The sequence below is a fragment of the Rhizobium sp. CB2179 genome (assembly GCF_057653455.1).
The window spans coordinates 1796894-1908975 of sequence record NZ_CM172781.1 but is presented as its reverse complement, the minus strand read 5'-3'; the positions used below and the strand labels follow the sequence as shown (position 1 = coordinate 1908975).

General features: G+C 61.0%; 110 protein-coding genes and 1 pseudogene (2 of these 111 running past the window's edge). 45 read left to right on the top strand and 66 right to left on the bottom strand.

The features are described from left to right. The 4 genes from AC244Q_RS09625 to AC244Q_RS09610 form a co-directional block, all read left to right on the top strand. Positions 1-75 carry the 3' portion of an adenylate/guanylate cyclase domain-containing protein gene (locus AC244Q_RS09625; protein ID WP_128406961.1) on the top strand. 3168 nt of this gene lie to the left of the window's left edge, so only the last 75 of its 3243 coding nucleotides appear in the window; its start codon lies beyond the left edge, outside the window; its stop codon occupies positions 73-75. A gap of 74 nt (positions 76-149) precedes the next feature. Further along, complete coding sequence (locus AC244Q_RS09620; RefSeq protein WP_012757470.1) at positions 150-830, top strand: peroxiredoxin-like family protein; 681 nt, start codon at positions 150-152, stop codon at positions 828-830. Positions 831-996: 166 nt separating this feature from the next. Continuing rightward, positions 997-1338 carry a hypothetical protein gene (locus AC244Q_RS09615; protein WP_128406962.1) on the top strand — a complete coding sequence of 114 codons (342 nt, stop codon included), beginning with the start codon at positions 997-999 and terminating at the stop codon, positions 1336-1338. Positions 1339-1512: 174 nt separating this feature from the next. Next, entirely contained in the window at positions 1513-2046 is a 534-nt protein-coding gene (locus AC244Q_RS09610) for a YidB family protein (protein ID WP_113545080.1), read from the top strand. Positions 2047-2074: 28 nt separating this feature from the next. On the opposite strand, the gene AC244Q_RS09605 is transcribed toward AC244Q_RS09610, so the two are convergent. Continuing rightward, positions 2075-3583 carry a winged helix-turn-helix domain-containing tetratricopeptide repeat protein gene (locus AC244Q_RS09605; protein WP_128406963.1) on the bottom strand — a complete coding sequence of 503 codons (1509 nt, stop codon included), beginning with the start codon at positions 3581-3583 and terminating at the stop codon, positions 2075-2077. Positions 3584-3739: 156 nt separating this feature from the next. Between AC244Q_RS09605 and plsY the strand changes: the two genes are divergently transcribed. Continuing rightward, positions 3740-4399, top strand: coding sequence for a glycerol-3-phosphate 1-O-acyltransferase PlsY (plsY, locus tag AC244Q_RS09600; RefSeq protein ID WP_128406964.1), 660 nt, complete (start codon positions 3740-3742; stop codon positions 4397-4399). 154 nt (positions 4400-4553) lie between these two features. Here plsY and AC244Q_RS09595 read toward each other — a convergent pair whose 3' ends face one another. Next, entirely contained in the window at positions 4554-5465 is a 912-nt protein-coding gene (locus tag AC244Q_RS09595) for an agmatinase (RefSeq protein ID WP_128406965.1), read from the bottom strand. Positions 5466-5651: 186 nt separating this feature from the next. Here AC244Q_RS09595 and AC244Q_RS09590 point away from each other — a divergent pair, with 186 nt between their 5' ends. From AC244Q_RS09590 to AC244Q_RS09580, 3 genes are all read left to right on the top strand, one after another. Continuing rightward, complete coding sequence (locus AC244Q_RS09590) at positions 5652-6872, top strand: MFS transporter (RefSeq protein WP_128406966.1); 1221 nt, start codon at positions 5652-5654, stop codon at positions 6870-6872. Positions 6873-6987: 115 nt separating this feature from the next. Continuing rightward, positions 6988-7476: a MarR family winged helix-turn-helix transcriptional regulator gene (locus tag AC244Q_RS09585; RefSeq protein ID WP_012757463.1), complete on the top strand. Its 489-nt coding sequence runs from the start codon at positions 6988-6990 to the stop codon at positions 7474-7476. Beyond that, positions 7476-8156 (top strand): GNAT family N-acetyltransferase, encoded by a 681-nt coding sequence (locus tag AC244Q_RS09580; protein ID WP_128406993.1) that lies wholly within the window; start codon positions 7476-7478, stop codon positions 8154-8156. The genes AC244Q_RS09585 and AC244Q_RS09580 overlap by 1 nt, the downstream gene beginning before the upstream one ends. Positions 8157-8169: 13 nt before the next feature. Here AC244Q_RS09580 and AC244Q_RS09575 read toward each other — a convergent pair whose 3' ends face one another. Both AC244Q_RS09575 and AC244Q_RS09570 read right to left on the bottom strand, forming a co-directional pair. Beyond that, positions 8170-11016, bottom strand: a complete 2847-nt coding sequence (locus tag AC244Q_RS09575; protein ID WP_128406967.1) for a M16 family metallopeptidase — start codon at positions 11014-11016, stop codon at positions 8170-8172. A 477-nt stretch (positions 11017-11493) separates the two neighbouring features. Continuing rightward, a complete protein-coding gene (locus tag AC244Q_RS09570; RefSeq protein ID WP_113545087.1) occupies positions 11494-11889 on the bottom strand; it encodes a hypothetical protein in 396 nt (131 codons plus the stop codon). A gap of 155 nt (positions 11890-12044) precedes the next feature. On the opposite strand from AC244Q_RS09570, the gene AC244Q_RS09565 reads away from it, so the two are divergent. Next, the gene (locus AC244Q_RS09565) at positions 12045-12347 is read left to right on the top strand and encodes a hypothetical protein (protein ID WP_128406969.1); all 303 of its coding nucleotides are present in this window, start codon (positions 12045-12047) and stop codon (positions 12345-12347) included. A gap of 144 nt (positions 12348-12491) precedes the next feature. Beyond that, entirely contained in the window at positions 12492-12680 is a 189-nt protein-coding gene (locus AC244Q_RS09560) for a hypothetical protein (RefSeq protein WP_012757457.1), read from the top strand. Between the two features lie 68 nt (positions 12681-12748). Here the strand turns inward: AC244Q_RS09560 and AC244Q_RS09555 are convergent, their stop codons facing one another. Beyond that, positions 12749-13441 (bottom strand): early set domain-containing protein, encoded by a 693-nt coding sequence (locus tag AC244Q_RS09555; protein WP_245460535.1) that lies wholly within the window; start codon positions 13439-13441, stop codon positions 12749-12751. A 256-nt stretch (positions 13442-13697) separates the two neighbouring features. Here AC244Q_RS09555 and AC244Q_RS09550 point away from each other — a divergent pair, with 256 nt between their 5' ends. From AC244Q_RS09550 to AC244Q_RS09525, 6 genes are all read left to right on the top strand, one after another. Further along, positions 13698-15563, top strand: coding sequence for a calcium-binding protein (locus AC244Q_RS09550; RefSeq protein ID WP_128406970.1), 1866 nt, complete (start codon positions 13698-13700; stop codon positions 15561-15563). Between the two features lie 131 nt (positions 15564-15694). Then, a complete protein-coding gene (locus AC244Q_RS09545; protein WP_012757454.1) occupies positions 15695-15997 on the top strand; it encodes a hypothetical protein in 303 nt (100 codons plus the stop codon). 41 nt (positions 15998-16038) lie between these two features. Further along, complete coding sequence (locus tag AC244Q_RS09540) at positions 16039-16545, top strand: winged helix-turn-helix transcriptional regulator (RefSeq protein ID WP_128406971.1); 507 nt, start codon at positions 16039-16041, stop codon at positions 16543-16545. 13 nt (positions 16546-16558) lie between these two features. Next, positions 16559-17824, top strand: coding sequence for a beta-ketoacyl-ACP synthase II (gene fabF / locus AC244Q_RS09535; RefSeq protein WP_012757452.1), 1266 nt, complete (start codon positions 16559-16561; stop codon positions 17822-17824). Positions 17825-17904: 80 nt separating this feature from the next. Beyond that, positions 17905-18333 carry a DUF4864 domain-containing protein gene (locus AC244Q_RS09530; RefSeq protein ID WP_128406972.1) on the top strand — a complete coding sequence of 143 codons (429 nt, stop codon included), beginning with the start codon at positions 17905-17907 and terminating at the stop codon, positions 18331-18333. Between the two features lie 109 nt (positions 18334-18442). Continuing rightward, positions 18443-19528: an acyltransferase family protein gene (locus AC244Q_RS09525; protein WP_128406973.1), complete on the top strand. Its 1086-nt coding sequence runs from the start codon at positions 18443-18445 to the stop codon at positions 19526-19528. A 2-nt stretch (positions 19529-19530) separates the two neighbouring features. Here the strand turns inward: AC244Q_RS09525 and tgt are convergent, their stop codons facing one another. From tgt to coaD, 5 genes are all read right to left on the bottom strand, one after another. Further along, complete coding sequence (gene tgt / locus AC244Q_RS09520; protein WP_128406974.1) at positions 19531-20661, bottom strand: tRNA guanosine(34) transglycosylase Tgt; 1131 nt, start codon at positions 20659-20661, stop codon at positions 19531-19533. Beyond that, positions 20658-21743, bottom strand: a complete 1086-nt coding sequence (gene queA / locus AC244Q_RS09515) for a tRNA preQ1(34) S-adenosylmethionine ribosyltransferase-isomerase QueA (RefSeq protein ID WP_113545090.1) — start codon at positions 21741-21743, stop codon at positions 20658-20660. The genes tgt and queA overlap by 4 nt, the downstream gene beginning before the upstream one ends. Positions 21744-21817: 74 nt before the next feature. Further along, positions 21818-22327, bottom strand: coding sequence for a peptidylprolyl isomerase (locus tag AC244Q_RS09510; RefSeq protein ID WP_003559389.1), 510 nt, complete (start codon positions 22325-22327; stop codon positions 21818-21820). A gap of 29 nt (positions 22328-22356) precedes the next feature. Beyond that, positions 22357-22929: a peptidylprolyl isomerase gene (locus tag AC244Q_RS09505; RefSeq protein ID WP_012757447.1), complete on the bottom strand. Its 573-nt coding sequence runs from the start codon at positions 22927-22929 to the stop codon at positions 22357-22359. 42 nt (positions 22930-22971) lie between these two features. After that, positions 22972-23466 carry a pantetheine-phosphate adenylyltransferase gene (coaD, locus tag AC244Q_RS09500; RefSeq protein ID WP_128406975.1) on the bottom strand — a complete coding sequence of 165 codons (495 nt, stop codon included), beginning with the start codon at positions 23464-23466 and terminating at the stop codon, positions 22972-22974. Between the two features lie 137 nt (positions 23467-23603). Here coaD and AC244Q_RS09495 point away from each other — a divergent pair, with 137 nt between their 5' ends. Continuing rightward, complete coding sequence (locus AC244Q_RS09495) at positions 23604-23891, top strand: hypothetical protein (RefSeq protein WP_017994063.1); 288 nt, start codon at positions 23604-23606, stop codon at positions 23889-23891. Positions 23892-24014: 123 nt separating this feature from the next. Continuing rightward, entirely contained in the window at positions 24015-24170 is a 156-nt protein-coding gene (locus tag AC244Q_RS09490; RefSeq protein WP_003539654.1) for a hypothetical protein, read from the top strand. A 336-nt stretch (positions 24171-24506) separates the two neighbouring features. On the opposite strand, the gene gyrA is transcribed toward AC244Q_RS09490, so the two are convergent. Continuing rightward, entirely contained in the window at positions 24507-27344 is a 2838-nt protein-coding gene (gene gyrA, locus AC244Q_RS09485) for a DNA gyrase subunit A (protein WP_012757443.1), read from the bottom strand. A gap of 236 nt (positions 27345-27580) precedes the next feature. Here gyrA and AC244Q_RS09480 point away from each other — a divergent pair, with 236 nt between their 5' ends. Continuing rightward, positions 27581-28228: a MarC family protein gene (locus AC244Q_RS09480; protein WP_113545091.1), complete on the top strand. Its 648-nt coding sequence runs from the start codon at positions 27581-27583 to the stop codon at positions 28226-28228. Positions 28229-28250: 22 nt separating this feature from the next. Here AC244Q_RS09480 and AC244Q_RS09475 read toward each other — a convergent pair whose 3' ends face one another. Both AC244Q_RS09475 and AC244Q_RS09470 read right to left on the bottom strand, forming a co-directional pair. Continuing rightward, positions 28251-28616, bottom strand: coding sequence for a hypothetical protein (locus tag AC244Q_RS09475; protein WP_017994061.1), 366 nt, complete (start codon positions 28614-28616; stop codon positions 28251-28253). Between the two features lie 308 nt (positions 28617-28924). Then, positions 28925-29434 carry a single-stranded DNA-binding protein gene (locus AC244Q_RS09470; protein ID WP_012757440.1) on the bottom strand — a complete coding sequence of 170 codons (510 nt, stop codon included), beginning with the start codon at positions 29432-29434 and terminating at the stop codon, positions 28925-28927. A gap of 282 nt (positions 29435-29716) precedes the next feature. Between AC244Q_RS09470 and uvrA the strand changes: the two genes are divergently transcribed. From uvrA to AC244Q_RS09455, 3 genes are read left to right on the top strand one after another with little or no spacing between them, the layout of a single operon-like run. After that, positions 29717-32638: an excinuclease ABC subunit UvrA gene (uvrA, locus tag AC244Q_RS09465; protein WP_012757439.1), complete on the top strand. Its 2922-nt coding sequence runs from the start codon at positions 29717-29719 to the stop codon at positions 32636-32638. Next, complete coding sequence (locus tag AC244Q_RS09460) at positions 32635-33096, top strand: GNAT family N-acetyltransferase (RefSeq protein ID WP_128406976.1); 462 nt, start codon at positions 32635-32637, stop codon at positions 33094-33096. Before uvrA ends, AC244Q_RS09460 begins: the two co-directional genes overlap by 4 nt. A 24-nt stretch (positions 33097-33120) precedes the next feature. Continuing rightward, on the top strand, positions 33121-33927 hold the full coding sequence (locus AC244Q_RS09455) for a DUF72 domain-containing protein (RefSeq protein WP_012757437.1): 807 nt from the start codon (positions 33121-33123) through the stop codon (positions 33925-33927). A 30-nt stretch (positions 33928-33957) separates the two neighbouring features. On the opposite strand, the gene AC244Q_RS09450 is transcribed toward AC244Q_RS09455, so the two are convergent. After that, positions 33958-34974 carry a DUF808 domain-containing protein gene (locus tag AC244Q_RS09450; protein WP_012757436.1) on the bottom strand — a complete coding sequence of 339 codons (1017 nt, stop codon included), beginning with the start codon at positions 34972-34974 and terminating at the stop codon, positions 33958-33960. A 349-nt stretch (positions 34975-35323) separates the two neighbouring features. Beyond that, complete coding sequence (locus AC244Q_RS09445) at positions 35324-36796, bottom strand: NAD(P)H-hydrate dehydratase (protein WP_128406977.1); 1473 nt, start codon at positions 36794-36796, stop codon at positions 35324-35326. Positions 36797-37139: 343 nt separating this feature from the next. Here AC244Q_RS09445 and AC244Q_RS09440 point away from each other — a divergent pair, with 343 nt between their 5' ends. From AC244Q_RS09440 to hspQ, 3 genes are all read left to right on the top strand, one after another. Continuing rightward, complete coding sequence (locus AC244Q_RS09440) at positions 37140-37478, top strand: P-II family nitrogen regulator (RefSeq protein ID WP_003579240.1); 339 nt, start codon at positions 37140-37142, stop codon at positions 37476-37478. Between the two features lie 78 nt (positions 37479-37556). Beyond that, positions 37557-38966 (top strand): type I glutamate--ammonia ligase, encoded by a 1410-nt coding sequence (glnA, locus tag AC244Q_RS09435; protein WP_012757434.1) that lies wholly within the window; start codon positions 37557-37559, stop codon positions 38964-38966. A 161-nt stretch (positions 38967-39127) separates the two neighbouring features. Further along, positions 39128-39457 (top strand): heat shock protein HspQ, encoded by a 330-nt coding sequence (hspQ, locus tag AC244Q_RS09430; RefSeq protein WP_003539613.1) that lies wholly within the window; start codon positions 39128-39130, stop codon positions 39455-39457. Between the two features lie 114 nt (positions 39458-39571). Here hspQ and AC244Q_RS09425 read toward each other — a convergent pair whose 3' ends face one another. Continuing rightward, positions 39572-40234: an invasion associated locus B family protein gene (locus AC244Q_RS09425; RefSeq protein WP_017994059.1), complete on the bottom strand. Its 663-nt coding sequence runs from the start codon at positions 40232-40234 to the stop codon at positions 39572-39574. A gap of 285 nt (positions 40235-40519) precedes the next feature. On the opposite strand from AC244Q_RS09425, the gene AC244Q_RS09420 reads away from it, so the two are divergent. Both AC244Q_RS09420 and AC244Q_RS09415 read left to right on the top strand, forming a co-directional pair. Continuing rightward, entirely contained in the window at positions 40520-42325 is a 1806-nt protein-coding gene (locus tag AC244Q_RS09420) for an extracellular solute-binding protein (RefSeq protein ID WP_012757432.1), read from the top strand. Between the two features lie 68 nt (positions 42326-42393). Beyond that, on the top strand, positions 42394-43065 hold the full coding sequence (locus AC244Q_RS09415; protein ID WP_012757431.1) for a DsbA family oxidoreductase: 672 nt from the start codon (positions 42394-42396) through the stop codon (positions 43063-43065). 17 nt (positions 43066-43082) lie between these two features. Here the strand turns inward: AC244Q_RS09415 and AC244Q_RS09410 are convergent, their stop codons facing one another. From AC244Q_RS09410 to AC244Q_RS09400, 3 genes are all read right to left on the bottom strand, one after another. Continuing rightward, the gene (locus tag AC244Q_RS09410; RefSeq protein ID WP_012757430.1) at positions 43083-43550 is read right to left on the bottom strand and encodes an OsmC family protein; all 468 of its coding nucleotides are present in this window, start codon (positions 43548-43550) and stop codon (positions 43083-43085) included. Between the two features lie 64 nt (positions 43551-43614). Beyond that, positions 43615-47115 carry a transcription-repair coupling factor gene (gene mfd, locus AC244Q_RS09405; protein ID WP_128406978.1) on the bottom strand — a complete coding sequence of 1167 codons (3501 nt, stop codon included), beginning with the start codon at positions 47113-47115 and terminating at the stop codon, positions 43615-43617. Further along, positions 47112-47417, bottom strand: a complete 306-nt coding sequence (locus tag AC244Q_RS09400; RefSeq protein ID WP_012757428.1) for an FAD assembly factor SdhE — start codon at positions 47415-47417, stop codon at positions 47112-47114. Before AC244Q_RS09400 ends, mfd begins: the two co-directional genes overlap by 4 nt. 91 nt (positions 47418-47508) lie before the next feature. Here AC244Q_RS09400 and recG point away from each other — a divergent pair, with 91 nt between their 5' ends. Then, entirely contained in the window at positions 47509-49614 is a 2106-nt protein-coding gene (recG, locus tag AC244Q_RS09395) for an ATP-dependent DNA helicase RecG (RefSeq protein ID WP_128406979.1), read from the top strand. 81 nt (positions 49615-49695) lie between these two features. Here the strand turns inward: recG and AC244Q_RS09390 are convergent, their stop codons facing one another. The 14 genes from AC244Q_RS09390 to pcsA all read right to left on the bottom strand — a co-directional run bounded on the left by AC244Q_RS09390 (position 49696) and on the right by pcsA (position 66033). Beyond that, positions 49696-50403 (bottom strand): DUF502 domain-containing protein, encoded by a 708-nt coding sequence (locus tag AC244Q_RS09390; RefSeq protein WP_128406980.1) that lies wholly within the window; start codon positions 50401-50403, stop codon positions 49696-49698. 135 nt (positions 50404-50538) lie between these two features. Next, entirely contained in the window at positions 50539-52365 is a 1827-nt protein-coding gene (gene glmS / locus AC244Q_RS09385; protein WP_128406981.1) for a glutamine--fructose-6-phosphate transaminase (isomerizing), read from the bottom strand. Between the two features lie 109 nt (positions 52366-52474). Continuing rightward, positions 52475-53836 (bottom strand): bifunctional UDP-N-acetylglucosamine diphosphorylase/glucosamine-1-phosphate N-acetyltransferase GlmU, encoded by a 1362-nt coding sequence (glmU, locus tag AC244Q_RS09380; RefSeq protein WP_128406982.1) that lies wholly within the window; start codon positions 53834-53836, stop codon positions 52475-52477. Positions 53837-53944: 108 nt separating this feature from the next. After that, a complete protein-coding gene (locus AC244Q_RS09375; RefSeq protein ID WP_003559341.1) occupies positions 53945-54730 on the bottom strand; it encodes a FadR/GntR family transcriptional regulator in 786 nt (261 codons plus the stop codon). 16 nt (positions 54731-54746) lie between these two features. Further along, positions 54747-55715: a galactofuranose ABC transporter, permease protein YjfF gene (gene yjfF, locus AC244Q_RS09370; RefSeq protein WP_012757422.1), complete on the bottom strand. Its 969-nt coding sequence runs from the start codon at positions 55713-55715 to the stop codon at positions 54747-54749. After that, on the bottom strand, positions 55712-56725 hold the full coding sequence (locus AC244Q_RS09365; protein WP_128406983.1) for an ABC transporter permease: 1014 nt from the start codon (positions 56723-56725) through the stop codon (positions 55712-55714). The genes yjfF and AC244Q_RS09365 overlap by 4 nt, the downstream gene beginning before the upstream one ends. Then, on the bottom strand, positions 56722-58245 hold the full coding sequence (gene ytfR, locus AC244Q_RS09360) for a galactofuranose ABC transporter, ATP-binding protein YtfR (protein ID WP_012757420.1): 1524 nt from the start codon (positions 58243-58245) through the stop codon (positions 56722-56724). The genes AC244Q_RS09365 and ytfR overlap by 4 nt, the downstream gene beginning before the upstream one ends. Before the next feature lie 230 nt (positions 58246-58475). Beyond that, positions 58476-59438 carry a galactofuranose ABC transporter, galactofuranose-binding protein YtfQ gene (gene ytfQ, locus AC244Q_RS09355; RefSeq protein WP_128406984.1) on the bottom strand — a complete coding sequence of 321 codons (963 nt, stop codon included), beginning with the start codon at positions 59436-59438 and terminating at the stop codon, positions 58476-58478. Between the two features lie 144 nt (positions 59439-59582). Next, the gene (locus tag AC244Q_RS09350) at positions 59583-60659 is read right to left on the bottom strand and encodes a BMP family ABC transporter substrate-binding protein (RefSeq protein WP_128406985.1); all 1077 of its coding nucleotides are present in this window, start codon (positions 60657-60659) and stop codon (positions 59583-59585) included. 54 nt (positions 60660-60713) lie between these two features. Beyond that, positions 60714-61634 (bottom strand): ABC transporter permease, encoded by a 921-nt coding sequence (locus tag AC244Q_RS09345; RefSeq protein ID WP_012757419.1) that lies wholly within the window; start codon positions 61632-61634, stop codon positions 60714-60716. Continuing rightward, positions 61631-62716: an ABC transporter permease gene (locus tag AC244Q_RS09340; RefSeq protein ID WP_128406986.1), complete on the bottom strand. Its 1086-nt coding sequence runs from the start codon at positions 62714-62716 to the stop codon at positions 61631-61633. The genes AC244Q_RS09345 and AC244Q_RS09340 overlap by 4 nt, the downstream gene beginning before the upstream one ends. Beyond that, positions 62706-64274, bottom strand: a complete 1569-nt coding sequence (locus tag AC244Q_RS09335) for an ABC transporter ATP-binding protein (RefSeq protein WP_113545098.1) — start codon at positions 64272-64274, stop codon at positions 62706-62708. The genes AC244Q_RS09340 and AC244Q_RS09335 overlap by 11 nt, the downstream gene beginning before the upstream one ends. 39 nt (positions 64275-64313) lie before the next feature. Next, positions 64314-65294 carry a quinone oxidoreductase family protein gene (locus tag AC244Q_RS09330; protein ID WP_012757416.1) on the bottom strand — a complete coding sequence of 327 codons (981 nt, stop codon included), beginning with the start codon at positions 65292-65294 and terminating at the stop codon, positions 64314-64316. Positions 65295-65304: 10 nt separating this feature from the next. Beyond that, a complete protein-coding gene (gene pcsA / locus AC244Q_RS09325) occupies positions 65305-66033 on the bottom strand; it encodes a phosphatidylcholine synthase (protein ID WP_012757415.1) in 729 nt (242 codons plus the stop codon). A gap of 356 nt (positions 66034-66389) precedes the next feature. On the opposite strand from pcsA, the gene AC244Q_RS09320 reads away from it, so the two are divergent. Next, positions 66390-67202, top strand: coding sequence for a ferredoxin--NADP reductase (locus AC244Q_RS09320; RefSeq protein WP_012757414.1), 813 nt, complete (start codon positions 66390-66392; stop codon positions 67200-67202). Positions 67203-67251: 49 nt separating this feature from the next. Here the strand turns inward: AC244Q_RS09320 and AC244Q_RS09315 are convergent, their stop codons facing one another. The 8 genes from AC244Q_RS09315 to AC244Q_RS09280 form a co-directional block, all read right to left on the bottom strand. After that, positions 67252-67866, bottom strand: coding sequence for a GntR family transcriptional regulator (locus AC244Q_RS09315; RefSeq protein ID WP_012757413.1), 615 nt, complete (start codon positions 67864-67866; stop codon positions 67252-67254). A 222-nt stretch (positions 67867-68088) separates the two neighbouring features. Beyond that, positions 68089-68448, bottom strand: coding sequence for a VOC family protein (locus tag AC244Q_RS09310; protein WP_012757412.1), 360 nt, complete (start codon positions 68446-68448; stop codon positions 68089-68091). A gap of 73 nt (positions 68449-68521) precedes the next feature. Next, the gene (locus AC244Q_RS09305; RefSeq protein WP_012757411.1) at positions 68522-69724 is read right to left on the bottom strand and encodes an ABC transporter permease; all 1203 of its coding nucleotides are present in this window, start codon (positions 69722-69724) and stop codon (positions 68522-68524) included. Then, a complete protein-coding gene (locus AC244Q_RS09300; protein ID WP_128406987.1) occupies positions 69714-70430 on the bottom strand; it encodes an ABC transporter ATP-binding protein in 717 nt (238 codons plus the stop codon). Before AC244Q_RS09300 ends, AC244Q_RS09305 begins: the two co-directional genes overlap by 11 nt. A 12-nt stretch (positions 70431-70442) precedes the next feature. Continuing rightward, a complete protein-coding gene (locus AC244Q_RS09295) occupies positions 70443-71735 on the bottom strand; it encodes an efflux RND transporter periplasmic adaptor subunit (protein WP_012757409.1) in 1293 nt (430 codons plus the stop codon). 162 nt (positions 71736-71897) lie between these two features. Beyond that, positions 71898-72272 (bottom strand): GFA family protein, encoded by a 375-nt coding sequence (locus AC244Q_RS09290; RefSeq protein WP_017994045.1) that lies wholly within the window; start codon positions 72270-72272, stop codon positions 71898-71900. 8 nt (positions 72273-72280) lie between these two features. Continuing rightward, on the bottom strand, positions 72281-72490 hold the full coding sequence (locus AC244Q_RS09285; protein WP_012757407.1) for a hypothetical protein: 210 nt from the start codon (positions 72488-72490) through the stop codon (positions 72281-72283). 32 nt (positions 72491-72522) lie between these two features. Continuing rightward, positions 72523-72681 carry a hypothetical protein gene (locus tag AC244Q_RS09280; protein WP_162770401.1) on the bottom strand — a complete coding sequence of 53 codons (159 nt, stop codon included), beginning with the start codon at positions 72679-72681 and terminating at the stop codon, positions 72523-72525. 186 nt (positions 72682-72867) lie between these two features. Here AC244Q_RS09280 and AC244Q_RS09275 point away from each other — a divergent pair, with 186 nt between their 5' ends. After that, on the top strand, positions 72868-73047 hold the full coding sequence (locus tag AC244Q_RS09275) for a hypothetical protein (protein ID WP_012757406.1): 180 nt from the start codon (positions 72868-72870) through the stop codon (positions 73045-73047). A 114-nt stretch (positions 73048-73161) separates the two neighbouring features. Here AC244Q_RS09275 and AC244Q_RS09270 read toward each other — a convergent pair whose 3' ends face one another. From AC244Q_RS09270 to AC244Q_RS09250, 5 genes are all read right to left on the bottom strand, one after another. Then, positions 73162-74241 carry an ABC transporter ATP-binding protein gene (locus AC244Q_RS09270; protein ID WP_128406988.1) on the bottom strand — a complete coding sequence of 360 codons (1080 nt, stop codon included), beginning with the start codon at positions 74239-74241 and terminating at the stop codon, positions 73162-73164. Between the two features lie 31 nt (positions 74242-74272). After that, a complete protein-coding gene (locus AC244Q_RS09265; RefSeq protein ID WP_113545100.1) occupies positions 74273-75322 on the bottom strand; it encodes a carbohydrate ABC transporter permease in 1050 nt (349 codons plus the stop codon). Continuing rightward, the gene (locus AC244Q_RS09260) at positions 75319-76356 is read right to left on the bottom strand and encodes a carbohydrate ABC transporter permease (RefSeq protein ID WP_128406989.1); all 1038 of its coding nucleotides are present in this window, start codon (positions 76354-76356) and stop codon (positions 75319-75321) included. Before AC244Q_RS09260 ends, AC244Q_RS09265 begins: the two co-directional genes overlap by 4 nt. An 11-nt stretch (positions 76357-76367) precedes the next feature. Next, on the bottom strand, positions 76368-77627 hold the full coding sequence (locus AC244Q_RS09255) for an ABC transporter substrate-binding protein (RefSeq protein ID WP_128406990.1): 1260 nt from the start codon (positions 77625-77627) through the stop codon (positions 76368-76370). A gap of 64 nt (positions 77628-77691) precedes the next feature. Then, positions 77692-80214, bottom strand: a complete 2523-nt coding sequence (locus AC244Q_RS09250; RefSeq protein ID WP_128406991.1) for a hypothetical protein — start codon at positions 80212-80214, stop codon at positions 77692-77694. Positions 80215-80459: 245 nt separating this feature from the next. Here AC244Q_RS09250 and AC244Q_RS09245 point away from each other — a divergent pair, with 245 nt between their 5' ends. Next, positions 80460-81512, top strand: a complete 1053-nt coding sequence (locus tag AC244Q_RS09245) for a LacI family DNA-binding transcriptional regulator (protein WP_017994037.1) — start codon at positions 80460-80462, stop codon at positions 81510-81512. 22 nt (positions 81513-81534) lie between these two features. Here AC244Q_RS09245 and AC244Q_RS09240 read toward each other — a convergent pair whose 3' ends face one another. Genes AC244Q_RS09240 through AC244Q_RS09220 form a run of 5 tightly spaced genes read right to left on the bottom strand, consistent with a single transcriptional unit; the run spans position 81535 to position 86650 of the window. Then, on the bottom strand, positions 81535-82278 hold the full coding sequence (locus tag AC244Q_RS09240) for an ABC transporter ATP-binding protein (protein WP_012757399.1): 744 nt from the start codon (positions 82276-82278) through the stop codon (positions 81535-81537). Then, positions 82275-83120 (bottom strand): ABC transporter ATP-binding protein, encoded by an 846-nt coding sequence (locus AC244Q_RS09235; RefSeq protein ID WP_017994035.1) that lies wholly within the window; start codon positions 83118-83120, stop codon positions 82275-82277. The genes AC244Q_RS09240 and AC244Q_RS09235 overlap by 4 nt, the downstream gene beginning before the upstream one ends. Then, the gene (locus tag AC244Q_RS09230) at positions 83107-84009 is read right to left on the bottom strand and encodes an ABC transporter permease (protein WP_003539529.1); all 903 of its coding nucleotides are present in this window, start codon (positions 84007-84009) and stop codon (positions 83107-83109) included. The genes AC244Q_RS09235 and AC244Q_RS09230 overlap by 14 nt, the downstream gene beginning before the upstream one ends. Beyond that, positions 84006-85034, bottom strand: a complete 1029-nt coding sequence (locus AC244Q_RS09225; RefSeq protein ID WP_003559265.1) for an ABC transporter permease — start codon at positions 85032-85034, stop codon at positions 84006-84008. The genes AC244Q_RS09230 and AC244Q_RS09225 overlap by 4 nt, the downstream gene beginning before the upstream one ends. 20 nt (positions 85035-85054) lie before the next feature. Then, complete coding sequence (locus AC244Q_RS09220; RefSeq protein WP_003559263.1) at positions 85055-86650, bottom strand: ABC transporter substrate-binding protein; 1596 nt, start codon at positions 86648-86650, stop codon at positions 85055-85057. Between the two features lie 134 nt (positions 86651-86784). Between AC244Q_RS09220 and AC244Q_RS09215 the strand changes: the two genes are divergently transcribed. The 3 genes from AC244Q_RS09215 to kdgD all read left to right on the top strand — a co-directional run bounded on the left by AC244Q_RS09215 (position 86785) and on the right by kdgD (position 89494). Then, positions 86785-87495 carry a FadR/GntR family transcriptional regulator gene (locus AC244Q_RS09215; RefSeq protein WP_017994032.1) on the top strand — a complete coding sequence of 237 codons (711 nt, stop codon included), beginning with the start codon at positions 86785-86787 and terminating at the stop codon, positions 87493-87495. 65 nt (positions 87496-87560) lie between these two features. Next, entirely contained in the window at positions 87561-88535 is a 975-nt protein-coding gene (locus AC244Q_RS09210) for a mannonate dehydratase (protein ID WP_012757396.1), read from the top strand. A gap of 32 nt (positions 88536-88567) precedes the next feature. Continuing rightward, positions 88568-89494, top strand: coding sequence for a 5-dehydro-4-deoxyglucarate dehydratase (gene kdgD, locus AC244Q_RS09205; RefSeq protein WP_128402424.1), 927 nt, complete (start codon positions 88568-88570; stop codon positions 89492-89494). A 210-nt stretch (positions 89495-89704) separates the two neighbouring features. On the opposite strand, the gene AC244Q_RS09200 is transcribed toward kdgD, so the two are convergent. Next, a complete protein-coding gene (locus AC244Q_RS09200) occupies positions 89705-90703 on the bottom strand; it encodes an AraC family transcriptional regulator (RefSeq protein ID WP_245460538.1) in 999 nt (332 codons plus the stop codon). A 166-nt stretch (positions 90704-90869) separates the two neighbouring features. Here AC244Q_RS09200 and AC244Q_RS09195 point away from each other — a divergent pair, with 166 nt between their 5' ends. Continuing rightward, the gene (locus AC244Q_RS09195; RefSeq protein ID WP_017994029.1) at positions 90870-91640 is read left to right on the top strand and encodes an alpha/beta fold hydrolase; all 771 of its coding nucleotides are present in this window, start codon (positions 90870-90872) and stop codon (positions 91638-91640) included. A 247-nt stretch (positions 91641-91887) separates the two neighbouring features. Here the strand turns inward: AC244Q_RS09195 and AC244Q_RS09190 are convergent, their stop codons facing one another. The 4 genes and pseudogenes from AC244Q_RS09190 to AC244Q_RS09175 form a co-directional block, all read right to left on the bottom strand. Continuing rightward, the gene (locus tag AC244Q_RS09190; RefSeq protein WP_017994028.1) at positions 91888-92388 is read right to left on the bottom strand and encodes a GFA family protein; all 501 of its coding nucleotides are present in this window, start codon (positions 92386-92388) and stop codon (positions 91888-91890) included. 87 nt (positions 92389-92475) lie between these two features. Continuing rightward, positions 92476-93243, bottom strand: coding sequence for an alpha/beta hydrolase family protein (locus tag AC244Q_RS09185; RefSeq protein WP_128406992.1), 768 nt, complete (start codon positions 93241-93243; stop codon positions 92476-92478). A 485-nt stretch (positions 93244-93728) separates the two neighbouring features. Further along, entirely contained in the window at positions 93729-94280 is a 552-nt protein-coding gene (locus AC244Q_RS09180; RefSeq protein ID WP_082229815.1) for a hypothetical protein, read from the bottom strand. A 207-nt stretch (positions 94281-94487) separates the two neighbouring features. Then, a pseudogene (locus tag AC244Q_RS09175) lies at positions 94488-94790 on the bottom strand (IS66 family transposase); the annotation flags it as partial. A gap of 16 nt (positions 94791-94806) precedes the next feature. Here AC244Q_RS09175 and AC244Q_RS09170 point away from each other — a divergent pair. Beyond that, a complete protein-coding gene (locus tag AC244Q_RS09170) occupies positions 94807-94986 on the top strand; it encodes a hypothetical protein (protein WP_128407932.1) in 180 nt (59 codons plus the stop codon). Between the two features lie 172 nt (positions 94987-95158). Here the strand turns inward: AC244Q_RS09170 and AC244Q_RS09165 are convergent, their stop codons facing one another. The 4 genes from AC244Q_RS09165 to AC244Q_RS09150 all read right to left on the bottom strand — a co-directional run bounded on the left by AC244Q_RS09165 (position 95159) and on the right by AC244Q_RS09150 (position 99421). Continuing rightward, a complete protein-coding gene (locus AC244Q_RS09165; protein ID WP_128407931.1) occupies positions 95159-96232 on the bottom strand; it encodes an ABC transporter ATP-binding protein in 1074 nt (357 codons plus the stop codon). 23 nt (positions 96233-96255) lie between these two features. Beyond that, positions 96256-97104, bottom strand: a complete 849-nt coding sequence (locus tag AC244Q_RS09160; protein WP_003539503.1) for a carbohydrate ABC transporter permease — start codon at positions 97102-97104, stop codon at positions 96256-96258. Further along, positions 97097-98035: a carbohydrate ABC transporter permease gene (locus AC244Q_RS09155; protein WP_012757389.1), complete on the bottom strand. Its 939-nt coding sequence runs from the start codon at positions 98033-98035 to the stop codon at positions 97097-97099. Before AC244Q_RS09155 ends, AC244Q_RS09160 begins: the two co-directional genes overlap by 8 nt. 81 nt (positions 98036-98116) lie before the next feature. Beyond that, positions 98117-99421 carry an ABC transporter substrate-binding protein gene (locus AC244Q_RS09150; RefSeq protein WP_128407930.1) on the bottom strand — a complete coding sequence of 435 codons (1305 nt, stop codon included), beginning with the start codon at positions 99419-99421 and terminating at the stop codon, positions 98117-98119. A gap of 201 nt (positions 99422-99622) precedes the next feature. On the opposite strand from AC244Q_RS09150, the gene AC244Q_RS09145 reads away from it, so the two are divergent. Genes AC244Q_RS09145 through AC244Q_RS09135 form a run of 3 tightly spaced genes read left to right on the top strand, consistent with a single transcriptional unit; the run spans position 99623 to position 102628 of the window. Next, positions 99623-100822, top strand: coding sequence for an ROK family transcriptional regulator (locus tag AC244Q_RS09145; protein WP_017994023.1), 1200 nt, complete (start codon positions 99623-99625; stop codon positions 100820-100822). A gap of 45 nt (positions 100823-100867) precedes the next feature. Further along, positions 100868-101968: a Gfo/Idh/MocA family protein gene (locus AC244Q_RS09140; RefSeq protein WP_128407929.1), complete on the top strand. Its 1101-nt coding sequence runs from the start codon at positions 100868-100870 to the stop codon at positions 101966-101968. Positions 101969-101986: 18 nt separating this feature from the next. Beyond that, positions 101987-102628 (top strand): ThuA domain-containing protein, encoded by a 642-nt coding sequence (locus tag AC244Q_RS09135; RefSeq protein ID WP_113545111.1) that lies wholly within the window; start codon positions 101987-101989, stop codon positions 102626-102628. A gap of 238 nt (positions 102629-102866) precedes the next feature. Here the strand turns inward: AC244Q_RS09135 and AC244Q_RS09130 are convergent, their stop codons facing one another. Further along, entirely contained in the window at positions 102867-103343 is a 477-nt protein-coding gene (locus tag AC244Q_RS09130; RefSeq protein ID WP_113545112.1) for a DUF2938 domain-containing protein, read from the bottom strand. Between the two features lie 111 nt (positions 103344-103454). Next, on the bottom strand, positions 103455-103979 hold the full coding sequence (locus AC244Q_RS09125; RefSeq protein WP_128407928.1) for a MarR family winged helix-turn-helix transcriptional regulator: 525 nt from the start codon (positions 103977-103979) through the stop codon (positions 103455-103457). A gap of 44 nt (positions 103980-104023) precedes the next feature. On the opposite strand from AC244Q_RS09125, the gene AC244Q_RS09120 reads away from it, so the two are divergent. Both AC244Q_RS09120 and AC244Q_RS09115 read left to right on the top strand, forming a co-directional pair. Further along, the gene (locus AC244Q_RS09120; RefSeq protein WP_128407927.1) at positions 104024-105520 is read left to right on the top strand and encodes an FAD-dependent oxidoreductase; all 1497 of its coding nucleotides are present in this window, start codon (positions 104024-104026) and stop codon (positions 105518-105520) included. A gap of 163 nt (positions 105521-105683) precedes the next feature. Further along, entirely contained in the window at positions 105684-106949 is a 1266-nt protein-coding gene (locus AC244Q_RS09115; RefSeq protein WP_128407926.1) for an MFS transporter, read from the top strand. A 30-nt stretch (positions 106950-106979) separates the two neighbouring features. On the opposite strand, the gene AC244Q_RS09110 is transcribed toward AC244Q_RS09115, so the two are convergent. The 3 genes from AC244Q_RS09110 to AC244Q_RS09100 form a co-directional block, all read right to left on the bottom strand. Then, on the bottom strand, positions 106980-107231 hold the full coding sequence (locus AC244Q_RS09110; RefSeq protein WP_113545116.1) for a hypothetical protein: 252 nt from the start codon (positions 107229-107231) through the stop codon (positions 106980-106982). Beyond that, on the bottom strand, positions 107231-107401 hold the full coding sequence (locus AC244Q_RS09105) for a hypothetical protein (RefSeq protein WP_164902394.1): 171 nt from the start codon (positions 107399-107401) through the stop codon (positions 107231-107233). Before AC244Q_RS09105 ends, AC244Q_RS09110 begins: the two co-directional genes overlap by 1 nt. Before the next feature lie 106 nt (positions 107402-107507). Further along, on the bottom strand, positions 107508-107765 hold the full coding sequence (locus AC244Q_RS09100; protein WP_011651896.1) for a DUF982 domain-containing protein: 258 nt from the start codon (positions 107763-107765) through the stop codon (positions 107508-107510). Positions 107766-108314: 549 nt separating this feature from the next. Here AC244Q_RS09100 and AC244Q_RS09095 point away from each other — a divergent pair. Continuing rightward, a complete protein-coding gene (locus AC244Q_RS09095; RefSeq protein WP_113545119.1) occupies positions 108315-109142 on the top strand; it encodes a nickel-binding protein in 828 nt (275 codons plus the stop codon). 181 nt (positions 109143-109323) lie between these two features. Here AC244Q_RS09095 and AC244Q_RS09090 read toward each other — a convergent pair whose 3' ends face one another. Beyond that, positions 109324-109614, bottom strand: coding sequence for a DUF982 domain-containing protein (locus AC244Q_RS09090; protein WP_128407924.1), 291 nt, complete (start codon positions 109612-109614; stop codon positions 109324-109326). An 881-nt stretch (positions 109615-110495) separates the two neighbouring features. Here AC244Q_RS09090 and AC244Q_RS09085 point away from each other — a divergent pair. The 3 genes from AC244Q_RS09085 to AC244Q_RS09075 all read left to right on the top strand — a co-directional run. After that, positions 110496-110705 carry a hypothetical protein gene (locus AC244Q_RS09085; RefSeq protein ID WP_017994017.1) on the top strand — a complete coding sequence of 70 codons (210 nt, stop codon included), beginning with the start codon at positions 110496-110498 and terminating at the stop codon, positions 110703-110705. 121 nt (positions 110706-110826) lie between these two features. Then, a complete protein-coding gene (locus AC244Q_RS09080; protein WP_432431732.1) occupies positions 110827-111288 on the top strand; it encodes a Fic/DOC family protein in 462 nt (153 codons plus the stop codon). 140 nt (positions 111289-111428) lie between these two features. After that, on the top strand, positions 111429-112082 hold the 5' portion of the coding sequence (locus tag AC244Q_RS09075) for a hypothetical protein (RefSeq protein WP_128407923.1). The gene runs 84 nt beyond the window's last position; only the first 654 of its 738 coding nucleotides appear in the window; its start codon is at positions 111429-111431; the stop codon falls past the right edge of the window.

Genomic DNA, 112082 nt, shown 5'->3' with positions numbered 1-112082 from the left:
ACGCTGGCACAGGATGTGTGCATCCGCCACAACCTCGATCCAGGCACGCTTGTCGTCCTGCCGTTTCTCGACTGACTTGTCCTCGTTGCAGTGATCGCCGGAGATCGATTAGGCAAATCGATTCAAGAAGATAAAGGGAGGAACGAAACATGCAGGAGAACCACGCCGCAAGACCATTGCAGCCAGGAGATCGCGCGCCGAACGTGGTGCTGGATGCGATCACCCGCCAGGGCAAGGTCGCCATCGACGATTTTCGCGGCCAGAAGCCGGTGCTCGTCGGGTTGTTCCGCGGATTGCATTGCCCCTTCTGTCGCCGGCAGATCGCCGCCATGGCTGAACTCACCGATGCCTTGCAGGAGAAAGGCATCGACAGCCTGACCATCGTCAACACGCCGATCGACCGCGCTCGCCTCTATTTCCGCTACCATCCGCTTCCCAATTTGCTGGCGGCCTCGGACCCGGAACGGGTATCGCACAGGGCCTTCGGCCTGCCGAATCTTCAGTTCACCGAAGATGAGAATGAGTGGCCGCGCAAAGTCAGCATGAACATGGTGATGTCGATGCGCATCGACATGCCGGGCGAGCTTCCAGCGCCTATGGACCCGATGGCGGCGTCGGAATTCCTCGACAAGGCGGACGGCTATGAAATCACCGAGGATGACAAGCAGATGATCGCCACCGGCCACGGCCAACTCGTCGGCGAATTCCTGCTCGATCGGGATGGCGTCGTGCGCTGGTGTTTCACGGAAGTCGAGGAGGATGGTCGCCATATGTTCGGCGGTCCCGCCCCTCGGGAAGTGATGTCGGCAGCGTCGAACATGGCTGTTTGAAACGAATGATCTTTAAAGCGCGCCGCATCGAATCGGATTCATGCGACGCGCCTTCGATGAGACGAACGACACGTTCGGCGTCCGCACCGAGCCCTCTTACCTCAAGGAACAAATCTCGCATGGCGATGTTGTCATTACGACAAACATAGGATCATGGGAGGAACTCATGCGGAAATCTCTTCAGTGCGTACTGGTCGGCTTGGCTGCGATAAGCGGCTTGACGATCTCGCCGACGATCGCGGCCGCGCAGGACTTGGAGTTGCGGGTCCGCCCCGGTGGCGTCGGCGTTTACGATCGGAATCGCGATCGTGACCGATATGACGGATATGATCGGCGCGGACCGCGCGGATGCGATCCGGATGATGCTCTCGACATCGCACGCAGCGAAGGACTTCGCAGGGCGCAGATCGTACGCATGTCTCCCCGCAGTATCGTTGTGCAGGGAATGACGCGCCGCGGACCGGAACGAATGACCTTCGCAAACCGGCGAGGCTGCCCGGAAATCTGACCGCGGCGTGAGCAATTGAGGTGGGCGGCCGAGCCTTCGAGATTGTCGAAGGAATGCGGCCCGCGCGGCCTTGTTTTCAAACCGGCGGAACCTTTGGCCACTCTGGACATTGCTGCCCATGCAGCGCTCTGCCTTGGGTCGCGTGCACGTTGGAGCACCATAGGAGGATTCATCATGATGAGCGGTCAATTGAAGGCGCTTCTCGCCGTCCTTGCCGTTGCCGGCTACCAAAACAGAGACAAGATCGGAGAGCTTCTGCGGGGCATCCAGAACCCTCAGCAGGGTGGCGAGGGAAACCCGCAGCCCGGCGGGCTTGGTGGCCTTCTTGGTGGACTGGCCGGTTCGGGTGGTCTCGGCGGCCTTCTCGGCGGATTGACATCCGGCAGTATCGTCAGCGGCGGTCTCGGCGATCTGCTGAAGACGTTTCAGCAGAATGGTCACGGTGATACGGCGGAGTCTTGGGTAAAGCCCGGTCCGAATGCGGACATCGATGACGGCCAGCTCGCGGAAGCGCTGGGCTCAGATGTTCTGAACGAGATCGCTGCCAATACCGGCCTTTCGCATCAAGAGATTTTGGGGCGACTGAAGCGCGATCTTCCCAAAGCGGTCGACGACCTGACGCCAAACGGAAAACTCCCCACCGCCGAAGAGGATTTTTTGTCTTCCGCGAGCCAATTCACCACCTCCGCGCGGCCCGGCACCATCTAAGCCGGGCCGTCTATGAGGCGCGGTAGCATCACTCCGGAAGACCGGCCTTGCGGTAGCCGTCAATGAAATGCTCAAGCGTCCGAGCGTCGCGGAATGGCTCGGTCGCAGCCCAGTGGCGGGTTGAAAAATGCGGGTTGGCGACGAGGAACAGTTCGGCCTCGGCGCGCGCCTCGTCGAGCCGGCCAAGTTGGGCAAGACTTGCCGCCAGGAAACGGCGTGAGCTCGTGCGATAGGTCTCGTCGCTGCGCAGCGTCTCAACAGCGGCTTCGTATTGGCCGGCGGCATAGTGCGCCTGCCCGAGCGTCAGATAGTACCAACTTGCCGGAAACGGGTTCAGGCGGAAGGCCTTGGCGATATGCTCAAGGCCCTCCCCGACCCGCCCGGCCAGGACGGCAATGTCGGATAGTGCTGCAAAGGTGTCGGCCTCGTTCGGGTCGAGCTCGATCGCCTTGGCGAATTCCGCATCCGCTTCGGCAAAGCTGCGCTCATAGGCAAGCAAGTAAGCCAAAATCCAACGGCAGCCGGCATCATTGGGATCGATCGCGACCGCTTTGCGTGCCAGCTCCAAAGCAAGGCTGCGGGTGGGTTGCGTTGGTCCGCCGGAATGAACCTCTCCCATCCAGTGGTTCATGGCAAGCCAGCGATAGGCCTCGGCATAGTCGGGATCGAGGGAAATCGCGCGCGTCAGCATCAGATGCGCTTCCCGCGCCGCCTGCGGCGTATCATCCATCAGCCTGCGCGCCCGCACGCAGAGATCGTAAGCCTCGAGATTTTTGGGCCGATTGCGCGATGGCGGTGCGCGCAGCCGCCCGAGCAGCGCTTCGACGATCTTGCCGGTGACCTCGTCCTGAACGGCAAAGATATCGTCGAGGCTGCGATCGAAGCGTTCCGCCCATAGATGATCGCCACTTGCCGCATCGACCAGCTTGGCGTTGACGCGCACGTGCCCTGCTACGCGTCTTGCGCTTCCCTCCACCAGGTAGCGTACGCCGAGCTCCTCGGCGATCTCGCCTACGTCCCTCGCCTTTCCCTTGTAGGCGAAGGCCGAGTTGCGGGCGATGACGAACAGGCCCGGCATTCTGGACAAGTCGGTGATCAGGTCTTCCGTCAGCCCGTCGGCGAAGGATTCCTGCTCGGGATCGTTGCTGATATTGACAAATGGCAGCACTGCTATCGATGGTTTGTCAGGCAGCGGCAAAGCTTTTCGCTTCACGCCGCCAAGCTGGTTGATGGCGCCTATGAAGCGGTAGCCGATGCGCGGAACCGTGGAGATCCATTCACCGCCGTTCGCGGCCGGACCAAGCAGCTTGCGCAGCTGCGCAATCTGGACAGTCAGGTTGCCCTCCTCGACTGATATGCCCGGCCACGCCGCGTCCATCAACTCGGCCTTGCCCAAGATTTCGCCGGGTCGTCCGACAAGCGCTGCAAGCAGCTTGACCCCGCGGTGGCCGACGGCAACGGGATCATCGTTCCGAAGAAGCGTTCCCGCAGCCGGATCAAGCACGAATGGTCCAAAGGCAAAACGCGATCCCTGCATAAGGCGCATCCTAGAGTCATTAAAGCTTGGATGGAACTGTTCGCCCTTAGGCCGCGTGGCATCGAGGACGCGATCAGTGTAAATCGTGTTCCAATGGCCGATTGCGGTGACGACCAAATAATGACTGCCTGAAAATAGAGCGTCGAGGTGACTCCCATGGCTTTCTGGATGGCGGGTGCAGTTGGATTAACGATCGCCTATCTCCTCGGTTCCACACCCTCGGGCTATCTGGCGGGCAAACTGATCAGGGGCATCGATATCCGGGAGCATGGCTCTAAATCCACCGGGGCAACGAATGTATTGCGAACGCTCGGCAAATGGCCTGCATTTGTGGTGCTTCTGGTCGACGTCTTGAAAGGTGTGGGAGCAGTCGTCTTTGCCCGCTGGTTTTACCCTTGGTTCTCGACAGTCTCATCGGGCACGCCACCGACAGCGCTTGACCTGCAAAGCCTAGAGCCTTGGGCTGTTTGTCTCGCAGGACTTGCCGTGTTGTTGGGGCATGGCCGTTCGGTCTGGCTCAACTTTACGGGAGGCAAGTCGGTTGCCACGGGGCTCGGCGTGTTGCTGGCGATGTCATGGCCCGTAGGTTTGGGCGCTGTGGCGGTTTTCGGCGTTACGTTGGCGGCCTTCCGGATTGTTTCCCTGAGTTCGATACTGGCAGCATTGACGGCCATCGCTCTCGTCTGCGGCTTGGAACAACCGCTGCCCTATCGTCTGCTGGTGATCGCAGGCGGCATTTACGTGATTGCCCGCCATCGCACCAACATTCGGCGGCTACTGGCCGGGACGGAGCCTCGTCTGGGCAAGGTCGCCTAGAGCGGTTCAGCTTTTAATGGAAGCGCAGGGCCGCTCTAGCTTTTTGTTTTTACGCAATTCCGGACGGAAAACCGCTTCGCACTTTTCCTGGAATTGCTTTAGAAGCGAAAACGCACCGCACCATGCACTGGTTGCTGCCAGAGGAAACAGGGTTTCAATCTTGCCGGACGATGGCGCCGACCGCATTGACCAGAAGGCGTGCGGCGGTCAGGGCCGACAGGCCGTCAATGTCGGCAGGAGGATAGAGCTCGACAAGGTCGAATCCTGCGATTCTGGCCCGCCTGCCGAGGCCCGCGATCAGGTCGATCACCTCAGTGTAGGTGAGGCCGCCGGGCGTACGCGCCACCACGCCCGGCATGATGCTGGGATCGAGGCTGTCGCAGTCGAGGGTGACGACGACCCGCGCTCCTTCCGGAATATGCCGGAGAGCGGCTTTGGGCCCCTCGGCATGAATCTCGCGGGCGGTCACGAAGCGGCTGCCGTAGGCCCGCGCCGCTTCGATGTCGGCGAGGCGTGCGCTGCCGACGCTGCGGAGGCCGACCTGGACCATGCCGGCGACATGCGGCATCTCGCTCGCCCGACGCATCGGGCTCGAATAGCCGTGGCGCTCGCCATGCACCTCGTCGCGCCAGTCGATATGGGCGTCGATCTGCAGGATCCAGACCGGCTCTTGGTCCGCAAAGCCAGCGAGGAAGGGAATGGTCACGGAACAATCGCCGCCGAGCAGGATCGGCACTGCGGGCATTGACAGGACCTCGCGCGTCCTCGCCTCGATCCGGGCTCGATTGCCGGCATTGTCATGAAGGATGGTTGGAACGTCGCCAGCGTCAACGCAGCAGACCGGATTGTGGTCAAACAGCGGACCGCCGAGATCGAAATCCCAGTGCTCGACGAGCGCGGCATCATCCTGGCTCGCAGCGCGGATGGCGCCGGCCGCCAAGACATAGCCGCTGCCGTCCTTGCCGGGATAGATGCTGCCGTGAGCGGCTGCGAAGATCACCGCTCGGGGCAAGCGACCATCGGCGAGGCGATCGGGAAGGCCAAGAAAGGAAGGTGAGGCGGTCATTTACTGATGGTCCTGATGATGTCCGGCTGAAATTGCTGTGGTGAGGACTTTTGAGAATTCGATGCTGACCTGTTTAGTCTGTTTGGACGTTTTTGAGAACTTTTTGGGAAAGCTTAAGTACGACGCTCACCCTATCCTGCAGAATTCGTCCTCTTTCAGGTGAAAGGCCCCCGGCCCTTCAACCCTATGGAGGTTGCTGTGAACGATATTTCCTGCGTGGAGCCGGCGGACGTGTCGGATCGACACTTGCACGGCACGACATCGCCGCGAGTGGATCGGATCCCATGGGCCGCGATGGCGGGCATCATCGCGACCGTCACGGTGTTTGCCGTGGCGCAGGGGCTGACCTATCCGCTGCTCAGCTTCATCCTGGAACGGCAAGGGACGACATCAGGCCTGATCGGCTTGTCGGCGGCGATGACGCCGCTCGGTTTCATCCTATCGGCGCCCTTCATTCCTGCGCTTTCACGGCGCGTGGGTGGGGCGCGGTTGGCGATCCTGTGTTCGATCCTGGCCGCGCTCACTCTAATGACGATTGCCTGGGCGCAGGACGTCTGGGCCTGGATGCCGCTGCGCTTCCTGCTCGGCGTCTTCGCCAATCCGCTTTACGTGATCAGCGAAACCTGGCTGATCTCGATCACGCCGGCGCCACGCCGGGGCCGGATCATGGGTCTCTATTCATCGATCGTTTCGGGCGGCTTCGCCATCGGCCCGCTGTCGCTCTGGCTCACCGGCACGGAGGGTTGGCCGCCCTTCGCGATCGGCATTGCGGCCTTCCTCCTCTGCGGCCTGATCGTGCTTGCGGTCGTCCCACGCCTGCCCGACATGCCTGGTGAAGGCGAGGCAACAACGGTGGGCCGCTTCTTCGCGCTAGCACCACTGCTGTTGTTTGCCGTTTTTACCGCTGCCGCCTTCGAGCAGATCCTGCTTTCCCTCTTCGCGGTCTATGGCGCAGCACTCGGCAGCGCCGAGGAGCGCATCGCTTCGCTCATCACCTGTTTCATCGCCGGCAATGCCGTATTGCAGATTTTACTCGGGCGCTTGGCCGAACGGTTCGGCTCGACGCGGATGATGCTCTTCTGCGTCCTGGCCTGCCTCGCCAGCTGTCTGCTGCTGCCGTCGGCCTTCAATTCGTGGCTCATCTGGCCGCTGCTTTTCGTCTGGGGCGGGGTCTCGTTCGGGATCTACACCCTGTCGCTGATCCTGCTCGGCGAGCGTTTCACCGGCCAGGCCCTGATCGCCGGTAACGCCGCCTTCGCCTTGGTATGGGGCATCGGCGGCATCGTCGGATCGCCCGCGACAGGACTGGCGATGCAACTGATCGGACATCAGGGTCTGCCATTGTCCGTTGGCCTGCTCAGCTGTGGGCTGGCGGTGTTGCTGATGGCCAGGAGATGGCGGGGCTGATCGAGGCACTTGCTCGTGCCGCCCTGCCCCGCTTCGCCTGCCGGCCCTTTGCTCAGAAGAATTGCCATTTTATGTATAACATGTTATATAACTTCCCATACAAATGGAGATCGGCATGGTCGAGGATGTGGTCCGAACGCTCGGGTTTCTATGTATGGGCAGCCGGCTGCGGCGCATCGGAGAAAGGCTGCAGGCCGATACGCAGCAGGTCATCGACGAGGCCGGGCTCAGCATTCAGGCGGGCCAATATCCGTTCCTTGCGGCGATCGACCGGGCCGGACCGCTGACGATCGGCGAGCTTGCGCAGGCGGTGGGCATCACCCAGCCCGGCGCAACGCGCACCACCGGCCAGCTTCTCGAACTCGGTTACGTCGACATGCAACCGGCACCGGACGATCAGCGTCGCAGACTGGTCTCGCTGACCGCCAAGGGACAGGACCTCGTCGATCATTCGAAGAAGGTGATCTGGCCACGCATCGCCGCCGCTGTTGCCGATCTCTGCGGCGATCTCGACGGACCGATCCTCGAACAGCTGGCCGCTATCGAGGACGGGCTTGCGGTGGCACCGCTTGCGCGCCGCAGCCCTGTCAAGGAGGAAACATGATGAAACATATTCTCGACCGACCGATCTGGAGCGCGCTGGAAACCGCACATGCCGATCTCGCAGAAGGCAATGAGAAGGCACGGCGGTACCCGCCGTCCATCGTCCCCTTTGCGGCGTCCGCCGACGATGCGCCGGAAAGCCTCGACGCCCTGGAGGAGCTGCCAGCGCCGGAGGAGAGCATGATCCTCGTCGAGGCGGGACCGATCGCCATTCCACCGGGCTTAGCCGTCGTCACAGAGGCATCGGTGGTCCAGATGGTTGCCGAGCGGCCTCATGAGCGAATTTCGGATCCTCGCATCCAGCCGCTGACGGAGTCCGATGCCGCCGACATGCTGGCGCTGGCGACACTGACCAAACCCGGGCCGTTCACCCTGCGAGCCCAGAGCCTCGGCAGCTTCTGGGGGATCAGAAGCGAGGGCCGCCTGGTGGCGATGGCCGGGCAGCGGATGCGGCAGACTGGCTTTGCCGAGCTTAGCGGGCTTTGCACCCATGCCGATTTTCAGGGGCGCGGCCTCGGCACCCTGCTCTTCCGTTTCGTCGCCGGCGAAATCGCATCCACCGGCGACACGGCCTATCTGCATGCCTATGCGGCGAATACCTCGGCCATTTCCCTCTACGAAACGCAGGGCTTCGCTCTTCGCTCGGAAATGAACATGCGCGTGGTCAGACGTCGTTCCTGAGCGTGCTCAACACCTATCGTACCACCACCGGCAGCACTTCGAATTTCCAGAATTTTTCCGGGATCAAATAGGCCGCGGCAAACGCGCGGATATCCCCGGCGGTGACCTTGCCGTAGCCGCTGAGACTATCGCGTATCCGGTCTAAACGACGCGAATCCTCTTGGGCGTGGTGCAGGTATGCGATCCAATACTCGTTGCTCTGCTGCTGATGCTTCAATGTCTCGATGATGGGTCCCCGGGCGCGCGCGAGCTCGTCTTCGGAGACATCATGCGACCGCAGATCATTGGCGGTCTCGTCGACAAGTTCATAGAAGCGCGCAACCTTTGCCGGGTCGGTCTCGACGTAGAAATATGCGTAGCCGTAGCCGGGAACTTCCCTTGAAAGCTCAACATCGCCCTGCAGGGCATAACTTGCTCCTTCTGCAATGCGAAACTGGTCGATCAACCTGTTTTGGAAAATCTGGGTGGCAATATTGGCGGTGAAGGACCGCGGCAGATCGGAGAGCAAATCTCCGATGGAAGCCCCTACGGCGGCGGCGGCATTATCTGCCCTACCGCTATGGGTCTGCAAAACGGGCTTCTCGGTCGTCGCCGGAAAATGCACGTCGTCCCGATCGTTGCTTGACGCCGTCTCCGGGCGCGGCGGCAAAGCGCCAAAGGTTTCAGCCGTCAGGCGGATTGCGTCGTCCACTGTTACGTCGCCGACGATGGTGATGTCGATGGGGCCATTGGAAACCATGGGCCGGAACAGCGCCTCGAATTCGTCTGGCTTGGCGGCGGACAACTGCGCGCGGTCGGGGAAGGTCCAGCGCGGGTCGCCGGAATGCACGAGACCTGCGAAATCGCGGCTGAAAACGCCGCCGGGCGACGCGTTGTACTGATCGAGGCCGCTCAAATAGGCCTGCTGCACGCGCTTGAACGCCTCGGGGCGATAGGCTGGATCGGAGGTGTATGCGCTCATCAGCTGCAACTGCGTCGCAAGATCTTCAGTCCGTGTACGACCGTCGAACCTGAAGGAACTGTCGCCGACCGAGAAGTCGACGCCGACAATGTTGGCGGTCAGCGCTTTCTGTATATCCTGGTAATCCATGGCCTTTACGCCAGATAGCACGACGGCCGGAGATGCCCAGATCGCAGCGGAACGGTCGTGCGGCAGGTCCAGCCGACCGCGGCCGATATCTTCGCGTACCAGCACTTCGTTGGCACGCAGCCTGGTTGGCTTGACGGTAAGCCGAATGCCGTTGGAAAAGCGCACCATGGTCAAGCCGAGATCTTCAACCGCACGGCGTTCGACCACAGCGCCCGGTTCGCCGAAATGGGTGTAAGGCCAGGCGACGTCAGTTGCACCTGATGGTGCCGAGACGGCAATGGCATTTGAAGCGTCATAGACTTGCCGAACCGTGTCGGCTCCACCCTCAGGTGATTGGTCCGCCTGTAGCACGACCTGCGGACCGTTGCCGGAGAAAGCACGCTGCAAGGCCCGATTGACCTCGTCCGCCGTGACGCCGTTCGTCATCGTCTCGAACATAGAGAGGTCTTCGGCGGGCGAGGTGAAGACTTGATCGTCATCGACGCTGCGAGCCAGCATGGAAGCAATGTCGGTCGTCATCCGCGTCGCGGCTCCGGCCGCAGCAGCTTGCAGGGCCGAGCGATATTCGCGAATTTCGCGATCGATCTCCGCCTGCGCAACGCCGAACTCCTGGATCCGGCGCTGTTCCTGGTCAATGGCCGTGAGCGCCGCCTGCCATTTGTCCGGCTCGGAGTTCGCCGCGATCAGGACGACATGGGCGGAATCGAGGAGATCCTGGGAGCCGACGTCCGCACTGATGAAAGGGGCATCCGCCTTGCTGGCGATGGCGCTCACCCGACGTTTGAGCACCAGGAAACCGAGATCCTCAATAAGCCCAGCGCGGCGCTTGGCGAAGGTGTCAGGCGCGGCGTCATAGGGACGCGTCCAGGCGATCTGTATGCTGGTCATGCCGCCGGGAACGACGATGACCTCGGCGCTTTCGCCTTTCGTCTCCAGCGCGCCAAGATCCGCTTTTGTCGGCGCCGGACCCACGGCCTTCCAGTCGCCGAAGCGCTGCCGGATTTCGACTTCCATGGCGGCGGGGTCGATATCGCCCACCACTATCAGCGTTGCCCGATCGGGTCGGTAATTGGCCCCGTAATAATCACGGACGAGGTCCACGGGCGCATTGCTGATGATGTCGGCTTTACCTATCGGCGCGCGCATGGTCGCGCGCTGGCCGGCGAGCAGCGAATTCATGATTCCGAGTGACGCGCGATACTGCGGCGTGTCGCGCAGCCGCTCCTCCGACAGGATGACACCGCGTTCGCGATCGAAGGCGCCGGCATCGAGGGTCAGCTCGCTCGCCGTTTCTCGCATCAGCATCAGGCCCGTCGAAATTGTGTCTGCATCGACCTCGGGCAGATCGAGCGCATAGACGGTCTCGTCATAGGAGGTATGGGCATTGGTGTCCGGTCCAAAGGCCAAGCCCTTGCGCTGCAAGATACGGATCATCTCCCCTTCGGCGACATGTGTCGAACCCTTGAAGGCCATGTGCTCAAGAACATGCGCCAGGCCCTGCTGGTCGTCGTTTTCGTCGAGCGAACCGGAGCCAATGCGAAAGCGGATCGCTGCCTGTCCGGGCGGCGTGACATTGCGCATGATCGCAAACCGCATACCGTTGGCGAGCGTGCCAAAATGCACGTCGGACTCGGCTTGCATGTCGCTTTGCGTTTGTGGCCAGGGCACGGACGAGGTGTCCGCATAGGCTGGTAACGCGAAGTTTGCGACAAGGGAGACCGTCGCAAAAAACCACCACGCCGTGGAGCATTCCATTTTTTTGTAAGACATTCTTGTCCAGGTGATGAGAATGAAGAGGGGTAGATGGCGTCAACCTGACTATTCCACAGGTTGCATTCCTCAGCAACTTCCATGTTTATGAATAAATAAGAAGTCGATAACTCTGCCTCGAACACGATGATTTTAGGCCCGGTCGGCCTAAAATCTGAATCCTGTTCTCCATTAAAGAGTTAGAGCATGATGTCGTCCGAAAACCGCTCACACTTTTCGGCATCATGCTCTGGGTGTCAGACCATTGTCATCGAACCCGCCCAAGGGGATTGCGCCTCGGAGACGTTTTCGATGGCGACATCGGCGCATGGGTCGCGTTCAGGGCAGGATGGCGGCTAGGACGCAGGCCCGTGGTGGTTGGCGTGCTGATCCCGAACATCACCAATCCGGTCTTTGCCTCGTCGCTGCCAAGCATAAGGCTGCCCACGGGAACCGGGGCAGCCTTTGCCTGCATTTGGAATTGAGATTGTGTTGCAATCAGTGCCGTGGCGCGTTGGCGGGAATGGACGACACCGTTGCCGAGACAGGATCGCTTGCAGGAAAGCTGTCCTCGAGGCCTTCATCGAGTTCCTCTTCCAGCGTTTGCCTGTCACCGGTCGAACGCGCACTCGGCTCACCGATCAAGCCTTTGCTGCCTTCGTCGAAATTGCCGTTGCTCAAGGCATCGTAGCGGTTGATGCTGCCATCTGCTTCGCTGCCGGCAAAGGCGGTCAGCTGAACCATCATGACCTTGGCGTGGTCGACCGCCGTCGTATCGTCGAGTTCGCCATGGGAGTTGTCGATTTTGACAGAAATCGATTCTCCTCCCTCGCCCAGGAATTCGACGGTGAAGATGTCGCCGGCCTGTGTCACCCGAGTATCGATCAGCTGCATGGGAACCTCCTATGTTCATGCACCTCAACGGCGATCCAGGTCCGGAGTTCCACGGCAACGCCATTTCGAGGCAAGGCGACAGGCCCGGGACAATGGGCCAGCTCGGAACAAAAAGCGGCCATGCGAGTTCATTGGCAGTTCAATAGGTCGCATCCATGCCGAAATCGCCGCTGTCGCCTTCCGAGAAACGCTCGTTCTCTATTATTCCCGCAGACCAGAAACTCGCTTTGATATCGAGCTATTCAGAGGCGCTGCGTAAGCTCGCCAGATCGACTGAGGCGGTCGGACGAGCCGATATGCTGCCGAAACTGATCCAGGTGGCGGACGGACTGGACGGTATGGCAACCGCGATTGCCGAGACGGAGGCTGGAACCGAGGTGATGGCGCGCACGGCGCGGCTGATCCGGGCGACCGAGGGGATGCTGGCGTCGATTTCTTCGTCATCAATCGTCCACTAAATGTCACCTTTGCGAGACTGACGGATCGAATGCGGCGGCGCCCTTTGCTCTTAAGCTTTATGGTTAATTTATTAATAATTCGGGGTTTATAAGCGGAACCAGACGACCTTTCCAAATGTTGATGCTGCGCCTGGAGGAACCCCAATGATCCTGAAAATCCTTGCCCCCAAGATCGACGCCGATTGCCATGATACCGGCACCTATCCCGATGGGATCTTTGCCGAAAACCGCATCGATCTTTCCGCTCGCCGCGAAGGGCGCCGGCGCACGCCGCATGAGCGCGATTACGGCAATGACAGGAAAGTCGAGAATCTGCCGCTCGGCTTTGTCTGACCGTTCCGGCCGTGGCACGCGTCACAGCCTGCGAAAGACCAGAACGCCTGATGCCGGCAGCACGGCATTCAACACTCCTTTCGTGGCTCTGATTCTTCCGCCGCCTTGCCCAGAACGCCTCGACGGGAGCACCACCCGCTTCGGGTCGCAGACGACCGAACAGCTTTGCAGGCCACGCTGTCGAAATCGGAAAGTCCGTCGTCGTCGCCGGTTTCAACGCTCCAGAATCCATCAACGGTCCTGCGCATCCCGATGGTTGCGAGCGCTATGGTGCCGTCATCGGCGACATAGCCGACGGCCGGATCGGCGAGCACGAGCAAGACATCCCGGGTGTTCGGCGCCCAGACCGAGAAGCGGATGCAGTCGACACCGTCGCGCCATTCAACGCGGTTCGCCCCCAGGCGGCCGATCCATGTCAGATATAGGTCTGCGGCGCTATCCCCCGCTGGAGATCGAAGGAGCGCTCGCGACGCGTCGAGGTCTCGTCGTCCAGTTCGGCGGCGATCGCCCACAGGTCTGAAATGCCGGGCCGATCGAGTTCGATTCCCCCAGCGAAAATGCGTGCCGATCTCGCCATCGGGAAAGGGCACGCGGGCGACAAAAACATCATAACCATCCTCGTCACGAGAACGCTGCATTGGGTGAGACGCCCAATCGTTCGAGGCTCGGCCTTGCTCGTCCCAACTGCCGCGGAGACGGACATTGTCGAACGCCATCGAGGGCAAGCCGCTGCGAAACCGGACCTGAACATTGACGGTCATCGGATCCTCCAGGCCATGTCGGATTTCGCCAGACTCTGCCTATGGGCCGTCCCACTCGCGCATGATCAGCCGGCCGAACGAAAAAATGCAAGCGCAGATTTCATAATAAATACAATCCGAAACGGGCCACATTCGGAACAATATATCATGGTTAACGAGGCCGCGCCGCACGACCCTCCTCGTGTAAATCGAATTGGCATCAGAAATGGGGATAAAGTCCCATCGCCGATTCCCTCGTAAACTGGGAGAAAAATCTATGGCTCAAGCCGTTAGAATAAACGATATTATTCGTTCCTTTGGAATTGATACGCATATCGACTACACGGATGGAAAATATTCCAACGTCGGAGAAGTTGTTAAAGCACTCAACTATCTTGGCCTTGATACAGTTCGCGATCACGCCCCCAACTCCGCTTCCGATCCCAACGGCCAAACGCATCTCGGCGATGCTGCCGAGGCCGGCGTGCAATTCGTCTTCAGCGCCCAGCGGGAAGTCGACCCCGCCACTGTCGCCCAGCGGCTGCATTCCTTCGTGCAGGCCCATCCAGGATCGGTCGTCGGTATCGAAGGTCCGAACGAAGTCAACAACTGGCCAGTCAGCTATCACGGCCTGAGCGGCCAGGCCGCAGCGGTCGCCTATCAGAAGGACCTGTCTGCCGACGTCAACGCCGATCCCTTGCTGAAAAATATCCCCGTTCTCGGCTTTACCGGATATACCGTGGCTTCCGCCTCCGACTACACGACGATCCACACCTATGCGAAGGATGGCGACCAGCCATATTCATGGCTCTCCCGAGAATCCGGCGTGCAGCGCGCTGCCGATCCGGGCAAGCCGCTGGCGATCACCGAGACCGGCTACCACACCTCGCTGACCGCCGACACCAATGGCGGCTGGGAAGGCGTCATTGAAGCGACGCAGGCAAAGCTCCTGCTCAATACGCTGATGGACGGCGCCGCACTCGGATCAAAACAGACGTTCATCTACGAGCTGCTGGACGCCTATTCCGATCCGCAGGGCACCAATCAGGAAAAGCATTTCGGCCTTTTTCATCTCGACTATTCGGCCAAGCCGGCTGCGACGGCGATCCACAATCTGACCGAAATCCTTGCGGATGACGGCGCCGCGAAGGCAAGCTTCAGCGCGGGGACCCTCAATTATTCGATCGACGGCCTGCCGTCCTCGGCCCGGAGCCTGCTGACGGAAAAATCGGACGGAAGCTACCAGATCATCGTCTGGAACGAGCCCGATATCTGGAGCCAGTCCTCCGACACGGCTATTCAGGCCACGACAACAGCCGTCAAAGTCAATCTCGGGGCCTCGTTTGGCTCTGTTAAGGTCTTCGACCCGGTGACCGGAACGACGGCGGTCAAAAGCCTCAGCAACGTGTCGTCGCTGACGCTCGATGTCGTCGACCATCCCGTTATCATCGAGGTAGCAGGCACCGGCGCCAGCACACCGCCGCCGGCCACCAACCATCTCTATGGCGGCACCGGCAACGACACTTTCACCGTGACCAATGCAAATCAAATCGTCGACGAAAGCCGGGGCGGTGGAACAGATACCGTCAAGGCTTCGATCTCCTTCAGCCTGGCCGATCAGAAGCATACGGTCGGAACGATCGAAAACCTCACTTTGACCGGGACGGGCAATCTCAGCGCGACGGGCAACAATACGGCCAACATTCTCACCGGCAACGACGGAAACAATTCCCTCAACGGCGGGAAAGGAAACGACCGATTGATCGGCGGGCTCGGAAACGACAAGCTGATCGGCAAGGCCGGTGCTGACGTTCTCACCGGCGGCGGCGGCAGCGATTCCTTCGTCTTCGATGTGAAGCCCGACAATACCAGCGTCGACAAGATCCGGGATTTTTCCTCCACGGCGGGCGACAAGGTGATGCTCGATCATTCGATTTTCGCCGAGCTCAGCCTATCCGGATTTTCGGATGAGAATTTCGTTCTCGGAACGAAAGCGATCGAGGCTGATGATAAGCTGATCTACGATAAGGCGAGCGGCATTCTATCCTATGACGCGGATGGAAGCGCGGCGGGCGCGGCCATCCATGTTACGGATCTCGATAATTCCGCAGCACTTAACTTCAAAGACTTCCTGCTTGTCTGACCCGGTCGGCCCGTCGCCTTTCAGGCGGCAGGCCCACAGCGTCACGGGCGGTCGCATCTCTCCCTCTTGCCGGAGCCTAAATCCCGGCCACATTCTCCGTTGACACTACTCGTGCCGCAACGGAGAAGCCTTTGCCCTGGATCGCCTATATCGCCCATTTCGTCGCCGCGGCATTTTTGACCAACGGCGTCCCACATTTCGTCAACGGCGTCAGCGGCAGGCCGTTCCGGATTCCCTTCGCGCAAGGCGCAAAGCTCGGCTCGCCGACAGCCAATGTCGTCTGGGGATGGGCGAATTTCCTCATCGCCTTCCTGCTCTTTGCCAATGTCGGGCCGCTCTATATCGGCACGCCGGGTGACACGATCTTCGTGGCAGTCGGCATGCTCGTCACCGGCATTGTGCTCGCCCGCATTTTCGAGGGCGACAACAGATAGTAACTTGCATGATGATAGTTACTGCTATAGTGACATCGGCCATGCAAAGGACAAGCTTCAGCGACTTCAAATGCCCGGCGGCACGCGCGCTCGACAGCGTTGGCGACTGGTGGAGCATGCTGATCCTGCGCGACGCCTTCCAGGGGCTTTCGCGCTTCGACGAATTCCAGAAAAGCCTCGGCGTGGCGCCGAACATCCTGACGCGGCGGCTCAAACATCTGACGGAAAAGGGGCTGTTCAAACGGCGGCTCTATCATCATCGCCCTGCCCGCTACGAATATCTGCTGACGGAAAAGGGCCGTGATTTCTTTCCTGTTCTGATGACGCTGTTTTCCTGGGGAAACCGGCACATCCCCGAAGAGGACCTCTCCTTTCTCTTGGGCGATGACGCTTCCGGCAGAGTGCGCGAGACGATGCTGGTCGATGCGCGCACCGGCGAACAAGTGACCCCCGAAAACACCAGCCTGCTTGCAGGCCCCGCCGCCGACGACGAGGTGCACGAGCGGATCGCCCGCATGCGCGCCTGGTATCTCGGCATCGACGCATAGAAAGGAAAAGGAAATGGATCGCATCGTTGTCACCGGCATGGGACTTGTCTCGCCACTCGGCACCGGCGTCGAACCTGCATGGAAGCGTCTTCTCGACGGCGTTTCCGGGTTGAGGGTGCTGGCGGAGGATATCGTCGGCGAGCTCTCGGCCAAGGTTGGAGGCATCGTTCCCGGTATCGCGGAAGATGCTGAGGCCGGTTTTGATCCCGACCGTTACATCACGCCGAAGGACCAGAAGAAGATGGACCGCTTCATCCACTTCGCCATGGCGGCGACGGAGGAAGCAGTAAAACAGGCAGGCTGGATGCCGACCGACGAAGGCGAGCGCCAGCGCACGGCAACGATCATCGCGTCGGGGGTTGGCGGCTTTCCGGCGATCGCCGAAGCGGTGCGGATTGGCGAAACGCGCGGCGTGCGGCGGCTGTCGCCCTTCACCGTGCCCTCTTTTCTCGTCAACCTCGCCGCCGGCCAGGTCAGCATCCGTTATGGCTTCAAGGGGCCGCTCGGGGCGCCGGTGACGGCCTGCGCGGCCAGCGTCCAGGCAATCGGCGATGCGGCGCGGCTGATCCGCTCCGGTGAAGCGGATGTGGCGATCTGCGGCGGTGCCGAGGCCTGCATCGACAAGGTGAGCCTCGGCGGCTTTGCCGCTGCCCGTGCCCTTTCCACCGGCTTCAACGAGACGCCGGAGTTGGCGTCGCGCCCCTTCGACGTGGCCCGCGACGGTTTCATCATGGGCGAAGGCGCCGGCATCCTGGTCATCGAAACGCTGGAGCATGCACTTGCCCGTGGCGCCACACCGCTTGCCGAACTCGTCGGCTACGGCACGGCGGCGGACGCCTACCACATGACCTCAGGCCCCGAAGACGGCGACGGCGCCCGCCGGGCGATGGAGGCAGCACTCAGGCAAGCGAAGATCCCGGCTTCGGAGGTCAGGCATCTGAACGCGCATGCGACCTCGACACCGGTCGGGGACAGAGGCGAGATCGCGGCGATCGGCACGGTCTTCGGCCGCGACGGCGGCATTGCCGTCAGCGCGACAAAATCGGCGACCGGCCACCTGCTTGGAGCGGCCGGCGGGCTGGAAGCGATCTTCACTATCCTGGCGCTGCGCGACCAGATCGCGCCTCCGACCCGCAACCTCGATGAGGCTGATCCTGATGCCGACGGCATCGATATCGTCGGCAAGACGGCGCGGCCAGTCGTGATGGACTATGCGATCACCAACGGTTTCGGCTTCGGCGGGGTGAATGCCAGTGCCCTGTTCCGCCGCTGGTCGTAAAGTCCGCTTTCCTTGCGCTAGAAATCGCCTACACTTCTACTCTATCGGAGGTCGTTCCCCGATAGAGCCGGAGATCCCCCATGCGCGCCTTCTTCGCAGTTCTCATTCTGTGTGCCGCGTCCGCCCTCTCCCCTGTATCGGCCCGCGCCGAAGATCCGATCGACACGACGCGGACGATGATCGAGGCCCAGATCAAGGCCTTCCTCAAGGACGATGCCGAGACCGCCTATTCCTTCGCCGCTCCCGGCATCCGGGCACTATATCCCGACAAGAACCTGTTCTTCGCCATGGTGAAAAAGAGCTACGAGCCGGTCTATCACCCCAGCAATTACGCCTTCGGACGCAGCCGCTCGATCGACAACGGCGCGCTGATCTATCACGAGGTGCTGATCTCAGGCCGCGACGGCAAGGATTGGACGGCGATCTACCAGATCATCCGCCAACCGGACGGCGGCTACAGGATCAACGGCGTGCAGATCATGCCCGATGCGGACAGCAAGGGCATCTGACGCGCTGTTTCCACTCTTTGGTGGAAACTCAACCGACCGCACGGTTTCGTTGCAATAACAATTTCGAAATCCTCCTGGAGTAACAAAGTGCCAACGGAGGGTTGTTGCGGTGAACGCTGGTAAGCAATTTTTTACAGCTCTTGAGGCGTTGCGAGGAATTGCGGCTATCATGGTCATGTTCCTCCACACGGGTGGTACTCTGGGTCCGATCCCGGCGAATATCAGTTACCTTGCCGTTGACTTCTTCTTTCTGTTGAGCGGCGTCGTTCTTACAAATTCGTATGAGAAGCGACTGATAACAGGGCAGATTTCGCCCGCCGGGCTTCTCCTACAGCGTATCATTCGGCTTTATCCTCTTTATCTTCTTTCGCTTCCGATTGGCCTTTTGAGCTATGCACTTAAAAACGGGTTGGACTACTCCACCCTGGCGGACCTTCTGCTGAGGGCAATCCTGTTCATTCCAAGCGCAAGCCAGGAAGGTATCTTTCCCTTCAACGGGCCTAGCTGGTCACTCTTCTTCGAGCTCTGGGCCGGAGTGCTGTTCTCCATGCTTCTGATACGACTGTCATTCAGAAGCTTGCTCGCCATCGCCCTGGCGGCGGCCGGCATCACCATCTATGGGGCATTGGTCGGAGGTAATTTCGATATTGGTCCCGAGGCGGGCGATTTCAGATTTGGCTTTTCAAGAGTGCTGTTCTCGTTCTCGCTCGGAATCTGCCTTTACAGGTTATATGAGGTCCAGAAACCGAATACAGCCAATAACGGCAACGTTATAGGCCTTTTTCTCTGTGCTTGTCTGATCTTCATAACCAACATACCAGCCCGCATATTCTTCGGTTTCCCGTATTTTGATTTTTTAATATGCCTCGTGGCCTTCCCGGCCATTGTCTGGCTTGCGATGCGCACGAGACAGACCGGCCTGGTCGAGCTGGTATTCCGTTGGCTCGGGAGGCTTTCCTATCCGATTTATATCCTGCATAGCCCCATCTTCAGTCTGCTGCAGTCACTGCGGCAAAAGGGCTTTGACCTTCCTGCTTCTCCGGCAGCCGGTATGGTCGTCGTAGTCGGAATTTTCATTGTGGCTGGCATCGCCGCTATTCACTTCGACGAGCCAGTGCGCAAAAAACTTAAAATGATGGTTGCGCCAAACCCGGCGTCCGCAGTTCCTGCGGTAAGCAACGCGGGGGCGGAATAGACTTACACTGGTTCGAGATCGCCCCTCGCCCATTCCTCCTGCGTTTCCGCCATGAAATCGGCGAATCGGCCTTCGGCGATCGCTTTGCGGATGCCCTGCATCAGTTCCTGATAATAGGCGAGGTTGTTCCAGGAGAGGAGCATGCCACCAAGCGCTTCGTTGGAGCGGACGAGATGGTGCAGGTAGGCACGCGAATAATCGCGCGAGGCCGGGCAGTTCGACTGTTCGTCGAGCGGGCGCATATCCTCGGCATGGCGGGCATTGCGGATATTGACCTTGCCGCGGCGGGTAAAAGCCAGACCGTGACGACCGGAACGGGTCGGCATGACGCAGTCAAACATGTCGATGCCGCGCGCGACCGATTTCAGGATATCGTCAGGCGTGCCGACGCCCATGAGGTAACGCGGCTTTTCCAGAGGAAGGACCGGCAGCGTCGTTTCCAGCATCTGCAGCATAACGTCCTGCGGCTCACCGACGGCAAGGCCGCCGATCGCATATCCTTTGAGGTCGAGCTGGCTCAACGCCTCGGCCGAGCGGATGCGCAGTGCCGGGATATCGCCGCCCTGGACGATGCCGAACATCGCCTTGCCGGGCTGCTCGCCGAAGGCGACCCTGCAGCGCTCGGCCCAGCGCAGCGACATTTCCATGGCCCGCTCGATCTCCTTCGGCTCGGCCGGCAGCGCCACGCATTCGTCGAGCTGCATCTGGATGTCGGAGCCGAGCAGCCCCTGGATTTCGATGGAGCGTTCCGGCGACATATGGTGCAGGCTGCCGTCGACATGCGACCTGAACGTAACGCCCTGTTCGTCGAGCTTACGCAGGCCGGACAGCGACATCACCTGGAAGCCGCCGGAATCGGTCAGGATCGGGTGCTCCCAGCGAATGAGCTTATGCAGGCCGCCAAGGCGGGCGACACGCTCGGCCGTCGGGCGCAGCATCAGGTGATAGGTATTGCCGAGGATGATGTCGGCGCCGGTCTCGCGCACCTGGTCGAGATACATCGCCTTGACCGTGCCGACGGTACCAACAGGCATGAAGGCCGGCGTGCGGATCTCGCCGCGCGGCATGGAAATCTGGCCGAGGCGGGCGCCGGCATCGGTCATCTTCAGGGTGAATTTGAAGTTGTCTGTCATTTGTCTTTCCGGAAAAGAAGGCTCGCGTCGCCGTAAGAGTAGAAGCGGTAGCCCGTTGAAATGGCGTGTTTATAAGCCGCGTGCATGGTCTCGAAGCCGGCAAAGGCCGCGACCAACATGAACAGCGTCGAGCGAGGCAGATGAAAATTGGTCATCAGCATGTCAACCGCCTTGAAGCGGTAACCGGGCGTGATGAAGATGCCGGTAGCGCCGGCCCAGGGCATGATCTCTCCGCCTTCCTCGGCCGCGCTCTCGACGAGCCGTAACGAGGTCGTGCCGACACAGACGATGCGCCCGCCTCTTTCCCGCACGGCATTCAGCCGGGCAGCGATCTCGGCGCTGACATAGCCGCTTTCGAGATGCATCTTGTGATCGTCGGTATCGTCGGCCTTGACCGGCAGGAAGGTGCCGGCACCGACATGCAGCGTGACGAAATGGCGTTCGATGCCGGCCTTGTCGAGCGCTTCGAACAGCGCAGGCGTGAAATGCAGGCCGGCGGTGGGGGCGGCAACGGCGCCCTCCTCGCGAGCATAGATCGTCTGGTAATCGGCGCGGTCGCGCTCATCCTCGGGGCGCTTGGCGGCGATATAGGGTGGCAGCGGGATATGGCCGACGGCGGCGATCGCCTCGTCGAGCGCCGGGCCCGAGAGATCAAACAGTAGCGTCACCTCGCCGGCCTCGCCCTTTTCCTCGACGGTGGCATCGAGCGAACCGAGGAAACAGCTTTCGCCGGAATGGCCGAAGGAGATGCGGTCGCCCTGTTTGATCCGCTTGCCCGGCTTGGCAAAGGCCTTCCAGCGGTTGGGGCCGGTGCGCATGTGCAGTGTGGCAGACACCTGCTGGCCGCCGGCGCCGTCGCGATGGCGGATGCCCTCGAGTTGGGCGGGAATGACCTTGGTATCGTTGAAGACCAGCGCATCGCCAGCCCGCAGGAAGGAGGTGAGATCGCCGACGCGATGATCCGACAGGTGGCTTTCCGCATTCGGATCAACGACGAGCAGGCGCGCGCTGTCGCGCGGCTCGGCAGGCCTCAACGCGATGCGTTCATCCGGCAGATCGAAATCGAAAAGGTCTACGCGCATCGGGGCACTTTCAGGCAAAGCGAAACCCGCCCCGCGCAGCTATGCGCAAAGGCGGGTTTCAGCAGAAATCACAATCAGACGTCGGCGGCAACCCGCATGGAGACGATCGAGTCCGGATCGGAAACCGGCTCGCCGCGCTTGATCTTGTCGACGTTGTCCATGCCTTCGATGACCTGGCCCCAGACGGAATACTGCTTGTTCAGCCAGGGCGCGTCGGTGAAGCAGATGAAGAACTGCGAATTGGCCGAGTTCGGGTTCTGCGAACGGGCCATCGAGCAGGTGCCGCGCGTATGCGTGGTCGCGGAGAATTCGGCCTTCAGATCCGGCTTCGAAGAGCCACCCATGCCGGCGCGGCCGGGATTGAAGGTTTCCGAGCCCTTCTTGCCGAATTCGACATCGCCCGTCTGGGCCATGAAATCCTGGATGACGCGGTGGAAGACGACGCCGTCATAGGCCTTCTCGCGAGCGAGTTCCTTGATGCGGGCGACATGTTCCGGGGCGACCTGCGGCAAAAGCTGAATGACAACCTTGCCCTTGGTGGTTTCCAGAATGACGGTGTTTTCGGGATCCTTGATCTCGGCCATTTGCCTTCTCCTCTTGTTTCTCTCGTAACTTACTTCTTGCCCAGGGTGACCTTGATCATCCGGTCTGGGCTTTTGACTTCGCCGTTCTGGCCTTCACCCTTCTTGATCTTGTCGACGTTCTCCATGCCGGAAACAACCTTGCCGACGACGGTGTACTGACCGTTCAGGAAGGAGCCTTCGGCGAACATGATGAAGAACTGCGAATTGGCGGAATTCGGATCCTGCGAGCGGGCCATGCCGACCGTGCCGCGCACGAACGGGGTCTTGGAGAATTCAGCCGGGATATCAGGCATATCCGACGAGCCGGTGCCGGCGAGGCTCGCATCGAAGCCCTTTTCCATGTTGCCGTATTTGACGTCGCCGGTCTGAGCCATGAAGCCGTCAATGACGCGGTGGAAGGCGACGTTGTCATATTCGCCCTTCTTGGCCAGTGCTTCAATCTGGGCGACATGCTTCGGCGCCACCTCAGGCATGAGCTGGATGACGACTGGGCCGTTCTTCAGCTGGATGGTGAGATAGTGATCGGCCGACTGGGCAAAAGCATCCCCCGCGAAGGAGGCGAGATACAACACGCCGGCAAATGCGAGATAAAAGAGTTTCATATGAGCTCCATTGCGGCGGGTTCCGCCTGGTCTTTGCGCTTGCTAGTTTGGGCGCTTGGATGTGAGGGCTTGCAAGACGGCGGCCGGCACGAAAGCGCTGACATCGCCGCCCATGGCGGCGATCTGGCGGACCAATGTGGCGGTAATGGGCCGCGAGGCAGTGCCCGCCGGCAAAAAGATGGTCTGAATATCGGGCGCCATCGTCCGGTTCATGCCGGCCATCTGCATTTCGTAATCGAGATCGGTGCCGTCGCGAAGACCGCGGATCAACAGCGTGGCGCCATGGGTGCGAGCGGCATCGACGACAAGATTGTCGAAGGCGACGACGGCGATGTCGCGGGTCTTGCCGGGCAGCGCCTCGGCCAGCGAACAGCGGATCAGCTCTGCTCTCTCTTCGAAGGAGAAGAGCGGCGCCTTGCCGGGATGGATGCCGATCCCGACGATCACCTTTTCTGCGACGTTGAGCGCCTGGACCAGAACATCCACATGCCCATTGGTGATCGGGTCGAAGGACCCCGGATAGAAAGCTGTCGTCATGTGGCCCGACCGTTGGTTTGACGCCTTTTGTCACGGATGACGCCTTCTCGCAAGTGATTTGCCCAGCTCCGGCCAGAGCGCCGCGCGTCTTTTCGGACACGTAAAAGGACGTTATGCGCCGGGCGGTTAAACGACGGATGAATGGCCCGTTCAAGACCGTTTCAGATAGGATCTGTTTAACTCCGATCATCAAAGCAGCCGATGCCATTCCGGCATCCGGCGCTCCCCGAAAGACCAGATCCATGCTGATCGTGCTTGTTGCACTTGCCGTCGTTTCCTCCCTCGCCGCCGAGATGGCCTATGGCTATTTCGCCGATCGATACGAGATGAGCTGGGTGCGGCCGGAGCTTGCCGAGCACGCGGCGATCGTGCGCATCCAGGGTCGGCTGCGCGAAAAACGAGCTGCGAATCTGAATGCCAGATGAACGAGACATTCAAGGTCGCTTCAGATCGGCATTGGTAAACACCCGATCAACATCCGGCGGAACCATTTACAGACGGATGCGTTCATTCAACCGATACATTAGAGCGGCGCGGAAGGATTAAAAATGCCCGGCAAGATTACGATGATTAACGTGCTCTGGATGGTAATGGTCACGGGCATGCTGACCGCAACTGTCGCTCTCTATGATCAGAAGGTTGATACGTCCAAGGTTTATGGACCCTACGCTTCGGCCCGGACGGCCGTGCTGGGCCAGTACTGAGGGGCGAGAACGCAACTCCCCAGGAAAGGAATGCCTATGTTCACGATCTTGACAATGCTCACCGCCCTTATCAGCGTCATGTTCATCGTGTCTGTGGCCTCGACGATTTCAGCGCTCCGGCGCGAAGGCGAAGAGGTGAAGGCTCTGAATGAAAAACATAGAGCATTCTGACATTCCTCGCTTACTGCCCTCTCCCACCCTTGAGCGGCACTCTTCCGTCGCCAGGGCCATTCAAAGCCGGATGCCACACAGCGTCCGGCTTTTTCTTTGGGCGTGTCCCGAACCATCTCCGATTTGAAAAGAAAAGGGCGGCTCGAAGCCGCCCCGTTCATTTGATCATTCCTCGGCAGGCCCGGCCGGATCGCCATCGGCAATCGGCGCCTCGTCGCCGCCACCTTCGTCGGCAGCACCTTCTTCAGTAGCAGGTGAGCCTTCGGCGATCTCGACAGCCTCTTCCGTCTCGTCCTCCTCCGGCTCGCTGATGCGCTCGACCGAGACGACCTTCTCGTCCTTGGCCGTCGAGAAGATGGTGACGCCCTTGGTGGCGCGGCTGGCGATGCGGATGCCGCCGACCGGCACGCGGATCAGCTGACCGCCATCGGAGACCAGCATGATCTGGTCGCCATCATCGATCGGAAAAGCCGCGACCAGCTCGCCGATCTCGGCTGTTTTCGAGGTGTCGGTAGCGCGGATGCCCTTGCCGCCGCGGCCGGAAATGCGGAAGTCGTAGGACGACGAACGCTTGCCGAAGCCCTTTTCGGAGACGGTGAGCACGAACTGTTCGCGTGCTCTCAGCTCGTCATAGCGGTCGTCGGAGAGCTGTCCCTCCTCGATGACCTCTTCACCGACCAGCGCAATATCCTCTTCATCCACGCCCGTCGCCCGGCGTTCGGTGGCGGAACGCTTGAGATAGGCAGCACGCTCCCACGGCTCGGCATCGACATGACCAACGATCGTCATGGAAATGATGCGGTCGCTATCGCCGAGATTGATGCCACGCACGCCGATCGAGTTGCGGCCGGCAAAGACCCGGACGTCGTCGACGGAGAAGCGGATGCACTGGCCGAGCGCCGTCGTGAGCAGCACGTCGTCATTTTCCGTGCAGGTCTCGACGGAGAGGATTTCGTCGCCCTCCTCCTCCAGCTTCATGGCGATCTTGCCATTGCGGTTGACCTGGACGAAATCCGACAGCTTGTTGCGGCGAACCGTGCCGCGCGTGGTCGAGAACATGACGTCGAGATTGTCCCAGCTCGTCTCGTCTTCGGGCAATGGCAGGATCGTGGTGATGCGCTCGCCGGGTGCAAGCGGCAGCATGTTGATCAGCGCCTTGCCGCGTGAGGTCGGCGTGCCGATCGGCAGGCGCCAGACCTTCTCCTTGTAGACAATACCGCGCGAGGAGAAGAACAGAACCGGCGTATGAGTGTTGACGACGAATAGCCGGCTAACGAAATCCGCGTCGCGGGTGGTCATGCCGGAGCGGCCCTTGCCGCCTCGGCGCTGGGCGCGGTAGGTGGTCAGTGGCACGCGCTTGATATAACCGAGATGCGAGACGGTGACGACCATGTCTTCACGCGCGATCAGGTCCTCGTCGTCCATTTCGAGACCGCCATCGACGATCTCGGTGCGGCGCGGCGTGCCGAACTCGTCGCGGACGGCGAGAAGTTCGTCCTTGACGATGGTCTGGATGCGGACGCGCGAGGAGAGGATATCGAGATAATCCTTGATTTCCTCGCCGATCTTGTTGAGTTCGTCGCCGATTTCGTCGCGGCCAAGCGCGGTCAGGCGGGCAAGGCGCAATTCGAGGATGGCGCGGGCCTGCTCTTCGGAGAGGTTGTAAGTCAGATCCTCGTTGATGCGATGGCGCGGATCGTCGATCAGACGGATCAGGCTTTCGACATCTTCCGCCGGCCAGCGGCGGGTCATCAGTTCTTCGCGAGCCGACTGCGGATCGGGCGCCTGGCGGATGACGCGGATGACCTCGTCGATATTGGCGACGGCGATGGCGAGACCAACCAACACATGGGCGCGATCACGCGCCTTGCGCAGCAGGAATTTCGTTCTCCGGCTAACGACTTCCTCGCGGAACGAGACGAAAGCGCGCAGCATGTCGAGCAGGGTCAGCTGTTCGGGCTTGCCACCGTTCAGCGCCACCATGTTGCAGCCGAAGGACGTCTGCAGCGGCGTATAACGATAGAGCTGGTTGAGGATAACATCGGCGTTGGCATCGCGCTTCAGCTCGACGACAACGCGATACCCCTGGCGGTCGGATTCGTCGCGCAGATCGGAAATGCCTTCGATGCGCTTGTCGCGCACCAGCTCGGCCATCTTCTCGATCATCGTCGCCTTGTTCACCTGGTAGGGAATCTCGGTGATGATGATCTGCTCGCGGTCACCGCGCATCGGCTCGATGGCGGCGACACCGCGCATGATAACGGAGCCGCGGCCGGTCTCATAAGCCGAGCGGATGCCGGCACGGCCGAGGATCTTCGCGCCCGTCGGGAAATCGGGACCGGGAATGATCTGGATCAGTTCCGGCAGCTCGATTGCCGGATCGTCGATCAGCGCGATGCAGCCGTCGATGACTTCGGAGAGATTGTGCGGCGGGATGTTGGTCGCCATGCCGACTGCGATGCCGCCGGCGCCGTTGACGAGCAGGTTCGGGAACTTGGCGGGCACCACGACCGGCTCGGAAAGCGTGCCGTCGTAGTTGTCGCGGAAATCGACGGTTTCCTTGTCGAGATCGTCGAGCAGCGAGTGGGCAGCCTTTTCGAGGCGGCATTCGGTATAACGTTCGGCCGCCGGCGGATCACCATCGACCGAACCGAAATTGCCCTGACCGTCGATCAGCGGCAGACGCAGCGACCAGGGCTGCGCCATGCGGGCGAGCGCATCATAGATCGCGGAATTGCCGTGCGGATGGAATTTACCCATCACGTCACCGGTGACGCGGGCGCATTTGACGTATTTCTTGTTCCAGTCGATGCCGAGTTCGGACATGCCGTAGAGGATGCGCCGGTGCACGGGCTTCAGGCCGTCGCGCACGTCGGGCAGCGCGCGGCTGACGATGACGCTCATGGCGTAATCGAGATACGACCGCTGCATTTCCTCCATGATGGAGATGGGCTCGATGCCTGGCGGGAGCTTCCCGCCGCCGGGGGGTGTTTGCTCAGTCAAAACAGATCACGATCTCTTCTAGAATCACTTGAAGATTTATAGCGGAAAGCCTGTTGCCGCGCCAATTTCACAGCGCGTTTTGAACAGGCTTTTGCGGCTTAAAGAGGGTAAAACATGCAAGTTGCGCGGCCGGACCGGACAAATCCGCCGCGGGCCGCCGCGGGATATTTGCCAAATCGGAATCCCCGCTTCACAATCATAAAAACCACGCACCCATATGGGGTTCCGGAGAGCCGATGACAAGCGCCGACCAATTGATCAACGCCTTCACGACGCTGCTCGTCACCATCGATCCACCGGGGCTTGCGCCGATCTTTCTGGGCCTGACGACGGGCATGAGCCGAACCGAGCGCAAGCAGGTGGCGCTGCGCGGCTCGGTCATCGCCTTCATCATCCTTGCCGTCTTCGCGCTTTTCGGCGCGGGCGTGCTCGGGGTGCTCGGGATTTCGATCGGCGCCTTCCGCATCGCCGGCGGGCTGCTGCTGTTCTGGATCGCATTCGAGATGGTGTTCGAGAGGCGGCAGGAGCGCAAGGAGAAGGCGACCGAGGCGGCGATCACCAAGGATCATATCGAGAATATCGCCGTCTTCCCACTCGCCTTGCCGCTGATCGCCGGCCCGGGCGCGATCTCGGCGACGATCCTGCTTGCCGGCACGCTCGCCACCTCGATCGGGAAAGCGCAGCTGATCGGCGTCATTGCCGCCAATCTGCTCCTGACCTTCGTCATGCTGCTCATCGCCGAAAGGCTGGACCGTTTTCTCGGCGTCACCGGCCGGGCGATCCTGACGCGACTCCTCGGCGTCATCCTCGCCGCGCTTGCCGCACAATTCGTCGTCGACGGGGCAAAGTCGGCGTTCAATCTCATCAGCGCGACGCCGCACTGAAAAACCTTGAGCGCCTTTCAATCTAAACTGCGAGAAGTGCGAACGCCTCATTCGGCGTTTCAGGAACCTGCTCCATAGTCAAAGCGCGCACGATAGCTCTCGTCAACTCGCGAAAAATATCTATCGACGAACCTATGTCCGAATGTGCCATTCGATCAAAGGAGAGAATTCCAAAACTAGGTAATGCAGCCTCACCAAGATCCTCTATCCCCTTGAACAGGCCCGGCATGTATTCCGCGGCAAATCCGGTAAGCACTTTGTGGTGACTTGGAGCAAGTGATAGGGACCACCTCTCTCCCTTGGTACGTTCAATCGGGACATTCACCTGCAGACCTTGCGTTTTAGTGGACTTATCCAGGGTAACTGACAGCAGACCATGTACAGTCATGCCTCCAACCGGCCGAGCTATTTCCGCAGCCACGTTCGTCCGATGAGGAGTGCCTTCTCCGCTGGCGAAAACTTTACTCTCCCACAGACGGCATCGAGTTGAATCCATCGACGGCGGTGACTCGTCCAACCAAAGTCGGAGGCGCGTACCGGAAGCTCTATTAAAGATGTGGCAGCTCATTCAGAATTCCCCAAATTCCGGCCGATGTGGTCTGAATCATCTGCCGCGAAATCAAAGAAAAAGAGCATGACGCCATCCAAGGCATCATGCTCTCTCACGTCTCTCACCAAGCCAGGAAAGGCTATCGATCAGAACGGGATATCGTCGTCGAGATCCCGCGAGAAGTTGCCGCCGCCGCCACCGCCGCGGCTCGGCGATGAAGCGGGAGCCGGGGCGCCGTAATCGTCGCCATAATCGTTGCCGCCGGCGCCACTGCCACGGCCGCCGCTCGCGCCGCCGCCTTCACCGCGGCCGTCGAGCATCGTCAGCGTCGAACCGAAACCCTGCAGCACCACTTCCGTGCTGTAGCGATCCTGGCCCTGCTGGTCCTGCCATTTGCGGGTCTGCAGCTGGCCTTCGATATAGAGCTTGGCGCCCTTTTTCACATATTGCTCGACGACCTTGCAGAGGCCCTCGTTGAAGACGACGACAGTGTGCCATTCGGTCTTCTCACGGCGCTCGCCGGAATTGCGATCGCGCCACGTCTCCGAGGTCGCGATACGAAGATTGGCGATCGGCCGGCCATCCTGAGTGCGGCGGATTTCGGGGTCCGCACCGACGTTTCCAATCAGAATTACCTTATTCACACTACCAGCCATGCTTCTCACCCTGCCTGCCGCCCTGCCCGGCGGCGTTTAATCGATCGGCGCACCTTAAACCATCACGGACCGCCGATGCGCATGGGCGGCATTTAATCCACATCTTTATCCATCAGAAAGCCGCATGCATCCATCAGGAATTTTGTTCTTTCTTTGTTCTAATTTATCCGTATGATCCTGTCAACAGAATCGAAAACCTTGACCGTAGTGGACATTCAGCCTCGACTCGCCCGTTGGCATCACTAAATAAGGGCTGTCATCCAGAAAACCAAAGCAGAGACGATGAGCGAACTGAAGACGATCTCCATCCGCGGCGCGCGCGAGCATAATCTGAAGAGCATCGATCTCGATCTGCCGCGTAACAAGCTGATCGTCATGACCGGGCTTTCGGGTTCCGGCAAATCCTCGCTCGCCTTCGACACGATCTATGCCGAGGGCCAGCGGCGTTATGTCGAGAGCCTGTCGGCCTATGCCCGGCAGTTCCTCGAAATGATGCAGAAGCCCGACGTCGACCAGATCGACGGGCTGTCGCCGGCGATCTCGATCGAGCAGAAGACCACGTCGCGCAATCCGCGCTCGACGGTCGGCACCGTCACCGAGATCTACGACTACATGCGCCTGCTCTTTGCCCGCGTCGGCGTTCCATATTCGCCGGCGACCGGCCTACCGATCGAGAGCCAGACCGTCAGCCAGATGGTCGACCGCATTCTCGATTTCGGCGAGGGCACCCGTCTTTATATTCTTGCGCCGCTCGTGCGCGGGCGCAAAGGCGAATACAAAAAAGAACTGGCCGAGCTGATGAAGAAGGGCTTCCAGCGCGTCAAGGTCGACGGCCAGTTCTATGAGATCGCTGAAGCGCCGGTGCTCGACAAGAAATATAAGCACGATATCGACGTGGTGGTCGACCGCATCGTCGTGCGCTCGGATGTCTCGGCGCGGCTGGCCGACAGTCTGGAGACTTGCCTGAAACTCGCCGACGGGCTGGCGGTCGCCGAATTCGCCGACAAGCCGCTGCCGCTGGAAGAGACGTCGGCCGGCGGCTCGGCCAACAAGTCGCTGAACGAGACACATGAGCGCGTGCTGTTTTCGGAAAAATTCGCTTGCCCGGTCTCCGGCTTCACCATTCCCGAGATCGAACCCAGGCTGTTCTCCTTCAACAACCCGTTCGGCGCCTGCCCGACCTGTGACGGCCTCGGCGCCCAGCAGAAGATCGATCCGGATCTGATCGTGCCCGAGCCCGAGCGGACGCTGCGCGACGGGGCGATCGCGCCCTGGGCCAAGTCGACCTCGCCCTACTACAATCAGACGCTGGAAGCGCTCGGCAAACATTACGGCTTCAAGCTCGGCACCCGCTGGAACGATCTCACCGACGAGGCCAAAGACGTCATCCTCAACGGAACCAACGACAAGATCGAATTCCACTACGCCGACGGCGCCCGCTCCTATACGACGCAGAAGAATTTCGAGGGCATCATCACCAATCTCGAGCGCCGCTGGAAGGAGACCGACTCCGCTTGGGCGCGCGAAGATATCGAACGCTTCATGTCGGCGGCCCCCTGCCCTTCCTGCAACGGCTTCCGCCTGAAGCCGGAGGCCTTGGCGGTGAAGATCGACACGCTGCATATCGGCGAAGTGACTGGTATGTCGATCCGTGTTGCCCGCGATTGGTTCGAGACGCTGCCGGCAAGCTTCAACGCCAAGCAGAACGAGATTGCCGTGCGCATCCTCAAGGAAATCCGCGACCGGCTGCGCTTCCTCAATGATGTCGGCCTGGAATATCTCAGCCTGTCGCGCAATTCCGGCACGCTGTCGGGCGGCGAAAGCCAGCGCATCCGGCTTGCCTCGCAGATCGGCTCCGGGCTGACGGGCGTGCTCTATGTGCTCGACGAGCCGTCGATCGGCTTGCATCAGCGTGACAATGCCCGGCTGCTCGACACGCTGAAGCACCTGCGCGACATCGGCAACACCGTCATTGTCGTGGAACATGACGAGGATGCGATCATGACGGCCGACGACGTGGTCGATATCGGCCCGGCGGCCGGCATTCACGGCGGTCAGGTCATTGCCCATGGTACGCCGCAGGACATCATGGACAGTCCGAACTCGCTGACCGGTAAATATCTCTCCGGCGAACTTGGCGTTCCCGTTCCCGACGAGCGCCGCAAGCCGAAGAAGGGCCGCGAGATCAAGGTGGTCGGGGCGCGCGGCAACAATCTGAAGAATGTCACGGCGTCGATCCCGCTCGGCGTGTTCACGGCGGTGACCGGCGTTTCCGGCGGCGGCAAATCCACCTTCCTGATCGAGACGCTTTATAAATCGGCGGCACGCCGCGTCATGGGCGCACGTGAAAACCCGGCCGATCACGATCGCATCGACGGCTTCGAGCATATCGACAAGGTGATCGACATCGACCAGTCGCCGATCGGCCGTACGCCGCGCTCGAACCCGGCGACCTATACCGGCGCCTTCACGCCGATCCGCGACTGGTTCGCCGGCCTGCCGGAGGCAAAGGCGCGCGGCTACCAGCCGGGCCGCTTCTCGTTCAACGTCAAAGGCGGACGCTGCGAGGCCTGCCAGGGCGACGGCGTCATCAAGATCGAGATGCACTTCCTGCCCGATGTCTACGTCACTTGCGATGTCTGCCACGGCAAGCGCTATAACAGAGAGACGCTCGATGTCACCTTCAAGCAGAAGTCGATCGCCGAGGTGCTCGACATGACGGTGGAAGAAGGCGTCGATTTCTTTGCGGCGGTGCCTGCGGTGCGCGACAAGCTGCAATCGCTGAAGGATGTCGGCCTCGGTTATATCAAGGTCGGCCAGCAGGCGAATACGCTCTCGGGCGGCGAAGCGCAGCGCGTCAAGCTCGCCAAGGAACTGTCGAAGCGCTCGACGGGGCGCACGCTCTATATTCTCGATGAACCGACGACCGGCCTGCATTTCCACGACGTCGCCAAGCTGCTCGAAATGCTGCACGAACTGGTCAACCAGGGCAATTCGGTGGTGGTGATCGAGCACAATCTCGAAGTCATCAAGACGGCCGACTGGGTGCTCGATTTCGGCCCCGAAGGCGGCGACGGCGGCGGCGAGATCGTCGCGACCGGCACGCCCGAAGCGATCGTCAAGGAGAAGCGGTCCTATACCGGACAGTTCCTGAAGGAATTGCTGGAACGGCGGCCGGCGAAGAAGGCGGTTGCGGCGGAATGACGATGAGGCCAGCGTCGCCCGTTGATCTGGAAACGATCGCGACGCTGACGTCAGCCGCTTATCGGCCCTATAGCGAACTCTTCGGCGCTCCGCCGATACCCGTGACGGAGGATTACGCGCCGCGGATCGAACGCGGCGAGGTCTGGCTGCGCGAGGTCGGCGGGCAAACGGCCGGCCTGGTGGTCGTCGAGCAGCATGCCGATCACCTCATGCTGTTCAGCATCGCGGTCTCGCCGGCCTTTCAAGGTGCCGGGCATGGACTGGCGATGCTGCGCTGGCTGGAGGGCAAGGCACGGGAATGGGCCGTGCCGGAGATCCGGCTCTACACGAATGCGCGGATGGAGCGGAATATCGCGCTCTACAGCGCCTTCGGGTTTCAGGAAACGGGTCGCCGGCCGAACCCTTATCGGCCAGGATGGACGCTCGTCGATATGACGAAAGAGATCGATGCGGCCTGAGCGGCTGCGAATGGGGAGGACGACATGACGAAATCCGGCACTATCCGCACCGGCATCGGCGGCTGGACCTTCGAGCCCTGGCGCGGGCATTTCTTTCCCGAGAGCCTGAAACAGAAGGACGAGCTGAATTATGCCAGCCGCCAGCTGAAGGTCATCGAGGTCAACGGCACCTATTACAGCACGCAGAAGCCTGCGGTCTTTGCCAAATGGGCGGCTGACGTGCCCGACGGCTTCATCTTCTCGCTGAAGGCGACACGTTTCGTCACCAATCGGCGGGTGCTTGCCGAAGCCGGTGAATCGATGGAGCGGTTCCTGTCATCGGGCATCAGCGAACTCGGCGATCATCTCGGGCCGCTGCTCTGGCAGTTCGCGCCGACGAAGAAGTTCGATGCAGAGGATTTCGAAGCCTTCCTGAACTTGCTGCCGGCAAAACAGGAGGGGCTGACACTCCGCCACGTGGTCGAGGTGCGGCACGATTCCTTCAAGGTGCCGGAGTTCGTGGCGCTGCTGGCCAAATACGGCGTGGCGCCTGTTTGCGCCGAACATTTCGAATATCCGATGATCGCCGACGTGACGGCCGATTTCGTCTATGCGCGGCTGCAGAAGGGCTCGGACGATATTCCGACCTGCTATCCGGAAAAGGACCTGAAGGCCTGGGCTGACCGGCTGGAGACCTGGGCGGAGGGCAAGGTTCCTGATGACCTGCCGCTGATCGATGGAGATCGCAAGGTGAAGACCGAGCCGCGCGACGTCTTTGCCTTCATGATCCATGAGGGCAAGGTCAATGCGCCGCATGGGGCAATCGCCCTGCAGCAGGCGCTGGCGAAGTAGGCAAGGCTGGCCCGCCGATAACGGCAGGCTTCATTTTTTCTCGTTCGCCAGCGCCTCTTTCCGGCGCGGCAGGAGCGACTTGAGGTGCCGCCATAGCGGCGAAACGGCGTAGCCGGCGACCGGAATTGCAATCAAGCCGGCGACGATCCCGACGATGCCAGCTCCTGCGGCCTCGACGATCCAGCTGAGCACCGATGCCAGAACGGGAACTGCATGCGCCGTCGCCTCACCGGCATCATGGATCAGATGCGCAAGGCCGCCGATGCCATAGGCTTCGAGGCCATGAACGATGATGCCGCCGCCGACCCAGATCATGGCGGCTGTTCCGACAATGCCGAGCACTTTCAGAAAATAAGGCATGCCTGTGACGAGCCCCTTTCCGATCGAACGCAGGAATGCGCCGATCGGAGACGCCGTCCGCACACGCGCCAGCATCAGACCCAGATCATCGGCCTTGACGATAAGCGCCACACCGCCATAGACCAAGACCGTGATGCCCAGCCCAACGACGGCAAGGATGACGGCCTGCGTGAACATGCTGCCTGACGGCACTGCGGCGAGCGTAATCGCCATGATCTCGGCCGACAGAATGAAATCCGTCTTGATTGCGCCGGCAACCTTCTCGTCTTCTATGGATTTGGCATCGAGGCTCGTCGCCTCGAGCGCCGATTCATGGGCGTGGGCCGCGTGCGGCAGCACCAGCCCGTAGACTTTTTCCACACCCTCGTAGCAGAGATAAAGTCCGCCAATCATCAGCAGCGGTGTGATCGCCTGCGGTGCGACAAGGCTCAGGATCAGTGCTGCCGGAAGCAGGATCAGAAGCTTGTTCTTCAGCGAGCCGAGCGCGATCTTGCCGATGATCGGCAATTCGCGTGCTGCCGAAAATCCGGTGACATAGCGGGGTGTGACGGCCGCATCGTCAATGACGACGCCAGCCGCTTTCGCGCCTGCTTTGGCCGCCTGGCCGGCAATATCGTCGAGCGAGGCCGCAGCCACCTTGGCCAATGCCGCGATATCATCAAGAAGGGCGATCAGGCCAATACTCATTCGAGCCTCCGTCGGGAAGACAAACTTACACAGCAAAACGGAAAGCCCGTGAACGAGACGCGGAATCCTCCGCCGGGAAGATGCCACGCAAGGATCGCGGCGACAATGGCCGTTATTCAGCCGGCATCGAGTTCAACCCGCCCTCGATGCTGCTTCTGCGTCAGAGGTGCAGGAGGCCATCAGCGGGCAGATCCGGCAGATGGCTGGATCCGCGGCGTCCGCGCTCCTCAATCCTGGCCCATGCCGAGGCGCAAGCGCATCGGACCGAAAATCGGAATCGATTGTCGGAAAGCACGATGCGATTGAAAGAGCTAGAGCGTCCTTTGTGCGTCCCAAAGGACGCAGCCCTCTAAAGGGTCAACACCTCGTCTGCAAGCTCCTCCGCCGTCAGCCCCTTGCCGGCGCGTTGGCCTGCCTCGCCGTGCAGCCAGACGCCGGCGGCCGCGGCCTCGAAGGCCGGCAGGCCCTGGGCCAGCAATCCGCCGATGATGCCGGCAAGCACGTCGCCGGAACCGGCGGTGGCAAGCCAGACGGGAGCGTTGGTATTGATGAGCGCACGGCCGTCTGGCGCGGCGATGACGGTATCGGCGCCTTTGTAGATAATCGCGGCATTGGCGCGGCGGGCGGCGGCCACAGCCTTGTCCACCTTGCCGAGCCTATCGTCGCCGCCGATATCGGGAAAGAGCCGGGCGAATTCGCCCTCGTGCGGCGTCAGCACCAGACGCGGCTCACCCCGGAAAAGATCAAACAGCTGTTGCGGATCGTCCTTGAACGAGGAGATGCCGTCGGCATCGAGCACCAGATGGCGATCGGCAAGGGCCGAGACGAAGCCGCGCGCCCTGGCGCCGATACCGAAACCGGGGCCGAGGACGAAGGTCTGCAGCCGCTTGTCGGAGAGCCAGTCGCCGAGGTCGGCCTCGTCGTCGATGGCATGCAGCATGACGGCGGTGAGATGCGCAGCATTGGCGGCCATCGCCGCGTGGGGGGCGGCGATCGTCACCAGGCCGGCGCCGGCCTTCAGGCCCGAGATCGCCGACATGCGCGCGGCACCCGTCTTGTCGGCCTCGCCTGAGAAGACGACCAGATGACCGCGCTTGTATTTGTGGGTTTCCAGTTGCTCGGCCGGCAGCACGCGCTTCCAGGCATCCGGCGTGTTCTCGGCGATGACACCGCCTGCCTCAGCGCGGATGATGCGGGCGGGAATACCGATATCGAAGACCTCCAATTCACCGCAAAGCTCCCTACCCGGCATCAGCAGATGACCGGGCTTGCGGGTCATGAAGGTGATGGTGTTGCAGGCCCGGAAGGCGGCACCCAGCACCTTGCCGGTGCGACCATCGAGGCCGGAGGGCAGATCGATGGCGAGCACAGGAATATCGGCCTCGGTGACGCGGCCGATCAGCGCGCGCACATCGGCCGGCACCTCGCGGCCAAGCCCCGCCCCGAACAAGCCATCGACGACGACGTCGCCGGTTTCCGGCCGATAGAGGTCGAGTTCCTGTCCCTTGAGCGCGCAGTTCATGTGGGCACGGGCGGCATCACCTTTCAGCCTCATGGGATCGCCGAGGTGGAAGAGCGCCACCCTCGCCCCGCTTTCCTGCAGATGACGGGCTGCGACATAGGCGTCGCCGCCATTGTTGCCCGGTCCGCAGAGTGCGACGAAACGCAAAGCTCCGGGATAAAGGCGCAGAGCAGCGGCCGCGACCGCGGCACCTGCCCCCTCCATCAGACCGAAGGAGTCGATGCCGGATGCCGCAGCGGCCGCGTCGACCGCGGCCATTTCGGCAGGCGTGAGAAGAAGGTCGGACAGATGTTTGATCATCACCCTATTCAATCAAAAAACGCCTAAAAAACAACCGCCTGAAATACCAAAGAGAAGGACGCAATTTAAGCATTTGCCTATATTTTCATCTCCAGACGATGTGTATTCGCAGTTGCGAAAATACCTGACTTTTTCCGTTTCGGATGTGATTTTGATCGGAGACAATGTTTTTCCACCCGTTCCGCCACCAAAACCACATAGAATTCCCCGCAAACGCGCCTGTTTTGACAGAATCGACGTGTTTTTTCGACAAGATGGATTTCAAACTGGCACGATATCTGCATCATATCCGGCGAGCGGGAAAATTCCTGCCATAACAAGAGAAGCGGAGAGACATTTTCTCATGAAAAAGATCGAAGCGATCATTAAGCCTTTCAAGCTGGACGAAGTGAAGGAAGCCCTTCAGGAAGTTGGCCTGCAGGGTATCACGGTCACGGAAGCCAAGGGTTTCGGCCGTCAGAAGGGCCACACGGAACTCTACCGCGGAGCTGAATACGTCGTCGATTTCCTGCCGAAGGTTAAAGTCGAGGTCGTACTGGCCGACGAGAACGCGGAGGCCGTCATCGATGCGATCCGCAAGGCGGCGCAGACCGGCCGCATCGGCGACGGAAAGATCTTCGTATCCAACATCGAAGAGGTTATCCGCATCCGCACCGGCGAGACCGGCATCGATGCCATCTGACCACTTTGCCAATCGCGCAAAGTCCGTTACCGTCATCGCCGACCTACACCGTCATCGCAAATCGGAGGAAACTCATTAATGGCGACCGCAAGCGAAATTCTGAAGCAGATCAAGGAGAACGACGTAAAGTTCGTCGATCTGCGTTTCACCGACCCGAAGGGCAAGCTACAGCATGTGACGATGGACGTCGTCTGCGTCGACGAAGACATGTTCGCTGACGGCGTGATGTTCGACGGCTCCTCGATCGGCGGCTGGAAGGCCATCAACGAGTCCGACATGGTGCTGATGCCCGACACCGAAACGGTGCATATGGACCCGTTCTTCGCCCAGTCGACCATGGTCATCGTCTGCGACATCCTCGATCCGGTCTCCGGCGAGGCCTATAACCGCGATCCGCGCGGCACCGCCAAGAAGGCCGAAGCCTATCTCAAGGCATCAGGCATCGGCGATACCATCTTCGTCGGCCCGGAAGCCGAATTCTTCGTCTTCGACGACGTCAAGTACAAGGCCGATCCTTATAACACCGGCTTCAAGCTCGATTCCACCGAATTGCCGTCGAACGACGACACCGACTACGAGACCGGCAACCTCGGCCACCGTCCGCGCGTCAAGGGCGGCTACTTCCCGGTTCCCCCCGTCGACAGCGCCCAGGACATGCGTTCTGAAATGCTGACGGTGCTCTCCGAAATGGGCGTCGTCGTCGAAAAGCATCACCACGAAGTGGCTGCTGCCCAGCACGAACTCGGCATCAAGTTCGATACGCTGGTGCGCAACGCCGACAAGATGCAGATCTACAAATACGTCGTGCACCAGGTGGCCAACGCCTATGGCAAGACAGCGACCTTCATGCCGAAGCCGATCTTCGGCGACAACGGCTCGGGCATGCATGTGCACCAGTCGATCTGGAAGGGCGGCAAGCCGACCTTTGCCGGCGACGAATATGCCGGCCTTTCCGAGAGCTGCCTGTTCTATATCGGCGGCATCATCAAGCACGCCAAGGCGATCAACGCCTTCACCAATCCGTCGACGAATTCCTACAAGCGTCTGGTCCCGGGTTATGAAGCACCGGTACTGCTGGCCTATTCGGCCCGCAACCGCTCGGCTTCCTGCCGCATTCCGTTCGGCACCAACCCGAAGGCAAAGCGCGTCGAAGTCCGCTTCCCGGATCCGACCGCCAACCCCTATCTCGCCTTTGCCGCCATGCTGATGGCCGGCCTCGACGGCATCAAGAACAAGATCCATCCGGGCAAGGCCATGGACAAGGATCTCTACGACCTGCCGCCGAAGGAACTGAAGAAGATCCCGACCGTCTGCGGCAGCTTGCGCGAAGCACTCGAAAGTCTCGACAAGGATCGCAAGTTCCTGACGGCCGGCGGCGTCTTCGACGACGACCAGATCGATGCCTTCATCGAGTTGAAGATGGCTGAGGTGATGCGTTTCGAAATGACGCCGCATCCGGTCGAATACGACATGTACTATTCGGCCTGATCGGGCCCTGAACACAGAAAGTCCCGGCCCGCCGGGGCTTTCGCCTCCCAGGTCACGAACGGCAAATGGCGAGGATATGACGTTCATGTGACGAACGGCGTGCAAAATCTTGATTTGCGCGGCGCCAATCACCAAATTTGGTGATGAAAGGAAGTCGTACCATGAAAGAAAGAGTAGCAAAGTTCAGCATCGGCGAAGTGGTTCGGCACAAGGTTTTTCCGTTTCGCGGCGTCATCTTTGACGTTGATCCGGAGTTCGCGAATACGGAGGAATGGTGGAATTCCATTCCGGCCGAGGTGCGCCCGAGCAGGGACCAGCCCTTCTATCACCTGCTTGCCGAGAATGACGAGAGCGAATATGTCGCTTACGTCTCCGAACAGAACCTGATGAACGACGAAAGCGGCACGCCGCTTCGCAACCCACAGATCTACCAGATCTTCGATCAGGCCCCGTCAGGGCAGTTCAAACCCAAGATGAGCTTCGCCCACTAACTCACTCGTGCCGATCGTTAAATCAAGGCCTCGCTTCTCCCGGCGAGGCCTTTTCATTGCGCAACAAAAAACCCGGCGCGAAGCCGGGTCTCTGTTTCAAAGAAAGCGGCAGGATTACTGCGCCTTGGCTGCCTTCTGGGCATCTTCAAGCTTCTTGCGGGCTTCTTCGGCCTTCTTCTGCATGCTGTCCTGCAGGCTGCGCTGGCTTTCAGCGAGCTTGGATTCGGAAACCGGTTCGCCGTCATAAGCGCCGGTGAAGCCTTCAAGCGAAATCTTGATCGGGTTCGGGGCGCGGCGGAAGTTGATTGAAGTGAAGATCACGTCGCTGCCCTTCTTGAGGCTGGCGATCATCGCGTCGGTCAGCGGAATTTCGGCTGTGCACTTGTCCGGCAGGCAGACGGCGTAGTCGAGCTTCTGGCCCTTGCCGCCGTCGATCTGCATGATGACGCCGGGAGGAACCAGGCGTGCCGTGGGAACCGAGACCTGCAAGAGCTTGCGGTTGATCTTGCCGGAAACCGAGATCAGGCCGACTGCTGTAACAAGCTGGCCGCCATTGGCGAGGATCAGGTTCTGGACAACACAGATGTCGTTGTCTTCCTGCTTGCTGCAGGTCTTGTACCAGCCGAGCTTCGGCGCTCCTGCGGCCTGTGCCGGGGCATCGGCCGGAGCCTGTGCCGCCGCATCCTGTGCGAAGGAGGAGACCGGAGCCGAAGCGCCGAACACCACTGCCAGAACGGACAGTGCTGCCCGCATTTTCTTTTCAGACTTGAACATCATAACGAATTCCGTCTCCTGATATCCGTTCGGAGCAGCGGTTTGCCGCCCCAACCATCGGGTCGTTCGGCACTCCACCTCTTAAAAAAATAAGGCAAATGCATGACCCCTAAACTTCGGGTTCACCTGTTACATCGCAGCGTTCAAGATATCCAGCATTTCTTTGGCAATTTGAGGTGCATTTCGTCGCGATGCCAAAGAAATCGCCGCTCAGTGTTGGAATCGATCGACCCCATGATAATCTCCGCGGTGAATCATGCCCCGTTTTCACGGATCAAGGATTGCCGAATGCTCCGGATTGTCGTCCCTCTCGTCCTCTCGCTGCTGTGCGGCACTGTCGCTGCCGAGCCGCTGCACGGCATCGCGATGCACGGCGAGCCGGCCTTGCCGGCCGACTACAAACACTTCCCTTACGTCAACCCCGACGTGAAAAAGGGCGGCAAGATCACTTACGGCGTCGTCGGCACCTTCGACAGTCTCAACCCGTTCATCCTGAAGAGCATGCGCACGACGGCGCGCGGCATGTGGGATCCGGAATATGGCAATCTCGTCTACGAATCGCTGATGCAGCGCTCCAGGGACGAACCCTTCACGCTTTACGGCCTGCTTGCCGAGACGGTCGAATGGGACGACAACAGGAGCTTCATCCAGTTCAATCTCAATCCGAAGGCGAAATGGGACGACGGCCAGCCGGTGACGCCCGAAGACGTGATGTTCACCTTCGAGCTGATGCGCGACAAAGGCCTCCCGCGCTACGCAACCCCCCTGAAGAAATTCGTCGCCAAGGTGGAAAGGGTCGGCGAGCGTAGCGTGCGCTTGACCTTCACCGACAAAGCTAACCGTGAGACGCCTTTGATCTTCGGCCTTTTCCCGGTGCTGCCCAAACATGCGGTCGATCCCGAAACCTTCGACCGCACAGCGCTGACGCCGCCGGTCGGCTCTGGCCCCTATAAGGTAAAGACGGTGAAGCCCGGCGAGAGCATCACCTATGAGCGCGACCCGAATTACTGGGGCAAGGACATTCCCGCCAAGGTCGGCACGGACAATTACGACCAGATCACCGTCCAGTATTTCCTGCAGGACACGACGCTGTTCGAGGCCTTCAAGAAAGGCGACGTCGACACCTACCCTGACGGCAATCCCGGCCATTGGGCCAATGCCTATGATTTCCCCGCCGTCACCTCGGGGGCTGCAATCAAGGATGCGTTCACGCCTAAACTGCCGAGCGGCATGCTCGGCTTCGTGTTCAACACGCGCCGGCCGATCTTTGCCGATCTCAAGGTGCGCGAGGGCCTGTCGCTGGTGTTCGATTTTGAATGGGCGAACAAGAACCTCTATTCCGGAGCCTACAAGCGCACGCAGAGCTTCTGGCAGAATTCCGAGCTGTCGAGCTTTGGCGTTCCGGCCGATGCGAGGGAACTTGCCCAGCTCGGGCCGATCAAGGACAAGATCGCGCCAGAGATTCTCGACGGCACCTACAAGCTGCCCGTCACCGACGGCTCCGGCCGCGACCGCAATGTACTGAAACAGGCCGTCGCGCTGTTGAAGCAGGGCGGCTATACGATCCAAGGCGGCAAGATGCTTGACGCCTCCGGCCGCCAGCTCGCCTTCGAGATCATGACGCAGAATGCCGACCAGGAGAAACTCGCCGTCGCCTACCAGCGTTCGCTGCAGACGATCGGCATCGCCGCCGCGATCCGTACGGTCGACGATTCGCAGTATCAGAGCCGGACGAACAGCTTCGATTACGACATGATCCTCAAGTCCTACACGTCTTCGCTCTCGCCTGGAACCGAACAGCTCGGCCGCTGGTCTTCGGCTGTGCGCACGCAGGAGGGGACGGACAGCTTTGCAGGCGCCAACGATCCCGATCTCGACACGCTGATCGACCATCTGCTCGGGGCGCGCTCCGCCGAGGATTTCACCGCGGCGGTGCGCTCCTACGACCGGCTGCTGCTTTCCGGCCATTACGTGCTGCCGCTCTATCATATGGACCAGCAATGGGTGGCGCGCAGCAAGCGCATCGGCCATCCCGACACGGTGCCGCTCTACGGCTACCAGCTGCCGGTATGGTGGGACGTGAGCGCGCAATAGGAAGCAACCGAACCGCTTCCGGCCGAAATGTCGCCGTGCGGAGATGCATGAGAATAAGGAAGATTATTATGGAGCGTATCACCATCGACGTCGTCTCGGATGTCGTCTGCCCCTGGTGCTATCTCGGCAAGGCGCGCCTGGAGCTCGCCATCGCCGAAGTTCAGGACCAAATCGGCGTCGACATCAACTGGCGGCCGTACCAGCTCAATCCCGACTACCCAAAGGAAGGCGTCGACCAGAAGAAGGCGCTGGCGGAAAAGCTCGGCGGCGAGGAGCGTGTGGCCCAGGCGCACAAGATGCTCACCGATTACGGCCGCGAGGTCGGCGTCTCCTTCAATTTCGAGGCGATCAAGATCGGCCCGAACACGCTCGACGCACATCGGTTGGTCCACTGGGCGATGATCGAAGGCCGCGAGAAGCAGGACAAGGTCGTTGCCGCGCTGTTCAAGGCGAATTTCGAGGAAGGCCACAATGTCGGCGACCATGCGGTGCTGCTCGATATCGCCGAAAAATCAGGCCTAGACCGCTCGGTCATCGCCTCGCTGCTTGCCTCCGATGCCGACCGCGATCTGATCGTCGCCGAAATCAAGGCGGCCCAGGAGATGGGCGTCAACGGCGTGCCCTTCTTCATCTTCGACCAGCAATATGCCGTCAGCGGCGCACAGACGCCCGACGTGTTGGCGAATGCGCTGCGCGACATCGCCAAGGCGAAGGCCGAGGCGCGATCAGGCATGAACTAACGCTGCCGGCTCCAGGTTCAGCCCAGAACCGGAACGCAGCGCACATCGGTCTTCACCGAATTTGCAATGAAGCATTCGCCGTGAGCGCGATCGTGTAGAGCTTCCAGCTCGCTCAGCGAGGGCTGCTTTTCGCCGCTGAAGACGACATGCGGACGGAGGGTCACGACGGTCATGGCAAGGCGGCCTTCGGCATTCTTCTCCATGATGCCCTCGGCGGCATCGGTGTAGCTGTCGACGCAAAAGCGCTGTTTGGCGGCGATCGACAGGAACCAGAGCATGTGGCAGCTGGAGAGCGAGGCGACGAAAGCTTCCTCCGGATCGACGGCATCTTCGGCGGAATAGGGCAGCGGAACGACATGCGAGGAGGAAGATGCCCTCACCTCGGTGCCGCCGTCGAAGGTCCAGCGGTGGACGCGGCTGTAGCGGTTGTCGGTGAAGGTCTCGCCGCTCCGCTGCCAGGCGATCGTTGCGCCGTATTTCGCCATCCTTGTCTCCTTTTTCCACACAATTCCGGATGCAAAACCGAGGTACAGTTTTGCTGGAATTGCTCTATTTCGCAAATTCAGCCAGCTGCGTCATGATGACGGCAGCGCCCTGCAGGCGTTTTTCCGGCGTCGGCAGGTCGCGGGTCAGGAACAGGCTGTGGTCGGGGCGGATCTTCGCCATCGTGCCCTGCTTGCCGATATAACCGACGAGGTTTGCCGGGTTGGGGAATTCCTTGTTGCGGAACTGCACGACGACGCCCTTCGGGCCGGCATCGAGCTTTTCGACATTGGCGGTGCGGCAGAGCGACTTGATGTAGACGATCTTCAGCAGGTGCTGGACTTCGATCGGCATGGGGCCGAAGCGGTCGATCATCTCGGCGCCGAAGCCGTCGATCTCCTTGAGTTCGGTGATTTCGCCGAGACGGCGGTAGAGCGCCATGCGCAGGTGCAGATCAGGCACGTAGCCTTCCGGGATCATCACCGTCGTGCCGACGGAGATCTGCGGTGACCAGCCGGTATCGTGGATCTCGTCGACACCCTTGACCTCGGCGACCGCCTCTTCCAGCATCTGCTGGTAAAGCTCGAAGCCGACCTCCTTGATATGGCCGGACTGCTCCTCGCCGAGCAGATTGCCGGCGCCGCGGATATCGAGATCGTGGCTTGCCAACTGGAAGCCGGCACCGAGCGTATCCAGCGACTGCAGCACCTTGAGGCGGCGTTCGGCGGTGGCCGTCAGCACCTTATTAACAGGCAGGGTGAAGAGCGCAAAAGCGCGCACCTTCGAGCGGCCGACGCGGCCGCGCAGCTGATAGAGCTGGGCAAGGCCGAACATGTCGGCGCGGTGGACGATCAGCGTATTGGCGGTGGGTACGTCGAGGCCGGATTCGACGATGGTGGTCGACAACAGCACGTCGTAACGGCCTTCGTAGAAAGCGTTCATGATGTCTTCGAGTTCGCCGGCCGGCATCTGGCCATGGGCGACGGCGACCTTCAGCTCCGGCAAATCCGACTGCAGGAAGGCATGCACGTCCTCGAGATCGGCAAGCCTTGGGCAGACATAGAAGCTTTGGCCGCCGCGATAATGCTCGCGCATCAGCGTCTCGCGGATGACCAGGCTGTCAAAAGGCGAAATGAAGGTGCGCACCGCCATGCGGTCGACCGGCGGGGTGGTGATCAGCGACAATTCGCGCACACCGGTCATGGCGAGCTGCAGGGTGCGCGGGATCGGCGTTGCCGACAGCGTCAGCACGTGCACGTCGCTTTTCAGCTCCTTCAGCCTCTCCTTGTGCTTGACGCCGAAATGCTGTTCCTCGTCGATGACGAGCAGACCGAGATTGGCGAATTTGATGCCGGCGCCGAGCAGCGCATGGGTGCCGACGACGATATCGGTCTTGCCTTCCGCCACTTCCTTCTTGGTCAGCGCCAGTTCCTTGGCGCCGACGAGGCGCGAGGCCTGTTGGATGCGCACCGGCAGACCACGGAAACGGTCGGAGAAGGTCTTGAAATGCTGGCGGGAAAGCAGTGTCGTCGGCACGACGACGGCGACCTGGGCGCCGTTCATCGCCGCGACGAAGGCAGCGCGCAGCGCCACTTCGGTCTTGCCGAAGCCGACGTCGCCACAGACGAGGCGATCCATCGGCCGGCCGGCACCGAGATCGGAGCGCACGGCTTCGATGGCGTTTTCCTGGTCCTCGGTCTCGTCATAGGGGAAGCGGGCAGCGAATTCGTCGTAAAGGCCTTCCGGCGTCGTCAGCATCGGCGCGTGGCGCGTCAGGCGCTCGGCGGCGATGCGGATCAGCGCATCGGCCATGTCGAGCAGGCGCTTCTTGAGCTTGGCCTTGCGCATCTGCCAGGCGCCGCCACCGAGCTTGTCGAGCTGGGCTTCGGTGCCCTCGCCGCCGTAGCGCGAGAGAAGATCGATGTTTTCGACCGGCAGGAAGAGCTTGGCCTCGTCGGCATATTGCAGTTCGAGGCAGGCATGCGGCGCGCCTGCGGCCTCGATGGTCCTCAGCCCGATGAAGCGGCCGATGCCGTGTTCGGCGTGGACGACGATCGAGCCCTCGTCGAGGCCCGCGACCTCCGAAATGAAATCGGCGGCGCGCTTGCGGCGCTTGGAGCGGCGCACCATACGGTCGCCGAGGATATCCTGCTCGCCGATGACGACGAGATCGCCGGCCTCGAAGCCGGCTTCGAGGCTGAGCACGGCAGCGGCCGCCTCGCCTCTCGCCAGCGAGCCGACATCCTTCAGCGCCTCGATCGGCTTGACCTTTTCGAGGCCGTGCTCGTTCAGCACCTGCAGCAGGCGTTCCAGCGAGCCTTCGGTCCAGGCGGTGACGAGCACTTTCGCGCCGGCGGCGCGGCGGTCGGCGATATGCTTGACGACGACGTCGAAGATGTTGATGCGTTCGGCATCGCCGCCGCCTTCGGCGTTCGAGCGGGCCCAGCGCTGGCCCTGGCGGGCGTCGACATTGACGACCCGCCGCGCCTCGCCCTCATGCTCGTTGAAGGGGCTGATGCGGATCGCGCCGAGCGCATCGAGGGTTTTGACGAAAAGCTTGCTGTCGAGATAGAGCTGGCCCGGCGTCACCGGCTTGTAAGGCGTGCCCTGCGTCATCCCCTTGGACGGCTGGCCGGAGTTCAGGCGGGCGTCGTAATAATCGAAAACGAGCTTGGAGCGCTCTTCGGCTGCTTCACGCACCGTATGGTCGATGACGATCCGGAAGCCGCTCAAATAATCGAAGACGGTATCGAGCTTCTCGTAGAAGAGCGGCAGCCAGTGCTCCATGCCGGGGTAACGGCGGCCTTCGGAGACGGCAAGATAGAGCGCGTCGTCGCGTGTGGTCGCGCCGAAAGCGGAGAGGTAATTCTTGCGGAAACGGCTGATCGTATCGGGCGTCAGCGTCACCTCGCTCATCGGATTGAGATCGAGGGAACGCACCTGCCCGATCGTGCGCTGGCTGGCCGGATCGAAGGAGCGGATGCTCTCCAGCGTATCGCCGAAGAAATCGAGGCGGACCGGCTCTTCGGAACCCGGCACGAAGACATCGAGAATGCCGCCGCGCACCGCATATTCGCCGACTTCGCGAACGGTGGCGACCCGCTCGAAGCCATTGCGCTCCAGGCGGCCGGCGAGATCGTCCATGCGCAGCTGGTTGCCGGGACGGGCCGAAAAGCTCAGGCTTTCGATGACATTCTGCGGCGCCACCTTCTGCAGCATGGCATTGGCGGTGACGAGCACGATTGCCGCATGCGGCTTCTTGCGATGGGCGATGAGGCCACCGAGCGCAGCCAGCCGGCGGGCCGAGGTGTCGGCGCTCGGCGAGACGCGGTCATAGGGCAGACAGTCCCAGGCCGGCAGGGTGAGAACCGGAATGTCGGGGGCGACGAAGCTCAGCATTTGCTCCAGATCGGCCATGCGGTGGCCGTCGGACATGACATAGGCGACCGGCTCTCCCGTTCGGGCGAGCTCGGCGAGCAGCAGCGTTTCAAGACCTGCCGGCACATTGCCGATCGTCAGCGGCTCGGCAATGGCCGCAAGCTTCTTCGCATCGAAACCAGGGATCATTCCGGCGTCCTGAGGGGCTTGTCAAAATCGGGCTTATAGGCGGCAATGCGGGCAAACATCGGTGTCTGGAAACGCTCAGGCACCGGCCATGTTCCCATGATCCAGCGGACGAGATCATTGTCCTCTTCCGCCATGATCGTCTCGAACTCGTCGAGTTCGGCTTCCGACAGTCTGGCAACCTCGGCTTCGGCGAACTGGCCGAAGACCAGATCCATTTCGCGGATGCCGCGATGCCAGCAGCGGAAAAGGATCCGGCGGCGGCGCGGGTCGAGACCGGCACTGGTGAGCGTGACACCTGTCATGGCATACCTTCCTGTTGATGCGCCTCTATAGACCCTGGAAAGCGGCTTGTCAGCCTTGCCAAGGCCGCATTGTTTATCGCATTTTGGCCGCATGCGCCCCGCCATTCTCGATCCTCTGTTTTCCCCTATTTCGGGCCTTCCGGGCGTCGGCCCGAAGATCGCCGACCTGCTGGTCAAGCTGCTCGGGCGCGAGTCGCTGGAGGATTGCCGGGTCATAGACCTGCTCTTCCACGCGCCCTTCTCGCTGATCGACCGGCGCAACCAGCCAGGCATCGCCCGCGCGCCGCAGGGCGCAATCGTGACGATCACGGCGCGCGTCGACCGCCACCAGGTGCCGCCGGGCGGCAAAAGCAATATCCCCTACCGCGTCTTCCTGCATGACGAGACGGGCGAACTGACGCTGGTGTTCTTCCGCGGACAGGCGGCATGGCTGGAGAAGCAGCTGCCTGTTGACGCGGAGGTGACGGTCAGCGGCAAGATCGATTGGTTCAACGGCCGCGCCTCGATGGTGCATCCCGATTATATCGTCAGGGCCGACGAGACGGAGAGCCTGCCGCTGGTCGAGCCGATCTATCCGCTGACGGCGGGGCTCTCGCCGAAGACGCTGCGCAAGATCATCGACGCCGGCCTGCCGCGGTTTCCCGAGCTGCCGGAATGGGATGATCTGGCACTGACGCAGCGAGAGGGCCTGCCATCGATCCGCGACAGTTTCCACATGCTGCACGAGCCGCACGACCCTGGGGATATCGACCCGCAGGCCCCTGCCCGGCGGCGGCTTGCCTATGACGAATTCCTCGCCGGCCAGCTGTCGCTGAGCCTGGTGCGGCAGAGGCTGCGCAAGGTGGCGGGCCAGCCGGTCACTGCGACCGGCGCCATCAGCAGCAAGATCCTGAAGGCGTTGCCCTTCTCGCTGACATCAAGCCAGAACGAGGCGATCGCCGAGGTTTTGAAGGATATGGCCGGCAACGAGCGCATGCTGCGGCTGCTGCAGGGCGATGTCGGTTCCGGCAAGACGCTGGTGGCGCTGATGGCGATGGCGGCGGTGATCGAGAGCGGCGGCCAGGCCGTGCTGATGGCGCCGACGGAAATCCTGGCGCGGCAGCACCACGCAACGATATCGAAATTCGCCGCCTCTGCCGGGCTCGGCATCGAGGTGCTGACCGGGCGCACCAAGGGACGCGAACGGGAAGAAATCCTGGAGCGAATCGCCTCGGGTGCCGCCCAGATCGTCATCGGCACGCATGCGCTGTTTCAGGACAGCGTCGCCTACGCCAATCTGATGCTTGCCGTCGTCGACGAGCAGCACCGTTTCGGCGTGCATCAGCGCCTGCGGCTGACCGCCAAGGGCCTCTCGCCGCATATGCTTGTCATGACGGCGACGCCGATCCCGCGCACGCTGGTGCTCGCCGCCTTCGGCGATATGGACGTCTCCAAGCTTACCGAAAAACCGGCCGGCCGCAAGCCGATCCAGACGATCACCGTGCCGATGGAACGGACCGGCGAAATCGTCGGTCGGCTGCAAAGCGCAATCACCGAGGGCAAGAAGGCCTACTGGATCTGCCCGCTGGTCGAGGAGTCCGAAGAGCTCGACCTGATGTCGGCCGAGGAACGGCATGCGACGCTGGTCTCAGCACTTGGCCCCGGTATCGGCCTCATCCACGGTCGCATGAGCGGGCCGGAGAAGGACGCGGCGATGATGGCGTTCAAGAACGGCGAGACCCGGCTGCTCGTCGCCACGACCGTCGTCGAGGTCGGTGTCGACGTGCCGGATGCGACGATCATGGTGATCGAACATGCCGAACGCTTCGGCTTGGCGCAACTGCATCAGCTGCGCGGCCGCGTCGGGCGCGGAGACGAAGCCTCGACATGCATCCTGCTCTACAAGGGGCCGCTCGGCGAGACCGGCCATGCCAGGCTTTCGATCATGCGGGAGACGGAGGATGGCTTCCGCATTGCCGAGGAGGACCTGAAGCTGCGCGGTGAAGGCGAATTGCTCGGCACAAGGCAATCCGGCACGCCGGGCTTCCGCATCGCCAGCCTCGAGGCGCATGCCGACCTGTTGGAGATTGCCCGCAAGGATGCCGCTTACCTCATCGAGCGGGATCCGGAGCTGACCAGCGAAAGGGGAGCGGCGATCCGCACCCTGCTCTATCTCTTCCGCCGCGACGAGGCGATCCGTTTTCTTAGAGCTGGATAAAGCGCGCTGCGGCGCGCTTTAAGTCATTGTTCTATGCATGTCGTTACCCCAAAACCGCTGAACACTTTTGGGCGACATGCATCATTCAGCCTTGGAAACCGCGACCGGCTTCGGCCGCGGCAAATGCTTCTGCTTGGGATCAGCCGGCTTGTGCTCGGGCGCCACGAGCCCGCCTGAAATCAGGAACTTGGCGGCGTCTTCCGGCGACATATCGAGCATGACGATCTTCTCGCGCGGCACGAAGATGAGGAAGCCGGCTGTCGGCACCGGCGTCGGCGGCAGGAAGACGGCGACCATGTCCTGGCCCATAGCATTGAACTTCGAAGCGATTTCGCCCTTGGCGTCGGTGGCGATGAAGATCAGTGCCCAGAGGCCGGGACCCGGATATTCGATGAGGCCGACCTTCTTGAAGGAGTTCGCCTGCTCCTTCAGCACGGTTTCGAAAATCTGCTTCACGCTTCGATAGACCGTGCGCACCAGCGGCATGCGCTGAACGATCGATTCGCCGAACCGAACGATGCTCTGGCCGATGAGGTTCTTGCCGAGAAAGCCGACGACGGTGATCAGCACGATGGCGATCAGCAGACCGAAACCGGGAATGGCGAAATTGAGATAGCTTTCCGGATTCCAACGCGCCGGAATATAGGGCCGGACCCAGCTGTCCGACCAATGGATGAAGGTCCAGGTCAGCCAGATGGTAATCGCGATCGGCGCGCAGATGATCAGCCCTGCGAGAAAATTATTCCTCAGCCGGGTCGCGACCGGCATTCTGGGGGTGTTGTCGGTCATCGTTTCCTGATGATCTCCATCTCAGTCGTGGACAGGCCGGTACGCCGGCCCTTCCCCCTTGTCCGCGGACCAAAACTGCCAGAATTCGGGGCGTCGCACAATATGTTTCGGCGCGTAGGTCCCGGCGTTACAGGCTTATTCCACCGTCACGGATTTCGCCAGGTTGCGCGGCTGATCGACATCGGTGCCCATGAAGACGGCGGTGTGATAGGCGAGCAGCTGGATCGGCAGCGAGAAGATCATCGGCGCGATGATTTCATCGACCACAGGCAGGGTGATCGTCGCCATGGTCGGCAGTTTCGAAGCCGCTGCACCGGCCTCGTCGGTGATAAAGATGATGCGGCCGCCGCGGGCTGCGACCTCCTGCATGTTCGAGACGGTCTTTTCGAAGAAACGGTCGTAAGGGGCGATGACGATGACAGGCATGTTCTCGTCGATCAGTGCGATCGGTCCGTGCTTCAATTCGCCGGCGGCGTAACCTTCGGCGTGGATATAGGAAATTTCCTTAAGCTTCAGCGCGCCTTCCATGGCAAGCGGGAAGCTGGTGCCGCGGCCGAGATAGAGCACGTCCTTGCACTTCGACAGCTCGCGCGACAGGCTTTCCATCTGCGGCTGAATAAGGTTCAGCACCCGGCTCATGATGCGCGGCATTTCGGCGAGATGGCGCACAAGCGCCCTCTCCTCATCAGCACTCACCGTGCCGCGCGCCTTGCCGGCGCCGATCGCCAGCGCTGCCAGCACGGCAAGCTGGCAGGTGAAGGCCTTGGTCGAGGCGACGCCGATTTCGGGGCCGGCCATGATCGGGAAGACGGCATCGGATTCGCGCGCGATCGTCGATTCGCGGACATTGACGACGGCGCCGATTTTCAACCCGTTGTCGCGGCAATAACGCAAGCATGCCAGCGTATCGGCGGTCTCGCCGGACTGGGAGATGAAGAGTGCCGCCTGTGACGGCGACAGCGGCATTTCCCGGTAGCGGAACTCGGAGGCAACGTCGATCTCGACCGGCAGGCGAGCATAACGCTCGAACCAGTATTTGCCGACGAGGCCGGCGAGATAGGCGGTGCCGCAGGCCGAGATTGCAAGGCCGGTCGTCGCTTTGAAGTCGATCGCGGCGGCATTGGCGCCGATCGTGTTCTCGGCGAAATCGACATAGTGGCTGAGCGCGTGGGAGATCACCTCCGGCTGCTCGTAGATTTCCTTTTCCATGAAATGGCGGTGGTTGCCCTTGTCGACGACATAGGCGGTCGCCTGCGAGATCTGCCGGGCGCGTTTGACCGGCTTGCCGGCGAAATCGAGCACCGCGACACTGTCGCGGGTGAGGATGGCGCAATCGCCGTCGACGAGATAGGTGATCTCGTTGGTGAAGGGCGCGAGCGCGATCGCGTCCGAGCCGAGGAACATCTCGCCACGGCCGTAGCCGACGGCAAGCGGCGGTCCGGAACGGGCGGCCATGATCGTGCCGGGATCGGCTTTGAGCATGATGGCCAGCGCATAGGCGCCGGTTACCCGGTTCAGCATCTTCAGCATGGCGGCGCGCGGCTCCAGGCCCTCGCGCAGGTATTTCGCCATCAGATGGGCAACGACTTCGGTGTCGGTCTGGGTTTCGAAGACCGACCCCTCCTCGGTCAGTTCGTCGCGAAGCTCGGAAAAATTCTCGATGATGCCGTTATGGACGACGGCGACGCCTTCGACGAAATGCGGATGGGCATTGGTCTCGTTCGGAACGCCGTGGGTCGCCCACCGTGTGTGGGCGATGCCGACGGTGCCGGGCAGCGGTTCGCTGTCGAGGCGCTTTTCCAGATTGAACAGCTTGCCCTCGGCGCGGCGGCGATCCATCACGCCGTCATGAATGGTGGCGACGCCGGCGGAATCGTAACCGCGATATTCGAGACGCTTCAGCGCATCGACCAGGCGCCCGGCAACAGGCGCAGTTCCGACGATCCCCACAATGCCGCACATATAGTATCCCCATAAAGGCTTCGATGACGAGGCCAGTCCTAACAATTCCTGCTTATTTCTCAATCACCTCGGCGGTCACTTTCAATTTCCGCCGGTTACGCAAGGCCGGTCAGGCTTTCGCCTTCTTCGCCGCCTTGATGGCGAGCGCACGCTCACGCAGCAGCGTCGCGCGGCCGGGCTTGATCTCCTGCCGGGCGCGGCCGAGCGCCAGCGCGTCGGCCGGCACATTGACGGTAATGACGCTGCCGGAGGCGATATAGGCGCCGTCGCCGATCGTCACCGGCGCGACCAGCGAGGAATTGGAACCGATGAAGGCGTTTTCGCCGATCACCGTCTCGCTCTTGTTGACGCCGTCATAGTTGCAGGTGATCGTGCCGGCGCCGATATTGCTGCCGGCGCCGATGACGGCATCGCCGATATAGGTGAGGTGGTTGACCTTTGCGCCCTCCCCGAGCCGGCCGTTCTTGACCTCGCAGAAATTGCCGACCTTCGAACCGGTACCGAGATCCGCACCCGGCCGCAGCCGGGCGAAGGGACCGACGGTCGCGCTCTCGCTGACATGGGCGCCTTCGATATGCGAGAAGGCATGGATGACGGCGCCGCTGTCGATCACCGCGCCGGGACCGAAGACGACGTTCGGCTCGATCAGCGCATCCTGGCCGATGACGGTATCGTAGGAGAGAAAGACCGTTTCCGGCGCGATCATGGTGACGCCGGAAAGCATCATCTGGTGGCGGCGGCGCTCCTGCCAGAAACGCTCGATCACGGCGAGTTCGGCACGGGTGTTGCAGCCGGTCATCTCGATCTCGGGAGCATCGACGGCGGTGACGCGTCCGCCGAGCGAACGGGCGATCTCGACGAGATCGGTCAGGTAGAATTCGCCCTTGGCATTGGCATTGCCAATGCGCGTGAGAAGATCGAGCGCCTTTCTGCCGTTGATCGCCATCAGTCCGCTGTTGCACCAAGTGACGGTGCGCTCGGCATCGGTCGCATCCTTTTCCTCGCGGATGGCGATGAGTTCGCCGTCCTTGACAAGCAGGCGGCCGTAGCCGGTCGGGCGGTCGGTGTGGAAACCGATGACGACGACATCGCTGCCATCGGCAAGGCCCTGGCGAGCGGCCTTCAGCGGTCCGTCGGTCTGCAGCGGCACGTCGCCATAGGTGACGAGAATATCGTCATAGCCCTTGGCGATCGCGTCGCGCGCCGCCTGCACTGCATGGCCGGTGCCGAGGCGTTCCTTCTGCAGATAGGATTCGATGCTGACGCCGCCGATGCTCGCCGCCTTTGCCACGTCCTCGGCATCACGGCCGACGACAAGGGCGACGGACGAGATGCCGGCGGAGGCGACCGCCTCGACCACATGGGCGATCATCGGCCGTCCGGCGACCGGATGCAGCACCTTCGATTTCGAGGATTTCATCCGCGTGCTGTCACCGGCGGCAAGGATGACGGCAAGACAAGTGCGTTCCATGATTTGCTCCGCGAATCCGCGCCATGAGGCGGCTTTATCGCCTCATACTGCAAAAATCCCTAAATCGGAATCGATTTAAGGATAAATCGCTGTCGATATGCAAAGCCTTCACAAAGGTGAAATTGCGGCCGAAATCGATCCTATGATGGCCTCGGAACCGCGGGCCGCGAAGGCTTCGTGCACATGAATGCGACCGTCCAGGATGACGTCCTCCATCGCACGGCGCGCGGCGGCGTTATCGCCGGACACGATCGCATCGACGATGCGCATATGGGTGTCGGCGATATTGGCGAAGCCGTTTTCGGTTGGCGGCGTGCTCATCCGGAACATTCCGACGAGAGCCGCTTCGATGAGGCTGCCCAGTGTCCGCATGAAGGGATTGTGCGAGGCTTCGGCGATCGCCAGGTGAAAATGAAGGTCGGCGAGTGCCAGGCTGTCGGCCGTATGACCCGCCGCTGCCATCTCGAGCGCCAGCCCGCGTAGCGTCTCGATCTCCTCGGCATTCGCCCGTTCAGCGACGAGACCGGCGGCGAAGGGTTCGAAGGCGAGACGAATATCGTAGAGCTGCAGCAGGAATTCTTCCGTCACGCCGTTGTCGAAGTGCCAGGCGATAATCTCGCTGTCGAACATGTTCCAGAGATTCTTCTCGGTCACACGCGTGCCGACCCGGGCCTTGGCGACGACCATGCCCTTGGCGGCGAGCGTCTTCATCGTCTCGCGCAAGACCGTGCGGGACACTTTGAAACGCTGCGCCAGTTCCGTATCGCCCGGCAGGATCGAGCCGACGGGATAGGTGCCGGCGACGATCGCCTTGCCGAGCTCGTCGACGACCTGAGCGTGGCTCGTCCGGGTTCTGCGCCCCGTCTTGCGTGTCTCGTCCAATTTGTAGCGCAAGCGATCCGTCTCCCCCTCAGGCGTACCTCTTGTTCAGACTGGAAATGAACAGGATGGCTTTCTGCATCAGGATGAATGCAAACAGCAGAAGACCAATCAGAATCTTGGTCCACCAGCTCGACAGCGTACCATCGAAGGTGATGTAGGTCTGAATGAGCCCCTGGATCAGGATCCCGATCAAGGTTCCCGCCACGAATCCCGCTCCTCCGGTCAGCAGCGTCCCCCCAATGACCACCGCCGCGATGGCATCGAGTTCGACGCCGACTGCTGCAAGAGAATATCCGGCAGAGGTGTACAGCGAAAAAACGATCCCGGATAGGCCCGCCAGAAAGCCCGACAGCGCATAGATCTGGATTGTCGTGCGGCCGACCGGCACGCCCATCAGCCGCGCCGTCTGCGGACCGCCGCCGAGTGCATAGACATTGGTGCCGAAGCGGGTGCGCTGGGCGATGAAGATGCCGACGGCAAAGACCAGAAGCATGATGCCGCCGATCAGCGTCAGCCGCCCGCCGCCGGGCAGACGATAGTAGAGGCTCGTCAGCGTCGAATAATATTCATGATCGATCGGGATGCTGTCGATCGAGAGCACGAAGGCCATGCCGCGTGCCAGGAACATGCCGGCAAGCGTGACGATGAAGGCCGGCATTTCGAGATAATGGATGATCGCGCCCATGATACCACCAAAGACAGTGGTGATGACGAGCACGATCGCGAAAGCGAGCAGCGGATGGATCGAGGTGTTCTGCAGGATCACCGCGAGGAAGACGCCGGTAAAGGCGATGACCGAGCCGATCGACAGATCGATGCCGCCCGAAATGATGACGAAAGTCATGCCAACGGCGGCAATGCCGAGAAAGGCGTTGTCGGTCAAAAGATTGCCGATGACGCGCGTCGACAGAATGTTCGGATATTGCAGCGCGCAGCCGGCATAGGCGAGCACGAAGATGACGATGGTCGCAAGCAGCGGCAGGTATTTGGAGTTCATTTCGGCTGCTCCCTACCGCCCTGCCGGCGGCTGGCGAAGATGGCGAGCGATTGGACCGCCGGCGACTGGATGACGAGGATGACGATAATGATGACGGCCTTGATGATCAGGTTGAATTCAGGTGGAAAGCCGGCGGACAGGATGCCGGTATTCACCGCCTGGATGATCATCGCGCCGATCAGCGACCCGAGAATGCTGAAGCGGCCGCCGAGCAGCGAATTGCCGCCGACGACAACGGCGAGGATGGCGTCGAGTTCCAACCATAGGCCGGCATTGTTGGCATCGGCGCCCTTGATGTCGGCTGCGACTATGATGCCCGCGATCGAGGCGCAGAGCCCGCTCAGCATATAGACCGCCATCAGCAGCACCGGCGTTTGAATGCCGGAGAGCGTGCTGGCGCGGCGATTGATGCCGACGGCCTCGATCAGCATGCCGAGCGCCGTGCGGCGGACGAGCAGGATCACGAGCAGGCCGACGAGAAGCCAGATGACGACAGGCATCGGCAGGAGCAGCAGCGAACCGCTGCCGAAGAAGGTGAGCCCGTCATTGTTGAAGGTCAGGATGGCGCCTTGGGTGATCAGCTGGGCGATGCCGCGGCCGGCGACCATCAGCACTAGCGTCGCGATGATCGGCTGGATATTGAGGACCGCCACCAGGAAACCGTTCCAGACGCCGCAGGCAAGCCCGATCGCAAGCGTCAGGATAATGGTGTAGGCAACTGAATTTCCGGAGACAATCGACGATGCGGCGACGGCGCCGCAGATGGCGATGACTGCACCGACGGACAGGTCGATGCCCTTGGTGGCGATGACCAGCGTCATGCCGATCGCCAGCAGCGCCACCGGCGCGCCGCGGTTCAGCACGTCGATCAGGCTGCCATAGAGGCGGTCATTCTGAACCACGACATTAAAAAACTGCGGCGACGTTATGAAATTCAACAGAAGAATGACAACGAGCGCAATCAATTGCGGCGCCAAGCGATATGCCAGCGCTTTCAGCGAGGACCTCATGCATCCTCCATCTTGTGTTCGGCGGCGGCGATGGCTTCGACGATGCCGGCAGCGGTGATACGCTCGCCTGTCAGTTCGGCGATATGCTGTCTGTCGCGAAGTACGATGACACGTGAACTATAGGCGACAAGCTCTTCAAGTTCCGAGGAAATCACGATGAGCGACATGCCACCGGCGCAGAGCTCTTCGATGAGCCGGATGATCTCGGCATGGGCACCGACATCAATGCCGCGGGTCGGCTCGTCGAGGATCAGAAACTTCGGATTGGTCGCCAGCCAGCGGGCGAGGATCGCCTTTTGCTGATTGCCGCCTGACAGTAGCCGGATCGGCTTCTCGCGATCGGTGGTGCGGATATCGAGCGCCTTGATGTAGCGGTCGGCAAGCGTGTTCTGTTCGGCGCGCGACAGCGGCCGCGTCCAGCCGCGGCGGGCCTGGAGCGCAAGTGCGATGTTCTCCCTGATCGACAGGTCGCCGATGATGCCATCGGTCTTGCGGTCCTCGGGGCAGAAGCCGAAACCCTTTGCGATCGCGGCGCGCGGGCTCGAAATCGTCACCGGCTGGCCGTCGATCGTGGCGCTGCCGCTGTCGGCATGCTCGATGCCGAAAAGCAGTTCGGCAGTTTCGGTGCGGCCGGAACCGAGCAGCCCGGCGACGCCGACCACCTCTCCGGCGCGCACTTCAAGATCGAATGGTTTGACCTTGCCGCGTTTGCCGTAGCCTGCAAAATGATATCGGACGTCGCCGGCCGCAAGGCTGCGTTCCCTGACGGTCTCTTCTACATGCGCCAGTTCGCGGCCGAGCATCATGGCGATCAGGCCCTGGCGCGGCAGATCGGCGGCGTCGCGGGTACCGACGAGCTTGCCGTTGCGCAGCACGGTGATACGGTCGCTGATCGCATAGACCTGCTCGAGAAAATGGGTGATGAAGACAATGCCCAGGCCGCGCTTCTTCAGGTCTTCGATGATGCGGAAGAGCAGCGCCACCTCCTGATTGTCGAGACTTGCGGTGGGCTCGTCGAGGATCAGCACCTTGCCGGAGAGATCGACGGCACGGGCGATGGCTACCACCTGCTGGACAGCGACGGAAAAACGGCCAAGCTCGGCGGTGACGTCGATATCGACGCCGTAGCCGGCGAGCAGGTCGCGCGCCTTGCGGTTCATCGAACGCACGTCGGTCATGCCGAAGCGCCTTGGCTGGCGTCCGAGAAAGAGGTTTTCGGCGACGCTCAGATTGGAAAGGAGATTGACCTCCTGATAGACCGTGCCGATACCGAGCTTCTGGGCGGCGAGCGTATTGGCCGGATTGATTTCCTGGCCTTCCAGCATCAGGCTGCCCTCGTCACGATGATAGGCGCCGGTGATGCACTTGATCAGCGTCGACTTGCCGGCGCCGTTCTCGCCCAGCAATGCGTGCACCTCGCCTCTGCGGAGCGTGAAATCGACCTTATCCAGCGCCACTGCGCCGGGAAAGAATTTCGATATTCCGGAGGCCGCGAGAACGTTCTCGAAATCGTGAATCATAAGGGTCTGTTTTCCTGATATTGACGGCAAAAGCCGCGCCGCGGCCGGACATGACGTCCCAAGGCGGCAAAGGCAGTTCCGCACCGGTCCATGACGGGCCGGTGCGGTTCTACAGCGCCGCCTGGTCTCTTCGAGAGGCATAGAGGACGCTGTAGCGCTTTGAATTGCTGCATGATTTATCCCGAAATCGAATTCCGATTTAAGGAATTATGCAGCAGTGTCACATCAGATCAGTAGCCCTGACCCTTTTTCTCTTCATAGACCTTCATCGGCTCGTCGGCAGGCGTGTAGAGCTTGGACTCGGTCTGGATCCACTTGGCCGGAGCCTTCTTGTCCTTCAGATAGGCTTCCAGCGCATCGAAGGCCGGACCTGCCATATTCGGCGTCAGCTCGACCGTGGCGTTGGCCTCGCCTTCGGACATCGCCTTGAAGATATCCGGTACGGCGTCGATGGAGACGACGAGGATATCCTTGCCAGGCTTCAGACCGGCTTCCTTGATCGCCTGGATGGCGCCGACGGCCATGTCGTCGTTATGGGCGTAGAGAGCGCAGATATCCTTGCCGCCATTCTCGGCCTTCAGGAAGCTTTCCATGACTTCCTTGCCCTTGGTGCGGGTGAAGTCACCGGTCTGGCTGCGAACGATCTTGAGGTTGTCGTGGCCGGCAAGGGCCTCTTCGAAGCCCTTCTTGCGGGCGATGGCCGGCGACGAACCGGTGGTGCCCTGAAGTTCAACCACATTGCACTTCTTGTCGCCGACGGTCTTGACCAGGAAGTCGCCTGCGACCTTGCCTTCATGGACCAGGTCTGACGTAACAGCCGTCAGATAGAGATCGTCCGGAGCCTTGATGGTACGGTCGAGAAGGATGACCGGAATCTTGGCTTCCTTGGCTTCCTTGAGAACCTCGTCCCAGCCGGTTTCAACGACCGGAGCAATGAGAATGGCATCGACGCCCTGAGCAATGAAGGAGCGCAAAGCCTTGATCTGGTTTTCCTGCTTCTGCTGCGCATCGGCAAACTTCAGATCGATGCCGCGCTTCTTGGCCTGCTCCTTGGTCACTGTCGTTTCAGCCGCACGCCAGCCCGATTCCGAGCCGATCTGCGAGAAGCCGACGGTGAGGCCGGCGGCCGAAGCCGAACCGAACATGCAGGCAGCCAGAATCGTGGCACTCAAAAGTGCAGTCTTCAATTTCATGATTTCCTCCCAATGCCGCATCTCGCGGCGCAGGGTCAAAAAATCATATAGTATTACTTTTGTAAATCGGAATCTTGGGATGCGTTGCAGCAAAAAAAGAGCGCCTACAAGGGCGCTCTTCGCATCTGCGAGATGGCTACGGGACTATTTACCCGGCAGCTTATCGTCGACGCCTTCGACATAGAAGTTCATGCCGAGCAGCGTGCCGTCATCGGCCTTCTCGCCAGCCTTCAGCCAGGGCGTTCCGTCCTGCTTGTTGATCGGGCCGGTGAAGGGATGCAGTTCGCCTGACTTGATCTTGGCTTCGGTTTCCTCGGCCATCTTCTTCACGTCGTCGGGCATGTTGGTATAGGGCGCCATCTTCAGGATGCCGTCCTTCAGGCCGTCCCAGCTCTGCTCGGACTTCCAGGTGCCGTCCAGAAGAGCGTGAACGCGCTTGGAGTAGTAGGTCCCCCAAGTGTCAACGATTGCCGTCAGCTGAGCCTTCGGGCCTGCTGCGATCATGTCGGAGGCCTGGCCGAAGGCGTGGATGCCGCGTTCTTCGGCGACCTGCATCGGCGCAGTCGTGTCGGTGTGCTGCGTCAAGACGTCGACGCCCTGGTCGACCATCGCCTTGGCGGCATCGGCTTCCTTGCCGGGGTCGAACCAGGTGTTGACCCAGATGATCTTCAGCTTGAAGCTCGGATCGACCGACTTGGCGCCCTGTTCGAACGAGTTGATGCCCATCACGACTTCGGGAATCGGGAAGGAGGCGATGTAGGCCGCGCCGTGATTCTTCGAGGTCTTGGCGGCGATCTGGCCGAGGATGTAGCGGCCTTCATAGAAGCGCGAATTGTAGGTCGCAAGGTTCGGGCCGGCCTTGTAGCCGGTGCCATGCTCGAACTTCACGTCCGGGAACTTGGCGGCGACCTTGACGGTCGCGTCCATGAAGCCGAAGGACGTCGTGAAGATCAGCTTGCAGCCGGAACGGGCAAGGCGCTCGATGGCGCGCTCGGCATCCGGGCCTTCCGGCACGTTTTCGAGATAAGGCGTGTCGATCTTGTCGCCGAACTCGGCCTGGATCTGCTGGCGGCCGAGGTCGTGGGCCTGTGAATAACCGCCGTCGGTATGCGAACCGACATAGACGAAGCAGACCTTCGTCTTGTCCGCGGCTTGCGCGGCGGAAGAGATGCCGATCACGGCGGCAGCCGAGGCGGCAAGTGTGAATGCTAACTTCTTCATGGGGACCCCTGTTGGTTTGAAGTTATTGCGTAAACCCGTCTTTGTATTGTTGCTTTATCGCTCCGGCACGAAGGCTTTTCCGAGCGACGCGGGCGTGTTGATCAACGTCGTGCGCCGATTATGGGAAATGATGATGAGAACCACAATAGTCGCGGCATAGGGCAGCATCGAGAGAAACTGCGAGGGAATGCCGAGACCGAAGGCCTGCGCGTGAAGCTGCAGGATGGTGACCGCGCCGAAGAGATAACCGCCGGCAAAGACCCGCCACGGCCGCCAAGAGGCAAAGACCACCAGCGCCAGCGTGATCCAGCCGCGGCCGGCCGACATGTTCTCGGCCCATTGTGGCGTGTAGACGAGCGAAAGCTGCGCGCCGGCAAGACCGGCGCAGGCACCGCCGAACATCACCGCCAGATACCGCGTGCGGATGACGTGAATACCGAGTGCGTGGGCCGAACCGTGATTGTCGCCGATCGCCCTGAGCTTCAGCCCGATCCGGCTGCGGAACAGGAACCAGCTGACGCCGACGACGAGCGCGATCGACAGGTAGAAGATTAGGTCCTGGCTGAAGAGAGCGTGGCCAACGACCGGAATATCCGACAGGGCGGGAATGACGATCTCTCCTAGCCGAATGCCGGGCACGCTGACATAGGCTTCGCCAAGCATGCCTGAGGCGCCGAGGCCGAGAAGGGTGAGCGCCAGTCCAGTTGCCACCTGGTTCGCCACCAGCGTCAGTGTCAGGAAGGCAAACAACAGAGAGAAAAGCGCGCCTGCCGCAATGCCGCAGACAATGCCGACATAGGGCGAACCCGACATCTGCGCGCCGGCAAAGGCGGCGACTGCACCCATGATCATCATGCCTTCGACGCCGAGATTGAGAACGCCGGAGCGCTCGGTCACCAGTTCGCCGAGTGCGGCGATGACGAGCGGCGTCGAGGCGGTGATGACAGTCAGAAGAATGGCTTCGAAGATGCTCATGCCGCCCTGCCCCTTAACCGCGACCAGACAATGCGGATTTTGTAATAGATCAGCGTATCGCAGGAGAGCACGAAGAAGAGCAGTAAGCCCTGGAAGACGCGGGTGACCTTGTCGGAAACGCCGAGCGAAAGCTGGGCTGCCTCGCCGCCGAGATAGGTCAGCGCCAGCACCAGGCCGGATGCAATGATGCCGAGTGGATTGAGGCGGCCAAGGAAGGCGACGATGATGGCGGTGAAGCCGTAGCCCGGCGAAATCGCCGGCTGCAGGTGGCCGATCGAGCCGGAAACCTCGCTGATGCCAGCAAGGCCGGCAAGAGCGCCCGAGAAGAGAAAGCTGAACCAGATCATCTTCTTCGACGAGAAACCGGCAAAACGCCCTGCCCGTTCCGATTGGCCGAGCACGACGATCTCGAAGCCTTTCAGCGTATAACGCAGCATGAACCAGGCACCGACCGCCGCAATGATGGCGAAGATGAAGGCCCAATGGGCGCGGCCCGACTCTTCCCAGATCGCCGGCAGCACCGCCTCCGGCGCGAAATCGCGCGAGACTGGAAAGTTGAAGCCCTTCGGATCCCGCCACGCGCCGCGAATCAGCCAGTCAAGGAAGAGCTGGGCGATATAGACCAGCATCAGTGACGTCAGGATCTCATTGGTGTTGAAATGCGCCTTCAGCAGCGCCGGAATGGCGGCGAAAAGCGCACCACCGAACGCACCAAGGATCAGCATCAGCGGCAGCACGAGCGGCGAATGCCAGTCGTAAAAGACGATCGGCAGATAGGAGCCGGTGATGGCGCCGATGGTGAACTGGCCTTCCGCGCCGATATTCCAGTTGTTCGAGCGATAACAGACGGCCAGGCCGACGGCGATCAGGATAAGCGGGGCGGCCTTGATCGCCAGCTCGTGCAACGACCAGACCTCGAGCAGCGGCTCGATGAAGAAGGCGTCGAGTGCCTCGACCGGGTCCTTGCCGAGCATGGCAAACATGATGGCGCCGAATACCAGCGTCAGGACAAGGGCAAGCAGTGGCGAGACGACGGCGAAGAGCTTCGAGACGTCGGGCCGTTTTTCAAGTTCAATGCGCATGGGGCGCCTCCGGGAGAGAGCTGCTCTCGTGCAGTCCGCCCATCAGCAGTCCGATCCTTTCCCGCGTCAGTTCGCCGGCCGGGAACGGGCGGGAAAGACGGCCTTCGCAGATGACGGCAATATCGGTCGCCACTTCGAAGATCTCGTCGAGATCCTGGCTGATAACGACGACGGCCGAACCAGCTCTTGCGAGATCGACGAGCGCCTGACGGATGCGGCTTGCAGCCCCGGCATCGACGCCCCAGGTCGGCTGGTTGACGACGAGGACTGCCGGCTGACGGTCGAGCTCGCGTCCGACGATAAACTTCTGCAGGTTGCCGCCTGACAGGGAGCCGGCCGCCGGATCATCACCGCTCTTGCGGACATCCATCGCCTCGGAAATGCGCCTTGCGGCGGATTTCACCGCAGCGTGGCGAATGATACCGAGCAGGCCCAGAAACGCCTTGCGGTCCGACTGGCTGCGGGCAAGGACGAGATTATCCGACAGTTTCATGGCAGAGACGGCGGCATGGCCATGGCGCTCCTCCGGCACGAAGCCGGCGCCGAGAAGACGCCGGGCGGTAATGCCCTGGTTACCGACCGGCCTCTTGCGGATGACGATCGCCTCGGCCGAAACAACGGGATACTCGCCGGACAATGCGTCGAAGAGCTCGCTTTGGCCGTTGCCCGCGACACCTGCTATGGCGAGGATTTCGCCGGAGCGCACCGCCATCGACACATCACGCAGCGGCATGGCGAAGGGGGTGCGCGCGGCGACGCAAAGGTTGGCGACCGCAAGCTGCACCTCGCCCTTGTCGCTGCGCTCCGGATGCGTCACGGTCGCCACTTCGCTGCCGACCATCATGCGGGCGAGCGAGGCCGGCGTTTCGTGTTTGGGATCGCATGCGCCGGTCACGCGGCCATGGCGCAGGACTGTGGCGCGGTCGCAGATGCGCTGCACTTCCTCCAGGCGGTGGCTGATATAAAGAACCGAGCGCCCCTCGGCACGCAGTTTGAACAGCGTCTCGAACAGCTTGTCGGCTTCCTGCGGCGTCAGCACCGAGGTCGGTTCGTCGAGGATGATGAGCTTCGGGTTCTGCAGCAGCGCACGGACGATCTCGATGCGCTGGCGCTCGCCGACCGAGAGGTCGGCGACATGGGCATGCGGATCGAGCGGCAGGCCGTAGGCGTTGGACAGCACCCTCGCCTCCTCGGCGATTTTGTCGATCGGGATGGCGTCATCGAGCGACAGCGCGATGTTTTCGGCAACCGTCAGCGCCTCGAACAGCGAAAAATGCTGGAAGACCATGCCGATGCCGAGCTTGCGGGCTTCACCGGGCGACGCGATCGCGACCGGCTGGCCCTGCCAGAGGATATGCCCGCCCGTCGGCTCGAGAACGCCGAACAGCATCTTCACCAGGGTGGATTTGCCTGCACCATTTTCGCCGAGAAGCGCATGAATTTCGCCCGGCGCGATATCGAGATCGATTTCATTGCAGGCTGCAAAGCCACCGAAGAACTTCGTCAGCTTCTGGACCGATAATAACGCGCCGGAATCCGGCACATTCAATGGCGACACGTTCCCCTCATTTCTTCTGCCAACCGGTCCGTTCGGATCTCATGGAATCAGCAGCGTCGTTCCTGTTGTTTTTCTTGTCTCCAGATCCGCATGAGCCCGCCCAACCTCACGCAGCGGATAGGTTTGATTGATATTGATACGCACTTTGTTGCTTTGCACAATATCAAATAGCGCTTTCGCACTGTCGATCAGTTCCTGACGCGTGGCGATATAGGTGAAGAGCGTCGGCCGCGTCGCAAAGAGCGAGCCCCTTTGCGCCAGAGCCGCAAGGGTGAAATTCTCGATCGGTCCGGAGGATTGGCCGAAGGAGGCAAAAAGGCCCCGCGGCTTCAGGCAGTCAAGCGACTGTGGAAAAGTATCGCGGCCGATCGAATCGTAGACGACATCCACGCCCTTGCCGCCGGTGATGTCGCGGACACGGTCGACGAAGCTGTCGCTCTTGTAGTTGATCACATGATCGTAGCCATGGGCGAGCGCCAGCTCGATCTTGTCTTCAGAGCCCGCCGTGCCGATGACGGTGGCGCCCAGCGCCTTAGCCCATTGGCCGGCGATCAGACCGACGCCGCCGGCAGCGGCGTGGAACAGCAGGACGGTCTGCGGGCCGACCTTGAAGGTGCGGTTCAAGAGATATTCGGCGGTCATGCCCTTCAGCATCATCGCCGCTGCGGTTTCGAGCTCGATTCCCTCGGGAACATGCACCAGATGGCGCGTCTCGACATTGCGCTCGGCGCTATAGGCACCATCGGCACTGGCATAGGCGACACGGTCGCCGACCTTGAAATCCTCGACGCCGGGACCGACCGATGTCACGGTGCCGGCGCCCTCCTTGCCGGTGACGAAGGGCAGATGCGGCGCCTTGTAGGTGCCGTTGCGGAAATAGACGTCGATGAAATTAAGCCCAACCGCCGCCTGCCTGATCTGCACTTCGCCCGTCGAGGGTGAGGGAAGATCGATCTCGACATAGTCGAAAACCTCCGGCCCACCCGTTCTCGAAAATGAAACAGCCTGCGTTTTGGTCATCTTGCCTGTCCTATGCTTCGCGTCCCAGGGCGGGGAAGAATTGCAGCACCGCGCCGATGACGTAAAGATAGGCTCCAGTCACGATAAAGAGAATGAGCGCCCATTCGGGCGTGTCGAAATGCATCAGCAGCGAAAAAATGCCGAGCGCCGACCACAGGAAAAAGACGCCGAGGTTGAGCGGGCGCAGCCTTTTGACCCGGACCGGGTGGAGGAAATTGATCGGCAGGAAGGTCAGCACCACCGAGACGATGACGACGGTGAGCGCCGTCGTGGCGCTGGCATCGATGACGAACAGCGTGAAGACGATCATATTCCAGACGACGGGAAAGCCGGAGAAGAAATATTCGTCCGTCTTCATGCCCATATCGGCATAGTAAATGGCGCTCGAGACGACGATCATGCCGGCGGCGACGAAGGACCAGGGCTCGCCGATCATGCCGCTCTGATAAAGCGCGAAGGCCGGCAGAAGCACATAGGTGACGTAATCGATGATATTGTCGAGCGTATCGCCCGACCAGTTCGGCAGCACTTCCTTGACGCGCACCTTGCGGGCGATCGGCCCGTCTATGCCGTCGACCAGAAGGGCAAGTCCCAGCCACCAGAACATGTCGATGAAGCGGTGCTCGGCGGCGGCGACGACGCCAAGAAAGGCAAGGAAGGAGCCGGATGCCGTCAGGATATGGACGGAAAAGGCGCGCATCTCCGCATAAGGAACGCGCTTGTAGTTGAAAATCTTCATATTCCCCCGACCGCCCTATCGCGCTCGCCCCGGCAAGCATCTTTTTTTCGCCACCATCGCCGAACCTGTTACTGAATCGGGTTCGACGCCGTAGGTCTTTGTTGTCGCACCGTTTTTGCCGAAAACCGGCATCCGTTTCCGGCGTGCTGCTCTAATATGCATCCTTTGCCGGGCTTCGCCAGCGGGAAATACGACATTCCCCGCCTGCTCCCTGCTCCCCATTGAATCCTGACAATGACATGCATATTTCCCTTTAGAAGCGTCGTGTGGAATGGAATGCCTTTAATTCCGGCCCGATTTGTAATATCTCGCTCGCATCCGACAGTTCATCCGACGAAACGGGATCCTCTACCGCAATGAACGCGCCTGCAAAGACCGAAGACTTCGCCTCGTCCATCCCCGCCGGCGTCTACGCCGAGACGGTGCTCGATGTCACGCACTATACCGACCGGCTCTTCCGCTTCACTATGACCCGGCCGCAGGGCTTCCGTTTCCGTTCCGGCGAATTCGCGATGATCGGCCTGATGGTCGAGGGCAAACCGGTCTTCCGCGCCTATTCGATCGCCAGCCCCGCCTGGGCCGAAGAGCTTGAATTCTTCTCGATCAAGGTGCCGGACGGTCCGCTCACCTCACATCTGCAGGAGATCAAGCCGGGCGACCAGGTGCTGATGCGCAAGAAGCCAACGGGCACGCTGGTGCTCGATGCGCTGACGCCAGGCCGTCGTCTCTACATGTTCTCGACAGGAACGGGCATTGCGCCTTTCGCCAGCCTGATCCGCGATCCCGAGACCTATGAAAAGTTCGAGGAAGTCATCCTCACCCATACGACACGCGACGTCGCCGAGCTGAAATACGGCTTCGACCTCGTGCACGAGATCCAGAATGACGAGCTGCTGAAGGAAGTCGTCGGCGACAAGCTGCGCCACTATCCGACAGTCACGCGCGAGGATTTCGAATATCGCGGCCGCATCACCGACCTGATCTCCTCCGGCAAGCTGTTCACCGATCTCGGCGTGCCGCCGCTCGACCCGGTGATCGACCGCGGCATGATCTGCGGTTCCTCGGCCATGCTGAAGGATACCAAGGAACTGCTCGAGAAGGCCGGCCTCGATGAAGGCGCCAACAGCAAGCCCGCCGAATTCGTCATCGAGCGCGCTTTCGTCGGCTAAAACATTTCTGACAATCAGACCTGTAGCGGCTCCGGAAACGGAGCCGCTTCTATGTGTGGCTGAGGTAATCGATCAGCACCGCCATGGTGGCGCGCGCTTCATCCGGCCTGCCCTGATGGATGGCGCGGATGACGGCGACGTGCAGCGCGATGGCGCGGTCCATGCGCTCCGGGCTTGCCTTGGAGTACCAGAGGCGACGTGAATGCGTCTGCACCGGGCCGAGTGCTGCCGTGATGAAGCCGTTCGGGCAGGCATCCTCGAGGATTTCGTCGAAGGCCTTGTCGGCGGCGAAGAAGCCGTCGAGATCGCCGTTAACGGCGCATTCCTCCATCGCGCGGGCGCAGTCGAGGAGACGCGCGCGCTGTTCGTCGCTCGCATGTTCGGCGACAAGGCTTGCCGCGATCGGCTCCAGCTCACGACGCACCTGCATGACATTGCCATGATCCTCCGGCGCGATCTCGGCGACCTGCAGCCCGACGCGCGGCTTCACCAGGATCAGTCCCTGCCAGGCGAGCTTCTGGATTGCCTCGCGCACCGGCGTACGCCCGTGGCCCGCCATATCGATCAGCTGTTTTTCGGTGACAAGCGCGCCGGGCTTCAGCGCCAGCGTCACGATCAGATGCTCCAGCGCGAGATAGGCAAGATGGCTCTGAGAAGTCTGCAATACGGAGCTCCGTCGCCAAGTCTGATATATCACATACTGACACGGTCAAAAACCGAAGACAAGTCGGCATTGAAATATCAGAATAGAGACAGATAGATAACATAGGCGAGGCGTGAAACTCGGCGAGGCATTGACGTCTGCGCCGTGAAGGCTCGTGCCACCCGCCCGGCCTACTGAGGTACACCGGCTCGCCTAGTCATCAGGCCGGCACTACCCCCTCGGTCACCCCTTGCGAAACGCCCGGCTGGAAACCGAGATCGAATTTTGACACGGGTCTTTGGCATTGGCGAACAGATAACCGTCGGCTTTATGGATGGCGCCGAACTCCAGGCCGTTCTCCGCGCATCGACTGCAAAAGGCCTCGACGTCCTCCACGTCGAAGACCAGCTTGACGGTGGATTGACCGCTCCGCTGGCCCTTGGCGGCCTGGTGCAGCATGATATTCGCACCGCCGTCCTGAGCGACCAGTTCAACGATCCTGTCGCCCGGCAGGCTGGTCGCCTTGAAACCGAAGTGCTTCTCATAAAACCGCGCCGTTTCCTCGACATTCCCAGCGTAAATCACCAGTCTGTTGAGCGGCATGATGCTGACCTCCGATAGTGCTTGTGTTCGATTGATAGGAGTAGCGAGACATCATGCGTTTTGCCACGGCGCATTATTCGTGCCGCAGCGCCTCGATCGGGTTCAACTGCGCGGCCCTTCTCGCCGGAAAATAGCCGAAGATCATGCCGATCGCCGCGGAGAACAGGAAGGCGACGGCGACCATCAGGGGGCTGAAGACGAAGGGTACTTTCAGCAGCGTCACAGCGCCGAAGCCGAGGCTGAGCCCCAGCACGATGCCGGTGATGCCGCCGAACAGCGACAGTGCCACCGCCTCGACCAGGAACTGGGTGAGCACCTGGTTTTCGAGCGCGCCGATCGCCAGGCGGATGCCGATCTCGCGGGTGCGCTCGGTGACGGAGACCAGCATGATGTTCATGATGCCGATGCCGCCGACGAGCAGGCTGATCGCCGCGACGGCGCCGAGCAGGCCGGTCAGCAGCGTCGTCGTGCCGGTCATCGCCTCGGCGATCTGAGTCATGTCGTTGACGTTGAAATCGTCCTGGCGGCCGGGCACGATCTTGCGGCGCTCGCGCAGGAGATTTTCGACATCGGACTGTACTTTGGCTGTGGAGACACCGTCGCGCGCCGAGATGATGATCTGCGGCACGTTGCTGCTGCCGCTGATGCGCCGCTGAAACACCTTGACCGGCATGATGACGACATCGTCCTGGTCGTTGCCCATGCCGGACTGGCCGCGCTTGGCCAGCACCCCGATGACCGGGCATGAGACCTTGCCGACGCGGATCTGCTGGCCGGTAGGGTCAGCGCTGCCGAAGAGCTGTGAGCGCACCGTCTCGCCGATGATGCAGCGCGCCTGGCCGCGTTCCTCGGCGGGAAGAAAATTGCGACCGAGCGCCAGATTCCAGTCCTGTGCGATGAAATAGTCGTTGGTGGTGCCCGACACGCTGGTCGAATGGTTCTGGCCGCCGAAAATCACGGTCGCTGTCGACTGGTTGAGCGGCGCCACCGCCCTGAGACCGCCGATCTGGTCGCGGATGGCCGCGACGTCCTTGACGCTAAAGCGCTTGGCCTCGGAGCTTGCCCGACCGGGGCCGAACTGGCCGGGACGGACGAACAGCATGTTGGTGCCGAGCCGCGACAGCTCGGTCGAGACCTGTGCGGTCGTGCCGTTGCCGATCGTCACCAGCGCGATGACAGCGGCAACGCCGATGACGACGCCGAGCACGGTCAGGAACGAGCGCAGCATGTTGCGGCTGATGGCCCGCAGCGCCAGTTTCAGCGTCTCAAAGAACATGATCCGCCCTCCTCCGATGCTCGACTTCCGTCTCCAGCTTGCCGTCGACGAAACGCAGCAGCCGTTGCGCATAGGCGGCAATATCGGGTTCGTGGGTGACCATGACGATGGTGATGCCCTGCTCGCGGTTCAGCCGCGTCATCAGATCCATGATCTCGACGCTGGTCTTCGTGTCGAGATTGCCGGTGGGCTCATCGGCGAGCAGCAGCGCCGGCTCGGTGACGATGGCGCGGGCTATGGCGACGCGCTGCTGCTGGCCGCCTGACAGTTCCTGTGTCTTGTGATGTTCGCGCCCGGTGAGGCCGACGAGTGCTAAGGCCTCGCGGGCCCGTTCGCGCCGCTCGCGCACCGCCATGCCGCGATAGATCAGCGGCAGTTCGACATTTTCGACGGCCGAGGTGCGCGACAGCAGGTTGAAGCCCTGGAAGACGAAGCCGAGCATGTGCCGGCGCAGCAGCGTCAACTGGCTGCGGTCGAAGCCGCTGGTCGGAATACCCTCGAAGATGTAGTCGCCGGCGCTCGGCACGTCGAGGCAGCCGAGAATGTTCATCGCCGTCGACTTGCCGGAGCCAGACGGGCCCATGATCGCGACGAATTCATGGGCGTTGATCGCAAGGTCAACATGGTCGAGCGCGCGGATCGCCGCCTCGCCCTCTCCGTAAATTTTCGAGATCTGTCTGAATTCGATGAGCAGCGGGCTTGCCATCCGTCTCTCCGCCTAGTTCGCACGCGTCGTGGCGTCGGTCACCAGTGCGTCGTTTTCCTTGATGTCGCCGGAGACGACCTGGGTGAACTGGCCGTCAGATGAGCCGACCTGGATGACAACAGGCGCCGGGCGACCGTTGCGCAGCAGCCAGACACGGCGCTCAGCGCCCTTCAGCGCCGGACCGGCATTGTTGTTGCGCTGGCGCGGCGGGCCGAAGATGCCGAAAATACCGCGGCCGCGCCTTTCCGCCTGCGCCGGAGCGTAGCGCAGCGCCGCATTCGGCACCATCAGCGTGTCCTTGACGGCCTCGACGGTGACATCGGCCGTCGCCGTCATGCCGGGGCGCAGCAGCAAATCGGCATTGTCGACCGATAGGACCGCCTTATAGGTCACGACATTGTTGACCACTTCGGAGGCGAAGCGGATCTGCTCGATCTCGGCGGGAAAGCTGCGATCGGGATAGGCGTCGACGGTGAACTTCGCCTTTTGGCCGACGGCGATCTGACCGACATCGGCCTCGTCGACATCAACCTGCAGCTCCATCTTCTTCAGGTCGCCGGCGATGGTGAAAAGGATCGGCGCCGAGAGCGAGGCTGCGACCGTGGCGCCAGGATTGACGGAGCGGGTGAGGATGACGCCGTCGATCGGCGATATGATCTTCGCCTTGGCGAGATTGACTTCGGCAAGCTGCAGGTCGGCCTCCGAGGCCAGAACCTCGGCCTCATTGATCTGTTTGGCGGCGACGGCGGAATCATATTTGTAGCTGGCGTCGTCGAGGCTCTGCTGGGTGGAGACGTTGCTCTTGACCAGGCTCTTCAGCCGCTCGAGCGAGGTGCCTGCCGATTGCATATCGGCATTGGCTTTGATGACGTTCGCCTTGGCCGAATTGAGCTTGGCGCGCGAGCTCTTCACATCGGCCTCGAGCTTGTTGGTATCGAGGAGAGCGAGCACTTCGCCCGATTTGACCGTGCTGTTGTAATCGACGTTGACGTCGCGAACTGTGCCTGACAGTTCGCTCGATATATCCACCTGCTCGGTCGGCTGCACGGAACCGGTGGCGGTGACGAGCACCGTCAGGTCGCCGCGTTTTGCCGGCTGGGTGGCATAGCTCACTTCGCTTTGCCCACGGCCCATATAGACATAAGCGGAGACGGCTGCAGCAGCGATGAGAATCAGCAGGATGAGCAGGCGTCCGCGCCAGCGGCTGCGCTTGCCCTGCCGGCCCGATGCAGCAAGGACCGCGGCGAGATCAGACGCTGCGCCTGTCTTTGCTCCGGTTTCGCTGCCGCTTACGATTTTGTTCATGTCGTCCTCAATCCGTCAGTGGCCGCTTGTGGCCTCTGCGGCGAAGTAATCACAACGCAGATGAACCGGCGATTAGCGTTGCCGCCGAACTGGCACGGAATTGCGGATGGGTGAAATGAAATATTGGTAAGGAAAGTCAAGTTTTCGATGAGCAAGCGTCCGTCAGTTCGCATCCTCGGCAAATTGGCCCGCGCCGGGCAAAGGATGCAGCCACGGTTCACGCCGCTTGATCCAGACCTCATAACCAGGCGCAAAGTCGGTTGGCGGACTGTCGAGCGAGCCCAGACGGATTTCCGCCTCGTCTTCCCTGAGGCAGAAAAGCCTGCCGCCGCAGACGGGGCAGAAGCTGCGGCCGGCGAAGGTGGCGATCTCGCCGCTGTGGGAAAAAGCCTGGCGCGGCCAGACCGCGAAGAACACGAAGGCGGAGCCGCTCGATTTGCGGCAATCGGCGCAGTGGCAGAGGCCGGTGCGAAGCGGCTGGCCTTCCACCCTGTAGGCCACCGCCCCGCAAAGGCAACTTCCGGTTCGGATACCCATGGCGCCCGTCAGCCGTCGAGATTGGTCGGCAGGCCCGGCGGGCGCCGCTTTGCTGCCATCAATAGGTCGAGTTCGGTGGCCGACGGGCCGAACTTGTCGTAGAGGCGCTTTGCCTCCTTGTCGTCGAGCCGATATTTCCTGGCAAATTCGCCGATGCTGTAAGGGCGGCCACGCAACACTCTCCGCGCCGGGGTCGCCGTATTCGGTGCGTCGGTCATGGTTTTCTCCTTTTCGTCAGATACTCTCTAAGTTAGAGCGACCCGTCGATTTGGAAAGAGCCGGCGAGCAGCATCGAGGCTTCCGGCACGGGTGGATGCAATTGTTTTTCTGGAACCTTTTCGCCAACATGCGCACTTTTTGATCGATGTTGCGGGCCGCGCCAAGCGGACGCGGCGGTGCTGGAGAACATCGGGATTTTTCCGCTTTCTCACTCTGGCCAACGAAATGGCAGTCGAGCTCCCTACCCGCCCGGTCCACCCCTCGTAGCGCTTTTTCCGAGCGAAGATCACGAAATATTAAAATGCGGAACGCTTGCGCGGGAGCGCGGTTCTCCTCTCGAGGTCGACGTGGCCTCGTTCAAACCAAGGAGAACCGAATGGCAAACCAAGGTGGATCCAATGAACAGCACGTCAAGGCTGGGCAGCAGAGTCCCAAGAATGACTCCAATGCCCGCAACGCCTCAGTTGGCCGCGACGCGCAGTCCAGCGGAACCCGCGGCGGCAGCCATGAACAGCATGTAAAGGCTGATCAACAAAGCCACAAGAACAGCCACTAAAGCTCTGTTATGATATGCAATTAGGCTCGCGCTTCGGCGCGGGCTTTTCTTTTGGACGCATTGTTCCACGCATGTCTTTATTGCAAAATCGCTGCACACTTTTGCGCGTCATGCTTAGGACAAGCGCCTGCCGTCCTTGCCGAAGAGGTGCAGCACATCGGGGTCGAGATGCAGCGGCAGGCTGTCACCCGATTTCATCCGCTGCTGGCCGGCAAAAACCGCAATCAGCTTCTTCCCGCCTGCGTCGGCGTGGACGACAGTCTCCGAGCCCAATTCCTCGACAAGGGTAACGCTTGTATCCAGTCTGCCCGCTGAGCCCGCTTCGGCGAGGGTGATATGCTGCGGCCGAATGCCGATGCTGACCCTTTCGCCCGCCGGGGGGGCCTCCTTGGCAATGACGGAAAGGCGATGGCCGCCGACGGTTTCGACTTCAGCGAAACCGCCCTCGTGACCGACAATCGCACCTTCGAGGAAATTCATGTGCGGCGCGCCGATGAAGCCGGCGACGAAGCGGTTGGCCGGCTTGTTGTAGAGTTCCAGCGGTGTTCCCACCTGCTCGATCCTGCCGCCTCTCAGCACGACGATGCGGTCGGCCAGTGTCATTGCCTCGACCTGATCGTGGGTGACGTAGATCATCGTCGCCTTCAGGCGGGCGTGAAGGGCCGCCAGTTCGGCCCGCATGCTGACCCTGAGTTCGGCGTCGAGATTGGATAGCGGCTCGTCGAGCAGAAAGGCATCCGGCCGCCGCACGATGGCGCGGCCGATCGCGACGCGCTGGCGCTGGCCGCCGGAGAGTTGGCCCGGACGGCGTTGCAGGAAAGGCTCGATCTCCAGCATGCGCGCGGCGTCGGTAATGCGCGCTTCGATCTCGGCTTTCGCCACCTTGGTGTTCTCGAGACCAAAGGCGAGGTTCTCCCTGACACTCATATGCGGATAGAGCGCATAGGACTGGAAGACCATGGCCAGGCCGCGATCGGCAGCGCTGATAGCGGTAACATCCTTGCCGTCGATGGCGATGCTGCCGTCAGTCGGCTTATCGAGGCCGGCAATCAGGCGCAAGAGCGTCGATTTCCCGCAACCGGAAGGGCCGACGAAAGCGACGAACTCGCCGTCATTGACATGAAGCGAGACATCGCGAATGACCTCGACGGCGCCGAAATTCTTGACGATGTTCCTGAGCTCGAGCCCGCTCATGCACTCTCCTGTTTTCTTCTTTTAAGGTGGCCTATTTGAGCCCCGCGCCGGCAATGCCCGTGGTGATGAAGCGCTGCAGGAAGACGAAGATCAGCACGACCGGGATCATCGAGACGACGGTCATGGCGAGGATGTAGTGCCATTGCACATTGAGCTCGCCGGCATAGACGTTGAGGCCGACCTGCAGCGTATAGAGTTCCTTGCGCGAGAGCACGATCAGCGGCCAGAGGAAGTCGTTCCAACGCCAGACGACGGAGAAGATCGCCAGCACGGCGAGAGCCGGCGCCGACAGCGGCAGGATGATGCGCCAGTAGATCTGCCATTCGCTGGCCTTGTCCATGCGGGCGGCGTCGAGCAATTCGTCAGGGATCGTCAGCATGTATTGCCTGAGCAGGAAGACGCCCGTCGGGGTGGCGACCGTCGGCAGGATGACGCCCCAGAGGCTGTCGAAGAGGTTCAGCGTGCCGATGACGGAATAGAGCGGCACGACGATGACCGAAAGCGGCACCATCAGCGTCGCCAGGATCATCAGCATGACGGCGGTGCGGCCGGGGAATTGGTATTTCGACAGCGCGAAGGCGGCCATGGAATTGACGAGCAGCGTAATCGCCGTCGCGACGACGGTGACGAAGACGGAGTTGCGCAGGAACAGGAAGAAATCGAAGCGCTGGAACGGTTCGGTGTAGTTGCCGCCGGCGAATTCGACCTGACGCACCGGTGTGCGGTCCTTGATATTCGCCTTGACGATTTCGCCCGGCTGTTTCGGATCGACCATCTGGCCGATGATGCCGATGCGGCGGACTTCGGCGAGCACACGCGTGCTGCCATCCGGCATCGCGACATTATAGAGCGGCAACGGCTTGTCGTAACCCGGCACCACTGCCTGTTCGGTGACATAGGGCAGGAAGGAGGGCGGGAACTCGGCAAGGGCCGCCGGCGTCTTGAAGGAGGAGAAGACCAGCCAGACGGCCGGGCCGAACATCAGGAAGACGCCCGATATCAGCCAGATCCAGGTGACCACATCCGTCCAATGCCAGCCTCGGCCACGCCGGCGGAGCAGAAAGGCAGAGACAGCGCTCATTGGCGTGCTCCCTTCTTCTCGTTGCGGTTACTGACGCCGAGCTGGACCAGGGTCAGGATGACGAGCACGATGCCCATCAGGATCGAGGCAGCCGACGCCAGCCCTGGATTGCGCAGCGAACTCGCAAAACCGGTCTCATAGATATACTGGGTGATGTACATGGTGCTGGTGCCCGGGCCGCCGCCGGTCAGCACGAAGACCTCGTCGAAGATCTGCACGGCGCGGATCAGCGCCAAGACCAGAACGACGATGAGGTTCGGCATCAGAAGCGGCAGGGTGATGCGCCGGAAGATGCGGATCGGACGGGCGCTGTCCATTGCCGCCGCCTCGTAGAGATCCCGCGGGATTGCCTGCAGGCCGGCGAGCAGGATCAGCGCATAAAAGCCCATATGCGCCCAGACCGAGACAAAGACGGCGAAGAAAAAGGCCCAGAAACGATCGCTGAGCCAGGAAAACGGTTCGAAGCCGAAGGGGCTCAGCGCATAGTTCAACAGGCCCTCACGCTGCAGGATCCATTTCCAGATCAGGCCGACGACGACGGGCGACAGCAGCACCGGAAAGAAGAAGACGGCGCGCCAGAAGCCGCGATTGGAAAGCTCGCGGTTGAGAATCAAAGCCGTTGCGAGCGCCGCGATCAGCATTACGGTCACCTGGAAGACGACGAAGACGGCGGTGTTGCGCACGGCCGCCCAGAAGGTGTCGGCCGCGCAGGTCGAGGGATCGAGATAGCTGCGGCAATCGAAGAGGATCCGGTACTGGTCGGCGCCGACATAGGTCCTGTTCTGCAGGAAGATGGCGCTGCCGCTCGTCGTCGAATAGATGAAGTTGATGACCAGCGGCAGCAGCACGAAGACGGTGAAGATCAGCATGTTGGGCGCCAGGAAGACGCCCGCCATACCGTTCAGCCCGGTCAGTTTCTGCCAGGCGCGCATGGGAATGTCGACGAGCCCCATGACAAGCCGGACAGGCGCAAGCAGCGCCTGCCGCAGACCGGTTTTGACAGGTGGTTCAGAAGAAACCGTCTTCGCTGTCATCTGTTCGTCCGTCAGTTGCCGGCGACCTTGGCCTTGATGTCCTCTTCGATGCGGGCATAGGCGTCGTCGAGCTTCATTTCGCCGGCGATCACCTGGCTGATGCGGGCGACGATGGCGCTGTAATAGGCGTCCGACCACTTCCAGCCGGGCAGCTTCATGGCGGGTGCCGCCGTCTGGCTGGCCGCTTCAACGAAGGCCTTCAGCGCCGCCTGTACATGTGGATTGTCGGTCTTGAAGTCCATCTGGCCGGCGGCAACGCCCTTATGCGCCGGGATGAACAGGCTGCGTTCGGCAAATTCCTTCTGCACGTCAGCACCTGCCAGGTAATCCATCACCTTGGCGACGTCCTTCGGGTTCTTGGTGTATTTGACGGCGACCAGACCGGCGCCGCCCTGCATGCCGGAGCATGCGGCCGAACCGCAGGGGCTGCCCGCCATCACCCAGTCGAAATTGTCGCCGATCTTCTGGGCGAAGCCCGAAACCTGCCAGCTGCCCGAATAAAGATAGGCAAGGCCGCCATTGATGAAGTCCTCGGCGGCGGAGCGGTAGGTGGTGCCGGCAGCACTCACCCAGACATCCTTGTTGATGGTGCCGTCCTCGTTCCACTTGACGAAGCGGCTGAGGAAGTCTTTGGCGCCCTGATCGATCGGCGCCGGCTTGCCGTCGGCGGCGATGTAGTTGGCGCCGTAAGAGATGTTCGGGCCGGAGACGCGGTGGCCGGAGCGGTCGATCGCCATGGCGAAGACCTTCTGGCTGTCGGCAACCTTCTTGGCCGCCGCCGCCCAATCGTCCCAGGTGGCTTTCGGGCCGGGAATTTCGACCCCGGCCTGCTCGAACAGCGTCTTGTTGACGAAGCCGCCGGTCAAGGTCAGCTGCGTCATGAAGCCGGTGATGGCGTTCGAGCCGTCCGGACGCATCCAGTCGGCCTGGGCGCCGAAATTGTCCTCCCAGTATTTCGCGTCGGTGAGATAGGGCCGAAGATCGAGCCAGTGTTGCGCCGGCGCCTTCAGATTGGTGACGCGGGCGATATCCGGCCCCTGCCCGGCTTCGAGCTGCACCGGCAGCTGTTCCTTGACGACGTCGTAGGAGACTTCGTCGAGGATGACGTTGACGTCAGGATTGGCCTTGGAGAAGCGCGAGAGCAGGTCCTTGATCACCTCGCCTTCGCCGCCGTCGGAATACCACATGATGCGCACGTCGCCGGCATGGGCGGCAACGGAACTCAAGAGAATTGCAGCAAAAGCCGCGCCGATCGATTTCATTCTGGTCATTTTTTCCTCCTCTGATCGATCAATTCCTGCGTCCGGCCGGTCCTCCACCTGCCAGACACGTCGTCTACGAGGCCGCGCGCCGAGGCTGCCTGCCCGGTATCTTCAGATGTACCGCGTCTCCCCGCACCGACCAGTCCGTCGGGCGAAGAATACGGCCTTCGGCGCGCACGGTGCCGTCTTCTTCGAAGACGACCCGGCCATAATCCGGATCGATAACGATCAATGCGCCCTGTTCGTCGCGGCGGGCCGAAAGCGTGGCGAAACGCGCCTGCATGCCGTCAAGGCTACCCTCGCGCCCGACATCGGAGAGACGGACGATCCAGCGGCCCTTGCGGCCGGCCAGCCGCAGCTCGATATCCGTTGTCGGCCCTTGCTTCACCGGCTCCAGCGCGCCGTTGCCGATCAGCATCGCAATCCCGTTGCCGGAGCGGGCGAGCGCCAGATTGCCGTCGACCACCGTGTCGTCGAAGGCCTCGAGCGGGAACCAGGCATGGGTGAAATCCGGCTGGCCCTCATGGATCTCGAAATCGAGGATCGCCAGATCGCGATACTGATGCACGCGCGGCAGCGTTCCGCAGCCGCCCCAGAAGCTCGGCCGGCCATAACCGAATTGGATGGTTTCGCCGGGATGGTTGATCCAGATCTGCGCTTCCGGCCGGTCACCCAAGCGCAGATGCAGCACCGTCTCCTGATAGCCCCAGGCGCCGGGGCGATAATGGGCGATGGTGCCGAGAGCGGTGTCGCGGGTCTTATAGTGATAGAGGGCGGCGAAACGGTTCTCGCCCTGGGAAAAGGTCCATTCCTGCGCGTCGTCGGACTGGTGCGCCGCAATCGCCGCAAGCGCTTCTGGAAAACGCAGGCCATGATCGCGAATGCAGACGGCAAGCTGCGGCAAAGCGTGGACACGCCGGCCGTACCAGCCGCGGCCCCAGAGCAGCCGGGCGATAGCTGACAGTTCGACCGAGCGGCCGGGGCGCAGCGTATGTTCGTAGGAGCGGCCCTGGCTGCCGGTCAGCATGCCGTGATGGGCGGAGCGAGCGACGATCTCCATCAGGCGGACGATGCAGGCGCCTGCCCGGTTGCGGATCGTCTCATCCGGCGCGCAGGCGGCCAGCGCCGTCAGCCCCTTGAGATCGATCGGGAAATAGGGAACGGAATTCCACTCGGCCATTTCCCAGCGCTCGAAATGATCGAGCCAGGCGCGGACACGCTCTTCGCCGACCTGCATTTGCTCGGCGCCGGTGCGGCCGGAACGGACGAAGACGGCATCGGGGAACAGCCTGCCGCCGAGATAGGCGGCGGTATGGAAGAGAAGCGCGTGGTTTTCCGAGAAATACCACTGAACGTCGTTGCCGGGCTCATCCATCCAGTAGCGGTAGTTGAGGACGGCGTGCTCGATCCTGTCGCGCAGCGCAGGTGACAGCAGATCGCTCCAGCGCGTATAGGCAAAGAGCAGCGGCACCAGCACGAAATCGGCGCAGTCGTGGCAATCCTCGATAACCGGCAGCATGGCCGAAATCATCGCCTCGGTTTCCTCGCCGCCCTGCCCCAGCGCGAGACGCGCGAAAGCACAGACCGTGTCGGGTTCGGAATAGGCGGCGACCTCGGCCAGCGCCTCGGCGACGCGGTCATCCAGTGCGGCGGGTGCTTCCCCCTGGCGTTGGGGATGACAGATCTCGACGCCGAGCGTGCGACCGAGCGAAAGCTCTCCTGTTTTGAAGGTGATGCGGAAATGGCGGAAATCGGCGGGCATATCCGCCGACGTGCCGAGCTCAAGCTTGGTTGCTCCCGTTTCCAGCTCGAAATCATAGTCGAAGCGCTCGATCGACATGAAGTCGCCTTCGATCTCGACATGGCAGCTCAGCGCCACCGGCAGCGGCGCGGGGAAGAGGATCGTCACGTCTTCGCCGAGATAGGCGGTGCGGTCGAAGTGCATGCCCTCGAGGATGACCTCCAGCGCATCCGCATCACCGGCGGCGATGGGAACAGGCAGAGTAGTTTCAACTTCCGGCCCTTCGACGTAATCCAGCTGGAAATAGAAGCGGGCGTCGCGCTCGGCGAGATCGTCGAAATAGACGCGGATCTCGTTGAGGCCGGCGGCCAGCTCGACCTCGAACAGCTGCTCGGCTTCGAGATTGCGCTCATAAGGCGCCATGAAGCCCTGCTCGCGGCCATTGACGAAGAGGATCGCGCCACCGCAGGTCGACAGACGGAGCGTCGCGGCCCCAGCAGACTGGACATCGAGGAAGGTGCGCGCCCAGCAGCCGATGCGTGTCGGGCGGAACCAGAAGCCGGAGAGATCGACACGCGGGGAAGCAAAGGGAAGCCACCAGCGGACAGCTTCGAATTCGGCAGCCGGTTGCGGCCGCCGGCCGGAGAAGGACTTTTTGAATTCGGTGCGGCAGGGATATTCATGCGGAATGAAGTTCTTCGTCTTGGTGACGAAGAAGAAGGGATCCATGCTGCCGTCCATCGGACGGTCGGCGACGTCATAGCGCTCCTGCCACAGGTCAGCGAGCTGCCAGTAGACGATCGGGCTTTCCTTCACCGTTGCACGGCGGAGATGAGATTGCTGCTCGGCGGTCATGCTTCAGCCCGCCCGAGAACAGCTAGAGCATGAGGTCGTCCGAAAACCGCTCACACTTTTCGGCATCATGCTCGATCCTTGGGACGCCGGGTAAAACGCCGACGCATGGACTGGCGGTCTAGCCACATTTCAAAGCCTCCCTGCTCTGCCGCTTGCCGCGGACTCCTCAGCAACAATTGTGCATAGGCATTCCATTTGCGCAATCTGAAAGATTTTTGCATAGTAACAGACAGCGAGGAGACGACATGGCGGCGGAAGAGAAAAAAGGCAGGCGCACGCGCCTCGACGACATTGCCGCCCGATGCGGCGTCTCGATCAGCACGGTGTCGCGTGCGCTGGCCGGCGAAAAGGGCGTCAGGCCGGAGATCCGCAAGCTGGTGCTGGAAACGGCAAGTGCGGTCAGCTACGCGCTGCCGGCCAGCGTTGCCGGCAAGAAGGTCATGCTCGTCGCCTCCGGCGCGGCGATGATCGACTATGTCCGCAACCAGTTCACGCTCTATGTGCTCGAAGGATTGAACGCGCGTGCCGCCGCCCTCGGCATCGAACTGGCGATGCGCCCCATTGCCGGCAAGGGGGATGAAGCCCGCGTCGTCGCCGAGATGCGTGACGATCCGAGCTTTGGCGGCATGCTGATCCTGACCGTCGACGAAGAGGAGATGCTGGCAGCGGCCGCTGATCTCGGAAAGCCCGTCGTGCTGGTCAACAGCGACGATCCCTATATGCGGCTTTCGAGTGTTACGCCCTGCAACCGTTCAGCCGCCTTCATCGCTGCCGAGCGGCTGATCAAGGCCGGGCATGAACGCATCCTGTTCATGCTGAGGCCGGGGCGGCGGACCATCGAGCGGCGCCTTGAGGGCTGGCGCGATGCCCTGCAGCATCATGGGCTGACGGCCGATGCCGATCTGGTGCTCGAAGTCGATGACTGGCTGCCGGAACTCGGCGCCGAGGCCGTCACCCGTCTTGTCCGCGAGAAAGGCCTCACCTTCACCGCCATCCTGACGGCGGGCGACAGTCTTGCCAATGGCGCGGTGCGCGGATTGCAGGCGATGGGTTATGCCGTGCCGCAGGACATCTCGGTGATGGGCATAGACGACCTGCCGCAGTCGGCCTTTCTCAACCCACCGCTCTCGACGGTGCATATTCCGATGCGCGAACTCGGCGCCACCGCGCTCGATCTTTTGCGCGACATGATGCTCGGCCTTGCTGCCCCACGGCGGCGGGTCGAGCTTGCCTGCCATCTTGTCGAAAGGGGCAGCGTTGCGGCTGTCCGCATCCCTGCCGCATCGGCGGGCCGCTGAATCCACACCGCGATCGAGGATATCAAGCCTCGATAAAACTCGCCTCAAACAGTTCACGCGCATAGGCATCATGCGTGGTGCCGGCTTGCAGATCCGCTTTTGTGAGCTCGTCGACGAAGCAACCATTCTTCATGATCAGCACCCGGTCGCACATATGTGCGATGACCGCGAGGTCGTGGCTGACAAGCAGATAGGTCAGGCCCTTTTCCTCGCGCTGATCGGCCAGCAGGTTGAGGATTTCGGCCTGGACCGAGACGTCGAGCGCCGATGTCGGCTCGTCGAGCAACAGGATGGGCGGCGACAGGATCAGGGCCCGGGCGATTGCAACCCTCTGCCTCTGGCCGCCGGAAAGTTCGTGCGGAAAACGGTTTGCGAAGCTCGCCGGCAAACCGACCTGGATCAAAGCCCTTTCGACCTTCGACCAGATATCGGAATGGCCCATCGCGCGCAGCGGTTCCGCCAGGGCAGTGCCGATACGATGGCGCGGATGCAGGGATCCGTAAGGGTCCTGAAACACCATCTGGGCAAATTTCAGCTCCTCGCGGGAGCGCTTCTTACCGATCGGTTTGCCGCCAAGCTCGATGTGACCGGTCCAACCGGCCTCCATGCCGGCGAGGCAACGCAGCACCGTCGATTTGCCGCATCCGGATTCACCGACAATGCCAAGGGTCTCCCCCTGGTTGACCTGAAAACTGATGCCCCTGACGACATGGTTGCTAGTCTTGCCAGAGGCAAAGACGACATCGAGGTCACGCACATTGATCATTGCGCCGTCTCCAGATCGAGTTTCGTCCTGTCGAGGACTGCAAGCCGGCGAACCGGATTCCTCGGGTCGGGCAGCGCAGCGATCAGCCCGCGGGTATAGGGATGGCGCGCCTCCTCGAGACTGGTCAGCGTTTCCACGATCCGGCCGGCATACATGACGATGATGCGCTCGCAAAAGGCTGCCACCATGCGAATGTCATGGCTGATCAACAGCAGGCCGGAATTATTCTCGCGCACCAACTCATCGAGCAGCAGCAGCACGTCCTTTCGGACGCTGACATCAAGCGCCGAGGTCGGCTCGTCGGCGATGACAAGCTTCGGCCGCGCCAGCAGCATCATGGCGATCATCACGCGCTGGCCCATGCCGCCCGATATCTGGTGCGGATAAAGCGCCATGACCCGCTCCGGATCGCTGATGCGCACGCGCTCCAGCATGGCGCGGGCAGCCTCATGCGCCTGTTTCTTATGAAGACCGAGGTGAAGGCGGGCGGCTTCGGCGATCTGCTTACCGATCGAAAGCACCGGATTCAGCGAATAGCGCGGATCCTGCATGATCAGCGCGATGTCCTTGCCGCGCAGCGCGCCCATCTGACGCTCACTCTTTGAAAGCAACGGATCGCCGCTAAGATCCATGCGTTCGGCCGAGACCACCGCGGCCGGCGGCAAAAGGCGCATGATCGCGCGACCTGTCGTCGATTTGCCGGAACCGGATTCGCCGACAATCCCGACGCGTTCGCGCCCGACGTCGAAACTGACATTGGAGACGGCGGGTACGGCGCCTCGGCCGAAACGGACGGTCAATCCTTCGACGGAAAGAACGGGCTGCAGATCACGATCTTGCATGGCGGGGATCCAAAAGGTCGCGCAGAGCATCTCCGGCGATGTTGAAGGCAAGGCTGGTGAGGAGGATGGCGATACCCGGCATCACGGCGACCCACCAATAATCGAGCATGAACTTGCGGCCGCTGGAGATCATCGCGCCCCATTCCGGCGCCGGCGGCTGGGCGCCAAGCCCGAGGAAGCCAAGCGAAGCTGCCGTCAGAATGATGCCCGCCATGTTGAGCGTCAGCCGAACGATGACGGAGGGAACGCACATCGGCGCGATATAGAGAAGAAGAATGCGCATCGGCGAGGCGCCATAAAGGCGGGCGGCGACCACATAGTCGGCGTTTCTGACGACAAGGGCCTCGGCGCGCGCGAGTCTCGCAATCGGCGGCCATGCGGTCAACGAGATCGCGATGATTGCCGTGGTCAAGCCGGCGCCGAGTGCCGCAGCAAAAGCCAAAGCCAGGATCAGCGACGGGAAAGACAGAACGATATCGGTGGCGCGCATCAGCAGCGCATCGGTGCGCCCTCCGAAGAAACCGGCGACGACGCCGATCAACAGGCCAATCGGGCCGACGATCAAGGAGATCGACAGCACGGTCTGGATGGTGATGCGCGTGCCGAAGATGAGGCGGCTCAAGATGTCCCGGCCGAATTCGTCCGTGCCTGCCAGGTGCGCGAGGCTCGGCGGCTGCAAGGCATCGCCAAGCGACTGTATGACCGGATCGTAGGGCGCCAGGAGCGGCGCGAAGATCGCGATCAAACAAAGCAGACCAAGGATGACGAAACCGGCAAGACCAAGCGGCTCGTGGGCCAATTTGCGGCCGGCGCGCGCAAACGACGCCGCGATACGGGTCGACACACTTGGAGGGCGGATCTCTATTTCGCTGCGGATGACATCGCTCATCGGGCCGCCTCCCGCATGCGCGGATCAAAGACGGCGTAAGCGACGTCGGCCAGGAAGTTCAACAACATGAAAATGAATCCCACAATGATGGTGCCGGCGACGATGGCGTTCATGTCGCCGATCATCAGCGCGTTGGTCATGTACTGGCCAATGCCCGGCCAGGAGAAAACGATCTCGGTCACGACAGCGCCTTCGAGCAGACCGCCATAGGAAATGGCCAGGATGGTGATCAGCTGCACCGCAATGTTCGGCAGGACGTGGTGCCAGATCGTGCCGAGCGGGCTCACGCCCTTGGCTCGGGCCGCGATGACATAATCCTGGCTCAACTGCTCCAGGGTGAAGCTGCGTGTCATGCGGGTGATGTAGGCCATCGCCGCGTAGGCGAGAATGACAGCCGGAAGAATGATATGGCCGAGTGCATTCCAGAAGATTTCCGTCTCGCCCTGCAGCAGGCTGTCGATCAACAACAGCCCGGTGCGCGGCGTGACGAGACCCTCGTAAAACACATCGATCCTGCCCGGCCCGCCGACCCAGTTGAGGCCGGCATAGAAGATGACGAGCCCGACGATGCCGAACCAGAAAACCGGGATCGAATGACCGACGAGCGCGACCACGCGGGCCGTCTTGTCGATGAAGCTATCTCGAAACAGTGCTGCGACCAACCCGAGCGGGACACCGACGAAGGTCGAAATGATCACCGCCAGCGTCGCCAGTTCGAATGTCGCAGGAAAGGCTTGAGCGAGATCCGAAGAGACGGGATTGCCGGTGAGGACGGCGGTGCCGAAATCACCGTGGGCCAGCCCGTTCAGATAGAGGAAAAACTGCTGGTAGATCGGCAGATCGAGCCCGAGACGCGCCCGCATCGCCGCATAGGCGGCGGGATCCGCGAGCTCGCCGACAATCGCGCCGACCGGATCGGTGGGCAGGATACGGCCGATCACGAAGGTCACACATAAGAGGATGAACAGGCTGACCAGCAAATGCGCCAGGCGTCGGCCAAATTCGGCTACGGAGAGTTCCTTCATGATCGGCTGTCCTGGGAGTATTACTGGGTTTCGACCTTGGTGACGTTCTCGAGACGCGTCAGCTGAGACGGATGCCCCACATATCCCTCGACCTTGCTATTGAGGACGATCGGCTCAAAGCGCTCGAAGAGCGGAAGCACCGCCGGCTTCTGTTCGACGAACATCTTCTGCATCTGAACATAGAGTTCGCCACGCTTCTTGGCGTCCGGCTCCATCGATGCTTTCGCCGTCAGCGCCGTGAGTTCCGGAATATCCCAGGCCGAGCGCCAGACGAAATTGCCGGCATTGTTGGCTTCCTTCGAATTGTCGGGATTGGAGGAAAACTGCTCCATCGAGCCGAGCACGTTCGGCATATAGGCGCTGGTCTGCGGGATCAGCAGATCGAAATCCCTGGCGCGATGGGCGGCGATGATTTCCGAGCCGTTGCCCTGCTGGATGTCGATCTTGATGCCAACTTGAGCAAGCGATGCCTGGATGGCGGTGGCAAGATCGATGCGCGGCGTTTGCGCGATGGTCTTCAGCGTCAGCGAAAAGCCGTCCTTGAAGCCTGCCTCGCTCAGCAGCTGCTTCGACTTTTCGACGTCGAGATGCCAATCGGGGTTCGGGATGGCATATTCGAAATTCTCCGGAACGGGGACGTTTCTCGCCCGGCCGTAAGGGCCCATGATCGTCTTTTCGATGCCCTTGTAGTCGATGCCGTAGGCGATGGCTTCGCGAACCTTCGGATTGGCGAGGTATTTGTTGCCGGCATTCATCGACAGCACGTAGAAACCGCCCGTCGGAATACGCTGGATGGCAAAGCCCTTCTTGGTCTGGAACGTCGCGAGATCCGATGCGGTCAAGGCGCTGGCAATATCGATATCGCCGCGTTCGAGCATCAGCCGCTCCACCTGGCTTTCAGGCACATGCCGGACGATGACGCGACGCATCTTCGGCGTGCCGGCCATATAGTCCTTGTTGGCGTCGAGGATCACCAGTTCGTTCGGAGACCAGCGATTGAGGGTGAACGGACCTGAGCCGGCAGAATGCGTTCGCATCCACGCATTTCCGTAGTCGTTATCGACGGCGTGGCTCTCGACCTCGACGCTGTCGACCACGCTGGTCGTCGTCGTTGTCAGCCGATAGAGCAGAAGCTCTGCCGTCACCTGGTCGGAGAGATCGATGCGCACCGTCTGATCGTCGACCGCCTTGACGAGCTTTTCGACATTGTCCTTGTCGTAGCCGACGCGCTTGAGGTTGGCGGCGGCGGCCTGGTCCATCTTCAGGAGCCGCGCCAGTGAATAGACGACATCCTTCGAGGTGACCGGGTTACCGGAGGCGAAATTGGCCTTGCGAAGCGTAAAGGTGATGCCCTTGTCGTCGATCTTCCAGCTTTCCGCCAGTTGCGGAAGGATCTTGCCATCCGCCGTGCTGGCAACCAGCCGATCGTACAGATTCGACATGATCTCGACCGCCTTGCCTTCGGTCGCCTGCTGCGGATCGAGCGACAAAACCTGGGCCAGCGAAGTGCCAATCACCAGCTGGTCCTGCGGCGTGGCGGCCTGCAGCTGTGCTGCCGATATCGTCAGGGCGCCGATGACAGCGCCGACGAACAAGCTCTTAGAAAAATGCTTCATTGTCACTCCTCCCTGGATTACTATAGGAAACATATTATGTCGTCCGTATGTCGTATTATGATTTAACGAAGTCCGATAAGATTGACAAGTCCCGGGCGACAGAGACTTGATGCGAAGGGATTGGGGGAGCCGAAATGACGACACTCAGCCGGGGCCGGCAAAGACTGGCGCAACAGGTTATCGATCAGCTGCGGGCGCAAATCGAAACGGGGAAGCTGCGCGTCGGCGACCAGCTGCCGACCGAGCCGCAGCTTGAAGCGTCATTCGGCGTCAGCCGCACCGTGGTGCGCGAGGCGATAGCCGATCTGAGGTCGGCTGGCTTCGTCAAGCCGATCCAGGGCAAAGGCGTCTTCGTCGCGGATCCGAAGTCGCATTCGATGCTTTCCTTAACACCAGTGGAAATCAAGAGCATTCCGGAAACCCTGGAATTGCTGGAGTTTCGCATGGCCGCCGAGGGTGAAGCGGCGGCGATCGCCGCCTATCGCCGCACCGCCGAGCAGGAAGCGGCGATCCGCGAAGCCAACCGCAGGATGGCGAACCTGATCGAGACGGGACAGCAGACGGTGGAGGCGGATTATGCCTTCCACATGGCAATCGCCGCCGCCACGAACAACCGATTCTATGTTGCCGTCTTGCGCCAATTCGGCCCAAAAGCCATTCCCCGTGGCCAATTTCCGACGCTTCCCGAAGCCAATGACCGCGACTATCTTCAGAAGGTCTATGCCGAACATGTCGAGATCCTGTCAGCGATCGCCGATCAGGATCCGGAGCGGGCGAGACAGGCAATGCGGGCGCATATGCTGGCCAGCCAACGCCGTTATCGCATGCTCGCGGAGCAGCAATAGGGCTCGACACTCTTCGAAATTCATATTATGTCATATGACATTGGATAATTTGGAAAGAGACTCAAATGTATCTGGGAACACAGGTCGCCGCGCGGGACGACGACGATTATCGTATCTTCGCGCAACTGGGCGTGAAGCATATCAATGCCGACCCGCCGGGGAAGCCGAGCAGCTGGACGCTCTCCGATCTCGAGCGTCATCGCGACAAGGTCGAAAGCTTTGGCCTGATCCTCGACATGATCCAGTTGCCGCTGCCCTCGCAGCCGATCGAGAAGGCTTCCTATCCTGATATCCTGCTTGCCGGCCCCGATCGCGACAGACAGATCGACGCCGTCTGCAAGCTGATCGAGAATACCGCCGCCGCCGGCATTCCTGCGGTGAAGTACAATCTCAACCTGATCGGCATTCCCCGTACGCCGGATGAGCCGGGACGCGGCGGATCTCTGAATGCGAGCTTCCGCTGGGACAAGACGGATCAGCAGGCCGAGCCCGGCCTTGCCGGTGTGCTTTCCGAAGATGAGAACTGGGAACGGATCGACTATTTCCTGGAACGCGTCGTTCCTGTCGCTGCAAGCAACCGCGTCCGGCTCGCCTGCCATCCGCACGATCCCTATACGCCGCCGGGCTATCGCGGCGTCACGCGGGTGCTGGGTACGGTGGAAGGCCTGAAGAAATTCGTGCTGATGCGCGAAAACCCCTATCACGGCCTCAATTTCTGCCAGGGTTCGATCGGCGAGATGCTGGAAAATCCCGGCAAGGAAATCGACGATGTCATTCGCTGGTTCGGCCAGCGCGGCAAGATCTTCAATGTTCACTTCCGCAATATTCGCGGCGGCAAGCTATCCTTCATGGAGACCTTCCCCGAAGAAGGCGACATGGACATGGTCCGCTCGGCCAGGATCTACAAGGAGGTGGGCTTCAAATACATGCTGATGCCCGACCATGTGCCGACCGTCAGCGGCAAGGATCCAACCGCCACAGCATTTGCCTTCTGCTACGGCTATATCGCCGCACTTCTGCAAGTGCTCGACAGCGAGTGACCCGGTTTTCAACACGTAAGAAGTAGGACTTCATGATGAACCCGATTGAATTGAAGAAGGCCGTCGGTAGTGGTCTCCTGTCGTTTCCGGTTACGCATTTCGACGATCAACTGAAATTTGACGAAGCGAAGTACCGCCGCCATGTCGAGTGGCTTGCAGGTTATGACGCCGCTGCACTGTTTGCCGCCGGCGGCACCGGTGAATTCTTCTCGCTTAATCCGGCCGAGATTCCGCAGGTGATCCGGGCCGCCAAGGCGTCGGCCGGCAAGACGCCGATCATTTCGGGAACCGGCTACGGCACGTCGCTCGCAATCGAGATCGCAGTCGCGGCCGAGAAGGCCGGCGCCGACGGACTGCTGCTGCTGCCGCCCTATCTGATGTTTGCCGAACAGGCGGGTCTCATCGCCCACGTCAAGGCGGTCTGCCAATCGGTCGGCATCGGCGTCATCGTCTATAACCGCGACAACGCCGTCCTGACCGCCGACAGCATCGCGCGCCTGGCGGAGGAATGCCCGAACCTGATCGGCTTCAAGGACGGCGTCGGCGATGTCGACAAGGTGATCGAGATTACCACCCTGCTTGGCGACCGTCTCGTCTATGTCGGCGGCATGCCGACCCATGAGGTTTATGCCCAAGCCTATTTTGCCGCAGGCGTGACAACCTATTCATCGGCCGTTTTCAACTTCGTCCCCGCCCTCGCCCAGCGCTTTTACGGCGCCTTGCGCACCGGCGATCAGGCAACAGTCGACGAGATCCTCAAGGGCTTCTTCTTCCCCTTCGTCGCCTTGCGCAACCGCAAGAAGGGATATGCCGTCTCGATCATCAAGGCCGGCCTTCGCGTCCTCGGGCAGAACCCAGGCCCCGTGCGCCCGCCTCTGACGGATCTTACCCAGGAAGAGCTCGCGCTGCTGGAAAAGATCGTCCAGGCCAACGGCGTCACACGGATCGCGGCGGAATAATATATCGCGGCAGTAGGCCGCCGGGGTGGCCCGGCGGCTGTTCGCACCAACGACGGACATCGGCTCGGCTTGGATAGACGACCGCTACGGGGCCGGAAGCGGGGCGTCTGTTATCGGGGCGAGTTCAGCAGAAGCTGACATTCGGCATTCGACCCCACGTCGGACATTCGCGCGTTATAATCTGGTATGCATTGCGCCGGATCTACACCATCATCGATCCTGAATAGTTGTCGATTTGGCATTCATGGGCGCAAAACCAAACTGTGCCTTGAAGGCTCGGCTGAAGGCTGCTTCGGAATCATAGCCCACTTGCCTGGCGACCGACCCAACCTTGGCATCAGGCTGGCGCATCAAGCCCAAGGCGAGCGTCAGCCGCCAGCGGCTGTGGTAGGAAAGTGGCGCTTCTTTCACCAATGCTGTAAATCGCGCCGCGAAGCCGGACCGGGACAGGCCCGCCACCCGAGCCAGATCGAGCACGGTCCAGCGCCGATAAGGTTCGTCGTGGATGGCCTTGAGCGCGCGGCTGATGCGCGCATCCCCGAGCGCTCCAAGCCAGCCGACATTGCCGCCCCGCTCGATCCGCACCCAGCTACGCAGGATACTGATCACCAGCACGTCGATCAGCCGTGAAATCATGATGGACGCGCCGGGATACACCTCCTGGGCTTCCTTCATCATGAAGTAGCCAAGGCCCTCGGCCCATCCGGCGGTCTCGCCGCTGGCTTTTGGAATGTGAATGACCGACGGCAGTGCCGATACGAGCCAGGGCACGGAAGCGCTTTCGAACCGAAAGGCTCCGGCGATAAGCTTGGTCTGTTGGCCGCCTCCGCCGTGGGAGACATTGAGTTTTTCGGCGGTAACCTGCGCCGCCATCAGGGCTGCCAAGTCAGCCTCAGTCGCACACTCGCCATCGCTCAAGCCGTGTCCAAGCCCACGCGGCAGCATGATCAGATCGCCAGTTGCCACCTGCAAGGCATGGCCCTGATCGTTCACAACGCTCAGGCCCCCTTCGAGCACGATGAAGAAATAAGCCGCTCCTGGATGAAAGCGTAACGCCCATGGTTGGCTGAGCTCAACTGTAAAGACGATTTCGCCATGCAGGCTGACCATGGCCAAAATCTGGGAGAGCAGATCCACCCGAGAGGCGAGCATGATCGCATTTTTGGACGACGGAGCATGCATTGCGGGGCTCTGGTCATGGTGATCCATCTCGGCAAGCCCTAGTTTGGTTTTGTCTTCAACGAGGAATTATCTGGCAGTTCAAGTGTTTGCGCGAAGGCAAGGCCATCCTGGTCTTCCTGCCGTCGCGTAGGCGATAGCATTGCAGATTATCCGAATTAAGCAATTGCGCTGATGCGCCCTGTAGGAGCTCCAAATGAAATCTCTTCTTATGTCCGCCCTGATGCTGACGACCGCCATGCTTGGTGCTACACCCGCGTGGGCCCAGCCGGCTCTCCCGGATCAAACAATCAAGAATATCGTTCTTGTCCACGGCGCCTTCGTCGACGAAACCAGTTGGGACGGCGTCGCTGCAATCCTGACCGCCAAGGGCTACAAGGTGACTGCGGTAAAGAACCCATTGACCTCGCTTGCTGACGACGTCGCTGCCACCAATGCGGTGCTGGATGCGCAAAATGGCCCGGTTGTCCTGGTGGGGCATTCCTGGGGTGGCGTGGTGATCGGCGAGGCGGGCGACAACGCCAAGGTGGCGTCACTCGTCTATGTCTCGGCCTTTGCGCCCGAGAAAGGTGAAACCATCACAGCATTGGCAGCCAGCGGTCCGGCAACTCCCGGAGCGGCGGCCATTCGGCCCGACGCAAAGGGTTACTTGACCATCGATCCTGCAGTATTCCCCAGTGCAGTGGCGGGCGACCTGCCCAAGAAGATCGGTGAACATCTGGCAGCGCACCAGATGCCGATCAACCACACTGCCTTCGATGCACCTGCTGAGGTCGCGGCATGGCACGACAAGCCAAGCTGGTACGTCCTGAGCTCCAAGGACCTCGTCCTTGATCCCCACGCACAGGCTTTCTTTGCCGAACGGATGAAGGCCAAGGTGACGACGGTCGAGGGTAGCCACGCCTCGCTGGCCTCGCACGCCGAGGAAGTGGCTGCGGTCATAGAAGCGGCCGCAGGAGCAAAGTAGCCCTCGTCATGCGATGCTATCGCCCGCCTCGCGGTGGTCGCTAGCATCGATGCGCAACGATCCCAGTCGCAGGGTAGCACTCGCAGCGCTGACCCCATATCACCGGCAACGCTCTGATATTGGCGACTTTCAAACTGGCCGTCTTAACGCGTCTCCGGCCGCGGCGAATAGCTCGAGCAAAGCCCCGGCCACTGCCCACACGCCATGGCCTCGGACTGCGCAGCACCGGAAACCGCCGGAATAAGACTCAGCCATCACGCCCCCTCACCGCCCATGAGGCGGTATCGTGATCTGGGTGCTGGTTGTTGCTCTCCTTGATCGCCGCCGCCCAGTCGGCGCCGTTGTCTTCAGTCGCACCGGTATCTTCTATGCCCGTGATCGTATCGAACCATGCCACCATGTTCTCGGTGCAGGTATTGGCAAGCGGCGAGAAGGCGTGCGGATCGTCAAGCGAACCGATCATCAGGTTGGTGCGACCGTTTTCAACGTGGTGGAAGAACAATGGCGTGCCGCAATTGGCGCAGAAGCCGCGCTCGACAAGCTCCGAACTCTTCCAGATGCTTGGCTTGCCGCGTGTCCAGCTGAGCGCTTCATCGGGCGCGGCGACGAGCGCGGCAAAGATGTTGCCCGAGGCTTTCTGACACATGCGGCAATGGCAGAGATGCGAATTGTCAAGCATAGCGGTTGCGTGGTAGCGCACGGCACCGCACTGGCAGCCGCCGCTCACCTCCATCTCGATGCGTTTCATTTTTTCTCCTCTTTCAAGAGGCGGGTTTGGGCTTAATCTCTTTTAGGTTTTCGTCACTTTCCCGCTGCCCGAAGCTGTCATGCTGCCTTAGTGGTACGTCACGACGGGATTGAACACCCTTTGCAGGAAGGGCCTGAGAGCTCCCTGCATGTGGTTCCTTGGAATTTGATGTCCACACTCAAAGAGGTGAAGCGTCGCCAGGGCTCCGGCATTGGACAGAGCTTTTGAGAAGAGTTCGGCTTGGGCAACAGGAGCACGGTCGTCATGCTTTCCATGCAGCAACAGCGTCTCAGACCGAACTTCGGGCGCATAATGCAATGCAGAGCGAGCCAGAAAGGCCTCTCTCGATAGGCCCGCCTCTTTCTCGATAGCCCACCGCAAACCGTCTGAACTCTCGTGATAAGCGACTTCAAGATCGTAGACGCCGCTGGATAGAATGACTACTCGCAGATCAGAAACCTGGGTGGCGACCATTGCCGATGCAACGGCACCACGACTGTTTCCATAGAGAACAATTCGGTCAGGATCGACGGAAGGCTGGCCCCGCAGGAAAGCGAGAGCAGCTATGATCGCTTGCTGGGTTTTGGGACCGCAGAAATCTGGAGGGCCATCTGATGCCACAAAACCGGGCTGCGAGACTGCCGCAGCAGTGATATTCAAACCAGAACAGAAGCGAAGCAACGCGCCGCTGTCGACCGCCTCTATCCCTCCAAGCAGACGGCCCCCCTGATTGCCGTGGACAAATAGGATTGCTCCTGCGGGCGTTTCGCTTGCGGCTTGAGCTTGAAAAAGCTCGACCGTGGCTCCGTCACCCCGGTCAATGAGATGTCGAGTTACTACCGGCATAACCACCATCAGGTTTTCGCGTGCCGGACAGACAATAGTGCAACTTGTGGCATTGGCAACGTCCGGTGGCGGCGGATATCGTTGAGAAACCAAATGGCTTAGCCGCTCATCCGTCCGTTTCGGTCTTTTGATCGAAATTCCGGAAGCGACAGCACAATAAAGGCCGCAGATGAATAGTGATCATTTTGATGAACGATCAACTTCCGCACTGTAAGCGGTGTTATGGCCCCACCTTCCGGATCAGCGTGTGATTGTTGATGTTGTTGCCGAACGGGGCTTCGACATATGACGATTACATGATTTACACATAGCACCAGTTCAGACGTGCCGGCGCAGCGGTTTAAGGTTTTCACGGAAACTGGACGTCGGCGCGATTGGAGCGCTGTTTCAGCGTCCTGTGGAACTGATATTCGCGTGTAATTCCGCTTCAGGATTTCGACAAAAGCATCGGACATACCGTTCGAATGGAAGCGCAACTCTGTTGCGGCTGCGGATCAAAGCGGAGGGGTCAATGCCTCATCATCGAACTTCCGGATTTCAATTACTCCTAGTCCGGACTTAAGCTTGACCCCCCACGGCCCAATTCGCATTTTTACAATTCGTCCATCGTCATGCGTAATCCAAAAATCCACTTTAGAGACATGCGGTGCCTCATGACGGATAGCTGAATAGTGCTTTGCTGCGAGATCCGGGTGACTTTCATCACCCTTAAATACACAGTCAGTTATTTTTGGACCAAATCGGTCCGCTGGAACCCACTTTGTCTGTGGGTAACGGATCCATTGCTTTCGCGTTGAATCTTTCAGATAATTAGTACCTAACTGGGTTCGCAAATCGGCAATAAACACTAAAGATCCATCGTCCTGCTCGGCATAAGCCGTCACGCTCGACCGGGTAGCGTTCATGGTTGCCGCGTATGCAAAGTTGACGATTTCACAAGATGGGTCTTCGCCATTGTCACTGTTAGCTTCCGCCGGGTGAACTGCGCTAATAACGACCAACGTCGCTCCCGCCAATCCCATCAAAAGTTCAGAGATGCACTTCATGAATCGCCCCTATCTTGACGGCCTCATCATGTACTCAGATGGCTCTGATGCAAAGCTAGAATGAAGTGCAACGAAGCGGTGTGCCACTCGCACGTTGTCGGGTAGACTTTCGATTTGATGGCAGGCAACTCTGCGCCAGAAGCCGTCGTTAGATTTCAGCCAAGCGGTTTGGGATGAGTTCCGCCTTCATCCAATGGGTCTCTGTCTGGCGACGCCAGGTGGAACACCACCGCCCCACGGTCGGTCATCACGAGCCAGCGCCCAGAAGTATCCTGTTTTGGTTTTGCGGGAGCCGGGATCAAGAACTGGCGCACGGGTCTCGTCCATGAAGAGCTTGGTCGAGCGCTTCAGGTCGGCAATCAGCGCATCGAAGACGGGGCGCAGTTCGAATGCTGCACCACCGACCCAGTCGGCGAGTGTTGAGCGGTCGAGATCGATACCTTGGCGGCTCATGATTTGGGCCTGCCGGTAAAGCGGCAGATGATCGGCGTATTTGGACACCAGCACACGGTTCGATGGAAAGATCATGCCGGAACCGCACAGGCACGGGCGACAGCGGCGATCCGGGCGCATCCGCGATGGCAAGGAAATCGAGCAGATCAAGAAAGACTTTCTGGAAGAAGACAGTTTTATATTCGATGTTATTCAATTTTCGAAAACGCGCCGAGAACGGCTCGCGAAATGGCAAGACAAATCACAGCATTGATTAGCTGGAGCCATGTGTCTCGCCCGTCCTTCTAACTCGGCTTGCGTGCAAACGGGCATCGCGCGAGCTCTCGACTCCCTCTTCTCTCCTCAGGGAGAAGAGGATATGCCGCACCCTCCCCGGTTCCCGCTCGTCGCCGCGAATTGGACAGCCGTGGGACAAACCGCCCCGCCTACAGCGCCACACCAGTACCGCGGTCGAAGACGTGCACCTGATCGCTCGTAATACTTGCCTCGAAGACGGCGCCGTACCGGGCGGGATATTCGCCATCGACGATGGCGGTCACCTGTTGTCCGGCGAGATCGAAGACGACATGGGTCTGGGCGCCTGTCGGTTCCACCAGCATCGTCCGGCCGGCGAGCGGCGTGCCGGCGGCGGCACCGGGAACGAGATGTTCGGGGCGCAGGCCGATGGTGATGGCCTGGCCGGCCTTGACCTTGCGGTCGGGCGCGATGCGGATCGCCGTACCGTCGCTGAGACGAGCCGCAGGCCCACCATTTTCGCCGTCGACCGTGCCTTCGAGCATGTTCATTGCCGGCGATCCGATGAAGGCGGCGACGAAGAGATTGGCGGGTTTCCTGTAGAGTTCGAGCGGCGTCCCCTGCTGCTCCACCCTGCCCTGATTGAGCACGACGATACCGTCGGCAAGCGTCATCGCCTCGATCTGGTCATGGGTGACATAGATCGAGGTCGTCCTGACCTTCTGGTGCAGCGTCTTGATTTCCGAGCGCATCTGCACGCGCAGCTTGGCATCGAGGTTGGAGAGCGGTTCGTCGAACAGGAAGACGGCCGGATTGCGCACGACGGCGCGGCCCATGGCGACGCGCTGGCGCTGGCCGCCGGAAAGCTGTGCCGGCTTGCGGTCGAGGAGGTTGGCGAGATCCAGCATGCGGGCGGCTTCGGCCACCCGGGCCTCGATCTGCGGTTTGGCAACGCCGGCGAGCTTCAGATTGAAGCCCATGTTTTCGGCAACGGTCATGTGCGGGTAAAGCGCGTAGGATTGGAAGACCATGGCGATGTTGCGCTCGCGCGGCGTCATGGCGTTGACGACTTTGCCGCCGATGGCGATCTCGCCATCGGTGATCTCCTCGAGACCGGCGATCATCCGCAGCAGCGTTGATTTTCCGCAACCGGACGGCCCGACGAGGGCGACGAATTCTCCATCCTCAATATGAAGTGAAATGCCGTGGATGACGTCGACGGCGCCATAGGTCTTGCTGATATCGGTGAGTTCAACAGATGCCATGATTGCACCTCCAATGGTTCGGCTCAGGACTTCACGGCACCGGCGGTCAGACCGGCGATGATGTGTCTCTGGGCGACGAAAAAGACGATGATGGTGGGAAGGATGGTGAGCGTAATGAAGGCCAGCACCAGCTGCCACTCCGTGCCGTATTCGCCGCGATAGACCATGATGCCGAGCGGCCAGGGATATTTCGATTCCGAGTTCAGCATGATCAGCGGCAGGATGTAGCTGTTCCAGCTGCCGACGAAGGAGATGATGCTGACGGTGGCGACGATCGGCCGGGAAAGCGGCAGCGAGATATGCCAGAAAAAGCGGAGATAACCGCAGCCGTCGACAAAGGCCGCCTGAAACAATTCTTCCGGAAGGTTGCGGAAATAGTTTCGAAACAGCAGGATGCTCATGCCAAGGCCGAAGGCCACCTGCGGCAGCACCACGCCCCAATAGGTATCGAGCAGGCCGAGATCGCGGATGCGGATGAAGAGCGGCAGGATCGCCGTCGCCGCCGGAAACATCAGGCCGAGCAGGAAATAATTGAGCAGGAACGACGATCCGAAAAAGCGGACATGGGCAAAGGCGAAAGCCGCCATCGACGATACGATCAGCGTCAGGAGGACGGTGAGCGACGCGATCACCAGCGAATTTCCGATCTGCAGCCAGTAGCGCTCGCCGAAGAGAATATCGGTATAGTTCGCCCATTGCCACTCCGTCGGCAGGCCGAAGGGATTGGTGCGCAGGTCGCCCAGCGTCTTGAAGCCGCCGAGCGCCGTCGTCAGCAGCGGCACGAGCACGATCGCGGCAATCAGGCTCAGCGACACATAGAGATAGACGCGTGTGGACGTGCTCATGCGGATGGAAGAGCTCATATCAGTCATGGCGCATGAATATCCTTTTGTAACCGAAGGCGAGCGTCACGCAGATGACGAAGAGCACTACGCCGACGGCGCTGCCGAGGCCGACCTGCATGCGCATGACGCCATAGGTGTAGAGGAAGGTGACCATCGTCTGGGTGGAGTTGGACGGCCCGCCGCCGGTCAGCGGCATGATCATGTCGAAGAGCTGCAGCGAGCCGACGACGGCAAAGAAGATGGAAAGACGCAAGGTCGAGCCGAGCAGCGGCAGCGTGACATAACGGAACTTCTGCCAACCTGTAGCGCCGTCGATTTCGGCTGCCTCCAGCACGCTCTTGTCGACGGATTGCAGGCCGGCGATGAACAGCATCATGTGGAAGCCGAAATATTTCCAGACGATGACCCCAAGCACGGCGTAGATCGCCACGTCCTTGTCGGCGAGCACGTAAGGGTTGGCGAAGCCGAAGAAGTTGGAAACGGCGGCAAACAGGCCATAATCGCCATCATAGACGAAGCGCCAGATAAGGCCCGCGGCAACGTCCGCCAGCACATAGGGCAGGAAGAAGATGAGGCGGTAGCCGACGACACCCGGAATGCGGTGCGCCAGCATGGTCGCCAGCCAGATGGCAAGCGGCACCTGGATGCAGATCGAGATCACGATGATCAGGCCGTTATTGACCAGCGCCTGGGTGAAGGCCGCATTTCGAAACAGGACCTGGAAATTGCGCAGCGCGATGAACTCGGTCGGCGTGCCGTAGCCGTTCCACTTGTAGAGGCTGTACCAGGCCGCCTCGCCCATCGGCATGATGACGAAGAGCGTGAAAAGCAGCAGCGCCGGCGGCAGGAAGATCAACAGCACCGCCAGCCGGTCATGGGCGACCGAGCTCTTGCTGTTTGCGGCTCTTTTTGCCGGCCTTGCGGCCGTGGTTATCGATGGGACTGAAATATTGGCCATGGGTCCTGCTTTCGCTTCTCGTCGGCAGCAATGCTGGCGCTCCGGATTAGCGGAGCGCCAGGAAGGGTCTGCAGGCGCTGGTTATTGTTCCAGTTCGAAAGCGTCCTGGATCATCTGGGCGCCGTCCTTGGAATTCATCTGCCCGGAGACGATTTCCACCGACACGTCGTTGACGACACGGCCGACCGCAGCGCCAAGATCCTGGTCGAAATAGTTCTGATGCCAGGTCGAACCGGCCAGCTGTTTTGCCGATTCGGCAAGCAGCGGATTGGTGACGCCATCGCCGGCGCCGACGGCAACGGGCAGAAGCATGCCGGCCTTGGCCATCGCCCGCTCATTGTCCGCATTCGTCAGGAAAGCGAGGAAATCGAGCGCTTCCTTGGATGCCTTCTTGGTAACGGCCCAGCCGTTCAGACCGCCGAGCGTATCGTTCGGCTTGCCGGCGCCGCCATCGACTGCCGGGAAGGCGAAACGGCCGATATTGTCGGGTGCGAGACCCTTGCCGTCGCCGGCATTCTTGCGCTGGTTGGCCTCGGTATTTTCAAAGCCGAGGATGATTGCAGCCTTGCCGTCACCGAACACGCCGAGCGCCTGCGGCCAGGTCGAGCCGAGATAGCCGGGCTGGAACGGTTCGAGCTTTCCAAGTTCGGCGAGATCGTCGCCGGCCTTGATGATCGCGGGATCGAGGAAACCTTCGCCCTGGCCGGTCTTTGCCGATTCGAAGACCTTCTGTCCGCCTTCGCGCATGACGAGATAGCTCCAGTAGAAATGGATCGGCCATTTCTCACCGCCGCCGCCGGCGATCGGCACGATGCCTGCCGCCTTGATCTTCTTCACGGTACCCAGAAAATCGGCCCAGTTCTTGATGTCCTCGGCCTTCACGCCGGCCTTGGCAAAGAGTTCCTTGTTGTAGAAAAAGCTGACCAGACCGACCTTATAGGGAATAGCCCAGGTCTTGCCTTCGAATGTCAGGCCGCTGACCGAAGCCGGGCTATAGGCGCCGCGCAATTTGCCGCCATCGGCATCCAGCGCCGGCGTCACATCCTGGAGCGCGCCGGTCTCGGACTGCTGCTTCAAGACGCCGCCGCCCCAGCTGAAAAAGAAATCCGGCACGTCGTCCGACTGCAGCAATGTCGGAAGCTTGGCCTTGAAGGCCTCGTTTTCGAGAAACTGCATCTGGATATCGACGTCGGGATGCTGGGCTTCGTATTTCTTGACGATGTCTTCCCAGGCCGCGACATATTTCGGGTCGAGCTCGAGATGCAGCCACTTGACCACCGTCGTCGCCGAAGCGGCACCTGCTCCGGCCAGCAACATGCCGGCGGCCGCGGCCATGGATGCGATACGCCTGCCGCTAGGAGCGGCGCTCTTGAACCTAAAAGTCATGATTTTCCTCCCAGGGGGCTATCCTCACAATTTTTCCCCTATGCGGATTAATTCAACGGAGCTTTGGCATATTGTCAACCCAATGCCTCTATTTTTATCAAATGCGCTTGACAGGACCACTGAATTCCCTGCTATTTATTTCGTAACCCGTTAAAAATATTTGGGTTCCGCCCCAACGAAACGCTCGCCTGGCTAGTTCCCATGAAGACCGCAGATCCCGAATTAATGCGCGCGATCAATCGCTTGAACGTGCTCGATACCATCAGGCGCCATGGTCCGATCTCGCGGATAGAGATCAGCGAGCGTACCGAACTCTCCACCACGACCGTTTCGGCGATCACCGCCTCGCTGCTCGACGACGGGCTGATACTGCCGCGTCACGAAGGCGATATCCGCAATGAGGCTGTGCGCGGACGGCCGCGGGTGATGCTGGAGCTCAATCCCGATGCGGCCCGCGTGGTCGGCGCCAAGATCGCCGCCAACAGGATGGTTTTCGTCGTCACCAATTTCCGCGGCGACGTGCTGTCGAAGCTTGCCTTGCCGATCCGCATCGACCGGCAGCCGATCGGCGTCATCGCCGATCTCGTCGAGGATGGTGTCCGGCGCTGCGTCGTCGATGCCGGGCTTTCACTGGAGGATGTCGACAGCGTCTGCCTCGGCTTTCCCGGCGTCATCGAGCACCGTACCGGCTATATCAGAAGCAGTCCGATCTTTCGCGACACCAATGTCAATTTCGCCGCCGAAATGTCGACGCGGCTGGCAACGCCGACCATTGTCGAAAGCGACGCCCACGCCATTACGCTTGGCCATCACTGGTTTGGAAAGGCGCGCGATCTCGAAGATATGGTGCTGATTTCTCTGGAGCAGACACTGGGTCTCGGGGTCCTGCACGGCAACAGCCTGTTTCGCGGTGCCGGCGGCCTCAGCCACAATCTCGGCGACCTGGTGCTCGGCATGGGACCAAATGGCGTCGTCCGGCTTTTCAGCCAGGCCGGCGAAAGCGCGATCCTCGGAGAACAACAGGCTGACGGGCGGTTTGCCGAGGCGATCCGTCTCGGCCGCGGCATGAACCATGCCCAGGCGCTGATCAAGGCCGATGACGACCGGCTGATCAGTGCCGCCATCCGCGCCGGCGAAGCGGTCGGTTTGACCATTGCCAATATCGTCACGCTGTTTGCGCCGCCGCGGGTCATTCTTGTGGGGTCGAGCCTGGCGCTCGGCGAACCCTTTCTCAACAGCCTGCGCGATGCTTATGCGCTCGCCATTCCGCCGTCGCTGCGCGGGGTGAGCGAACTCGTCTTCGACGATTCGACCGATGATTTCTGGGCGCAGGGTGCCGCTGCGGTGGCGCTCTACGAACTCTACGAATCGCCCTGGAGCACGACAGGGCCGGCGCTCTGACGGGCGGCACAATCAAAATCAATGGCACGATGAATGGAGGAATTCATGGACAAGGTCGGTATCGGCATCATCGGATGCGGCAATATTTCGGGCGCCTATCTCACGGCGATGGCATCCTTTCCCATTCTCGACATTCGCGGCGTCGCCGATCTCAACCGGGAGCTGGCGGAAGCAAAGGCTGCGGAATTCAATGTTCCGGTCAAGACCGTCGAGGAGCTTTTCGCCGATCCCAAGGTCGAGATCATCGTCAACCTGACGATCCCGAAGGCCCATGTTGCCGTGGCGCTGCAGGCGCTCGATGCCGGCAAGCACACCTATTCGGAAAAACCGCTCGGGATTAATTTCGCGGAAGGGAAAAAATTGGCGGAAGCCGCCAAAGCGAGGAATCTGCGCATCGGCGCTGCCCCCGACACCTTCCTCGGCGGCGGCCACCAGACGGCGCGTGGCTTGATCGACCAAGGCGTCATCGGCCAGCCGGTCGGCGGCTCGGCGACCTTCATGTGCCCCGGCCATGAGCGCTGGCATCCGAATCCGGCCTTCTATTATGAAGTCGGCGGCGGGCCGATGCTCGATATGGGTCCCTATTACATCACCGATCTCGTCAATCTTCTCGGACCGGTTTCACAAGTTGCGGGTTTTGCGACGACACCGCGGGCGGAACGGCTGATCACCAGCGAACCGCGCAATGGCGAACGCATTCCCGTGCATGTGCCGACCCATGTCACCGGCATGATGGCCTTTGCCAACGGCGCCGTCGTGCAGATCGCCATGAGCTTCGATGTCGCCGGCCATAAACATGTACCGCTGGAAGTCTACGGGACCGAGGGCACGTTGATCGTTCCCGATCCCAACAAGTTCGGCGGCCCGGTGGAATATCTGAAGAAGGGCGGTTCGTTTGAGGACCAGCCGGTCACATCGCCTTATGCCGACGGCAACTATCGCTCGCTCGGCGTTGCCGACATGGCGCATGCGATCCGCTCCAACCGGCCGCACCGCGCCAATGGCGATCTGGCGCTGCATGTGCTCGAAGTCATGGAAGCATTCCACACCGCCGCCTCGACCGGCCGCACGGTCGCGATCACCACGGCAACGGAGCGCCCTGCGCCGCTGTCCGATTCCATCGTCGACGGACGACTGGCGAAATAAGTTTCAGGAGGAAAGACTATGCGTGAAGCACTGATCGTCTGGGGCGGCTGGAGCGGGCATGAGCCGCAGGAGTGCGCCGAAATCATCAAGACCATGCTCGAGGAAGACGGCTTCAAGGTCTATCTCGAACACGGCACCGAGGCGCTTGCCGACCCCTCCGTCCATGATCTCAGCCTCGTCGTGCCGATCATGACGATGTCGAAGATCGAGAAGGAGGAGGTGAAGAACCTCGCCACGGCGATCGAGAGCGGCGTCGGTATCGCCGGCTATCACGGCGGCGCGGGCGATGCCTTCCGCGACTCCGTCGATTACCAGTTCATCATCGGCGGCCAGTGGGTGGCTCACCCCGGCAACATCATCGACTATACCGTCAACATCACCCGCCCCGACGATCCGCTCATGGAGGGGATTACCGATTTTCCCTATACCTCAGAGCAATATTACATGCATGTCGACCCCTCGAACGAGGTTCTGGCGACGACCAAGTTCACCGGCGAACACGCCTACTGGATCGACGGCGTCGTCATGCCCGTCGTCTGGAAGCGGAAATACGGCAAGGGCCGCGTCTTCTATTCCTCGCTCGGCCATCAGGCCAAGGAATTCGACGTTCCCCAGATGAAGACCATCTTCCGCCGCGGCGCCAACTGGGCTGCGCGGTAAGGTGAGGCTCGATTGAGGCTGCCGCTATGAGGGGCACATGGAGCCCTCTGGCAAGGGTTGCCCCTCATCCGCCTGCCGGCACCTTCTCCCCGCTTGCGGGGCGAAGGGGATTGCCGCTCACCTCTCCGTTCCTCGACAACCTCTCGCAGGGCACGTCCCCTCGCCCCGTTTACGCGGAGAGGGTTAGGGTGAGGGGCAGGCGGCGATCCTCATTGGGCGGGGCGAGCAGACCCCGAGCTCACCCAATGATCAATGCCGTGCCATAAAGCCCCAGCGCAAAAACCGTATGGGCGAGAAGGTTGAAGCACCGAACCTTGTTTGGGGTCGGATGTTTGGAAGCGGCCCAGCCGATGCCGAGGCCCGGCTGCAGCAGGAACCACCCTGCCCCGACGGTGACGATGCCGAAGATCCAGGCGGGAAGAAATGTCGGGGCCGCCAACCAGCCTGAGCCCATGATGATGGCGAAGATCACCCCATAGAGAATGCCGACGGCGTAATGGCTGATCCAGCCGAGCGCCAGCTCATTGGCATAGGGCTCGGCGTCGGCAATGCTCTCGTGAAAGACCTTGCCGCGGCGGAGGTGCCAGAACCAGCGTCCGACCGGTGCCCAATTGGGGGCCGCCTGGCCGAACTGGGTGAGCAGGATCGCCCAGAGGTCCATGAGGATGGTTGCGCCGGCGCCGATCACCAGGCCGCGCCACAGAATATCGAACATTGGGAATCACCGGAAAACGTTGCGATTGCAGGTCGCTACAAGATCATCGTAGACGCGCCGGCGCAATGGCTCCGCTGAATTCACCCGACATATCAAGGAGGAATTTAGAGGCTAATCCGCTTGCCGTCCGCCCTCGCCCGCAGCTTCTCCCGCGCCATTGCCGATATCGCCGCTGATATCCTCGGCAAACTTCCGCATGAGCCGCACCAGTTCATTGAAGTCATGTTCGTCCCAGCTCTCGAAAATGGCGCGGCCCATCCGCTCGCGGGCGATATCGATGCGATCGGTCATTGCCTTGCCCTTCGGGCTGATGACCGCCTCGCGCACGCGGCGGTCGGTAGCATTGCCGCGGCGCACCACCAGATCGAGACTTTCGAGCTTGGCGACCTGACGGCTGACGGTGGTGTAGTCGCGCCCGGCGCGGTCGGCGAGTTCGACTACGCCGATAGGACCGAGCCGTTCGATTGTGACCAGCAGCGGAAACAGCGCACGATCGAGCGAAATGCCCGCCTCGCGGACCATCTGCTCGTCACGCTGCGGGCGGTTCATGACGCTGACGATCTCGATCAAAGCCCCATGCAGATCGCGCAGCTTTCCGCTTATATGTGTATTTTGCACATTCTTTGTTGACGCCATGCCGATTCTCCTATTATGTGCATAATACACACATGGAGAAATCAATGACAGAGAATTCCACAGTCGACGTGCTGATATCAGGCGCCGGGGCTGCCGGCCTGACGCTGGCGATCGAGCTGGCGCGGCGGGGCGTCTCCTTCCGCCTGATCGAAAAATTGAACGGCCCGTTCCGCGGTTCCCGCGGCAAGGGCATTCAGCCGCGGAGCCAGGAAGTGTTCGAGGATCTCGGCATTCTCGACCGGATCGTCGCCCAAGGCGGCACCTATCCCAGGCAGCGGGAATATCGTGACGATGGCAGCGTCAGCGAATCCGACGCTGTGGTGGGTGGCGAGCCGACGCCGGCCGAGCCCTATCATCTTCCGCTGATGGTGCCGCAGTTCCTGACCGAAGGCGTGATGCGCGAACGCCTGCTCGAGCTTGGGCATCGCCCCGAATTCGGATGCGAACTCATCGGCTTCGAACAGGATGAGGCGGGCGTGACTGCTCGACTTAAGGGCACATCCGGTGAAGAGACCATCCGCGTGCGTTGGCTCGTCGGCGCCGATGGCGGCCGCAGCTTTGTGCGCCATGCGCTGGATATCGGCTTTCCCGGCAAGACGCTCGGCGTGCGCGCCATGGTCGCCGATGTCATTCTGACAGGGTTGGACCGAGAGGTATGGCATCGCTTCGGCGATGGCGACATGCAGCGGCAGATCGCCATTTGCCCGCTGGCGGGGACGGACCTGTTCCAGATCCAGGGACCCATCCCGCTCGAAGGCGAGGTCGACCTCTCCGCGGCAGGCTTGACCGCCCTGGTGAAGGAACGCACCGCACGCGACGACATCGAGGTCCGATCGGTCTCCTGGGCGTCAGCCTTCCATATGAACGCCCGGCTTGCCGATCGCTACCGGCTCGGCCGCGTCTTCCTGGTCGGCGATGCCGCCCATACGCATCCGCCGACCGGCGGACAGGGGCTGAATACCAGCATTCAGGACGCCTATAATCTCGGATGGAAACTGGCTGCGGTCACTGCCGGCGCGCCCGACGCGCTGCTCGACAGCTATGAGGAAGAGCGCCGCCCGGTCGCCGCCGCCGTGCTCGGTCTGGCGACCAATCTTCTCGACGCCATGAAGCGAGGCGATATGCGGCGTGGCCGCGATGTGCATCAACTCGATATCGGCTATCCCTCCTCCTCCTTCGCGCTGGAAAAGCCGGAGCGGAGCGCCGGCCTGCTTGCGGGCGACCGTGCACCCGACGCGCCGCTCAAAGGTGTCGCCGGCCAGCCGACGCGCCTGTTCGAACTGTTCAAGGGCGCGCACTGGACGCTGCTCGGCTACGAGGTCGAGCAAGCCGCCGTACCGCCGCGCCCGGGCCTGCATATCCACAGGATCGGCGAGCGCGGAGATGTCATCGATGAAGGCGGGCATTTCCATGATGCCTACGGTCTGACATCGGGCGACTGGGTGCTCGTGCGTCCGGATGGCTATGTCGGCGCTATCATTGCGTCCGCTCACGCCTGGGCTCTGGAAGCCTATCTCGCAAATGTCGGCCTTGCTGCGTAAGCGGCAACTCAAAGCGTCACGGCCTCGGCGCGTCTGAAGACAGGCGCGCTGCTGGGAACCCGGCTGCGGGAATACCCGCCGCGATCGCGTAACGCCGGAGAAGCGAGTTTCTCAGGGCGGCCGGCCGCGTGCACCGTCCTAGCCTCAGTCAGAGAGAAATGTGATGAGCGACGAACTGCGTCCGATCGATGCTGCCGCAAGCGCCGTGTCGCAGAAACTTGACTGGCGGCTGATGCTGCCGGTTTTCATCATCGTCAGCCTCGATGCCGCCAGCAGCGGCGCCATCCTGCCGATCCTGCCATTCTACCTCCGGAATCTCGGGGCGTCGCCGCTCGTTCTCGGGCTTGTTCTCGGTGCGGAAGCGCTCAGCCAGTTCGTTGCCGCGCCCTGGCTAGGTCAACTTTCCGACCGTTGCGGACGCAAGAGGGTTTTGCTCGCCAGCCAGGCCGGAGCGTTGATCAGCCTTTTGCTGCTGGCGCTTGCCAACAGCGTCGTCTTCGTGCTGCTGGCGCGGATCCTGCTCGGCCTGACCGCAGCCAATTTCTCGGCCGCGGCAGCCTATGCTGCCGACAACAGCAGCGCCACCACCCGGCGCCAGGCCATCGGCATTCTGAGTGCGGGCCTCGGCCTTGGCGGAATGATCGGACCTGGCCTTTCCGGATACCTTGCCGATATTTCTCTGACAGCGCCGATCTGGGTCGCGCTTGCTCTGTCGGCGACCAGCATGCTGGTGACCGGGCTTTGCCTGAAAGGTGGCGATGCGCGCGGCCGGTTCGGCGACGACAGCAAAGCGGACGAGACGGTCGGCGAGAAGGTTTCCTTCCGAACCCTGCTCGCCTCGCCGGTCATCCGCGTCCTCGTCGCCGTTCTTCTCTGCCACTATTTCTCATACGGGATGTTCAGTTCGCAGCTCGCCGTTTTTCTGGCGGATACATTCACCTGGAATGAACATGCGTTCGGTCCGAAGGAGCTGGGTTACCTTCTCACCGCCGACGGCGCGATCAACATCCTGGTCCAGCTTTTCCTCCTGACGTGGCTCGGCGGCATTTTCTCTGAACGAGGCCTGATCGTCCTGGTCTTTATCATTCTCTCGATTGGCTATGTCACGGCCGGCCTCGCCACCGACATTGCTACCCTCGCCTTCGCCGTCCTTTGCATCAGCACGGGCGTGGCATTGGCGCGGCCGACATTCGTTGCAGCGCTCTCCGTGCATGTGCCGCAGCAACGCCAGGGCATCGTCATGGGAGCAACGCAGTCGCTTGTCGCGGTCACCGACATCGTCACGCCGGTCCTTGCCGGCATCATTCTCGGGCAGAGCTTGTATAGCGCATGGATCGGCGCCGTGGTGGCGATCGCACTGGTCGGAGCCGTCATCGCCCGCAGCCGGCTGCCCCGGGTCGATCCGGAGACGAATGCTGCAGGCAGCTGACCCCTCTTGCCGGTTCGGATCGCCTCAATTTCAGAGAGCGTCGCGCTCGTATCGCGGCGCCCATCCGCGGGCCATCCCGCGGCTCATCACGCTTTCCGCCAGCGCCAGTTGCTGGCGGAGATGTTTGCAGTCGTCGAGCAGCGAGCGTATCGCCGCCTTGGCATTGTCGTCATGCCAGGCAAGCACGGCTTCGACTTCCCAGGCCTGATCGTGCCAGGCTTGATCGAGCCCGGCTTGTTCGGGGCGTGCCCGATGGGGTTCCAAGGCTTTTGCCGGCTGCATCAGTTCAGCGCCAACGGCAATTGAACCGGGCGTGGCAATGGCGGCAGCGGCCGGCTGAGTTCGACCTTTCTCTGCCAGGCAGCGCGCCGCTGTTGATCCCGCTCGCGGACCGCGCGGGACGCTTCGACAAGCGCGAGGGCGTTGGCGATCACCTGTTCCGTATGCGTCATGATCATCTCCAATGTTCCTGTTTTGTTCTAAATTAGAACTTCAGCCGGAAAAGTCAAGCGTCGGACGATCTGGCGTTGAGGATAGGTGGGGAAGCGCGGAGAGTATTCAGTCCGCCGCTTCTATGACGGCAATGCCGGCCTCCTGCGCAGCCCTGATGAAGGCTGCCCGAACGTGTTCCGGTGGGAGGTCGCCGATAATCGCATCCAGGCACGACTTGACGGCCTCGAAATACTCTTCGCCGTCGTCTACCGGCCAGTCGCGCAGGAGCGTGCGCGCGGCGTCCCACACAGAGTTAATAACGGCATAATGGCCGAGCCCCATTGAGGCCAAGCCAACCGGTCGAAAATGTGCCGTCTGTCTCACTTTGCTACAGCTTTTCCCAATTTCGGTGGAGCTATGGAATACGATGCAATTTGCGTGCCGTTGGCAGGTCGCCTACCGGGACGAAAGCTTGGCTTTTGATCCTAGAACAGGATGATTTAGGCCCGGGTCGGCCTGAAATCTGAATCCTGTTCCACACTATAGAGTTAGAGCATGATGTCTTCCGAAAACCGCTCACACTTTTCGGCATTATGCTCAGGTCAATCATGGCCGTAACAGACGTGTTTCTCCATCCCTCCCGGGTCCGGCAGCCGCCGCGTTTGAGAACATGGAACGCCTGAAGACCCCGACAGCTCCCCGACCAGTCATTAAGCGACTGATTATGGTAAATATCGGGCTTTCATCCCACTCCCGCTGATTAAAACGCAGCCTTTCCTTCTATACTCTATAATGATTACAGCAACACATATGCTTTTCTGGAAGCAAGAGCCTCTCTAATCATTCATGGATTGTGCCAGAGGTGGACGGAGTTTCATCCGGGTCGTACAATACAATCTATCCTGCACGCGGCGGATCTGGGAGGAGCGCGCGATGCCTATTTTCATGGACCGGCACTTTCTTGAGGGAACGTCAGCGGCTGACGTCGCTCAGGCACATCGCATGGATCTCGATATCCAGGACAAGTACGGCGTCAAGTTCCTGACCTATTGGTTCGATCAGCGGCGCGGGACCGCCTTTTGCCTGGTGGATGCGCCGGATGCGGAAACTGCGCAATGTGTGCATCGCGAGGCCCATGGCTTCGTCGCCGGCGAGATCGTCGAGGTCGCCCTGTCCGCGGTTGAGGCTTTTCTAGGCCGAATCCATGACCCTGAGCCGGCCCCCGGCCAATCCTCCGCTCAGGTGGATCCTGGCCACCGGGCAATCCTTTTTACCGACATCGTCGGATCGACGGCGATGACATCGCGCCTCGGCGACCGCATTGCGACCGAAATGGTAAGGGCCCATGACGCTGTCGTGCGCCGATGCCTCAGCCAGAATTCAGGCCGCGAAGTGAAACACACCGGCGACGGCATCATGGCGGCCTTCGCCGCGACAACGGCAGCCGTCGAATGCGCCATGGCGATCCAGCGGGAATTCGAGCGTTACAACGGCGGAAACACCGAGCCGATTCATATCCGCATCGGACTGGACTGCGGCGAGCCGGTCGAGGACAGCAACGACCTCTTCGGCACGACCGTGCAACTTGCCGCGCGACTCTGTGCGGCAGCCTCCAGCGACCAGATCCTCGTCTCGGAGAATATTTTTCGGGAATACGGCGCCGCCGATCTCTTCGCTCACGCAACGCGCCGACGGTTCAAGGGGTTTTCGAAGCCCATGCTCGTCTTCCGATGCGACTGGGCCAATGCCGGCGTGAACTAAGATCTGCTGGATCCGACACCCGAATAGCCGGCTGCCTCTTGCAGGGCTTGCCGCGGCGCCTTGTGGCCAAGAAATAGGCGATCATCCGATCAGCAGATATCGAAACCAGAACGCGCCGCAACTGATGTGACGGCGCGCCCTCCCTGCCATGCAGACGGCCCGCAACAGGCCTATAATCTTACTAAGCATTACCAATTTGGTGGTTCATCGGTCCGTCGAATTTGGGGCCACCCTCGACCTTCGCAAGGACGCCAGCCATCTTCAGGAACCGCCGGAAATTCTCGCGCGCAGCGCTCAGCGGGAAACGCCCATTGGCCGCATCTCTGCACGCCTTCAACAGCGTCTCATACGCCAAACCCCGTTTGTCCTCCGGCCATCCGTCCAGAACATCGAAGATTTCATCGAGGCACGTGACCTCATCGATGATATGTTGACGATGAAGCAGAATCGGATCGAACCGAGTTGACGACATAGTATCCTCCCATTTATATTACTTTTTTATGGTGTAATTTTACTCAAAAATCGCAATATATTCAAGTCGAAATCGCGTCCACTTGACTATTAACGTCGCGAAACTACTTCCATAACGACAGAATAGCCCGACCAGGCTAGACTTACGTGAATTTAATCATCAACTGAGGCGCGACACATCACGATTATAGATTGATTGATCAATCGTGCGAATGTTTCGGCTCAGGTGAGCGTGATCTAGCGGGCCACAAGTTTTCGTATAGGCTCGCGTTGGCATGGTAGATTGCGACCATGACAGGCTTGTGAGGAGACGTTCAGATGAACCGATTTTTTCCATTGGTAGTGGGAGTGCTGATCAGTGTGTCCGCGTTCACGTCTTCCTGCACATCGCCTGCAAGGCAGGATCACCAGGACTTTCAATATCAGCGGAATACATCGGTAAACCCGGCATGTGCGGATGGGTTCAGACCCAGCAATGCTCGCTCGTGCAGCTATTGAAAGGCATAGAGCCGGAAATTGGTCCTGCGCCGAAGGTGGCACGCTACAGCAATTGGACCGGTTGGGAACTCCAAGCCCTGCCTCACCGTTAAGTGATCGGGTCACAATGGCCCGACACTCAACAGGAGAACGCTTTCCCATGAACAATTTGATCTGGCTTGTCGGCGCTGTCGTTATCGTGCTCGCGATTTTGAGTTTCTTCGGCTTCCGCTGATTGCAGACACGTGCTGATGGAAATGTCGTGGCTCAACCGCGTCTTCCCTTTCCGGCGATCGGACGGACGATGAATCCTCCGCGCCGATGGATCGCTGAACAGCGACTTAACAGTACCTTTCCGGTCATAAGACAGTAGGCAAAGGGTTGGGTTGGATGGTACGATGCGACATGGCAAAAGAAACGAAATTAGGTCGATCTGCTGAATCCGGCCGGTTTGTCACACGTCCGATCGGTGAAAAGAAGGCGGAGAAATTCGCCGCGGTCGAAGGTTTGAAGATGAGTGCCGGTTCCAAGGCGCTGTCGCAGAAACTAACGTCCGGCGACCTCAAGGGGGACGCTTACCGCCGAGAGATACTTAAAGCCTTCAAGAAAGTCTGACGGGTGGTCCGTTACAATGCCGTCAAGGATCCGCTCTGTTATCCAGGCACTCACGTCCTACGCAACAAGGCAGATATCGAAGATCAAGACCAGCTTGATCAATTCGAACAGCTGATGTTCGATTCCCGCGGCAACGGAAGCTCTGCCAGAGGGCAATTGGGATTTCGCACACTATCGGGCGCTGCACCATCATTTTTTCCAGGATGTATACGAGTGGGCCGGGAATATCCGAACGATCCGCACCGGCAAGGGTGACAACTGGTTCGCTTATCCTGAATATATCGAGCCGGAGGCCAAGCGGCTGTTTGCTCAATTGGCAAGCCGCGAATATCTCGCCCAGACCGGAAAAAAGGACGCCTTCGCTGAAGACTCAGCATGGTTTCTGGCGGAAATCAACGCGATCCATCCATTCCGCGAAGGTAACGGACGGATCCAGCTGGTCTTTCTGACGATGCTGGCGCGCAATGCAGGATATGAGATCGATGAAGACCAACTGCGCCCTGGGCCGTTTCTACAAGCGATGATCAAAAGCTTCCACCGCGAGTTGGCGCCTCTCGTCAACGAAATCCGGCGAATGATTTAGGCCGCAACAGGCAATCTCCCCCACCGCCGCTTCTTCGCAGAATGACGTGTGATCACCGCAAAAAGTGGATGATCACCCCCTCGGCCTTCCTTTACAATCAGCCGTTTCGGCCCCCCAAGGCAGATGGCAAAGGAAAATTGATGGCTCGTCTTATGGGTCCGGATGAAGCGACTCAATCGGAAAAGCGGACTGCCAAAGCCGATCAGCCGGATGGCTTGTCGCGGAATGTTACGGCCATCAAGGTCGGCGACTGTCTGCTGGGTTACAAGGCCGTCCAGCGCCGTACGCGGGCCAGCCGTTGGAACCATTTCCGCGGCCGGATGCGCGAGATCGAAAAATTGATCAGGCATCGCCACGGAGACATCGTGCCGGAGGCCGATGACGCATTGATTTACGTCGAGGTGATCGCCGGCCTCGCCTTGGTCGAATTCAAGGAAGAGTTTGTCGAGGTGGTCCTCGGCTGGGCGGCGCGATGGCTTCCCTGGGCTGGCAAAGCCGAGATAGAGGACGTCATCTACGAGCGGACAAAGTTGCGCTTTTCCGACTTGTCCGCCGACGCCCTCGGCCATGCTTTGCACTTAAGCTACGCAGAACGGAGCGCCCTCGATATCCGCACCATCGGTGCCTTCGATGTGCCGAAACGGAAGAGAGCAAAACTTCAAAAGGAAAAGCGGCGGCAGCGGGACCGAAGCCGAAAAGAGGAGCAGCGCCGTGCCGCCGGCGCGCTTTCCAGAGCCGATTATCTCGCCAATTCTTTCAACCAAGTGCGCCCCTGGGAGGCTTTCGGCATCAGC

Coding starts and splice junctions, on each gene's coding strand:
- AC244Q_RS09620 (WP_012757470.1), top strand. CDS start 150: ATGCAGGAGAACCACGCCGCAAGACCATTGCAGCCAGGAGATCGCGCG.
- AC244Q_RS09615 (WP_128406962.1), top strand. CDS start 997: ATGCGGAAATCTCTTCAGTGCGTACTGGTCGGCTTGGCTGCGATAAGC.
- AC244Q_RS09610 (WP_113545080.1), top strand. CDS start 1,513: ATGATGAGCGGTCAATTGAAGGCGCTTCTCGCCGTCCTTGCCGTTGCC.
- AC244Q_RS09605 (WP_128406963.1), bottom strand. CDS start 3,583: ATGCAGGGATCGCGTTTTGCCTTTGGACCATTCGTGCTTGATCCGGCT.
- plsY (WP_128406964.1), top strand. CDS start 3,740: ATGGCTTTCTGGATGGCGGGTGCAGTTGGATTAACGATCGCCTATCTC.
- AC244Q_RS09595 (WP_128406965.1), bottom strand. CDS start 5,465: ATGACCGCCTCACCTTCCTTTCTTGGCCTTCCCGATCGCCTCGCCGAT.
- AC244Q_RS09590 (WP_128406966.1), top strand. CDS start 5,652: ATGGAGGTTGCTGTGAACGATATTTCCTGCGTGGAGCCGGCGGACGTG.
- AC244Q_RS09585 (WP_012757463.1), top strand. CDS start 6,988: ATGGTCGAGGATGTGGTCCGAACGCTCGGGTTTCTATGTATGGGCAGC.
- AC244Q_RS09580 (WP_128406993.1), top strand. CDS start 7,476: ATGAAACATATTCTCGACCGACCGATCTGGAGCGCGCTGGAAACCGCA.
- AC244Q_RS09575 (WP_128406967.1), bottom strand. CDS start 11,016: ATGTCTTACAAAAAAATGGAATGCTCCACGGCGTGGTGGTTTTTTGCG.
- AC244Q_RS09570 (WP_113545087.1), bottom strand. CDS start 11,889: ATGCAGCTGATCGATACTCGGGTGACACAGGCCGGCGACATCTTCACC.
- AC244Q_RS09565 (WP_128406969.1), top strand. CDS start 12,045: ATGCCGAAATCGCCGCTGTCGCCTTCCGAGAAACGCTCGTTCTCTATT.
- AC244Q_RS09560 (WP_012757457.1), top strand. CDS start 12,492: ATGATCCTGAAAATCCTTGCCCCCAAGATCGACGCCGATTGCCATGAT.
- AC244Q_RS09555 (WP_245460535.1), bottom strand. CDS start 13,441: ATGACCGTCAATGTTCAGGTCCGGTTTCGCAGCGGCTTGCCCTCGATG.
- AC244Q_RS09550 (WP_128406970.1), top strand. CDS start 13,698: ATGGCTCAAGCCGTTAGAATAAACGATATTATTCGTTCCTTTGGAATT.
- AC244Q_RS09540 (WP_128406971.1), top strand. CDS start 16,039: ATGCAAAGGACAAGCTTCAGCGACTTCAAATGCCCGGCGGCACGCGCG.
- fabF (WP_012757452.1), top strand. CDS start 16,559: ATGGATCGCATCGTTGTCACCGGCATGGGACTTGTCTCGCCACTCGGC.
- AC244Q_RS09530 (WP_128406972.1), top strand. CDS start 17,905: ATGCGCGCCTTCTTCGCAGTTCTCATTCTGTGTGCCGCGTCCGCCCTC.
- tgt (WP_128406974.1), bottom strand. CDS start 20,661: ATGACAGACAACTTCAAATTCACCCTGAAGATGACCGATGCCGGCGCC.
- queA (WP_113545090.1), bottom strand. CDS start 21,743: ATGCGCGTAGACCTTTTCGATTTCGATCTGCCGGATGAACGCATCGCG.
- AC244Q_RS09510 (WP_003559389.1), bottom strand. CDS start 22,327: ATGGCCGAGATCAAGGATCCCGAAAACACCGTCATTCTGGAAACCACC.
- AC244Q_RS09505 (WP_012757447.1), bottom strand. CDS start 22,929: ATGAAACTCTTTTATCTCGCATTTGCCGGCGTGTTGTATCTCGCCTCC.
- coaD (WP_128406975.1), bottom strand. CDS start 23,466: ATGACGACAGCTTTCTATCCGGGGTCCTTCGACCCGATCACCAATGGG.
- AC244Q_RS09495 (WP_017994063.1), top strand. CDS start 23,604: ATGAATGGCCCGTTCAAGACCGTTTCAGATAGGATCTGTTTAACTCCG.
- AC244Q_RS09490 (WP_003539654.1), top strand. CDS start 24,015: ATGCCCGGCAAGATTACGATGATTAACGTGCTCTGGATGGTAATGGTC.
- AC244Q_RS09480 (WP_113545091.1), top strand. CDS start 27,581: ATGACAAGCGCCGACCAATTGATCAACGCCTTCACGACGCTGCTCGTC.
- AC244Q_RS09475 (WP_017994061.1), bottom strand. CDS start 28,616: ATGACTGTACATGGTCTGCTGTCAGTTACCCTGGATAAGTCCACTAAA.
- AC244Q_RS09470 (WP_012757440.1), bottom strand. CDS start 29,434: ATGGCTGGTAGTGTGAATAAGGTAATTCTGATTGGAAACGTCGGTGCG.
- uvrA (WP_012757439.1), top strand. CDS start 29,717: ATGAGCGAACTGAAGACGATCTCCATCCGCGGCGCGCGCGAGCATAAT.
- AC244Q_RS09460 (WP_128406976.1), top strand. CDS start 32,635: ATGACGATGAGGCCAGCGTCGCCCGTTGATCTGGAAACGATCGCGACG.
- AC244Q_RS09455 (WP_012757437.1), top strand. CDS start 33,121: ATGACGAAATCCGGCACTATCCGCACCGGCATCGGCGGCTGGACCTTC.
- AC244Q_RS09450 (WP_012757436.1), bottom strand. CDS start 34,974: ATGAGTATTGGCCTGATCGCCCTTCTTGATGATATCGCGGCATTGGCC.
- AC244Q_RS09445 (WP_128406977.1), bottom strand. CDS start 36,796: ATGATCAAACATCTGTCCGACCTTCTTCTCACGCCTGCCGAAATGGCC.
- AC244Q_RS09440 (WP_003579240.1), top strand. CDS start 37,140: ATGAAAAAGATCGAAGCGATCATTAAGCCTTTCAAGCTGGACGAAGTG.
- glnA (WP_012757434.1), top strand. CDS start 37,557: ATGGCGACCGCAAGCGAAATTCTGAAGCAGATCAAGGAGAACGACGTA.
- hspQ (WP_003539613.1), top strand. CDS start 39,128: ATGAAAGAAAGAGTAGCAAAGTTCAGCATCGGCGAAGTGGTTCGGCAC.
- AC244Q_RS09425 (WP_017994059.1), bottom strand. CDS start 40,234: ATGATGTTCAAGTCTGAAAAGAAAATGCGGGCAGCACTGTCCGTTCTG.
- AC244Q_RS09420 (WP_012757432.1), top strand. CDS start 40,520: ATGCTCCGGATTGTCGTCCCTCTCGTCCTCTCGCTGCTGTGCGGCACT.
- AC244Q_RS09415 (WP_012757431.1), top strand. CDS start 42,394: ATGGAGCGTATCACCATCGACGTCGTCTCGGATGTCGTCTGCCCCTGG.
- AC244Q_RS09410 (WP_012757430.1), bottom strand. CDS start 43,550: ATGGCGAAATACGGCGCAACGATCGCCTGGCAGCGGAGCGGCGAGACC.
- mfd (WP_128406978.1), bottom strand. CDS start 47,115: ATGATCCCTGGTTTCGATGCGAAGAAGCTTGCGGCCATTGCCGAGCCG.
- AC244Q_RS09400 (WP_012757428.1), bottom strand. CDS start 47,417: ATGACAGGTGTCACGCTCACCAGTGCCGGTCTCGACCCGCGCCGCCGC.
- recG (WP_128406979.1), top strand. CDS start 47,509: ATGCGCCCCGCCATTCTCGATCCTCTGTTTTCCCCTATTTCGGGCCTT.
- AC244Q_RS09390 (WP_128406980.1), bottom strand. CDS start 50,403: ATGACCGACAACACCCCCAGAATGCCGGTCGCGACCCGGCTGAGGAAT.
- glmS (WP_128406981.1), bottom strand. CDS start 52,365: ATGTGCGGCATTGTGGGGATCGTCGGAACTGCGCCTGTTGCCGGGCGC.
- glmU (WP_128406982.1), bottom strand. CDS start 53,836: ATGGAACGCACTTGTCTTGCCGTCATCCTTGCCGCCGGTGACAGCACG.
- yjfF (WP_012757422.1), bottom strand. CDS start 55,715: ATGAACTCCAAATACCTGCCGCTGCTTGCGACCATCGTCATCTTCGTG.
- AC244Q_RS09365 (WP_128406983.1), bottom strand. CDS start 56,725: ATGAGGTCCTCGCTGAAAGCGCTGGCATATCGCTTGGCGCCGCAATTG.
- ytfR (WP_012757420.1), bottom strand. CDS start 58,245: ATGATTCACGATTTCGAGAACGTTCTCGCGGCCTCCGGAATATCGAAA.
- ytfQ (WP_128406984.1), bottom strand. CDS start 59,438: ATGAAATTGAAGACTGCACTTTTGAGTGCCACGATTCTGGCTGCCTGC.
- AC244Q_RS09350 (WP_128406985.1), bottom strand. CDS start 60,659: ATGAAGAAGTTAGCATTCACACTTGCCGCCTCGGCTGCCGCCGTGATC.
- AC244Q_RS09345 (WP_012757419.1), bottom strand. CDS start 61,634: ATGAGCATCTTCGAAGCCATTCTTCTGACTGTCATCACCGCCTCGACG.
- AC244Q_RS09340 (WP_128406986.1), bottom strand. CDS start 62,716: ATGCGCATTGAACTTGAAAAACGGCCCGACGTCTCGAAGCTCTTCGCC.
- AC244Q_RS09330 (WP_012757416.1), bottom strand. CDS start 65,294: ATGACCAAAACGCAGGCTGTTTCATTTTCGAGAACGGGTGGGCCGGAG.
- pcsA (WP_012757415.1), bottom strand. CDS start 66,033: ATGAAGATTTTCAACTACAAGCGCGTTCCTTATGCGGAGATGCGCGCC.
- AC244Q_RS09320 (WP_012757414.1), top strand. CDS start 66,390: ATGAACGCGCCTGCAAAGACCGAAGACTTCGCCTCGTCCATCCCCGCC.
- AC244Q_RS09310 (WP_012757412.1), bottom strand. CDS start 68,448: ATGCCGCTCAACAGACTGGTGATTTACGCTGGGAATGTCGAGGAAACG.
- AC244Q_RS09305 (WP_012757411.1), bottom strand. CDS start 69,724: ATGTTCTTTGAGACGCTGAAACTGGCGCTGCGGGCCATCAGCCGCAAC.
- AC244Q_RS09300 (WP_128406987.1), bottom strand. CDS start 70,430: ATGGCAAGCCCGCTGCTCATCGAATTCAGACAGATCTCGAAAATTTAC.
- AC244Q_RS09295 (WP_012757409.1), bottom strand. CDS start 71,735: ATGAACAAAATCGTAAGCGGCAGCGAAACCGGAGCAAAGACAGGCGCA.
- AC244Q_RS09290 (WP_017994045.1), bottom strand. CDS start 72,272: ATGGGTATCCGAACCGGAAGTTGCCTTTGCGGGGCGGTGGCCTACAGG.
- AC244Q_RS09285 (WP_012757407.1), bottom strand. CDS start 72,490: ATGACCGACGCACCGAATACGGCGACCCCGGCGCGGAGAGTGTTGCGT.
- AC244Q_RS09280 (WP_162770401.1), bottom strand. CDS start 72,681: ATGTTCTCCAGCACCGCCGCGTCCGCTTGGCGCGGCCCGCAACATCGA.
- AC244Q_RS09275 (WP_012757406.1), top strand. CDS start 72,868: ATGGCAAACCAAGGTGGATCCAATGAACAGCACGTCAAGGCTGGGCAG.
- AC244Q_RS09270 (WP_128406988.1), bottom strand. CDS start 74,241: ATGAGCGGGCTCGAGCTCAGGAACATCGTCAAGAATTTCGGCGCCGTC.
- AC244Q_RS09265 (WP_113545100.1), bottom strand. CDS start 75,322: ATGAGCGCTGTCTCTGCCTTTCTGCTCCGCCGGCGTGGCCGAGGCTGG.
- AC244Q_RS09260 (WP_128406989.1), bottom strand. CDS start 76,356: ATGACAGCGAAGACGGTTTCTTCTGAACCACCTGTCAAAACCGGTCTG.
- AC244Q_RS09255 (WP_128406990.1), bottom strand. CDS start 77,627: ATGACCAGAATGAAATCGATCGGCGCGGCTTTTGCTGCAATTCTCTTG.
- AC244Q_RS09250 (WP_128406991.1), bottom strand. CDS start 80,214: ATGACCGCCGAGCAGCAATCTCATCTCCGCCGTGCAACGGTGAAGGAA.
- AC244Q_RS09245 (WP_017994037.1), top strand. CDS start 80,460: ATGGCGGCGGAAGAGAAAAAAGGCAGGCGCACGCGCCTCGACGACATT.
- AC244Q_RS09240 (WP_012757399.1), bottom strand. CDS start 82,278: ATGATCAATGTGCGTGACCTCGATGTCGTCTTTGCCTCTGGCAAGACT.
- AC244Q_RS09235 (WP_017994035.1), bottom strand. CDS start 83,120: ATGCAAGATCGTGATCTGCAGCCCGTTCTTTCCGTCGAAGGATTGACC.
- AC244Q_RS09230 (WP_003539529.1), bottom strand. CDS start 84,009: ATGAGCGATGTCATCCGCAGCGAAATAGAGATCCGCCCTCCAAGTGTG.
- AC244Q_RS09225 (WP_003559265.1), bottom strand. CDS start 85,034: ATGAAGGAACTCTCCGTAGCCGAATTTGGCCGACGCCTGGCGCATTTG.
- AC244Q_RS09220 (WP_003559263.1), bottom strand. CDS start 86,650: ATGAAGCATTTTTCTAAGAGCTTGTTCGTCGGCGCTGTCATCGGCGCC.
- AC244Q_RS09215 (WP_017994032.1), top strand. CDS start 86,785: ATGACGACACTCAGCCGGGGCCGGCAAAGACTGGCGCAACAGGTTATC.
- AC244Q_RS09210 (WP_012757396.1), top strand. CDS start 87,561: ATGTATCTGGGAACACAGGTCGCCGCGCGGGACGACGACGATTATCGT.
- kdgD (WP_128402424.1), top strand. CDS start 88,568: ATGATGAACCCGATTGAATTGAAGAAGGCCGTCGGTAGTGGTCTCCTG.
- AC244Q_RS09200 (WP_245460538.1), bottom strand. CDS start 90,703: ATGGATCACCATGACCAGAGCCCCGCAATGCATGCTCCGTCGTCCAAA.
- AC244Q_RS09195 (WP_017994029.1), top strand. CDS start 90,870: ATGAAATCTCTTCTTATGTCCGCCCTGATGCTGACGACCGCCATGCTT.
- AC244Q_RS09190 (WP_017994028.1), bottom strand. CDS start 92,388: ATGAAACGCATCGAGATGGAGGTGAGCGGCGGCTGCCAGTGCGGTGCC.
- AC244Q_RS09185 (WP_128406992.1), bottom strand. CDS start 93,243: ATGGTGGTTATGCCGGTAGTAACTCGACATCTCATTGACCGGGGTGAC.
- AC244Q_RS09180 (WP_082229815.1), bottom strand. CDS start 94,280: ATGAAGTGCATCTCTGAACTTTTGATGGGATTGGCGGGAGCGACGTTG.
- AC244Q_RS09170 (WP_128407932.1), top strand. CDS start 94,807: ATGCCGGAACCGCACAGGCACGGGCGACAGCGGCGATCCGGGCGCATC.
- AC244Q_RS09165 (WP_128407931.1), bottom strand. CDS start 96,232: ATGGCATCTGTTGAACTCACCGATATCAGCAAGACCTATGGCGCCGTC.
- AC244Q_RS09160 (WP_003539503.1), bottom strand. CDS start 97,104: ATGACTGATATGAGCTCTTCCATCCGCATGAGCACGTCCACACGCGTC.
- AC244Q_RS09155 (WP_012757389.1), bottom strand. CDS start 98,035: ATGGCCAATATTTCAGTCCCATCGATAACCACGGCCGCAAGGCCGGCA.
- AC244Q_RS09150 (WP_128407930.1), bottom strand. CDS start 99,421: ATGACTTTTAGGTTCAAGAGCGCCGCTCCTAGCGGCAGGCGTATCGCA.
- AC244Q_RS09145 (WP_017994023.1), top strand. CDS start 99,623: ATGAAGACCGCAGATCCCGAATTAATGCGCGCGATCAATCGCTTGAAC.
- AC244Q_RS09140 (WP_128407929.1), top strand. CDS start 100,868: ATGGACAAGGTCGGTATCGGCATCATCGGATGCGGCAATATTTCGGGC.
- AC244Q_RS09135 (WP_113545111.1), top strand. CDS start 101,987: ATGCGTGAAGCACTGATCGTCTGGGGCGGCTGGAGCGGGCATGAGCCG.
- AC244Q_RS09130 (WP_113545112.1), bottom strand. CDS start 103,343: ATGTTCGATATTCTGTGGCGCGGCCTGGTGATCGGCGCCGGCGCAACC.
- AC244Q_RS09125 (WP_128407928.1), bottom strand. CDS start 103,979: ATGGCGTCAACAAAGAATGTGCAAAATACACATATAAGCGGAAAGCTG.
- AC244Q_RS09120 (WP_128407927.1), top strand. CDS start 104,024: ATGACAGAGAATTCCACAGTCGACGTGCTGATATCAGGCGCCGGGGCT.
- AC244Q_RS09115 (WP_128407926.1), top strand. CDS start 105,684: ATGAGCGACGAACTGCGTCCGATCGATGCTGCCGCAAGCGCCGTGTCG.
- AC244Q_RS09110 (WP_113545116.1), bottom strand. CDS start 107,231: ATGCAGCCGGCAAAAGCCTTGGAACCCCATCGGGCACGCCCCGAACAA.
- AC244Q_RS09105 (WP_164902394.1), bottom strand. CDS start 107,401: ATGACGCATACGGAACAGGTGATCGCCAACGCCCTCGCGCTTGTCGAA.
- AC244Q_RS09095 (WP_113545119.1), top strand. CDS start 108,315: ATGCCTATTTTCATGGACCGGCACTTTCTTGAGGGAACGTCAGCGGCT.
- AC244Q_RS09090 (WP_128407924.1), bottom strand. CDS start 109,614: ATGTCGTCAACTCGGTTCGATCCGATTCTGCTTCATCGTCAACATATC.
- AC244Q_RS09085 (WP_017994017.1), top strand. CDS start 110,496: ATGGCAAAAGAAACGAAATTAGGTCGATCTGCTGAATCCGGCCGGTTT.